96 protein-coding genes, 2 tRNA genes and 1 other RNA gene are annotated in these 115,014 nt (G+C 61.1%); 60 read left to right on the top strand and 39 right to left on the bottom strand.

The genetic code is table 11. The features are described from left to right. Positions 1-234 precede the first annotated feature (234 nt). Positions 235-636: a hypothetical protein gene (locus GSQ75_RS02290; RefSeq protein ID WP_158752910.1), complete on the top strand. Its 402-nt coding sequence runs from the start codon at positions 235-237 to the stop codon at positions 634-636. A 57-nt stretch (positions 637-693) separates the two neighbouring features. Here GSQ75_RS02290 and GSQ75_RS02285 read toward each other — a convergent pair whose 3' ends face one another. The 4 genes from GSQ75_RS02285 to GSQ75_RS02270 form a co-directional block, all read right to left on the bottom strand. Beyond that, positions 694-2,469: an ABC transporter transmembrane domain-containing protein gene (locus tag GSQ75_RS02285; protein WP_158752909.1), complete on the bottom strand. Its 1,776-nt coding sequence runs from the start codon at positions 2,467-2,469 to the stop codon at positions 694-696. A gap of 116 nt (positions 2,470-2,585) precedes the next feature. After that, entirely contained in the window at positions 2,586-3,182 is a 597-nt protein-coding gene (locus GSQ75_RS02280) for a YigZ family protein (RefSeq protein ID WP_158752908.1), read from the bottom strand. Next, positions 3,179-4,162 (bottom strand): hypothetical protein, encoded by a 984-nt coding sequence (locus GSQ75_RS02275; protein ID WP_158752907.1) that lies wholly within the window; start codon positions 4,160-4,162, stop codon positions 3,179-3,181. Before GSQ75_RS02275 ends, GSQ75_RS02280 begins: the two co-directional genes overlap by 4 nt. Beyond that, positions 4,159-4,713: an RNA polymerase sigma factor gene (locus GSQ75_RS02270; RefSeq protein ID WP_158752906.1), complete on the bottom strand. Its 555-nt coding sequence runs from the start codon at positions 4,711-4,713 to the stop codon at positions 4,159-4,161. Before GSQ75_RS02270 ends, GSQ75_RS02275 begins: the two co-directional genes overlap by 4 nt. Before the next feature lie 368 nt (positions 4,714-5,081). Here GSQ75_RS02270 and GSQ75_RS02265 point away from each other — a divergent pair, with 368 nt between their 5' ends. Together GSQ75_RS02265 and GSQ75_RS02260 are read left to right on the top strand one after the other, a co-directional pair. Then, entirely contained in the window at positions 5,082-5,555 is a 474-nt protein-coding gene (locus GSQ75_RS02265) for a DUF1456 family protein (protein WP_158752905.1), read from the top strand. Positions 5,556-5,832: 277 nt separating this feature from the next. After that, entirely contained in the window at positions 5,833-8,742 is a 2,910-nt protein-coding gene (locus GSQ75_RS02260; protein WP_158752904.1) for an EAL domain-containing protein, read from the top strand. A 55-nt stretch (positions 8,743-8,797) separates the two neighbouring features. On the opposite strand, the gene GSQ75_RS02255 is transcribed toward GSQ75_RS02260, so the two are convergent. After that, positions 8,798-12,217: a glycosyltransferase gene (locus GSQ75_RS02255; protein ID WP_158752903.1), complete on the bottom strand. Its 3,420-nt coding sequence runs from the start codon at positions 12,215-12,217 to the stop codon at positions 8,798-8,800. Between the two features lie 164 nt (positions 12,218-12,381). Between GSQ75_RS02255 and GSQ75_RS02250 the strand changes: the two genes are divergently transcribed. Continuing rightward, positions 12,382-13,143 (top strand): YdcF family protein, encoded by a 762-nt coding sequence (locus GSQ75_RS02250; RefSeq protein WP_158753866.1) that lies wholly within the window; start codon positions 12,382-12,384, stop codon positions 13,141-13,143. A gap of 8 nt (positions 13,144-13,151) precedes the next feature. On the opposite strand, the gene GSQ75_RS02245 is transcribed toward GSQ75_RS02250, so the two are convergent. After that, entirely contained in the window at positions 13,152-14,582 is a 1,431-nt protein-coding gene (locus GSQ75_RS02245; protein WP_158752902.1) for an aldehyde dehydrogenase family protein, read from the bottom strand. A 167-nt stretch (positions 14,583-14,749) separates the two neighbouring features. Between GSQ75_RS02245 and GSQ75_RS02240 the strand changes: the two genes are divergently transcribed. After that, positions 14,750-15,517 carry a slipin family protein gene (locus GSQ75_RS02240; protein ID WP_158752901.1) on the top strand — a complete coding sequence of 256 codons (768 nt, stop codon included), beginning with the start codon at positions 14,750-14,752 and terminating at the stop codon, positions 15,515-15,517. A 45-nt stretch (positions 15,518-15,562) separates the two neighbouring features. On the opposite strand, the gene xseA is transcribed toward GSQ75_RS02240, so the two are convergent. Both xseA and GSQ75_RS02230 read right to left on the bottom strand, forming a co-directional pair. After that, positions 15,563-16,912: an exodeoxyribonuclease VII large subunit gene (xseA, locus tag GSQ75_RS02235; RefSeq protein WP_158752900.1), complete on the bottom strand. Its 1,350-nt coding sequence runs from the start codon at positions 16,910-16,912 to the stop codon at positions 15,563-15,565. 99 nt (positions 16,913-17,011) lie between these two features. Next, positions 17,012-18,466: a phospholipase D-like domain-containing protein gene (locus GSQ75_RS02230; RefSeq protein ID WP_254058409.1), complete on the bottom strand. Its 1,455-nt coding sequence runs from the start codon at positions 18,464-18,466 to the stop codon at positions 17,012-17,014. 66 nt (positions 18,467-18,532) lie between these two features. Between GSQ75_RS02230 and GSQ75_RS02225 the strand changes: the two genes are divergently transcribed. Further along, positions 18,533-20,485, top strand: a complete 1,953-nt coding sequence (locus tag GSQ75_RS02225; protein WP_254058408.1) for an acetyl-CoA hydrolase/transferase C-terminal domain-containing protein — start codon at positions 18,533-18,535, stop codon at positions 20,483-20,485. 19 nt (positions 20,486-20,504) lie between these two features. Here the strand turns inward: GSQ75_RS02225 and GSQ75_RS02220 are convergent, their stop codons facing one another. After that, on the bottom strand, positions 20,505-21,635 hold the full coding sequence (locus tag GSQ75_RS02220; RefSeq protein WP_254058472.1) for a GAF domain-containing sensor histidine kinase: 1,131 nt from the start codon (positions 21,633-21,635) through the stop codon (positions 20,505-20,507). Positions 21,636-21,895: 260 nt separating this feature from the next. Between GSQ75_RS02220 and ispG the strand changes: the two genes are divergently transcribed. Both ispG and GSQ75_RS02210 read left to right on the top strand, forming a co-directional pair. Further along, complete coding sequence (gene ispG / locus GSQ75_RS02215; RefSeq protein WP_158752896.1) at positions 21,896-23,155, top strand: flavodoxin-dependent (E)-4-hydroxy-3-methylbut-2-enyl-diphosphate synthase; 1,260 nt, start codon at positions 21,896-21,898, stop codon at positions 23,153-23,155. A 105-nt stretch (positions 23,156-23,260) separates the two neighbouring features. Further along, complete coding sequence (locus tag GSQ75_RS02210) at positions 23,261-24,073, top strand: HD domain-containing phosphohydrolase (protein WP_254058407.1); 813 nt, start codon at positions 23,261-23,263, stop codon at positions 24,071-24,073. Here the strand turns inward: GSQ75_RS02210 and aat are convergent. From aat to trxB, 3 genes are read right to left on the bottom strand one after another with little or no spacing between them, the layout of a single operon-like run. Continuing rightward, a complete protein-coding gene (aat, locus tag GSQ75_RS02205) occupies positions 24,042-24,824 on the bottom strand; it encodes a leucyl/phenylalanyl-tRNA--protein transferase (protein ID WP_158752894.1) in 783 nt (260 codons plus the stop codon). The two genes, GSQ75_RS02210 and aat, sit on opposite strands and share 32 nt — an antisense overlap. Next, the gene (locus tag GSQ75_RS02200) at positions 24,821-25,966 is read right to left on the bottom strand and encodes a GNAT family N-acetyltransferase (protein ID WP_158753865.1); all 1,146 of its coding nucleotides are present in this window, start codon (positions 25,964-25,966) and stop codon (positions 24,821-24,823) included. Before GSQ75_RS02200 ends, aat begins: the two co-directional genes overlap by 4 nt. Positions 25,967-26,006: 40 nt before the next feature. Beyond that, complete coding sequence (gene trxB / locus GSQ75_RS02195) at positions 26,007-26,969, bottom strand: thioredoxin-disulfide reductase (RefSeq protein ID WP_158752893.1); 963 nt, start codon at positions 26,967-26,969, stop codon at positions 26,007-26,009. A gap of 218 nt (positions 26,970-27,187) precedes the next feature. Between trxB and ald the strand changes: the two genes are divergently transcribed. From ald to GSQ75_RS02175, 4 genes are all read left to right on the top strand, one after another. Further along, positions 27,188-28,252 (top strand): alanine dehydrogenase, encoded by a 1,065-nt coding sequence (gene ald, locus GSQ75_RS02190; protein WP_158752892.1) that lies wholly within the window; start codon positions 27,188-27,190, stop codon positions 28,250-28,252. Between the two features lie 44 nt (positions 28,253-28,296). Further along, positions 28,297-30,621, top strand: a complete 2,325-nt coding sequence (locus tag GSQ75_RS02185) for a DNA translocase FtsK (protein WP_158752891.1) — start codon at positions 28,297-28,299, stop codon at positions 30,619-30,621. 69 nt (positions 30,622-30,690) lie between these two features. Then, the gene (gene lolA, locus GSQ75_RS02180; RefSeq protein WP_158752890.1) at positions 30,691-31,356 is read left to right on the top strand and encodes an outer membrane lipoprotein chaperone LolA; all 666 of its coding nucleotides are present in this window, start codon (positions 30,691-30,693) and stop codon (positions 31,354-31,356) included. A 7-nt stretch (positions 31,357-31,363) separates the two neighbouring features. Beyond that, complete coding sequence (locus GSQ75_RS02175; RefSeq protein ID WP_158752889.1) at positions 31,364-32,056, top strand: YoaK family protein; 693 nt, start codon at positions 31,364-31,366, stop codon at positions 32,054-32,056. Positions 32,057-32,065: 9 nt separating this feature from the next. Here the strand turns inward: GSQ75_RS02175 and GSQ75_RS02170 are convergent, their stop codons facing one another. The 3 genes from GSQ75_RS02170 to GSQ75_RS02160 all read right to left on the bottom strand — a co-directional run bounded on the left by GSQ75_RS02170 (position 32,066) and on the right by GSQ75_RS02160 (position 38,349). After that, on the bottom strand, positions 32,066-35,170 hold the full coding sequence (locus GSQ75_RS02170; protein WP_254058406.1) for a ligand-binding sensor domain-containing diguanylate cyclase: 3,105 nt from the start codon (positions 35,168-35,170) through the stop codon (positions 32,066-32,068). Between the two features lie 198 nt (positions 35,171-35,368). Further along, the gene (locus GSQ75_RS02165; protein WP_158752888.1) at positions 35,369-36,085 is read right to left on the bottom strand and encodes a phosphatase PAP2 family protein; all 717 of its coding nucleotides are present in this window, start codon (positions 36,083-36,085) and stop codon (positions 35,369-35,371) included. Continuing rightward, positions 36,085-38,349, bottom strand: a complete 2,265-nt coding sequence (locus tag GSQ75_RS02160) for a TonB-dependent receptor (RefSeq protein ID WP_158752887.1) — start codon at positions 38,347-38,349, stop codon at positions 36,085-36,087. The genes GSQ75_RS02165 and GSQ75_RS02160 overlap by 1 nt, the downstream gene beginning before the upstream one ends. Before the next feature lie 326 nt (positions 38,350-38,675). On the opposite strand from GSQ75_RS02160, the gene GSQ75_RS02155 reads away from it, so the two are divergent. Next, positions 38,676-40,013, top strand: a complete 1,338-nt coding sequence (locus GSQ75_RS02155; RefSeq protein ID WP_158752886.1) for a replication-associated recombination protein A — start codon at positions 38,676-38,678, stop codon at positions 40,011-40,013. A 17-nt stretch (positions 40,014-40,030) separates the two neighbouring features. Here GSQ75_RS02155 and GSQ75_RS02150 read toward each other — a convergent pair whose 3' ends face one another. After that, positions 40,031-41,521, bottom strand: coding sequence for a PLP-dependent aminotransferase family protein (locus GSQ75_RS02150; protein WP_216840592.1), 1,491 nt, complete (start codon positions 41,519-41,521; stop codon positions 40,031-40,033). 145 nt (positions 41,522-41,666) lie between these two features. On the opposite strand from GSQ75_RS02150, the gene GSQ75_RS02145 reads away from it, so the two are divergent. The 6 genes from GSQ75_RS02145 (at position 41,667) to GSQ75_RS02120 (ending at position 48,091) form a co-directional block, all read left to right on the top strand. Beyond that, a complete protein-coding gene (locus tag GSQ75_RS02145; protein ID WP_158752884.1) occupies positions 41,667-42,971 on the top strand; it encodes a hypothetical protein in 1,305 nt (434 codons plus the stop codon). A gap of 215 nt (positions 42,972-43,186) precedes the next feature. Beyond that, positions 43,187-43,765, top strand: coding sequence for a hypothetical protein (locus GSQ75_RS02140; protein ID WP_158752883.1), 579 nt, complete (start codon positions 43,187-43,189; stop codon positions 43,763-43,765). A gap of 137 nt (positions 43,766-43,902) precedes the next feature. Further along, a complete protein-coding gene (gene serS / locus GSQ75_RS02135) occupies positions 43,903-45,186 on the top strand; it encodes a serine--tRNA ligase (protein ID WP_158752882.1) in 1,284 nt (427 codons plus the stop codon). Then, positions 45,183-45,566: an LrgA gene (locus GSQ75_RS02130; RefSeq protein WP_158752881.1), complete on the top strand. Its 384-nt coding sequence runs from the start codon at positions 45,183-45,185 to the stop codon at positions 45,564-45,566. Before serS ends, GSQ75_RS02130 begins: the two co-directional genes overlap by 4 nt. 227 nt (positions 45,567-45,793) lie before the next feature. After that, positions 45,794-45,883: transfer RNA gene (locus GSQ75_RS02125), tRNA-Ser, on the top strand. Between the two features lie 366 nt (positions 45,884-46,249). Continuing rightward, the gene (locus tag GSQ75_RS02120; protein WP_158752880.1) at positions 46,250-48,091 is read left to right on the top strand and encodes a hypothetical protein; all 1,842 of its coding nucleotides are present in this window, start codon (positions 46,250-46,252) and stop codon (positions 48,089-48,091) included. Positions 48,092-48,286: 195 nt separating this feature from the next. On the opposite strand, the gene GSQ75_RS02115 is transcribed toward GSQ75_RS02120, so the two are convergent. Next, complete coding sequence (locus GSQ75_RS02115; RefSeq protein WP_158752879.1) at positions 48,287-48,703, bottom strand: H-NS histone family protein; 417 nt, start codon at positions 48,701-48,703, stop codon at positions 48,287-48,289. A gap of 1,072 nt (positions 48,704-49,775) precedes the next feature. Between GSQ75_RS02115 and GSQ75_RS18995 the strand changes: the two genes are divergently transcribed. The 4 genes from GSQ75_RS18995 to GSQ75_RS02095 all read left to right on the top strand — a co-directional run bounded on the left by GSQ75_RS18995 (position 49,776) and on the right by GSQ75_RS02095 (position 54,828). Continuing rightward, the gene (locus GSQ75_RS18995; RefSeq protein WP_216840591.1) at positions 49,776-51,497 is read left to right on the top strand and encodes an HNH endonuclease; all 1,722 of its coding nucleotides are present in this window, start codon (positions 49,776-49,778) and stop codon (positions 51,495-51,497) included. A 451-nt stretch (positions 51,498-51,948) separates the two neighbouring features. After that, complete coding sequence (locus GSQ75_RS02105) at positions 51,949-52,281, top strand: hypothetical protein (RefSeq protein WP_158752878.1); 333 nt, start codon at positions 51,949-51,951, stop codon at positions 52,279-52,281. Between the two features lie 64 nt (positions 52,282-52,345). After that, positions 52,346-53,485: an ATP-binding protein gene (locus GSQ75_RS02100; protein WP_158752877.1), complete on the top strand. Its 1,140-nt coding sequence runs from the start codon at positions 52,346-52,348 to the stop codon at positions 53,483-53,485. Positions 53,486-53,835: 350 nt separating this feature from the next. Next, complete coding sequence (locus GSQ75_RS02095; RefSeq protein ID WP_158752876.1) at positions 53,836-54,828, top strand: hypothetical protein; 993 nt, start codon at positions 53,836-53,838, stop codon at positions 54,826-54,828. 102 nt (positions 54,829-54,930) lie between these two features. Here GSQ75_RS02095 and GSQ75_RS02090 read toward each other — a convergent pair whose 3' ends face one another. Then, positions 54,931-55,185 (bottom strand): helix-turn-helix transcriptional regulator, encoded by a 255-nt coding sequence (locus tag GSQ75_RS02090; RefSeq protein WP_158752875.1) that lies wholly within the window; start codon positions 55,183-55,185, stop codon positions 54,931-54,933. Positions 55,186-55,430: 245 nt separating this feature from the next. Between GSQ75_RS02090 and GSQ75_RS02085 the strand changes: the two genes are divergently transcribed. Further along, positions 55,431-55,646 carry a hypothetical protein gene (locus tag GSQ75_RS02085; protein ID WP_158752874.1) on the top strand — a complete coding sequence of 72 codons (216 nt, stop codon included), beginning with the start codon at positions 55,431-55,433 and terminating at the stop codon, positions 55,644-55,646. Between the two features lie 173 nt (positions 55,647-55,819). On the opposite strand, the gene GSQ75_RS02080 is transcribed toward GSQ75_RS02085, so the two are convergent. After that, entirely contained in the window at positions 55,820-56,374 is a 555-nt protein-coding gene (locus GSQ75_RS02080; RefSeq protein WP_158752873.1) for a lipocalin-like domain-containing protein, read from the bottom strand. Between the two features lie 139 nt (positions 56,375-56,513). Here GSQ75_RS02080 and GSQ75_RS02075 point away from each other — a divergent pair, with 139 nt between their 5' ends. From GSQ75_RS02075 to GSQ75_RS19125, 4 genes are all read left to right on the top strand, one after another. Continuing rightward, positions 56,514-57,437, top strand: a complete 924-nt coding sequence (locus tag GSQ75_RS02075) for a LysR family transcriptional regulator (RefSeq protein WP_158752872.1) — start codon at positions 56,514-56,516, stop codon at positions 57,435-57,437. Between the two features lie 212 nt (positions 57,438-57,649). Beyond that, positions 57,650-57,880: a hypothetical protein gene (locus GSQ75_RS02070; protein WP_158752871.1), complete on the top strand. Its 231-nt coding sequence runs from the start codon at positions 57,650-57,652 to the stop codon at positions 57,878-57,880. Between the two features lie 267 nt (positions 57,881-58,147). Then, the gene (locus GSQ75_RS02065) at positions 58,148-59,917 is read left to right on the top strand and encodes an aspartyl protease family protein (protein ID WP_254058405.1); all 1,770 of its coding nucleotides are present in this window, start codon (positions 58,148-58,150) and stop codon (positions 59,915-59,917) included. 28 nt (positions 59,918-59,945) lie between these two features. Further along, on the top strand, positions 59,946-60,116 hold the full coding sequence (locus GSQ75_RS19125; protein ID WP_254058404.1) for a hypothetical protein: 171 nt from the start codon (positions 59,946-59,948) through the stop codon (positions 60,114-60,116). A 361-nt stretch (positions 60,117-60,477) separates the two neighbouring features. Here GSQ75_RS19125 and GSQ75_RS02055 read toward each other — a convergent pair whose 3' ends face one another. Together GSQ75_RS02055 and tssD are read right to left on the bottom strand one after the other, a co-directional pair. Then, positions 60,478-61,026, bottom strand: a complete 549-nt coding sequence (locus GSQ75_RS02055; protein WP_158752870.1) for a cysteine dioxygenase family protein — start codon at positions 61,024-61,026, stop codon at positions 60,478-60,480. A 371-nt stretch (positions 61,027-61,397) separates the two neighbouring features. Then, positions 61,398-61,877 carry a type VI secretion system tube protein TssD gene (gene tssD, locus GSQ75_RS02050; protein WP_158752869.1) on the bottom strand — a complete coding sequence of 160 codons (480 nt, stop codon included), beginning with the start codon at positions 61,875-61,877 and terminating at the stop codon, positions 61,398-61,400. Positions 61,878-62,473: 596 nt separating this feature from the next. Between tssD and GSQ75_RS02045 the strand changes: the two genes are divergently transcribed. Then, positions 62,474-64,204, top strand: coding sequence for a S53 family serine peptidase (locus GSQ75_RS02045; RefSeq protein ID WP_158752868.1), 1,731 nt, complete (start codon positions 62,474-62,476; stop codon positions 64,202-64,204). 128 nt (positions 64,205-64,332) lie between these two features. Here the strand turns inward: GSQ75_RS02045 and GSQ75_RS02040 are convergent, their stop codons facing one another. Together GSQ75_RS02040 and GSQ75_RS02035 are read right to left on the bottom strand one after the other, a co-directional pair. Further along, positions 64,333-64,719, bottom strand: a complete 387-nt coding sequence (locus tag GSQ75_RS02040; protein WP_158752867.1) for a response regulator — start codon at positions 64,717-64,719, stop codon at positions 64,333-64,335. 81 nt (positions 64,720-64,800) lie between these two features. Then, a complete protein-coding gene (locus GSQ75_RS02035) occupies positions 64,801-66,087 on the bottom strand; it encodes a divalent metal cation transporter (RefSeq protein WP_158752866.1) in 1,287 nt (428 codons plus the stop codon). A gap of 143 nt (positions 66,088-66,230) precedes the next feature. Here GSQ75_RS02035 and GSQ75_RS02030 point away from each other — a divergent pair, with 143 nt between their 5' ends. Beyond that, positions 66,231-67,646: a deoxyribodipyrimidine photo-lyase gene (locus tag GSQ75_RS02030; protein ID WP_158752865.1), complete on the top strand. Its 1,416-nt coding sequence runs from the start codon at positions 66,231-66,233 to the stop codon at positions 67,644-67,646. Here the strand turns inward: GSQ75_RS02030 and GSQ75_RS02025 are convergent. Further along, entirely contained in the window at positions 67,628-68,830 is a 1,203-nt protein-coding gene (locus GSQ75_RS02025) for a cation:proton antiporter (protein WP_158752864.1), read from the bottom strand. The two genes, GSQ75_RS02030 and GSQ75_RS02025, sit on opposite strands and share 19 nt — an antisense overlap. A gap of 83 nt (positions 68,831-68,913) precedes the next feature. Further along, a complete protein-coding gene (locus GSQ75_RS02020) occupies positions 68,914-70,338 on the bottom strand; it encodes an MFS transporter (protein WP_158752863.1) in 1,425 nt (474 codons plus the stop codon). A 332-nt stretch (positions 70,339-70,670) separates the two neighbouring features. Between GSQ75_RS02020 and ligA the strand changes: the two genes are divergently transcribed. Both ligA and epmA read left to right on the top strand, forming a co-directional pair. Then, positions 70,671-73,064, top strand: a complete 2,394-nt coding sequence (gene ligA / locus GSQ75_RS02015) for an NAD-dependent DNA ligase LigA (RefSeq protein WP_158752862.1) — start codon at positions 70,671-70,673, stop codon at positions 73,062-73,064. Between the two features lie 8 nt (positions 73,065-73,072). After that, complete coding sequence (gene epmA / locus GSQ75_RS02010) at positions 73,073-74,023, top strand: EF-P lysine aminoacylase EpmA (protein WP_158752861.1); 951 nt, start codon at positions 73,073-73,075, stop codon at positions 74,021-74,023. A 49-nt stretch (positions 74,024-74,072) separates the two neighbouring features. Here the strand turns inward: epmA and aqpZ are convergent, their stop codons facing one another. Further along, positions 74,073-74,804: an aquaporin Z gene (aqpZ, locus tag GSQ75_RS02005; protein ID WP_158752860.1), complete on the bottom strand. Its 732-nt coding sequence runs from the start codon at positions 74,802-74,804 to the stop codon at positions 74,073-74,075. A 291-nt stretch (positions 74,805-75,095) separates the two neighbouring features. Between aqpZ and GSQ75_RS02000 the strand changes: the two genes are divergently transcribed. Beyond that, on the top strand, positions 75,096-76,430 hold the full coding sequence (locus GSQ75_RS02000; RefSeq protein ID WP_158752859.1) for an MFS transporter: 1,335 nt from the start codon (positions 75,096-75,098) through the stop codon (positions 76,428-76,430). Here the strand turns inward: GSQ75_RS02000 and GSQ75_RS01995 are convergent. Both GSQ75_RS01995 and sbcB read right to left on the bottom strand, forming a co-directional pair. Beyond that, complete coding sequence (locus tag GSQ75_RS01995) at positions 76,427-77,113, bottom strand: DUF2461 domain-containing protein (protein WP_158752858.1); 687 nt, start codon at positions 77,111-77,113, stop codon at positions 76,427-76,429. The genes GSQ75_RS02000 and GSQ75_RS01995 overlap by 4 nt on opposite strands. A gap of 28 nt (positions 77,114-77,141) precedes the next feature. Further along, on the bottom strand, positions 77,142-78,587 hold the full coding sequence (gene sbcB / locus GSQ75_RS01990; protein ID WP_158753861.1) for an exodeoxyribonuclease I: 1,446 nt from the start codon (positions 78,585-78,587) through the stop codon (positions 77,142-77,144). 70 nt (positions 78,588-78,657) lie between these two features. On the opposite strand from sbcB, the gene orn reads away from it, so the two are divergent. From orn to GSQ75_RS01970, 4 genes are all read left to right on the top strand, one after another. Beyond that, positions 78,658-79,224: an oligoribonuclease gene (gene orn / locus GSQ75_RS01985; protein ID WP_158752857.1), complete on the top strand. Its 567-nt coding sequence runs from the start codon at positions 78,658-78,660 to the stop codon at positions 79,222-79,224. A gap of 57 nt (positions 79,225-79,281) precedes the next feature. After that, the gene (gene folP, locus GSQ75_RS01980; RefSeq protein WP_174236695.1) at positions 79,282-80,178 is read left to right on the top strand and encodes a dihydropteroate synthase; all 897 of its coding nucleotides are present in this window, start codon (positions 79,282-79,284) and stop codon (positions 80,176-80,178) included. Positions 80,179-80,254: 76 nt separating this feature from the next. Continuing rightward, on the top strand, positions 80,255-81,607 hold the full coding sequence (glmM, locus tag GSQ75_RS01975; RefSeq protein WP_158752855.1) for a phosphoglucosamine mutase: 1,353 nt from the start codon (positions 80,255-80,257) through the stop codon (positions 81,605-81,607). Between the two features lie 102 nt (positions 81,608-81,709). Next, positions 81,710-82,642 carry a 2-oxoglutarate and iron-dependent oxygenase domain-containing protein gene (locus GSQ75_RS01970; RefSeq protein ID WP_158752854.1) on the top strand — a complete coding sequence of 311 codons (933 nt, stop codon included), beginning with the start codon at positions 81,710-81,712 and terminating at the stop codon, positions 82,640-82,642. Between the two features lie 24 nt (positions 82,643-82,666). Here the strand turns inward: GSQ75_RS01970 and GSQ75_RS01965 are convergent, their stop codons facing one another. Then, complete coding sequence (locus GSQ75_RS01965) at positions 82,667-83,482, bottom strand: SDR family oxidoreductase (protein ID WP_216840590.1); 816 nt, start codon at positions 83,480-83,482, stop codon at positions 82,667-82,669. A gap of 119 nt (positions 83,483-83,601) precedes the next feature. Here GSQ75_RS01965 and tpiA point away from each other — a divergent pair, with 119 nt between their 5' ends. From tpiA to GSQ75_RS01950, 3 genes are all read left to right on the top strand, one after another. Further along, positions 83,602-84,369, top strand: coding sequence for a triose-phosphate isomerase (gene tpiA, locus GSQ75_RS01960; RefSeq protein WP_158752852.1), 768 nt, complete (start codon positions 83,602-83,604; stop codon positions 84,367-84,369). A 6-nt stretch (positions 84,370-84,375) separates the two neighbouring features. After that, positions 84,376-84,831, top strand: coding sequence for a preprotein translocase subunit SecG (secG, locus tag GSQ75_RS01955; protein WP_158752851.1), 456 nt, complete (start codon positions 84,376-84,378; stop codon positions 84,829-84,831). Between the two features lie 12 nt (positions 84,832-84,843). Then, positions 84,844-84,928, top strand: a tRNA-Leu gene (locus GSQ75_RS01950). A gap of 318 nt (positions 84,929-85,246) precedes the next feature. Here the strand turns inward: GSQ75_RS01950 and GSQ75_RS01945 are convergent. Then, positions 85,247-85,639, bottom strand: coding sequence for a hypothetical protein (locus tag GSQ75_RS01945; protein WP_158752850.1), 393 nt, complete (start codon positions 85,637-85,639; stop codon positions 85,247-85,249). Between GSQ75_RS01945 and GSQ75_RS01940 the strand changes: the two genes are divergently transcribed. Beyond that, a complete protein-coding gene (locus tag GSQ75_RS01940; RefSeq protein ID WP_158752849.1) occupies positions 85,610-86,263 on the top strand; it encodes a response regulator in 654 nt (217 codons plus the stop codon). The two genes, GSQ75_RS01945 and GSQ75_RS01940, sit on opposite strands and share 30 nt — an antisense overlap. 98 nt (positions 86,264-86,361) lie before the next feature. Here the strand turns inward: GSQ75_RS01940 and GSQ75_RS01935 are convergent, their stop codons facing one another. Further along, entirely contained in the window at positions 86,362-89,490 is a 3,129-nt protein-coding gene (locus tag GSQ75_RS01935) for an Rne/Rng family ribonuclease (protein ID WP_158752848.1), read from the bottom strand. 333 nt (positions 89,491-89,823) lie between these two features. On the opposite strand from GSQ75_RS01935, the gene GSQ75_RS01930 reads away from it, so the two are divergent. Continuing rightward, positions 89,824-90,822, top strand: coding sequence for an RluA family pseudouridine synthase (locus GSQ75_RS01930; protein WP_158752847.1), 999 nt, complete (start codon positions 89,824-89,826; stop codon positions 90,820-90,822). Here GSQ75_RS01930 and GSQ75_RS01925 read toward each other — a convergent pair whose 3' ends face one another. Further along, a complete protein-coding gene (locus GSQ75_RS01925) occupies positions 90,823-91,164 on the bottom strand; it encodes a 4a-hydroxytetrahydrobiopterin dehydratase (protein ID WP_158752846.1) in 342 nt (113 codons plus the stop codon). Between the two features lie 152 nt (positions 91,165-91,316). Here GSQ75_RS01925 and GSQ75_RS01920 point away from each other — a divergent pair, with 152 nt between their 5' ends. Beyond that, positions 91,317-91,925, top strand: coding sequence for an NfuA family Fe-S biogenesis protein (locus GSQ75_RS01920; RefSeq protein ID WP_158752845.1), 609 nt, complete (start codon positions 91,317-91,319; stop codon positions 91,923-91,925). A 77-nt stretch (positions 91,926-92,002) separates the two neighbouring features. On the opposite strand, the gene GSQ75_RS01915 is transcribed toward GSQ75_RS01920, so the two are convergent. After that, positions 92,003-92,356 (bottom strand): cytochrome c, encoded by a 354-nt coding sequence (locus GSQ75_RS01915; RefSeq protein WP_158752844.1) that lies wholly within the window; start codon positions 92,354-92,356, stop codon positions 92,003-92,005. An 18-nt stretch (positions 92,357-92,374) separates the two neighbouring features. Beyond that, positions 92,375-92,698 carry a cytochrome c gene (locus tag GSQ75_RS01910; RefSeq protein ID WP_158752843.1) on the bottom strand — a complete coding sequence of 108 codons (324 nt, stop codon included), beginning with the start codon at positions 92,696-92,698 and terminating at the stop codon, positions 92,375-92,377. Between the two features lie 241 nt (positions 92,699-92,939). Here GSQ75_RS01910 and ssrA point away from each other — a divergent pair. The 5 genes from ssrA (at position 92,940) to GSQ75_RS01885 (ending at position 97,488) form a co-directional block, all read left to right on the top strand. Beyond that, positions 92,940-93,294: a transfer-messenger RNA gene (gene ssrA / locus GSQ75_RS01905) on the top strand. Between the two features lie 163 nt (positions 93,295-93,457). After that, positions 93,458-94,678, top strand: coding sequence for an integrase arm-type DNA-binding domain-containing protein (locus tag GSQ75_RS01900; RefSeq protein WP_158752842.1), 1,221 nt, complete (start codon positions 93,458-93,460; stop codon positions 94,676-94,678). Positions 94,679-95,653: 975 nt separating this feature from the next. Then, positions 95,654-95,878, top strand: coding sequence for an AlpA family phage regulatory protein (locus GSQ75_RS01895; RefSeq protein ID WP_158752841.1), 225 nt, complete (start codon positions 95,654-95,656; stop codon positions 95,876-95,878). Positions 95,879-95,880: 2 nt separating this feature from the next. Continuing rightward, positions 95,881-96,351 carry a helix-turn-helix domain-containing protein gene (locus GSQ75_RS01890; protein WP_158752840.1) on the top strand — a complete coding sequence of 157 codons (471 nt, stop codon included), beginning with the start codon at positions 95,881-95,883 and terminating at the stop codon, positions 96,349-96,351. 12 nt (positions 96,352-96,363) lie between these two features. After that, positions 96,364-97,488, top strand: a complete 1,125-nt coding sequence (locus tag GSQ75_RS01885; RefSeq protein WP_158752839.1) for a tyrosine-type recombinase/integrase — start codon at positions 96,364-96,366, stop codon at positions 97,486-97,488. Between the two features lie 68 nt (positions 97,489-97,556). Here GSQ75_RS01885 and GSQ75_RS01880 read toward each other — a convergent pair whose 3' ends face one another. Then, positions 97,557-98,501, bottom strand: a complete 945-nt coding sequence (locus tag GSQ75_RS01880; protein ID WP_158752838.1) for an integron integrase — start codon at positions 98,499-98,501, stop codon at positions 97,557-97,559. 240 nt (positions 98,502-98,741) lie between these two features. On the opposite strand from GSQ75_RS01880, the gene GSQ75_RS01875 reads away from it, so the two are divergent. The 8 genes from GSQ75_RS01875 to GSQ75_RS01840 all read left to right on the top strand — a co-directional run bounded on the left by GSQ75_RS01875 (position 98,742) and on the right by GSQ75_RS01840 (position 108,355). Next, a complete protein-coding gene (locus tag GSQ75_RS01875) occupies positions 98,742-99,098 on the top strand; it encodes a hypothetical protein (RefSeq protein ID WP_158752837.1) in 357 nt (118 codons plus the stop codon). Between the two features lie 501 nt (positions 99,099-99,599). Then, a complete protein-coding gene (locus tag GSQ75_RS01870) occupies positions 99,600-100,160 on the top strand; it encodes a DUF1444 family protein (RefSeq protein WP_158752836.1) in 561 nt (186 codons plus the stop codon). Positions 100,161-100,359: 199 nt separating this feature from the next. After that, a complete protein-coding gene (locus GSQ75_RS01865) occupies positions 100,360-100,635 on the top strand; it encodes a hypothetical protein (RefSeq protein WP_158752835.1) in 276 nt (91 codons plus the stop codon). A gap of 53 nt (positions 100,636-100,688) precedes the next feature. Next, entirely contained in the window at positions 100,689-101,219 is a 531-nt protein-coding gene (locus tag GSQ75_RS01860) for a GNAT family N-acetyltransferase (RefSeq protein WP_158752834.1), read from the top strand. 335 nt (positions 101,220-101,554) lie between these two features. Beyond that, positions 101,555-106,024 carry an RHS repeat-associated core domain-containing protein gene (locus tag GSQ75_RS01855; protein WP_158752833.1) on the top strand — a complete coding sequence of 1,490 codons (4,470 nt, stop codon included), beginning with the start codon at positions 101,555-101,557 and terminating at the stop codon, positions 106,022-106,024. A gap of 5 nt (positions 106,025-106,029) precedes the next feature. Further along, positions 106,030-106,386, top strand: coding sequence for a hypothetical protein (locus GSQ75_RS01850; RefSeq protein WP_158752832.1), 357 nt, complete (start codon positions 106,030-106,032; stop codon positions 106,384-106,386). A 721-nt stretch (positions 106,387-107,107) separates the two neighbouring features. Beyond that, on the top strand, positions 107,108-107,791 hold the full coding sequence (locus GSQ75_RS01845) for a SinI family restriction endonuclease (RefSeq protein WP_158752831.1): 684 nt from the start codon (positions 107,108-107,110) through the stop codon (positions 107,789-107,791). A 9-nt stretch (positions 107,792-107,800) separates the two neighbouring features. Further along, positions 107,801-108,355, top strand: coding sequence for a hypothetical protein (locus tag GSQ75_RS01840; protein WP_158752830.1), 555 nt, complete (start codon positions 107,801-107,803; stop codon positions 108,353-108,355). 6 nt (positions 108,356-108,361) lie between these two features. On the opposite strand, the gene GSQ75_RS01835 is transcribed toward GSQ75_RS01840, so the two are convergent. Further along, a complete protein-coding gene (locus GSQ75_RS01835; protein ID WP_158752829.1) occupies positions 108,362-109,837 on the bottom strand; it encodes a DNA cytosine methyltransferase in 1,476 nt (491 codons plus the stop codon). Between the two features lie 213 nt (positions 109,838-110,050). On the opposite strand from GSQ75_RS01835, the gene GSQ75_RS01830 reads away from it, so the two are divergent. Next, entirely contained in the window at positions 110,051-110,293 is a 243-nt protein-coding gene (locus tag GSQ75_RS01830; protein WP_216840589.1) for a hypothetical protein, read from the top strand. A 511-nt stretch (positions 110,294-110,804) separates the two neighbouring features. On the opposite strand, the gene smpB is transcribed toward GSQ75_RS01830, so the two are convergent. Next, positions 110,805-111,296 (bottom strand): SsrA-binding protein SmpB, encoded by a 492-nt coding sequence (smpB, locus tag GSQ75_RS01825; RefSeq protein ID WP_158752827.1) that lies wholly within the window; start codon positions 111,294-111,296, stop codon positions 110,805-110,807. A gap of 83 nt (positions 111,297-111,379) precedes the next feature. Here smpB and GSQ75_RS01820 point away from each other — a divergent pair, with 83 nt between their 5' ends. Both GSQ75_RS01820 and GSQ75_RS01815 read left to right on the top strand, forming a co-directional pair. After that, positions 111,380-111,811, top strand: a complete 432-nt coding sequence (locus GSQ75_RS01820) for a type II toxin-antitoxin system RatA family toxin (protein ID WP_158752826.1) — start codon at positions 111,380-111,382, stop codon at positions 111,809-111,811. Continuing rightward, positions 111,804-112,082: an RnfH family protein gene (locus GSQ75_RS01815; RefSeq protein ID WP_158752825.1), complete on the top strand. Its 279-nt coding sequence runs from the start codon at positions 111,804-111,806 to the stop codon at positions 112,080-112,082. The genes GSQ75_RS01820 and GSQ75_RS01815 overlap by 8 nt, the downstream gene beginning before the upstream one ends. A 31-nt stretch (positions 112,083-112,113) precedes the next feature. Here the strand turns inward: GSQ75_RS01815 and bamE are convergent, their stop codons facing one another. After that, positions 112,114-112,602 carry an outer membrane protein assembly factor BamE gene (gene bamE / locus GSQ75_RS01810; RefSeq protein WP_158752824.1) on the bottom strand — a complete coding sequence of 163 codons (489 nt, stop codon included), beginning with the start codon at positions 112,600-112,602 and terminating at the stop codon, positions 112,114-112,116. 76 nt (positions 112,603-112,678) lie between these two features. Here bamE and fur point away from each other — a divergent pair, with 76 nt between their 5' ends. Next, positions 112,679-113,101: a ferric iron uptake transcriptional regulator gene (gene fur / locus GSQ75_RS01805; protein ID WP_158752823.1), complete on the top strand. Its 423-nt coding sequence runs from the start codon at positions 112,679-112,681 to the stop codon at positions 113,099-113,101. Positions 113,102-113,410: 309 nt separating this feature from the next. Here the strand turns inward: fur and GSQ75_RS01800 are convergent, their stop codons facing one another. Beyond that, positions 113,411-115,009, bottom strand: coding sequence for an MASE1 domain-containing protein (locus GSQ75_RS01800; protein ID WP_158752822.1), 1,599 nt, complete (start codon positions 115,007-115,009; stop codon positions 113,411-113,413). Positions 115,010-115,014 lie beyond the last annotated feature (5 nt).

Below are 115,014 nucleotides of genomic sequence, written 5' to 3'. Positions count from 1 at the left end.
TCAAGGGCCTATGTCGTCCGCTGCATGCAATCCAGCAGACCCAATCATCCTGATCGTCTCCAACCAGGTCTCCACTAGCTGTGGACCATTTGGCTGGGACCATTCGGTTTAGTTCATTTATGCTGAATGCAGAGCGCAGTCTACAAATGAGCCTGATATTCTTTCTTGACGGACAGGGAGATGTCACCAGTGCGGGAAAGATTTGAAAAATTCATACGGATCGCTTTGCTCATCATGAGCATTCTGGCGATCACCTGGCCGGCTGCGCTTGGCGTAGGGATGATGCTTATCAGCCTTGTTTTCTGTGACTCGGGACCTTTTCAACAGTGTGCCAAGGCGGGTTTGATGTTTCTGGGCGGGCTCTGGTTTTGCGCAGCGTTGCCGGTGCCGGTAGTGATTGCGCTGATTCGCAAAAAGAGCCGGCTTGGCTGGTATATGTACATCTACCCGTTTCTGATGCTGGCGCTGGCTGGCGTCGCGTATTACATAAAGAGCACTATTTCGCTGGGCATCACGAAGATCATTCTTGAATACACGTGCCTTGCACTGGTGGCGTTCGCTTATGTGGTACTCCGGCGGATGGACGCGAAGCAGGGTGTGTCTGCGAGTGAGCCGTCTGCGCTTCCACCCGTTTGATCGTCGGGTGGTTCACTGGGAACGGACGTCTTGGCAGCCGATGCAGTGCACTCGATCTCAAGCCACAAACTGCAACCGCGCCAACTCCGCATACAAACCACCCTCGGCCAGCAAACTCTCATGCGTGCCCTGCGCTACGATGCGGCCGCCGTCCATCACCACGATGCGGTCGGCGCGCTGCACGGTGGCGAGGCGATGGGCGATGACGAGGGTCGTACGGCCTTTTTCCAGCCGCTCCAGCGCCTGCTGGATCGCGGCTTCGGACTGCGCATCGAGTGACGAGGTTGCTTCGTCCAGCAGCAGCAGCGGTGCATCGCGCAGGATCGCGCGGGCGATCGCTATACGCTGGCGCTGGCCGCCGGAGAGGCGCACGCCGCGTTCGCCCAGCTCGGCGTTGTAGCCATCGCCCAGTGCGCTGATGAAGTCATTCGCCTCGGCGGCGCGAGCCGCTTGGCGGACTTCCTCGTCACTGGCGTCCTGTCGGCCGAAGCGGATGTTGTCTGCTGCAGTGCCGGCAAAGATGATCGTTTCCTGGGGGACCAACGCGATGGCGCCACGCAGGTTGGCCAGGGTCACGTCGCGCAGATCGATGCCATCGATGTTGATGCGGCCACTCTGCGGATCGTAGAAACGCAGCAGCAGCGCGAACACGGTGCTCTTGCCAGCACCGGAGGGGCCGACCAGGGCGACGGTTTCGCCGGGCTGGATGTCCAGCGTGAAGTCGAGCAGGGCCGCCGTGTCCGGACGCGTCGGGTAATGGAAGGTCACCGCATCGAAACGCAGGCCGCCACGCATCGGCTGCGGCAGCGTCGCCGGCTGCACCGGATCGACGATGTCGGCACGTTCGGCGAGCAGCTCACTGATGCGTTCCATCGCGCCAGCGGCGCGCAACACGTCACCCCAGACTTCGGACAGGCCAGCCACCGAGCCGGCAGCGAAGACGGCATACAGCACGAACTGGCCCAGCACGCCGGGATCAAGGGTGCCGGCCAGCACGTGGCGGGCGCCAGCCCACAGCACCAGGGTGATCGCGCCGAAGACCAGCACGATCACCGCCATGGTCAACAGCGAACGCATGCCAATGCGTCGCCGTGCCGTGGCCAGTGCGCGAAAAATGGCATCGCCGTAGCGGGTGCTCTCGATGTCCTCGCGCGCATACGCCTTGACCGCGGTGGACGCGTTGAGCGTCTCGTTCGCAATGGCCGCTGCATCGGCCAGTCGATCCTGGCTGGCGCGCGAGAGTTTCTGCACGCGTCGGCCGAACACCAGGATCGGCAACATCACGGCCGGAATCACCAACGCAGTCAAACCGGCCAGCGACGGCGCGGTCCACACCATCGCCACCGCTGCACCAAGCAGCATCACCGCGCTGCGCAGCGCCACCGAGATACCGGAGCTGATCAGTACCTGCACCACTTCGGTATCGGCACTCAGGCGCGAGAGCAGTTCGCCAACGCGACTGCGCTCGAAGAAACCCACATCGAGCCGGATCACATGCGCGTAGAGCGTCTTGCGCAACGAGGCCAGCGCCCGTTCGCTCAGCAGGGTGATGCAGAAGTAGCGTGCGGCGGTGGCGAAGGCTAGCACCAGCGCCACGCCGAACATGGCGGCGAAGGTGCGGTTGATCACGCCGAGGCTGGAATGCCCAAAGCCCTGATCGATGATGTGGCGAAACGCCATCGGCAGTACCAGCGATGCACCCGATGACAACCCGAGAAACACCAGCCAGCCGATCGCCAGCGCGCGATGGGGTTTCAGGAAGGGCCAGAGCTGGCGCAAGGCGCCGAGGCGGCGGGCAGGGCGGAGCGTTGTATCGCTGGTGGCGTCGCTCATGAGCTCTCGCAGGAAGGATCGTGGATGACACAGGTTCGCGCGGGCGCGGACAATGCCATTCAAGGTGGGGCGTGTGCCGGCTGATTCAATCCTCGGCGCCGCGGGCCGCGAAGATTTCAGTCCAGACGCTTCACCTTGCTGCGTCCGCGGCTGATGTCGCTGATGCGCAGCTGCGCTTCGCCGGCGTGGTTTTCCGGCACGCGCAACTGCAGTTCCACACCATCGGTACCGAAAGACTCATGTTCGATTTCGGCCTGCAGTTCCTTCAGGCGTGCCTTGAGCAGTGCCAGTTCCGCAAAGTCGCAATGCACGGCGAGCCGGGCCATCGCCACGATCGGCACGCGTTCGGCGCGGCGCAGGCATTCCGCCGCGGTGCCGCCATAGGCACGCATCAGGCCGCCGGCGCCGAGCTTGATGCCGCCATACCAGCGCGTTACCACCACCATGACACGATCGATGCCCTGGCCCTCGATCGCCTGCAGGATCGGCCTGCCGGCAGTGCCGCCGGGCTCGCCGTCGTCGTTGAAACGGTAGTCCAAGCCGATCCGCCAGGCCCAGCAGTTGTGCGTAGCGGCCGGGTCATTCATCTCGCGCAGGAAAGCCAGTGCCTGCTCGGTCGATGCCACCGGGGCAGCGAGTGCGAGGAAACGGCTCTTCTTGATTTCTTCCAGATGCCGGCTCGGCTGGGCCAGCGTGGACAACGTCCCGCTCATGGCTTGTGCAGTTGGGCGTCAAGCTCCGCCGGCAGTTCCCACTGCGGGTGCGCGTGATGGAAAGCGTCCAGGCGCTGCCGTGCTTCGTCGTCGTGGCCCTGGGTGAACAGCTGCTGGATCTTGCCGAGTTCCTGCGCGGGCGTGTCGCTGGGATTCACAGCAGTGGGTTTTTCGATGGCTTGTATGGCAGGGGCTGGCGCGACTGGAGACGGCATCAGCATGGGCGCAGCAGCTACTTCGCTCCTGCCAGCCTGACTGGCTGTGTCAACGGGCGCTGTTGAGGAATAGCTCTCAGCGGCAGGTTGCGCGACGCGGGTCATTTCTGTCACGGGTCGGAGTGCAGCTGCGGCGGTTTCGGAGACTTCTTCGACCGGTGGCGCAGGTATCGCATGATGCCGTTTCATGGCGGTCTTGGCTGAAGCCATCTGTGGGGTCTGCTGCAACGTGGCTACTGGTTCGACCAGATGGTCCGCAGTTTGCGCAGTGACCAGTTGGGCAGGAGCAGCGGGCGGAGGCGGTGCGGCAACGGCGGCAGGCGGCGCTACCTCGACAGGAGAATTGACGGCGGCTCGGTAGCTGGCTGCGTCGGGCGTGCTCGTCGTCGATGGCATCCCGCGCATGTGCCAGGCAAGGCCAGCGGCCAGCATCAGCGTAGCGGCGCTGCTCAGTGCGATCAGCCAACGTGCGCCGGCTTTCCTTCGTCCGTGGGATGCGGTCGAGGGATCGGACAGTTTTGGACCTTCTGCAGAAACTGGCTTCGGTTGCACCCAGTTCCCTGGTTCCCGCGATGATCGCCTGCGTTCGATGACGGGTTGTTCACCCGCTACTACAGCTTGTGCAGCCGCATGCAGCACCGCCGCGTCCAGTGCTGCGCTGGGCTCACTCTGCGGCAGCTGGCGATACAGTGCCGTCAGCTCGGTTTCGCCGGGCAGATGTTCGTCAGGCTCTTGCGGGCCTTGCGGTGGTAGTTGGGCGGTCATTCGGCCAGTACTTCGCGTAATCGGTTCATGGCATAGCGCAGGCGCGATTTCACCGTCTCGCGGCCGGCGCCAGTCACCTCGGCAATTTCTTCCAGGCTGAGTTCGTGCTCAAGGCGCAGCAGCACGGCCGTGCGCTGTTCGTCCGGCAGTTGTTCAATCGCGCGCTGGAGATTGCGGCGGCGTTCGAACTCGGACAGGGCATGATCGGGCTGTTCGTGTTCTGGCATCGCCACATTCGCCAGCGCAGCCTCGGCCTCGTCGCCTTCAGCCATGGGCCGCTGGCGCCGCAGGCCGTCGATCATCAGATTGTGCGCGATCTGCAGCAGCCAGGTACTGAACTTCGCCTGTGGCTGGTAGCGCGCCCGCGCGCTGATCACCCGGCTCCAGGTTTCCTGGAACAGTTCGTCGGTACGGTGCGGATCGCGCACGCTGCGCAGCAGAAACCGGTACAGCATGCCGCGATGACGCGCATATAACGTCTCGAACGCAGCTACGTCGCCGCGCGCATAGGCAAGCATCAGCATCGCATCGGGGTCGACCGCAACATCCATGGTGGGCGAGGTTAAGCCAAATCAGCTGGTGCCGGATAGGTTGGCATGGCTGGTCGGGGCCATCGGTAGCGGCGTTGCACGTAGAACAAGCCCCGGCCCCGACAGGCGGTAGCGGCGGGGGAGGGCTGCAGAGGGGAAGTTGCCTGCAGTCACAACCGCTGTCCGCGTATCGGGACCGGAAACCTCAACTTGCAACCATGTTCTTGCCATCTGGGCCACACGGCCGACTGTGCCGCAGTGTTCTCACGTTCATGGGGCAATTTTCTGGGGTTTGTGAGAGATAAAACGCAGGTTTGCAGCAAACGGGGTTAATCGCCGTTGGCGTGGCGCGGTAGCATGGCAATCTCAGTGAGGCCTATCGGAACGACATGATCAACAACGACGTATTGCGCGGCATCCGCTACATGCTCGACCTCAGCGATGGGAGGGTGGTGGAAATCACCCATCTGGCCGACCCGACTTTCCCGATCGGTAAGGAGGATGTGCAGGCCTTCCTGAAGAAGGATGACGAGGCCGGCTACGTCGAGTGCAGCAACAAAGTGCTGGCGCACTTCCTCGATGGTCTGGTGTTTTACCGCCGTGGCCGCGACGAAAGCCTGCCGCCGCGCCCGGTCGAGAAGCGTGTCACCAATAACGTGGTGCTGAAGAAGCTACGGGTGGCGTTCGAGCTGAAGGACGTGGACATGCACCAGATCCTCGAGAGTGCCGGCTTCCCGGTCTCCAAGCCCGAACTCAGTGCGCTGTTCCGTCAGCCCGACCACAAGAACTTCAAGTTGTGCGGCGATCAGCTGCTGCGGAATTTTCTGAAGGGACTGACGATGCGGGTGCGTGGCAACGGCTGAGGTTAGGGGGTCCTGATCCACTTCAGGAGTGGAGTGTCTGCTTTCGGCCAAGGCGGATGCTTCAGCGTTTGACCGTTCCAGCAAGCTGCAGCGTCAGCTGCCGCCCCGGAAGGGTTTTCCTGCTTGGCACCGGAGAAGTTGCGCCGGTAGCTGAACTTGCGGTGAAAACCGGCACAGTTCGGCTAGACTGAATCACCGTATGGCCTCACGCGCGCAGGGAATGGGGGAACACAATAGGTTTGACGCGACAACGCGCGTCGACCCGGATGGCGATTTTGTGCCCGCTTTGCTCAAGGCGGACACTCCCGAGCAGGTCGCTCAACTGGCACTTCAGCACGCCCAAGCCTTGTTCGGATGCCATGTCGTGCGCCTGGTATGGGATTTGGGCATAGCGGCCAATGGCCAACCGCTGCGGCATACCTACCCGAATACACCGCCCAATACAGCGGAAGTCGCCTTGATCGATGCCGCATTGGAAGCGGGTGATGAGATTCGGGCAAGCGTGTCAGAAACCAGCGTGTCCCGGCTCGCCAGCGTCCTGGGTGATGCGCGCGCGGGTTCACAGGCGGTGCTCCTGACCGACTGGCCAGCCATCGGTGGCGATTCGTGGGACGGTGAGGCCTGGCACGAGTTTTTGTCATTGGTCGCGGAGCGCATCGGCGACGTACTTGAACTTGCCTATGCGTGCCTTGCAGTGGAACGCCTGGAGAAAGCCGCGCGGCTGCAGAGCGCACTGTATGCCATCGCCGACCTCGCCAGCAGTGCGCTCGACATGTCCGAGATGTTGCGCCGCCTGCATGCGGTGGTGGGTAAATTGATGTACGCGGAAAACTTCCTTATCGCGTTGTACAACGCCGAACGCGACACCTTGCGCTTCATCTATTTCGTTGATGCCAAGGATTTGAACCTGGTTCCCTCGGACGAGGACATTCCGGCCGAAAGTTTCCACAATAGCCTGACTCTCGCCGTGATTCGCCATGGCTGCCCGGCTTGGGGCCCTTCGAGGCAGTTGTATCGGGACTTTGGCCTGGAGTGGGAAGAGGTCTACGGACCGAACAGTGCCGACTGGCTTGGCGTGCCGATGGCTGCCGAAGGACAGGTATGCGGCGCTGTGGTGGTGCAGAGCTATGACCAGGCCGGATGCTATAGCGAAGAGGACCGCGACCTGCTCGTCTTCGTCGCCCAGCACATTCTTACCGCTCTTTTGCGCAAGCAGGCGCATGCCGAACTCGAACGTCGCGTGGATGAACGCACGCGCGAACTGACTGCGGAAGTGCATGAGCGCAAGCGCGGCGAAAAGCTGCAGGCCGCACTTTATGCCATCGCCGATCTTGCCAGTGGCGAGCTGGCCATGAACGAGATGCTGCAGCGTATCCACTCCGTGGTCGATGAGCTGATGTATGCCAGGAATTTCTTCATCGCGCTGTACAGCACCCAGCGAGACACGATACGTTTCATCTACTTCGCCGATGAGAAGGACCCGGGCATGTACGACCCGGATGCGGAGATCCCGGCTGAACAGATGCGCGGCAGCTTCACCCTCGGCCTGATCCGCCATGGACGTCCGGTGAAAGGCCCGGCGCGCTTCGTCGCCGAATTGCTCGCCGTACCGGGCGGTATCGGCAGGGGTTCACCGGCGGAGGATTTTCTCGGCGTGCCCATGGTGGTCGATGGCGAGGTGCGCGGTGCGGTAGTCGTGCAGAGCTACGACGAGACCGTGCGTTACACCGATGAAGACAGCGCGTTGTTGAGCTATGTGGCACAGCACATCCAGACGGCGATGGCGCGCAAGCAGGCGCAGGCTGAGCTGGATCGGCGAGTGCAGGACCGTACTCGCGAGCTGGCTTCCGCGGTGAGCGAATTGCGTGCCCAGATCGGCGAACGCGAGCGCATCGAACAACAGTTGATGCATGAAGCGCTGCACGATTCGCTCACCGGCCTGCCCAATCGCAGCTTCCTGCTCGACGCCCTCAGCCGTGCGGTGTCACGTACGCAGCGCGACCCGCAACACCTTTTCGCCGTATTGTTCCTCGACCTCGACCGCTTCAAGGTCGTCAACGACAGCGTTGGCCACCTGGTCGGCGATGAGATGCTCAAGCTGTCCGGCCAACGGATCGGCGCCTGCGTACGGAAACCCGATGTCGTCGCGCGCCTGGGCGGTGACGAGTTCGCCCTCTTGCTGGAAGACATCCATGGTCCGGAGGACGCCTATCATGCGGCTCAGCGCGTACTCGACGCCTTGAGCGAACCGATGCGCTTGGCAGGCAAGGAACTCTATCCCTCAGCCAGCATCGGTATAGCGTTCAGCGATCAGCGCTACCTCAGCGCCGAAGAACTTCTGCGCGATGCCGACGTGGCGATGTATCGGGCCAAGGCGCACGGTCGACATCGCTTCGAAGTATTCGACGAACACCTGCATAAAGAAGCTTTGCGCTTGCTCGATCTGGAAGGCGAGTTGCGTAACGGTCTGGCGCGCTCTGAATTCGAACCGTATTTCCAGACTATCGTGCGCCTGAGCGATGCGCACGTGGTCGGTTGGGAAGCGCTGCTGCGCTGGCGACATCCCGAGCGGGGGCTGCTGCGCCCAGCCGATTTTCTTGCCGTGGCGGAAGAGAGCGGTATCGCCGGACAGATCGACTGGCAGATATTCGAGAAGACATGTCTCGAGATCCCGCGGTTGGTGAGTCGTGGCGGTTACGTCACGATCAATGTCTCGGCACAACATTTCCGGTCACCTGATCTCGCGCAGAAACTGCTGGACCTGCTTGCTGCCCATCAAGTAGCCGCCCACAGCGTGCGCATAGAAATGACCGAAGGTGCGCTGTTCGAAAATGCGGACCAGGTGCGCACCACGCTTGAAGTACTCCGGCAAGCCGGGGTGATGGCCGCATTGGATGATTTTGGTACGGGTTATTCCTCGTTGAGCTATTTGCATCGCTTCCCCATGCAGGTGTTGAAGATCGACCGCTCCTTCGTGACCGATCTTGATAGTGATCACAAGGGTGGCAGCACCGCGGTGGTACGTGCAGTGATCGCGCTGGCGGCAACGCTGGGCATGGAGGTGGTGGCTGAGGGTATCGAGACCAGCACGCAACGCGGCCGCCTGCTTGAGCTCGGCTGCGAACTCGGTCAGGGCTTCCTGTTCGCCCACCCGCAAACGGCAGCGGGTTTGGCGGCTCTGCATTGAGTCATCGCCAGCGCTTGCTGGATGATCAATCAGTCCACCATCCATCCGATTCAGCTCATGGCTTCAGCTCGGCGCTGGTGTTTACCGTCGCCTTGCGATCCTGCTTGCCCCAGCCTACCGAAGGTCCACGGATGGCTGTCCAGACCGAGCGCACCACCACGTAATACATCAGCTGGCGGTAGCCGAAACGTTGCAGCACCAGCCACCACATCAGGCTCCATTTCTCCTTTTTTTCCATCGCGAAGGCGAGCGCTGCGGCAGCGAGATCAACGGCCATGAAGGCGGCGTAGTAGATCAACATCTTCTTCAGGTTCGCGTCGTTGAACTGGCCGCGGTGCTGCAGGTAGTCGAGGGTGGTGGCGATGATCTGCCAGACCAGCAACAGGTCGACCAGCGGCGACACCACCGAGAAGATGATCTGGAACAGCCATACCTGGGGCAGCGCCACCATGCCGAGGGCGCCATAGCGGGGGCGGAAGATGACGCCGTGGTGTTTCCACAGGCATTGCAGGGTGCCGTAGGCCCAGCGGAAGCGCTGGCGGGCGAGGCCGCCGGCGGTATCCGGTGCTTCGGTCCAGGCGATCGCTTCGCTGTCGAACAGGGTGTGGTAACCGGCCTTCTGCACGGCGAGGGTGAGATCCTGGTCTTCGGCCAACGTGTCGGCGGGAAAGCCGCCGAGCTGTTCCAGTGCCTCGCGCCGCCATGCGCCGACGGCGCCGGGCACGACGGTGATCGCGCCGAGCGCGGCGAGTGCACGGCGTTCCAGGTTCTGTGCGGTGATGTATTCCAGTGCCTGCCACAAGGTGATCAGGTTGATGCGGTTGCCGACCTTGGCGTTGCCGGCCACAGCACCGACCCTGGGATCATTGAACCAGCGCACCAGTCGCGGAATGGTGTCCGGTTCGAACTGGGTGTCGGCGTCCAGCGCCACGACCACCGCACCGTTCGATTCACGCAATGCGGTGTTGACGGCATGGGCCTTGCCGCCATTCGGGATGGTGATGAGCCGCACCCGCGGCTCGTGCGCGTAGTGCTCGGTGACCACCGCCGAAGTGGCGTCGGTCGAACCGTCATCGACGACGATCACCTCGAGGTTCGGATGCCGGCTCTTGAGGATATGGCGGATCGAGCTGGCGATCACCTTTTCTTCGTTGTAGGCCGGGATCAGCACCGAGACCAGTGGCGGATCGTTGCCGAGTACGGGCAGGACGCGGCGCCGTTCGCGGGCACGGTTGACCAGGGCGAGTCCACCGAGCAGCAGCAACCGGGCGACGCCCAGCCAGATCGCCACGAGCACCAGCCAGAGCAGCAAGTGCCCGAACATGCCAAGCGTGAGGAAGACCGAACGGTCAGCCCAGCGCGACAGGGAACCAGGCGGCAGTGGCGGCATCGTCTGGTCGCGGGTCAGGCCAGCCAGCGTCGACACGGTGACGAAATCGTAGCCTTTGGCGCGCAAGCCATCGATGATTCGCGGCAGCGCGGCCACCGTCTGCGAGCGTTCACCGCCGCCGTCGTGCAGCAGCACCACCTGGCCCTTGCGATCCGGGTTGGTGGTGGCGATCTGGCTCAGCACGCTGTTGACGATCTGGTCCGTCCCCGGTCGTTGCCAGTCGTTCGGGTCGATGTGCAGGCCGACCGAGATGTAGCCCATCTTCTGCGCGATCTGGATCGGCACCAGTTCGTCGGCGGTTGTGGGTTCGGCATCACCGAAATACGGCGCACGAAACAGGCGCAGCGAGCGGCCGGTGAGCGCCTCGAACAGTCGCTGGGTGGCGTTGAGCTCCAGCGACACGATGCCCGGCGGGCTGTCACCGAGGTTGGGATGGGTGAACGTGTGGTTGCCGACGTCATAGCCCTCGTTGACCTCGCGCTGTACCAGTTTGGGCGACATCTCGGCGTTCTCGCCGATGATGAAGAACGTCGCCGGGACGTTCTTGGCCTTGAGGATGTCGAGGATCTGCGGCGTCCATTCCGGATCGGGACCGTCGTCGAAGGTCAGTGCGATCTTGTGCGGCAGCGTGCCGGCGCGCTGGATCACGTAGGAAGTGGGCAAGCTGGTATAGCTCTCGTCATCGATGCTGCCGTCGTCCTTGTCCACTTCGACGGTGCGCGCGCCAGGCGAGGGCGCGGACGCGATCTCGAGCACCTCGCCCTGGCCCTCGATGTCGATGTCCTCGCCCTGGCCGATCGTGCGTAGCTGCTCCGGTGCCGCCGCGCCGTAGTTGCGTCCCAGCACTGGCCAGATCGACGGATCCTCCGAGCCCAGCCGCCACAGCGCATAGCCGTAGGGCTTGTAGTCGTCGGCGGCATGGATCTGGTTGTATGCAGTGACGCCGTCGAGGAACCACACCTGGTGCGCGGTGCCATCGTCCTCGCTGTAGGAGAAGTGCGGGTTCTGCGTGTCCGGATCGAAGGCGATGTCGGCCTGCGCGTCGGACGCACGGTCCATCGCATCCTGGAAGGTGAGTGCCTCGGCGTTCTGCCCGCGCGACCAGTCGTAGCCGTAGCTGCCAATCGCCACGATGGTCTGGTCCGGATCGAGTACTTTCATGCGCTTGTCGAGCGTGCGTTCGAACCAGTCCTGGCCGGCGATACTGCCCGGGTTCTTGCCGGCCCAGTGTTCGTCGTAGGCCATCAGCAGCTCGAAGTCGACGATGTCGGCGTAGCCTTTGTAATCCCAGGATGCATCGTCGAACGGCACCGACAGCACGATGCCCCAGTTGTGCGGATCGAACTGATCATTGAGTTCGGACAGGAAGGCCTTGAGGTTTTTCTGCGCGCTCTCGGGCACTTCCTCGAAGTCGATGGTTATGCCCTGGAAATGATTGGCGGCGATGAACGCGACGATCTGCGCAATGCGTGCCTGGCGCATGGCGGGGTCCGCCAGCATGCGGGTGAGGCCTGGGCCGTCCCAGTTACCTCCCACTGCGTTCTGCAGCAGCGGCAGGATCGGCGTGGAGGGTTTCTGGGTGCGGATCAGATCCAGCGCCTTGGTATCGATAGCGGTATGCAGCGCCATGTCCGGGCCGCTCAGGCTCATCCAGGTGGGGATCACCCAGTCCAGCGTGGGCAGCCCGCGTTTCAGCGATGCATAGCTGCTGTCATCCCAGTTGACGTAGAAGCCGATCGCCAGCGGCCGACCGGCCGGCTTGTCCAGTGACGGTGGCGGCGGTGTGCGCGCCGCGTTGCCCTTGCCGGCATGCGTGCGTGACGGATGCAGCAGTTTCTGCCGGGCGCGGACTTCCGCTGCCAGTTTGGCAGCCGGCTTCAGCAATTCGGGTGCTGCTGCCTTTACCCCGGTCAACGCATGCCGTGTGACGCCAAGATGCAACCCGCTCATGCTCGGCCCGACAAACAGGCTGATCGCGCATGCCACCACGAACAACGTGCTGACCACGCCGGCGGCCAGGGCCAGGCGCGAGACATGGCTGGCCCGTCGGCCGGTTGGGTCGAAGAAGATCGGTTTCTTTTGCATGCAGGTAAGGGAGCCGCAAACGCGTGGGTAAGCCAGTGTGCACGGAGCCGCTTAACCGTGCTGGAGCAGGTCATGATGATAAGGGATCGGCTGGCTGATCGCGGAGGGCGCCGGTGCAACGAAGCATCGGCATAATGGCGTCTGCATTCCCGCTGGCTGCGCCAATGACGCTGAATATATTGCTTGTCCTGATCCTGCTGGCGATCGTGCTGGCGTTGCTGAAATGGCGTCGCTGCAGCCGCGTATTGATGTCTCTGGCATTGATCCTTCTGCTGGTGATCGGTTGTGGCCCGGTGCCAACGTGGCTGCTGAAGCGGTTGCAAGCAGCCTATGCGGTGGATGCACCGATCGCGTGGGGGCAGCGCAATGTGATCGTGCTGCTGGGTGCGGGTACGGTTCGCGTGGCGGATACCGGCTCCGTGGAGGCAAGCCTGTACGCGTACGGGCGCATCAACAAGGCCGCGGCGCTGTATCGCGCCTGCAAGCAGAGTGGCCAGCTGTGCAAGGTCGAAGTGAGCGGAGGTGATGCGCGCGCGCTGGGCAGGCCGGAAGCCGCGATCTACGGCGAACAGTTGCAGCGACTAGGTGTCGATGCCGCGGATCTGCTGCTGGAATCACGCAGCATGAATACCTGGCAGAACGCGCAGTTCAGTGCCCCCTTACTAAAGGCTTACGGCGCGGATCGCGTGCTGCTGGTGTCGTCGGGCTTCCACCTGCGCCGCGGCATGCTGTACTTCACGCATTTTGGTATCCCGGCCACGCCGGTGCGGGCGGATTACGTGAGCGGTGTCGCGTCATGGTGGCCGCTCTCGTACAATTTCGCCATGGCTGACTTGGCCCTGCACGAATATGCCGGCATCGCGCAGAACCAGGTGTACGAAGCCATGGGCTGGAACGTGCAGGCGACAAAACCTGGTGCGCTGTAGGCCAGAGCTTATCGCTCGCGCATCACCATCAAGCGTAGTTCGGTCATGTCCTCGATCGCGTAACGCACGCCCTCGCGGCCGAGGCCGGACAGCTTGATGCCGCCGTAGGGCATGTTGTCGACGCGGAAGCTGGGGATGTCGTTGACGATCACACCGCCCTGTTCCAATTCGTTCCATGCGCGCATCGCATGGTCGAGGCTGTCGGTGAAAATGCCGGCTTGCAGGCCGTAATCGGAATCGTTGACCAGCGCGATCGCCTGGTCGAATTTCTTGAACGGGGCGAGCAGGGCGAATGGGCCGAAGGCTTCCTGGCGGTTGGCCTTGGCGTCGACCGGCACGTCTTCCATCAAGGTCGCTTCGAGCATGTTGCCACTGCGCTTGCCGCCGCAGAGGACCTTGCCGCCGGCCTTCTTCGCTTCGTGGATCCAGTCGTGCAGGCGCTCGGCGGCGGCCTCGTCGATCATCGGGCCCAGGAACACGTCTTTGTTTTTCGGGTCGCCGGCTTTCAACTTTTTGGTGGCCGCGACCAGCTTCTTCTTCAGCGCGTCGTAGACGTCGGTATGTGCGTAGATGCGTTGCACGCCGATGCAGCTCTGGCCGGACTGGTAGAACGCGCCGAATACCAGCCGTTCGACTACGCGATCGAGGTGCGGGCCCTGATCCGCATCGATGATGCAGGCGGCATTGCCGCCCAGTTCCAGCACGACCTTCTTGCGGCCGGCGCGGGCTTTCAACTCCCAGCCAACCTGGCCGCCGGTGAACGAGAGCAGCTTGAAGCGTTCGTCCTCGACCAACGGCGCGGCGTGCTCGCCATCCAGCGTGAGGATCGAGAATGCCCCCTTGGGCAGGTCGGTTTCGGCCAGTACTTCGCCGATGATCAAGGCGCCGATCGGGGTTTTCTCCGCTGGCTTCAGCACGAACGGGCAGCCGGCGGCGATCGCCGGCGCCACCTTGTGCGCGACCAGGTTCAATGGGAAATTGAACGGGGTGATGAACGACACAGGCCCCAGTGGTACGCGTTTGGTGTAGCCGTGGTAACCGTCGAGGCGCGAGGCCAGTTCCAGGTTCAGCGTCTCGCCATTGATGCGCACTGCTTCCTCGGCGGCGATCCGGAACGTCTCGATCAGCCGGGTCACCTCGCCGGCGGCGTCCTTGATCGGTTTGCCGGCCTCGATGCACAGCGCTTCGGCCAGTTCATCGCGCCGCTCGGCAAAACGTTGTGCGCAATGCTGCAAAACCGCTTGTCGCGCCCACGGCTTGAACGCACGCATGGGCGCGGTGGCTTTCACGGCGGCGGCAATCGCCTTCTCGGTGGCTTTCGCATCCGGTACCGCAACCCGCGTGGCGACCTTGCCACTGTACTTGTCCAGCACGACCAGGTCGGCATTCGGCTGCTGTGGTTGGTTGGCGAGGTAGTAGGGGTAAGTTTTCTTGAGCATTGTGGCGACCATCGAAAAGCAGGTTGCCGGACAGCATAGATGGGCGACATGTTCAGTATTCGTGACAAACGGCCGTGCCGCAGTCTCTGCGGAAAGTCAGGATGCATTGCGGCGCAGACACCCGCGTACACTGGTGTTCTCAGCTCGATCCACTTCAGGTGATTTCCATGCCTCTATTCGTCTTCATTGTGATACTGATTTTTCTCGGCCTCAGCGGCCTGCGGGTGTTGCAGCAGTACCAGCGCGGCCTGGTATTCCGGCTGGGTCGCTACAGCGTCACCCGCGAGCCAGGCCTGACCTGGATCATTCCCGTGATCGAACGCATGCTGGTGGTCGACGTGCGCGTGATGACGCAGGACATCGAGCCGCAGGAAACCATGACCAATGACAACGTGCCGGTGAAGGTGCGTGCGGTGGTCTGGTACAAGGTGATCAACCCGGAGCGGGCGATCGTGCAGGTGGCGAATTTCGAGGACGCGGTGCGCCAGACCGCGCTGACCAGCCTGCGCAGCGTGATGGGCCAGCATTCGCTGGACGAACTGCTGAAGGAACAGGAAAAGCTGTCCAGCATGCTCGGCGAGATCATCGACAAGGTCACCGAGCCGTGGGGCGTCGAAGTCGATCGGGTGCAGATCAAGGACGTGGAGATCCCGCAGTCCATGCAGCGCGCGATGGCACAGGAAGCCGAGGCGCACCGAGAGAAGCGTGCCCGCATCATCAAGGCCGAAGCTGAGCACGACGCGGCGCTGAAGCTCACCGAAGCAGCGGCCAAGATGGCGCATATGCCGATGGCGATGGAGCTGCGCCGCATGCAGATGCTGACCGAGGTCGGCGCGGAGCAGAACACGATGACCATCGTGATGATGCCGTCGGAGTTCGTCAGCGCAGCCAGCGCCTTGGTGCGCCTGGCGGACAAGGCAACGGGCAGCGATTGACTGGATGTGAGTCAGTGGCCGGCGATCGCCAGCAGGCGTTACCGGTTACTTGCCAAGCACCCGCAGGTTGAGTTCACCATCGCTCATGCGGGCATTGACGGTATCGCCCTCGCTGACAGCGGCGACAGAGCGCACGACCTGTCCCGCTTCGTCGAACAGGATCGCGTAGCCGCGTTCCAGCGTAGCCAGCGGGCTTATCGCATGCAGCGCATGGCCCGCATGACGTAGCGCGGTCTGCTGGCGCTCCAGCGTGTAGGTAATCGCGCGGCGCAGGCGCTGGTCCTGCTCGGCGAGCCGACGTGCCAGCAGCGACAGTTGTGTGCGTGGATGCTGTGCCAGCAGACGCGCATGCAGTCGTTCCAGCCGTGTCTGTCGTAGCTGGCTCTGTTCGCGCAGCACGGCACCGAGGCGGTGTTGCAGGTGCAGCAGGCGTTCGCGGTCGCGGGCCAGTCGTGCCTGCGGTCGCTGTGTCTGCAGTCGTGCCAGCAGATGATCGACGCGCTGTGCCTGTGCCTGCAGCTGGCGCTGCTGCAACGTGACCATGCGCTGCTGCAGCTGCTGCAGATGGCGGCCGACTGCCACGGCATCAGGCACCAGCAATTCGGCGGCGGCCGAGGGTGTCGGGGCGCGCAGGTCGGCAACGAAGTCGGCGATGCTGAAATCGATTTCGTGGCCAACCGCAGAGACCACCGGCACCGCGCTGGCATGGATCGCCCTCGCCACTGCCTCGTCGTTGAACGCCCACAGGTCTTCCAGCGAGCCGCCGCCGCGGGTCAGCAGTAGCACGTCGTAGCGGCCACTGCTGGACGCCTTGTTGAGCATTGCGACGATCGCCGGTGGCGCCTCGCGACCTTGTACCGGTACGGGCAAAACTTCGACATCGGCCAGCGGCCAGCGTCGACCCAGCACGCTCAGCACATCGCGCACAGCCGCACCGGTGGCCGAGGTGATCACGCCGATGCGCCGCGCGTAACGGGGCAGGGCACGCTTGCGCGCCGGTGCGAACAGGCCTTCGGCGTCCAGTCGTGCCTTCAGCTGCTCGAACTCGCGTTGCAGTGCGCCTTCGCCAGCCGGCTCCATGTATTCGGCGACCAGCTGGAATTCGCCACGCGGTTCGTACAGGCCGACCTTGGCGCGCAGCAGCACCTGCATGCCGTCGACCGGGCGAAAGCGCAGTGCTGCCGTTTTCGGCTTGAACATCGCGCAGCGCACCTGGGCGCCGCTGTCCTTCAGGGTGAAGTACAAATGGCCGGAGGCGGGCTTGGCCACGTTCGACAGTTCGCCTTCGATCCACACCTGCGGAAACACATCGCCCAGCAGGTCGCGCACCAGCCGGTTGAGCGAGCTGGGGGTCAGGATGTGGCGCGGCGTGGTGTCGTCGGACGGCGCTTGCATAAGGGGAACGAGCCTAGCATGGCGCAAGTATCAAGTCGTGAGAAAACATCCGCTTGACGCCGGAAGTGCAGGGAGTGCATCAAGCACTCCTGGCGGCGATCAGTCGTCGCTCGCTTCGTTCAGTACGTGCCAGCGTCGCCTGCGCAAGCGCCAGCTACGGATACCCAGGTTCAGAGCGAACCAGCCGGCCACTGCGCCAAATGGCCAGCCGATCCAGGCTGGCCACAGGATCGCGACGACTGCCAGCGCGGCCAGCACCAGGGTGCCGATGAACAGCGGTCCGCTCGAGGTATCGCCGAGCACGCGGCGATTGGTCAGTGCCGCGCCCATGCTGTTGGCGATGCGCAAGGCGCCGGCGGCGGCACGGCCGGAACTGCCGCCGCCGTGCCGCACCCGCGGTGGCCGCGTTTCGCTGCTGCGCACCTGCTCGCTGCTGCCGTGACGGCGCCGACGGGTGGCGAGCACGATCTCGGTGGCATTGCCCAGGTCGCGTTCGTATTGCACCGCGAGCTGGCCGGCGAAGCCGGCGTCCTCGACGGCTACATCGAGCTCGTGGTTGCTCAGCCAGCTGGCGATGTTGAGGTTGGACGAACCGACTCGTGCCCATTGGCCGTCGGCGACCGCGGTTTTCGCATGCAGCATCGAGCCGTTCCACTCGAACACGCGGATACCTGCCTTGAGCAAGGGTCGATAACCCGAGCGCGACATGCTTGCCACCGCCGGAATATCGCTGCTGCCGGGCACCAGCAGGCGCACGTCGACGCCATCGCGCGCGGCGGCGAGCAGCGCCTGCACGTAGGGCGCCAGACCGACGAAGTAGGCATCGGTCAGCCACAGCGTCCTGCGCGCCATCGAGGCAATCAGTTGATCGAGCCGATACATGCCGGCGCTGGCCGGCTGGGTGGCGATCAGCCGCAACGACACATTGCCTGCCGGTATTTCAGGTTCCGGTATGGGCGCAAACGGCAGCAGCGGCGAGCCAGCCTCGGCCCAGCTTTGCGCGAATGTGGTTTCCAGTTCCGCTACGGCAGGACCACGCAGCGTCACGCCGGTGTCGCGCCAGGGTGGTACATCGCGCTTCGGGTCGCCTAGCCATTTCGCGCTAATACACACGCCGGACAAGAAGCCCAGCACGCCGTCGACCACCAACAGTTTGCGGTGATCGCGGCTGATCCAGCCCAACGGCTGGCCCAGCTGTGGCGGATTGAATATCCGTACCTCGCCGCCGGCCTTGCGCAGCGGTGCCCAGAACACGTTGCGTGACTGGCCGAGGCAGCCGACCCAGTCGACCACCACGGCGACAAACACGCCGGCCTGTGCGCGTTCGACCAGTGCATCGAGGAAAGCGCGGCCGACTTCATCATTGCGAATGATGTAGTTCTCCAGCAACACGCGTTGCCGCGCGCCACGGATCGCCGCCAGCCACGCGTCATAGTGCGCAGCGGCATCGATAAGCAGATCCACCGCGTTGCCGCCCAGCAAAGGTGCGCCGGCGGTCCGGCTGAGCGCCTGCTCCGCCAGCAGGCGGTTGGGCGTATCGGTGATGAGTGACATGGGTCGAGTGTAGGCCATGGTTTGTCGGCTCACCGTCATCGCAGGGCTTCTGGCATGATCTGGCGCATGCCGATCGAGCACCGCTACAGCGACATCGAGGCCTGCGCGCAATACCTCGCCGACGAGCTGGGTCCGGATCTTCGTATTGCCGCACCGCTGGGTCTGGGCAAGCCGCATGGACTGTTGAACGCGCTATATCAGCTCACCAAGGCTGCTTCAAGCCGTTCGCTGCGCCTGTACACGGCGCTGTCGCTGACCCGGCCGCAACCGGCGCCAGGACTGGAGCGGCGCTTCCTCGGTCCGTTCCTTGAACGGCATTTCGGTGCCGACCAGGTCGATCCGCAATACGCACTGGACCAGGCGCACGACGCGCTGCCGTCGAACGTCGAGGTGCATGAGTTCTACATGCAGTCCGGTGCGCTGCTGCATGCGGGAAGTGCCCAGCGCAACTACATCAGCCAGAACTACACGCATGTCGCACGCGATCTGGTGGTGCAGGACATCAACCTGCTGGTGCAACTGGTGGCACGGCGCGAAGGGCCGGATGGCGTGCACTACAGCCTGTCCTGCAACCCGGATCTCACTCTGGATTTCCTCAGCAAGCAGCAGGCCTCCGGCCGGCAACGGCCGTTGTGCGTGGCGGTGGTACATCCGGATTTGCCGTACCTGGGTGGTGCCGCTGAAGTAGCGGAGGCCTATTTCGATGTGGAGTTGTGCCCGGAAAAATCGCCGCGACTGTTCGCGCTGCCGCGGCTGCCGGTCGACCTGACCGAATACGCATTGGGATTGCATGCCAGTGCGTTGGTCAGGGACGGCGGCTGCCTGCAGATCGGTATCGGCGCGTTGTCCGATGCGCTGGTCAAGGCGCTGCTGCTGCGGCAGCAGGACAACACGCAGTGGCGGCGCGCACTGGTGGGGCTGGATCCGACCGGAGCCACCCATGCACTGGCCGGTCGATTCGGCGGCCTCACGCCGTTCCAGAGCGGTCTGTACGGCGCCAGCGAGATGGTGATGGACGGCTTCATGCACCTGCAGCGCGCGGGCATCCTGAAACGGCGCAGCTGGGACAATCTCGCGCTGGAACGTGCCTCGGCCGCCGGCCGGCTGGCTTCCGATGTACCGGGTGGCCATTATCTGCGCGGTGCGTTCTTCCTCGGCTCGAACCAATTGTACGAATGGCTCGAGGCCACCGAAAAGGCCGACCCGGATGCGATCGACATGTGCCCGGTCTCCAATGTCAACCAGCTCTACGGTGATCATCAGGCGCTGGCGATGCTGCAACGGCGTGGCGCGCGTTTCTTCAACACCTGCATGATGGCGTCTTTGCTTGGTGCGGCGACCTCCGACACGCTGGACGATGGCGCGGTGGTCAGTGGTGTGGGCGGCCAGTACAACTTCGTGGCGATGGCGCATGAACTGCCCGATGGCCGTTCGGCACTGCTGTTGCGCTCGACCCGCAGCAGCCGTGGCGGGATCGAGAGCAATATCCGCTGGAACTACGGCCAGACCACGATCCCGCGCCATCTGCGCGACCTCATCATCACCGAGTACGGCGTTGCCGACCTGCGTGGCAAGAGCGACAGCGAATGCATCGAGGCGATGCTGTCGATCAGCGACGCGCGCTTTCTCGACGCGCTTTGCGCCGAGGCGAAATCGCACGGCAAGCTGGCGGCGGATTTCCAGATTCCCGAGGCGTGGCGCCAGCATCGTCCGCGCCATCTGCATGAGGTGCTGGCGCCACTGCAGCAGAAAGGATTGTTTCCCATGTTTCCGTTCGGCAGCGATTTCACCGAGGTCGAGCAACGCCTGCTGCCAGCGCTGAACTGGCTGAAGGCCACCAGCGGCACCTGGCGCGGCAAGCTTCAGCTGCTGCGCGGATTGTTGAGTCCAGGCGTGCCAGTGGCTGGAGAGCCAGCGGCGCTGGCGCGGATGAAACTTGAAAAGCCCAGCAGCATGGCCGAACGGATCGAACAACGGCTCTTGCAGGCAGCGTTGCGACGAACCGGCTCAGCGAACTGAACTCGGTACCTCTAGGGCATCAGGCTCTCGGCAGCTCAACCGAAAAGCGACTGCCATGGCCGAGTTTCGAACGCACATGCAACGGATGTCCCAACGATTCGGCCGTGCCGCGCACGATCCACAGACCTAGGCCCAGGCCTTCACTGCGCGGATTGGCCTGATGGAATGCCCCGAACAACGCATCCGAATTCGCGTTGTCCATGCCCAGCCCGGTATCGACGATCTCGACCACCACGTTCGCGCCCCGACGACGACAGCCGATCAGTACCGAGCCACACTCGGTGTACTTGACGGCGTTGCCAACCAGATTGCCGAGCAAAGTGGCCAGCAGGGCGGGGTGGCTGCGCACACGCAGCCGCGTACTCACGCTGCGCAACCGCAGTCCCTTGGCAAGAGCCGGCTGTTGCCAGTTCGCCACGACTGCTCCGAGCACATCGGCGAGATCGAATACGATCAGGTCAGGAGTGGCTGATACACCTTCGATGCTGGCCATCGCCGCCAGCTGGGTGAATTCGCGGTCGATCGTGGCCAGCGCCTCGGTGGCTGCGGTCAGTGGCGCTGCCTGCTCCGCACTCAGGCTGCGCTGCACCTTGCGGATCGCATAGGACGCGGTGCGCACGGGCGTTTTCAGGTCATGCCCGGCGATGGCCATCAGTCGCCGACGATAATGGTTGGACTCCTGCGCCTGCGCCAGCAACCGGCGCAATTCGATCTGCGCCATGGTTTGCCGCGCCAGCGCCTGCAGCGCCTCGGTCTGCTCGGGTCGCAACAGGCGCGGTTGCGTATCGAGCACGCATACCGTACCGAGCGGCAAGCCGTCGGGGGTCTTCAGCAGTGCGCCGGCATAGAAGCGCAGGTGCGGGTCACCGGTGACTAGCGGATTGTTACGGAAACGGGAGTCCTGCAACGTGTCCGGCACCACGAATAAATCCTGCTGGAGGATGGCATGAGCACAGATGGAGGTGTCGAGTGGCGTCTCGCGGACACCCAGACCAATCTCGCTCTTGAACCATTGCCGATCGCGATCGATCAGGTTGACCACCGCGATCGGTGCCTCGCAGACAAAGGCGGCAAGCCGGGTGATGTCGTCGAATGCAGCTTCCCGAGGCGTATCAAGGATGCCATAGGCATGCAATGCATCCAGCCGCATCTTTTCGACGCTGATTGGCGAAGAACACGTGATTCCAGTGGGCTCAGGCAGGGCGGACGTTGTGGTTTCGTTCGTCATCAGATCAGCATGCCTGGGGCGCAGGATAGCGAGGTTCAATGCCGGACAGCATAGGTTAGTCAGGCAATTCTGTGTTTCTGAGGGCAATTGCTGTAACCGGCAGTCCCGACTGGCAAACAGCATCGGGTATCCTTTGCACAACGCCGCGTCGTGCAGCGACCGCCCCTTTCCGACTATTCACCATGAGCAACGATTCTTCGCATAAACCCCGGCATGCCGGATTCGCGCAGCGCCGCCCCAGCGTCAGCGTGCAGATCGGCAAGATCACGGTAGGCGGCGGTGCGCCGATCGTGGTGCAGTCGATGACCAATACCGATACCGAGGATCCGGCCAGCACGGCGAAGCAGATCGCCGAGCTGGCCCGCGCCGGCTCCGAACTGGTGCGCATTACGGTGAATACGCCGGCGGCGGCGGCCGCGGTGCCGCGCATTGCCGAGCGCCTGGCGATGATGGGTGTGGAGGTGCCGATCATCGGCGACTTCCACTACAACGGCCATCAGCTGCTGGAACATGAGCCGGCCTGTGCCGAGGCACTGGCGAAGTACCGCATCAATCCGGGCAATGTCGGTTTCGGCAGGAAGAAGGATGGTCAGTTCGCGGCGATCATCGAGATGGCGCTGCGTTACAACAAGCCGGTACGCATCGGCGCGAACTGGGGTTCGCTCGACCAGAGCATGGTCACCACGCTGATGGACGAGAACGCGCGGCGTGCCGATCCGTGGGATGCCTCGCATGTGGCGCGCGAGGCGCTGATCCGCTCGGCGCTGGATTCGGCCGCACGGGCCGAGGAAATCGGTCTCGCGCGTGATCGCATCATTCTGTCCTGCAAGGTCTCCGGCGTGCAGGAATTGATCGCTGTATATCGTGATATCGCCGCGCGCTGCGACTACGCATTGCACCTTGGCCTCACCGAGGCCGGGATGGGCTCCAAGGGCATTACCGCGTCCAGCGCGGCGCTGGCAGTGCTGCTGCAGGAAGGCATCGGCGACACCATCCGCATTTCGCTCACGCCCGAACCGGGTGCCACGCGCACCGGCGAGGTGATCGTCGCGCAGGAATTGCTGCAGACCATGGGCCTGCGTTCGTTCACGCCGCTAGTCACTGCCTGTCCGGGCTGCGGTCGTACCACCAGCGAATTCTTCCAGGTGCTTGCGAAGACGGTGCAGGAGCATGTGCGTGAACAGATGCCGTTGTGGCGGGTGAAATACGACGGCGTGGAGAACCTCACGCTGGCGGTGATGGGTTGTATCGTCAACGGCCCGGGCGAATCCAAGCACGCCAACATCGGCATCTCGCTGCCGGGCAACGGTGAGGCACCGGCTGCACCTGTATTCATCGACGGCGAGAAGGCGATGACCCTGCGTGGTGACAATATCGCCAACGAATTTGTCGGCATCCTGGACGATTACGTGGCACGCAAGTACGCGGTGCGAGCCAGCTGAGGCTTCTGTCACACTGTCATTGTGGCCTGTGCCTCACACTCTCGCCTGCCCGCAAGAAGCGTGGCGTGAATGCCGCGCGCGAGACGTCTTCGCCGGAGCCTTGCCTTGACGATCAGTCCCCAGTTTCGTATCACCTTTGTCTACGTGCTGCTGTCTGCGCTGTGGATCTGGTTTTCCAATGGCGTGTTGAATGCACTGGTGCAAGGGCAAGCCGAGCTCTCGTTCCTGCAGAGCATCAAGGGCACCCTGTTCGTGCTGGTCACGGGAGCCGTGTTGTATTGGATGATCGGGCGCAATCTGCATCGATTGGAGCTCGTCAACCGGACCCTGCTGGAAGGCCACAAGCAGTCGCTGCGCGTGCTGGTGTCGGCGATGGACATCCGCCACAAGGAAACCGGCGACCACTCTGATCGCGTGATGCGCATGGCTACCGGGCTGGCCCGGCTGGCTGGGGTAGAAGGTGAGGCATTGCGCAATCTCGCGCTCGGCGCGCTGCTGCATGACATCGGCAAGCTGGCGTTGCCGGATGCGGTGCTGGTCAAGCCAGGCAAGCTGGATGAAGACGAGATAGCGTTGATGCGCGAACATCCGCAGATCGGCTACGAGTTGCTGCAGCGGGTGGATTTCCTGCACGGGGCGGGCGACATTCCGCATAGCCATCACGAGCGCTGGGACGGCACCGGTTATCCGCAAGGTTTGCGCGGCGAGGCGATTCCGCTGGCGGCGCGGATCTTCAGCATCGTCGACGTCTGGGATGCCTTGATCTCGGCGCGCATCTACAAGCCGGCTTGGCCGGAGGTAGAGGTAATCGACTATCTGCGCAACGCTGCCGGCAGCCAGCTCGATCCAAATCTGGTGGCGCTGTTTCTGGCCAACCTGGACGAGCTCAAGATGCTTGGCCGCGCTGCTGTGGACTGAGCGCGCCTGTGATCTGGTCATTTGCACGATCAAGGCAAGGCTGCAGCAGTCGTGGCGTGTAACTGGCCCAGCTCCCCATGTGGCCAGGCAGCTGGACGAGATGTTCAACGTGCTGCAGGAACTGTTCGCGGCTTATCTCGATGGCGCCAAGCCCAAGCGTGTGCGGATTGCTGACCTGGGTATCGAGCAGCGGAAATTCCAGCTCGTGCAGCAGCCTGGCGAGCGCAATCAGTGCGATCTTCGAACCTCCGCTCTCGGCGCTGAACATCGATTCGCCGCAGAACAACCGGCCGACGGCGACGCCGTAGATGCCGCCGACCAGCCGCGTGTCGTCCCATACTTCCACGCTGTGCGCGTAACCCATGCGGTGCAGTTGTGCATAGGCGTCGATCATCGCCGGCACCAGCCAGGTACCCGACTCCCGTGCGCGTGGCGCGGCGCAGGCGCGAATGACCTCATCGAAGGCATGGTCGATGGTCAGCCGCCAGCGCCTGCCTCCGAGCTGACGGCGCAGGCTGCGATTGATCCGCAGAGTCCCGGTGTGGAACACGCAGCGCGGATCGGGTGACCACCACAGGATCGGTTCGTCTACGCTGAACCACGGAAAGATGCCGAGGCTATAGGCCTCCAGCAGCCGCAGCGGCGACAGGTCGCCGCCGAAGGCCAGCAGTCCGTTCGGCTCGGCCAGTGCATGGCGCGGGTCCGGGAAGTGATCCCGTGCATCGGGATCCAGCAGTGGCAGGCGGGTCATCGTTTTGCAGTGCTGTGATCAGCGTAGGGACTGTGACTTTGCAACTCGGCGGCATAAGCGTCGACCGCTGGCGCCTCGCTTGCAAGCGCAGCGGCTACGGCGGCGCGAAAAGCCGGGTGCACCAGGTAGTGTCGCGAATAGGTGCGCACGGGCAGGAAGCCGCGCGCCAGCTTGTGTTCGCCTTGCGCGCCGGGTTCGAAACGATCCAGTCGTTGGGTGATCGCGTGTTCGATGCCGCGGTAGTAGCACAGCTCGAAATGCAGGCCGGGGACGTCCACGGATGCGCCCCAGTAGCGGCCGTACAGCACGCCGCCGCCCTGCACGAACAGCGCCATCGCGACGATGGTCTCCCCGTGCCGGGCCAGCGCCAGCTGTGCGAGCTGGCCCAGTTCGCCGAGCTGGCGGAAGAAGGTCGCGGTCAGCGCCGCATGGTTGCCCTTGGCGTCGAACGTGGCTTCGTACAGCGCATGCACTTGCCGCCATTCGTCGCGACTCAGCGTATCGCCGCTGCGCCATTCGATCGCCACGCCGCTGGCCTCTACCTGGCTGCGTTCGCGCAGGATGTTCTTGCGCTTCTTGTGGTTGAGCGCGGCGAGGAAATCCGGAAAGTGCCGATAGCCGCGGTTATGCCAGTGGAACTGCACGTCCGAGCGGGCCAGCCAGTCGGTGCCGAACGCGGCGAGTTCGGTTTCCTGCAGGAAATTGGCATGGACCGAGGACAGCCCCAGCCGTTCGGCTTCAGCGTGCATCGCCTCGACCAGCGCGTGTTGCAGCATCGGCGTGCGTTCGTCGTTGCCGGCCAACAGGCGCGGACCCGGCACCGGCGAGTAGGGCACGGCGTTGAGCAGCTTCGGGTAGTACTCGCCACCGGCGCGCTCCCATGCGCTGGCCCAGCTGAAGTCGAACACGAACTCGCCGTGTGAATTGCCTTTCAGATACAGCGGTGCGGCAGCAATCAGCCGACCGTCTTCATACAGTCCCAGGTGATGCGCCTGCCAGCCCCAGTCAGGAAGAATGCAGCCGCCGCGTTCCAGCGCAGCGAGGAACGCGTGCGACACGAACGGGTTCGGGTCGGCGCGCAGTGCGTCCCATGTGTCTGCCGGCAGCTGATCGAGCGCCGGGTGGAAGCGCGCCTCGATCAAGGCACGCTTGCGCTGGTAGCTGCATTGCCGTGCAGGTTCATCAGCTGGCCGGGGTCTGCTGATCCAGCCAGCGCTCGGCATCCAGTGCAGCCATGCAGCCGAAGCCGGCCGAAGTCACTGCTTGGCGGTACACGTGGTCTGCCACGTCGCCGGCGGCGAACACGCCCGGCACCGACGTCATCGTGGCCATGCCGTGCTGGCCGCTGTGGATCTTGATGTAGCCATCGTGCATGTCGAGCTGGCTTTCGAAGATGCCGGTGTTCGGCGTGTGGCCGATCGCCACGAAGAAGCCGGTCGCCTCGATGTCGCGGGTGACGCCGGAGTTGACGTCCTTCACGCGCACGCCAGTGACACCGGTATCGTCGCCGAGCACCTCGTCGATGCTGTGGTTCCACACCAGCTCGATCTTGCCCGCGGCGGCTTTCTCGAACAGCTTGTCCTGCATGATTTTCTCGGCGCGCAGCTTGTCGCGGCGATGCACCAGGTAGACCTTGCGGCCGATGTTGGCCAGGTACAGCGCTTCCTCGACCGCGGTGTTGCCGCCGCCGATCACCACCACATCCTGATCGCGGAAGAAGAAACCGTCACAGGTGGCGCAGGCGGAGACGCCCTTGCCCTTGTACTTCTCTTCGCTGGCGATGCCGAGGTACTTGGCGGTGGCGCCGGTGGTGATGATCAACGCGTCGCAGGTGTATTCGCCCGAATCACCGGTGAGACGGAACGGACGCTGCTTCAGGTCTACCTTGTGGATGTGGTCGAAGATCATCTCGGTATGGAAGCGTTCGGCATGTTCGGCCATGCGCTGCATCAGCGCCGGACCCTGCAACCCCTCGACGTCGCCCGGCCAGTTGTCCACGTCGGTGGTGGTCATCAGCTGGCCGCCCTGCTGCAGGCCGGTGATCATGGTCGGCTTCAGGTTGGCACGAGCCGCATACACCGCAGCGGTGTAACCGGCGGGGCCGGAGCCGAGGATCAGCAGGCGGCTGTGTTTAGGGGTGCTCATGGTTATAATCCTTGGGTTAACTGGCAGCTTTGATCGTTATTCGCTTCAGCCCCTGCCGCGGTTTCATGCAACCGTTTCGCGGCACGCGGCGGAGTCTGAATCCGCAAGGATGGGGAAGGGAGCACTCCGATTCAAGCTTTCCAGTCCATTGATGCTTCATAAACCAGGCTGGGCGCACGCAAGTCGCCCCCGGCTCAAGAACCCACAGGACTGCTCCCATGCGTATCGGTATCCCCTCCGAAACCAAGACCCTTGAAGGTCGTGTTGCCCTCGTTCCCGCCGCTGCCGCCGATCTGGTGCGCCGTGGCCATGAAGTGTTCCTGCAGGCCGGGGCAGGCCTGAAGAGCGGCTTCGCCGACGAGGTCTATGTCAAGCAGGGCATCAAGATCGTGCCGGATGCCGCGGCGCTGTACGAGGCGGGCGAGCTGATCGTCAAGGTGAAGGAACCGGTTGCCGGTGATCTGGCGCTGCTGAAGAAGCACCACCTGCTGTTCTGCTACCTGCACCTGGCCGCCGAGCCGGCGCTGACCAAGAGCCTGCTCGACATCGGCCTGACTGGTATCGCGTTCGAGTCGGTCGAGGAAGACGGCGTGCTGCCGCTGCTGCTGCCGATGTCGGTGATCGCCGGCCGCATCGCCACCCAGATTGGTACCACGCTGCTGCATCGCCCGCAGGGCGGCAAGGGCAAGCTGCTGGGCGGCATGGCCTCGACCCCGCGTGGCAAGGTGGTGGTGCTGGGCGCCGGCGCCGCCGGTGGCAATGCCGCTGCACTGGCCGCCGCGGCCGGTGCCAATGTGGTGGTGTTCGACAAGCGCCAGGACCGCCTCGCCGAGATGATGGCGATGGGTCCGAACGTCACCGCGCTGTATGCCTATGAATCCTCGGTCGCCGAGGAGGTGCGCGATGCCGACATCGTGGTCGGCGCCGTGCTGATCCCCAGCGCCAAGGCGCCGCGTGTGGTCACCGAAGCCATGGTCAAGACGATGGAGCCGGGCTCGGTGCTGGTCGACATCTCGATCGACCAGGGCGGCTGCTTCGAGACCTCCAAGCCGACCACCTGGAAGGAGCCGACCTATGACGTGCACGGTGTGACCCACTTCTGCGTGACCAACATGCCGGGCGCGGTGCCGCAGACTTCGTCGGTGGCGATCTCCGCCGCGATCCTGCCGTACGTGCAGCGCCTGGCGGCCGGCAACGAGTGGCGCGAGTTCGCTCCGCTCGCCGGCGGTATCAATGTCGACGGCGGCAAGCTGGTACATCCGGCATTGCAAGGTATGCTCTAACCCTGTCCGGAACGAGCCGGTCCAAACAAGGGAAACCTTCCAAGGTGGCGCGAAGCGCGAACGTCAAACAACAACCGAAGGAAGGCCTCAGCGAGGAGCTGAAGCGCCGGCTGCGTGAAGCCGGCGCTTTGCTGCTGATGCCGCTTGCGCTGTACCTGCTGATCTGCCTGCTCACCTACGACGCTCGCGATCCCAGCTGGACCAACGCCAACCAGATCAATCTGGTGCAGAATTTCGGCGGCAGTTTCGGTGCGCACATCGCCGATTTGCTGCGCTGGATCTTTGGCTACGTGGCCTACTGCTTTCCGCTGCTGCTTTTGCTGCTGGGCGTGCAGGTGCTGCGTCAGCACGGCGTGCGGACCTCGCACGCGTGGGAACCCTCGTTGCGGCTGATTGGCGCCGTGTTTTTCTTTGTCACCGGCCCGGCGCTGCTGTATCTCGATTTCGGGGATGACCCCGTACCGCCGCAGGGCGCCGGCGGCATCATCGGCCTGTGGGTGGGACGTCCGCTTTCGGAAGCGCTGGACAAGGGCGCGCCGCTGCTCCTGCTGGCCCTTTTCCTGGTGGCGGTGACCCTGGCGACCGGGCTGTCGTGGTTCAAGGTGATGGACTGGATCGGGCAGAGCGTGCTGAAGCTGGTCGACTGGCTCAAGGGCAAGCTGCGCGAGGCGCCAGAGGTGCTCGCCGCACGGCAGGCACGTACCGAACGCGACGTAGTCAAAAAAGCTGATGCCATCAGGCAGGCCAAACGCGAACCCGTGCGGATCGAGGCGCCTCCTGCACCGGTGGCGAAAAGCGAGCGGGCGAAGCTTGAGACCCAGATTCCGCTGTTCGTCGGCGCCGCCACGCCGGGTGAGCTGCCGCCGTTGTCGTTGCTGGACGAGGCGCCGCCGCAAGGTCCTGGCTACTCCGAGGAAACGCTCGAAGTGCTCTCGCGCCAGGTCGAGTTCAAACTGAAGGACTTCAAGATCGACGCCAAGGTGGTCGGCGCCTATCCGGGCCCGGTGATCACCCGCTTCGAGATGGAGCCGGCGGCCGGTGTACGTGGTTCGCAGGTATCAAGTCTGGACAAGGACATAGCGCGTGGCCTGTCCGTGGTCAGCGTGCGCGTGGTCGACGTGATTCCCGGCAAGAACGTGATCGGCCTGGAAATCCCGAATACCAAGAAGCAGATCGTCTACCTGTCGGAGATCCTGCGCTCGGACAAATACGACCAGCTGAAGTCGCCGCTTGCGCTGGCGCTGGGCAAGGACATCGGCGGCAAGCCGGTGGTGGTCGACCTGGCCAAGATGCCGCATCTGCTGGTCGCCGGCACCACTGGTTCCGGCAAGTCCGTCGCGGTCAACGCGATGGTGCTTTCGCTGCTGTACAAGGCCAGCGCGAAAGACGTGCGGATGATCATGATCGACCCGAAGATGCTGGAGCTCTCGGTGTACGAGGGCATCCCGCACCTGCTGGCGCCGGTGGTCACCGACATGAAGGAAGCGGCCAACGCGCTGCGCTGGTGCGTCGCCGAGATGGAGCGCCGCTACAAGCTGATGGCTGCGGTCGGCGTGCGCAATCTGGGTGGCTTCAACAAGAAGGTGAAGGACGCCGAGAACGCCGGCCAGCCGCTGCTCGATCCGCTGTTCCGGCCGAATCCGGAGATGCCGAATCTCGCCGCCGAACCGCTGGAGCCGCTGCCGTATATCGTGATCATCATCGACGAGTTCGCCGACATGATGATGATCGTCGGCAAGAAGGTGGAAGAGCTGATCGCCCGTCTCGCACAGAAGGCGCGTGCCGCCGGCGTGCACCTGATCCTGGCCACCCAGCGTCCGTCGGTGGACGTGATTACCGGTCTGATCAAGGCCAATATTCCGACCCGCATCGCGTTCCAGGTGTCCAGCAAGATCGACTCGCGCACGATCCTCGATCAGAGCGGTGCCGAGGCACTGCTCGGTCACGGCGACATGCTGTATCTGCCGCCGGGCACCGCCACGCCGGAACGCGTGCACGGCGCCTTTGTCGACGATCACGAGGTGCACCACGTGGTCGCTTGGCTGAAATCGCAGGGTGCGCCGCAGTACATCGAAGGCGTGCTCGAAGAGGCGCAACCGACCAGCGACGGCAAGTTCATCAACGACTCCGGCCTGCCGCAGGATGGCGAGGAAGGCGGTGGTGATGCCGATACCCAGCTGTATGACAAGGCGGTGGCGATCGTCACGCAGACCCGTCGCGCTTCGATCTCCGGTGTCCAGCGGCACCTGCGCATCGGCTACAACCGCGCCGCGCGGCTGGTCGAGCAGATGGAGCAAGATGGCGTGGTCAGCGCCCCGCAGCACAACGGCAACCGCGAAGTACTGGCGCCGCCACCGCCGCGGAACTGATGGCGGCATCCATTAAGCGATGACTGCGCAAACTGCGTAGCCATCGAGCCCATGTCCAGAGAGAATCCGATGAAACGCTTCATGCTTGCCGTAACAGCCGTAGTGCTGGCGCTGTCGCTGGGTGCCGTCGCGCAGGCTGCCACCGGGCCGGCGCGCGCGCGGCTCGATGCGTTCGCCACTGGCTTGCATTCGCTCACCGGCCACTTCAGCCAGTCGCTGACCGACATCAACGGTCAGACCAGCAAGACCAGTTCCGGCACTCTGGCGCTCGAAGCGCCGCGGCAGTTCCGCTGGGATACGCTGGCGCCGTACAAGCAGACCATCGTTGCCGACGGCAGCCGGGTGTGGACGTACGATCCTGATCTGGAACAGGTCACCGTGCGCGTGCAAAGCACCGAGGAGTCGCACAGCCCGCTTACCGTGCTGACCGATCTCAAGCAGATGGACCGGGACTTCAAAGTGGTCGAGCAGGGCGAACACGATGGCTTGGTCTGGCTGCGGCTCACCTCCACCGCGAAGGATCCGCAGTTCGATCACGCCGACCTTGGCTTCGACGCGAATGGCCTGGCCCGCATGACGTTCCGCGATCAACTGGGTTCCACCAGCGACATCCGTTTCTCCGACTGGCAGCGCAATGTGGCGATTCCACCGTCCGCCTTCAACTTCGTGCCACCGAAGGGTGCCGACGTGATCGGTGACCTGCCGGTGATCAGCACCCAGCCGCTGAAAGACTGATACGACGGTGCCCGTATTGCGCCAGTTGCCGGGCTGGGCATGGATCGGCGGCGGCGTATTGGCCTTCATCGCCGGTATCGTCAATGCCGCCGGCTACATGGGCTTTCGCCATCAGTCGATCACCAACCTGACCGGTTCCACCAGTCTGCTAGGCATTTCGCTGGGTACTGCCGACGGTGGTGAAGCGGTGCATTGGGCATTGTCGATCAGTGCGTTCCTGGCTGGCGCCATCCTCAGCGGTTTGTTGGTGCAGCAGCGCACGTTGAAGCTCGGTCGCCACTACGGCGTGGCACTTGTGCTGGAGTCACTGTTGCTGTTTGCCGCGGTACCGCTGCTCGATGCCGGCAATTCAATCGGGTTGTACCTGGCCTCGATGGGAGCCGGGTTGCAAAACGGCATGGTCAGCACCTACAGCGGCATGGTGTTTCGTACCACCCATGTTTCCGGCATGTTCACCGACCTCGGCATCTACATCGGCCAGCGCCTGCGTGGGCTCGAAGTGGATACGCTGCGCGTCCGTGTCTGCGTGCTGGTGATTGGCACCTTCATGCTCGGCAGTGCTGCCGGCGCGGTGCTGTTCGGCATGCTGCAGGAGCGCACCCTGCTGATTCCGGCTGCGTTGACCGGTTTATGCGGCGTGGCTTACAGCCTGTACTGCCAGTACACGATCAATACCGGAACGCACCCCGACACGGAGTGATCGGACGCATCAAGGCGCCGTGATGCAGCGGTTGCGGCCCTCATGCTTCGCCTCGTAGAGGGCTTTGTCGGCGCGCGACAGCCATTGTTCGATGGATTCGCCGGGCCGCAGTGCGGCGACACCGATGCTGACGGTCACTGCGATCGAACGTCCCTCGTGGGTCACTTCTGCCTTGGCCAACTCGTCGCGGATACGCTCGGTGATTTCCAGCGCATGCTGCAGGCTGGTGTCAGGCAGGCACAGCACGAACTCCTCGCCACCGTAGCGGCCAGCCAGATCACCTTGCCGGCAATGCTGCCGGATCACCTCGATCGCGCAACGGATCACTGCATCGCCGGCGAGGTGCCCATGGGTATCGTTGATCCGCTTGAAGCGGTCCAGGTCGAACAGCGCAATGCAGAGCGAACGCCCTTGCTGCGCCAGCTCGTGTTCGCCGCCAGCCAGTTCCAGGAATCGTCGACGGTTGTAGACACCAGTGAGGCCATCGGTGCCGGCCAGATCGTCGAGGCGCTGGTTGGCCGCCAGCAGGTCGCGTGTGCGCTCGTCGATCTGATGCTGCAACTGCATGGCCTGTCGCCTGAGGTAGAGCGTGCGCAGATGGATCAGCAGCACAATCAGCGCTATAAGCAGCAGCGCAGCGATGATCCGGCTGAGCAGGGTCTCGTACCAGCGCGGTTCGACCACGATACTGATGCTGGTTTCGGCCGTGCGTGGCTGCATGCCATGGGTCGCGGCGCGCAGGCGCAGGTGGTATTTGCCGTGGGGCAGGTTGGTGTAGATGGCGCTGGGCAGGCTACCCCGGGGGATCAGCGTCCAGTCGTCGTCGAGGCCCTCCATGCGATAGCTGTAGGAGGTTTCCAGCGGCGTCTGATAGTCCAGCAGTGCAAAGTCCACCTGCAGGTTGCGGCTGCGTGGATTCAGGCTGATGCTCTGGTTGTCACGGGGAAGTTCGTCAAACGGCATCTCGTTGCCGTTGACGATGGCGTGGGTGATCGCCAGTGCTGCAGCGGTGCGTGCCGGCGGCTGCCAGTCTGGCCGGATCACGGTCAGGCCGCCGAGGCCGCCAAACAGCAGTTCGCCGCCGCGCGCGCGCGCGGCACCCGCGTAGATATAGCTGGGTATGTGCAGTCCATCGTCTGTGCCGAGGTTGTGCACGGCATAGGTGCCGTTGTCGATCCTCGACACACCACTGGAGGTGCTGACCCACAGGTTGCCGCGATCGTCGGCCAGCACGCCGCTGATCTTGTCACTTGCCAGTCCCTGCGCGATGCCGATGTTGCGGAAGCGGTAGGGGCTGCCCGGTGAATAAGGGTCGAGCACGCCCAGACCGCCGAACGTGCTGACCACCAGCCGTCCCTTCGGATCCAGCAGAATCGAGCTGGTGTAGTTCTGCGGCAGGCTGGTGGGATCGTCGTTGCGATGCGTGAGGTTGACGAAGCCGCGACTGCTCGACGTGCTGGTGGCGATGCTGATGCCACGGGTGGTGCCGTACCACCAGGTGTCGCCGACGCGTGCGATCTGCCGCACGGTGTTGCTGCCCAGGCTGGTCGAGTCCTTGTGCTCATGCTCGACATGATCGAGCGCGCCGGTAAGCGTGTCGTAGCGATACAGCCCGTCATAGGTGCCGATGAGAATGCGCGAGCCATCCCGTTGCAGGCTGAGTACCGGCGTGTTTTCCAGCGCCGGCAGTAGCGAGGAGCGGATCGCCAGGGTGTCGGGATTGATGCGGGCCAGGCCTTGCGTGCCGACCAGGATCGAGCCGTCCGCAGCCTCGATGAAGGTCTGTATGTCGCGATGGATCTGGTTGCCGTCCAGTTGCAGATGCTTCATGCGACCGGCCTTGAGGTCGATCATGTCGATCTTTCCGGATCCCAGGCCAAGCCAGATGCGGCCGCGCGTATCGACGTAGATGCCACGCACGCTGGTATCGCTCAACGCGTTCTGCTCCAGCGGTGAGGGCAGCAGCGAGAAGGCGGTGCGGGCGTTGGGGTTGGTGCGTGCGAGGCCGAGGTCGGTCGCAGCCCAGATGTTGCCGGAGCGATCCTGCAGCAGCGCCCGCACCGAATCGCCAGGTAGCGTCGAAGCGATTGCGGCATCGTGGTCGATCCGGCGCAGCTGGGTATCGCCGACGGTGTAGGCGAGGACGCCGCTGCCGTCGGTGGCAATCCACATCGTGTCTGGCGCGGCCTCCAGGAAATCGCGCACCGTGGATTGCCGTGCACCGTTCTGGTAACCGCTGAAACCCGGCACGGGATGCCATTGACCGTCGGTGTCGCGATAGACCGCGCCGGCTTGTCCACTGCCAGCCCACAGCCGACCTGCGTGATCCTCGTGGATGGCCCAGATCTGGTTGGCCAGCACCGTGGCAACGGTACCGGCAGGATGCTCAGGCCGCACGAACGTGGTCGCGCCGGCGCGGCGGACGAACAGTCCGTTGTTGTTGCCCAGCCACAGGTTGCCGGCGCGATCCTGCATCACGCTGAAGTTGCGCGGTGCGGTGTCGGCTCGGGTTTTAAGCTGGGTAATCGTGTTCGTGCGCGGGTCCAGATGATCCAGTCCCGCATCGGTGGCGATCCAGACGCCACCGGCATGATCGTCGGCGAGGCTGTAGATTTTGCGATCCGAGGTGCCCATCGCGCCGACCGGGTAGGCATGGAAGCTGTTGGTTGCCTGGTCGAAGCGAACCAGTCCGCCCGCATTGGTACCGATCAGCAGGTCGCCATCGGGGAGGGCCAACAGGGTACGGACATAGGCATCTGGCAGGCCCAGGACGCTGCCGCCACGAGTGTCGAATACCTGAGCGCGATAACCGTCATAGCGGGCCAGGCCCACCATGGTGCCGATCCAGACCAGGCCACGCTGATCCTGCGCGACCGCGGTGATGATCGACTGCGGAACCCCTTCGGCGCTGCCCACCCGGTCGAACCAGGGTGCATCGAAGGGTGCCCACGGGTCATTGGTCCCAGCACTGACCGCACCGATACCGAAAACCAGCAGGAGCAACCCGAGCAGGCCCAGGCAGAAGTGGCGAAAGCGGTGCCGTCGCTCGCTCATGCCACGGGCAGGAGAGCGGGCACGGGGATGCAGGCATGGCCAGACACGAAGGTCGTCCATGCAGCAGGAATGTGCTTCCTCGCCTTCACTTACGTGCTGCCCCCCGGCAATGGCATTTGCGAACCAAGGTCGCAATGGAGTCCATGATACCGGGATTGCTGCTTATTTTTGCGCCAGCAGGTCAGTAAAGGGCTGGGCGCAGTTGGCCAGGGCCAGCGGCATTGGAGTGCATGCTCGCCCGTGCTCGTCAGCTCGTGCTCATCCGTCGGTGGCTGGCTTCAATGCCAGGGACTTTCGCAGTTCGTCGCGTGCGGCGACAAAGTCCGCATGCCAGAGCGGATCCTGCAGCAATTGCGCCGCAATGACCGTGCCGGCGATCCGGCCTGCTTCCACGTCGCTCGGGAAATGCGCGCCCATCACGATGCGGTGCTGCGCGTAGAGATCCGCACGCGCGAAGATCGCGTCCCGTTTCTCCGGCAACATGTTCGCCAGCAGTACCGCCGTCGTGTAGCCGAAGGTGGAGTGCCCGCTGGGATAGCTCCAGTCGTCGGGTTTTTCGGGAGCGAGCGGGTGCACCTGGTCGGACACGATCGCCGGACGCGGGTGCCGCCAGTAGTCCTTGGTCGCCTTGACGGCTTGCTTGTCGAGCGCGGCGACACGCGCGAAAAGCGCGGCTGTCTTCGGCAGCGTGGTCGGCTGCATGGACGGACCGAGCGCATCGGCGAAGCGGAACACGGAGCGCTCCGTGTCCGCCTTCGCGGCAGCCATCTCGGCTGCCGTACGCGACTGTTGTGCAGCCAGCACGACCTGGAGGTCGTGCTGAGCTGCAGCCGAAGCTGCTGCCGGGGGAGGCGGCAGCAGCTTCGACAGTTCGACGGTGGCCGGGCGTGCGCCACCACCGTCGGCCAGTGCGACCTGGCCGATGAACAACAGGAACGTCAACAAAACCACGCGATTCATTGGAACGCGCGTCATCAGAACAAATCCGCCGAGACAGTGAGGCTGTAGTTGCGGCTCGGAATGGTCCAGAACAGTGGGGTGCTATCGGCCACCGTGGTGCCAGCCAGCGCGTTGATGTGGGTATTGTTGAACACGTTGTTGATCTGGAAGCCGATCTTCATGTCCTTCACTTCGGCGATGTGCGGATCGAAGCGGTAGCTGGCCGCGAAATTGGTCACCGCATAGCCGCCGATCGGCGTGTCGTCGTTCGAGTTGGCGGTGTAATAGGTCTTGCCGACGAACTTGTCCATCAGCGATGCGTATACCGGGCCGTGGCTGTAGATCAGGCCCAGCGCGGCGGTCTTGTGCGGTGTGTTCGGGTTCCAGGTGTTGCTTTCGGTCTGGATCGCGCGGTTGAGCGAGCCGTTGGCGTAGACGCTGAAGCCGTCGCCGACCATGTAGGTGCCTTCGAGCTCGACGCCTGAGTAGTGCACGCCGCCGCCGTTGTAAAAGTAGGTGGTGCTGCCGATCTTCTGGCTCTGGATGAAGTTGTCGAAGTCGATCTTGTAGACGTCGCCCGACAGCGTCAGGCCGTCGCTGTTCCAGGTAGTGCCCATCTGCCAGTTGGTGGTCTTTTCCGGCTGCAGCGCACTATCGGAAATCGCCGGATCGGTGGTGTAAAACAGATTGAGGTTTGGTGCCAGGAAGCCCTTCGCCCACTGCGCGTACGCGGTCCAGTCGGGGGTGAATGCGTAGTGGAAGGCAACCGAAGGCAGCGTGGCATTCCATTCCTTCGAATAGTCCGTCGGCAGGCCGGTCTTCTGGTTGTATTCGGCATCGAGGTCGCGCAGGAAATCCTCATACTTCACGCCGCCCACCAGGTAGGCCTGGTCGGTGATGTTCCACTGGTATTCCACGAACGGCTGAAATGTGCGCAGCGAGTCGGTCATGTAGCGGTCGACCGGGCTGTCGCTGCCCTTGGTCGGCGCACCCGTCGTGTTGATGGCAGGCTGATCCAGCGTGTCGTCAAACTCATATTCCCAGCGCAGATTGTCCTGATGGTCGTACCAGAAGCCAGTGCGGATTTCGCCCGGACCCAGTTCCTTGCTCAGGCGGAATATGTCGCCCCACGAGGTATACGTGTTGCGCATGTGCTGGCCGGGTACGTCGTTCGGATCGAGGCAGTCGCTGCCGCTCTTGTTGCAGAACGTGCCGTTCGGCGTTTCGCCGTTCGGATCCAGGCCGTTGAAGCCGAAATGGTTGTAGTTGTAGGTGTAGGCCTTGTTGTCGATCTTCCAACCGTCGAACTCGGAATGCAGACCGATATAGCCCATGTAGGTGCTGATCTGGTCATTGTTGTAGCGGTAGTAGGACTGGCTGTCCGGATTGCTGTTCAGCGCATAGTTCGGGCCGTATTCGGCGATCTGCGCCTTGGTGGCACCCAGCGGGACGTACTGGTTGATGTTGTTCCACATGCCGCCGAAGGTCAGCGTGGTGTTGTCGCCCAGCGGCTGTACCACTTTGGCGAACACGTTCTGGCGGCGCTGGCCGGCGTCGGTAAGGTAGCCATTGGAAGTGCTGTTCTGCACATTGATCACGGCGGTAGTGCCGCTGCTGTTGAGCTTGCCGGTGTCGATGCGGGCGCCTTCGACCTGTGTCGCCCAGCTGCCGAGGCTTAGATACGGGTGGATGTTGAAGTCGTTCGTCGGATTGATCGATTCCACCGACACGGTGCCGCCGAAGGTGGCATCGCCCAGCGTGCCGGCCGTGCCGGGACCGCGATCGACGGTGATGCTGCTGGTGTCCTGGTTGGTGAAGTACGAGGTGGAGTGGTGCGTGAAATCGTTCGAATCGCCCCACGGAATGCCGTCGAAGGTGACGTTGTATTGTCCGTCCTGGAAGCCGCGGATGCTGACCACCTGCGCCTCCATCAGGCCCGAACCGTTCGGTGCGATCGTGTACGTGCTGGGCGAGATCGCGATGGCGTCGGCATAGTCGCCGGTCGGCGCGATATTCTCCTGCAGGTACTGGAGGCCGATGATCGACTGTGGTTCGATCGCCACCGTCGAGCCCTGCGTAGGCGCTACCGTGGTCGCCGTGGTGGTGCCGGTGACCTGGACGGCGCTGAGGTTCTGCGCGTTCTGTGTCTGGGGGGTACTCGTTGTAGTGCTGTCATTCGGGGCAGCGACGGCTGTCGTCGTGGTGCCGTCGGCAAAAGCCGGGGTGGACAAAATGGCGGCGATGCAGAAAGCGAGGCAGGTGGACTTGCGAACATCAGTAGTCGAGGTCAGCCGTGTCATGGGTTGTCCCAATTGTTGGAGTTGAATAGGGGGCGGTGCGGGGCGCCAACCTAGTTATCCAACATGACAATTTGGTAACAGCCATATTATTTGAAAATCTTTCGACATAATCGAAAGTTAATTCGCTAAGCTGAATCTAAGCTTGGTAATAAAATGCAAATGGAAAATACCTGAATGCGATTATTTCGCATTTATATTTCAAATGATACCGATCACGATCTGGATATGCCAAATACCAGCGCGTGGCGTTCCAGACGTGCGCATGAGGAGGTTGTCTGCATCGGTGCTGCCCGCTGGCAACCCGGCGGATGCCTTATCATCCGGGCATGTCATCCCGTGTTGCTCCAGGCGCCCCCGGCCTGTTCGCCGAATCCGACGCGCTCAAGCCTCTGGCCGAGCGCATGCGTCCGCGCAGCCTCGACGAGATCGTCGGCCAGCAGCGGCTGGTTGGTCCGGACAAGGCGCTGCGCCGCGCGCTGGAGGCCGGCAAGATCCATTCGATGGTGCTGTGGGGGCCGCCCGGTTGCGGCAAGACCACGCTGGCGCTCCTGGTGGCACGTTATGCCGATGCCGATTTCCGCGCGATCTCCGCCGTGCTGTCCGGCCTGCCGGATGTGCGCAAGGCGCTGGCCGAGGCCGAAGTGAATTTCGCGCAGGGCCGTCGCACCGTGTTGTTCGTCGACGAGGTGCATCGCTTCAACAAGACCCAGCAGGATGCCTTCCTGCCGCATATCGAAAAAGGCGTGATCATCTTCATCGGTGCCACCACCGAGAATCCCTCGTTCGAGCTGAACTCCGCATTGCTGTCGCGTTGTCGCGTGCATGTGCTGGAACCGATCTCCACCGATGACATCGTGGCTGCGCTCAAGCGTGCGCTGGCCGACAGCGAACGTGGTCTTGGTGAGTTGCAGTTGCAGGTAGGTGACGAATCGCTGGAGTCGATCGCCCAGGCTGCCGACGGCGACGTACGCCGCGCGCTGACCCTGCTGGAAATCGCCGCCGAGCTGGCCGAAGACAAGCGTATCGACGAGATCACGCTGACCCAGGTGCTGGCCGACCGTACCCGCCGCTTCGACAAGATGGGCGAGCAGTTCTACGACCAGATCTCGGCGCTGCACAAATCCGTGCGTTCGTCCGATCCCGATGCTGCGGTGTACTGGCTGTGTCGCATGCTCGATGGCGGTGTCGATCCGCTGTACCTGGCACGTCGGATGACGCGCATGGCGGTCGAAGACGTCGGCCTGGCCGAGCCGCGGGCCTGGCGCATGGCGCTGGATGCGTGGGATACCTACGAGCGTCTGGGCAGTCCCGAAGGCGAACTGGGACTGGCGCAGCTGGCGATCTGGCTGGCGATCTCGCCCAAGAGCAACGCAGCCTACATGGCCTACAACAAGGCCCGCGCCGCGATCCGCGAGGGCGGCACGCTGGAAGTGCCGATGCACCTGCGCAACGCGCCAACCAAATTGATGAAGGGCCTCGGCTACGGCAAGGGCTACCAGTACGATCACGACGCCGAAGGCGGCATCGCGCTCGACCAGCAATGCCTGCCCGACGAACTCGTTGGCAGCGTGTTCTACGAGCCGGTCGAACGGGGACTGGAACTGCAGTTGCGCGAGAAGCTGCTGGCGCTGCGTGCGGCGCGTCAACAGGCGCGCGGCAAGTAAGTCACGGCATTGCCGCGTTACCCGGATGACACCGCATGCGTGTTCCGGATGGTTGCGTTACGCGTCATGCCGACGCGGCGGTTCCGTGACTGAGTGAGCGCACGAGCCATGCGTTGCGCTGCCTCGTCCAGTTCGGTTTCATCGTGATAGCTGAAGCTGAGTCGAAGGAATGGCTGCTCACGGTGGTAGAAGTCGTAACAACCGGCCCCGAAGAACTGCACCCCTTCATGCTCACCGGCGCGGGACCAGGCAGTCATATCGATGTTGTCGTCGACGCGTGCCCATAGCGCCATGCCGCCGTCGGGAATGCGGAACGCCACGGCGCTGCCGAGGTGTCGCGTGAGCGATGTCGCCAGTGCGTCCCGCCGTGCGGCATAGACGCGTCGCATCCGGCGCATATGGCGCAGCAGTTCGCCGTCCTCGAAAAGTTCGGCGATGGCGCATTCCATGGCCGCGTCGCCGCGTGCATCGCATGCCGCGCGCAGGCTCGCCAGACGTTCGAACACCGGTGCTGGTGCAATCACAAAACCGGTGCTTATTCCCGGTGCCAGCAGGTTGGACAATGAGCCGACATAGATGACATTGGCGCCGCCGGCACCGGAGGCGATCGGCAGGATCGGCTTGCCGGCGTAATGGAATTCGTGGTCGTAATCGTCTTCGATGATGGCAAAGCCGTGCTTCAACGCCAGTCTTGCCAGTCGCATACGTCTTGCCTGGGACATGACGACGGTGGTCGGAAATTGGTGGTGCGGCGTCAGGAATACCGCACGCACTCGCTGGTGTGTCAGCAATGCCTCCAGTGCGTCGATGTCGAGTCCATCCTCGTCCAGCGGCAGCGGTATCAGTCGCGCGCCAGCCAGCTTGAGCACGCTCCAGGCTGGCGGATAACCGAACGCTTCGACGACCACGACATCACCCGGTTGCAGCAGCATGCGTGCAACGAGGTCGATGCCCTGCTCGACGCTATGGGTAACCATCAGGTTGTCCGCTGACACCGGTAAGCCACGTGTGCGGGCAAGCATCGCGGCCAGCTCAGTGCGCAAACGCGGATGACCGCAGGGACCGGCATAGGTCAGCATGGAACGGCCACGCTGGCCGATGGCGCGGCGGAATGCGCGCGCAAGTACTGCGGTGGGAAACAGGCGCACGTCAGGAATGCTGCTGGAGACCAGCAATGTGCCCGGCGGTGGTGCCCTGACCTGTGGCGAGGCGTATGCCAGCGGCGTCAGCGTGTAGGTTGGAGCTTCCGCAGCCGGTTTGTGCGCAGCGAATGGAACCGGCGCCGACCCGTCGACAAACGTACCCCCGCCGGTACGCGTGCGTAGCAATCCTTCGGCCGCCAATTCGCCATAGCTGGCAACTACGGTGTTGCGGTTGACGCCGAGGCATTTGGCCAGCTCGCGTGAACCCGGCAACGCATCACCGGGTTTGAGCCGGCCACGCCGGATGTCGTCGGCGATGGCACGAGCAAGTTGCAGGAACAGCGGCAGTTCCCGCGTAGGGTCCAACGTGATCGTCAGCTCCCATCGGCGCATATCGGGATTATATGCCGACCATCGCGGCGACCGGACCAGCTTTCATCGCAAAAGTGGAGCTTCCGGTGCGCATCACGCGAGATCAGTCTCGGTATCCCGCATCAAGAGGGAGAACACCATGCACAAGATTCCGTATGCGATCCTGAGCGCGCTATGGGCCGGCAGTGCTGTCGTAACGCAGACATCTCTGGCGGCATCAGGCGGGCCAGATTATTCCGTCTACAACCTTCCCTCGGCGGGCGGAACAGTCAGCTCCGGCAACAGCATCAACAACCTGGGCATCATCAGCGGGGATTCCAACCAGCCGGGGGACCAGACCACGCATGCTACCGTCTGGCTGTTCGGGTCGAGATTCGACCTGGGCACCCTGGGCGGTGCCAATAGCGACGTGCAGTGGCCAGTAAAGAACAATGTGGGCGTGATCTCGGGCATTGCCGAGACCGCCACCGTGAACAAGCTGGGCGAGGCCTGGAGTTGCTCGGCCTTTTTCCCGGGGAATCCCACCCTGCATGACTGCCTCGGATTCGTCTCGGATTGGGGCAAGTTGCGCGCGTTGCCCACGCTGGGTGGCTATAACGGTTTCGCCACCGGAACGAATGATTTTGGCCAGACGGTCGGCTGGGCGGAAAACACCGTACACGACTCGACCTGCAATCTGCCGCAGGTGCTGCAGTTCCGCGCAGTCATCTGGGGCCCGGGCAAAAATCAGATCGAGGAACTGCCACCACTCCCGCCACTCCCTGGTGCTGCTCCTGATACGGTTTCAGCGGCCACGGCGATCAACGATCACGGCCAGGTTGTCGGCATTTCGGGCATCTGCTCCAACGCGGTCGGCGGGTTGAGCGCCATTCACGCCGTGATCTGGCAAAACGGCAAGCCGAGCGACATGGGCAATATTGGCGGCGCAGCCTGGAATACCCCAATGGCCATCAATCAGAGCGGTGTCGTGGTCGGGTTTGCCAATGTGCAGGCCGGCAGCGGGCTTCTGGCCCACGCGTTCATCTGGAGCAGGAGCGGCGGCATGCAGGATCTTGGCACGCTGCGGGGCCAGGGCGTGGATGCGCAGAGCCAGGCGCTGGGCATCAACGATCAGGGTCAGGTGGTCGGTTTGTCCTGCACGGCGGGGTTCGCCAGTTGCGCGGCCTTCCTGTGGCAGAACGGCGTAATGACCAACCTCAATGCGCTGGTGGCGCCGGGCTACGACGATCAGCTTATCCAGGCCAGCGACATCAACGACGAGGGCGTGATCACCGGCGAGGCAGCTGACGCGGCCGGCGATGTCCTGAGTTTCGTGGCGACTCCGGGCTACAACCAGAGTCGACAGCATGCAGCAGCAACCGCTGATTCAACCCGGAACGTTCCGTTGCCGGCGAAGCTGCGGACGAAGCTCCTGCAACGCTTGGGGCTCAAGACGCCCGAGTAGTCAGCAGAGCGGCGATGCCATTCATGCATATGAGGATGGCATCGCCAGTGCGGCAGGGACTGAAGAGTCCGTCGATATAACGCCTGCTTTCGGCGAGGCTAATGGAGCCTGCGTACGCGAACTCGATCATGCGGGTCCTGTACTGCTGCGTGCACCCTTGCCGCTGTCGAGGCATCGGGCATAGATTCGCCACACCATGACGGGGAGGGTGAATCATGCGCGTACTCGTGGCAGGTCTGATCGGCGGCATCCTGATGTTTCTCTGGGGTGTGGTGGCGCACATGGCGCTGGGGCTGGGCAACGTAGGCCTCAAACAGCCAGCCAGCGAAAGCGTGGTACTCAGTACCCTGCATGAGGGGCTGGGCGACAAAGCCGGCGTCTACATCCTGCCGTCGCTGGATCCCAAGAAAATGGGCGATGCGGCGGAGGTCATTGCCTACCAGCAACAGGCCATAAGGTCGCCATACGCCTGGGTGGTCTATATGCCGCAAGGCGATGACATGACCCGGATGGGCCCGCAGATCGGGCGCCAGTGGGCGTCGGATACCTTGAGCGCGCTGGCGCTGGCCTTTGTGATGGGACTGGCCGGACTCGGCTTCCGGCGTCGCCTCGCGCTCGCGGCCGTGGCCGTGGCATTCGCGTGGCTGAGTTCGATGGTGCCGTATTGGAACTGGTACCGCTTTCCGCTCGACTTCACCTGGGCCGCGCTGATCGAGCAACTGATCGGCTGGCTGATCGCCGGCGCCGCCATGGCCTGGTGGCTGGGCCGCAGCGAACGCAAGCTGGCCAGCTGACCGGGATCGCAAGCCGGGCAGCGTGGCCACGCTGCCCGGTATTCATTGCGGCGATTGCCACCAGCGGTGTCTTCAATTGCGGTGCTTGCCACTAGCCAGCGATAATTCACGGTTCAAGCCTTCATCTGGACCCGATCATGCTGGATCCCGCACTGCTGCGTTCGCGCCTCGCCGAAACCGCCGCACGCCTCAAGGAAACCCGCGGCTTCACGCTGGACGTCTCCGCGATGGAGGCGCTGGAAAGCTCGCGCAAGCAGTTGGCGATGGAGACGCAGGAGCTGCAGAACCTGCGCAACACGCGTTCCAAGGCGATCGGGCAGGCCAAGGCGAAGGGCGAGGATGTTGCCGCGCTGATGGCCGAAGTCGCCGGCATCGGCGACAAGCTCAAGGCCAACGAGCAGGCACTGGCCGAGGCGCAGGCGAAACTTTCCGACATCACGCTGCTGATCCCGAACATCCCGCACGAGTCGGTGCCAGTCGGCAAGGACGAGAGCGACAACCTCGAAGTCAGCCGTTGGGGCACACCGAACGCGTTTAATCTTTTCGAGGCAAAGGATCACGTCGTGCTGGGCGAGCGGCATGGCTGGCTCGACGGCGATGCCGGCGCCAAGCTCTCCGGCGCACGCTTCACCGTGCTGCGCGGCCAGATCGCGCACCTGCATCGCGCGATCGGCCAGTTCATGCTCGACCTGCACACCGGCGAGCACGGCTACCTCGAATGCAACGTGCCGGTGCTGGTCAACGCCGACAGCATGCTCGGCACCACCCAGTTGCCGAAATTCGAGGAAGACCTGTTCTCCACCCAGGTCGGCGACTCCAAGCGCTACCTGATACCCACCGCCGAAGTCTCGCTGACCAACCTGGTGCGCGACACCATCCAGGAAGCCGACGCGCTGCCGCTGCGCTTCACTGCGCACTCGTTGTGCTTCCGCGCCGAGGCCGGCAGCTACGGCCGCGACACCCGCGGCATGATCCGCCAGCACCAGTTCGAGAAAGTCGAGATGGTGCAGGTCGCCCGCGCCAGCGACTCCTACGCGCAACTCGAGGAAATGGTCGGCCACGCCGAGAAAGTGCTGCAGAAACTCAACCTGCCGTACCGCAAGCTGCTGCTGTGCACCGGCGACATGGGTTTCCAGTCGACCAAGACCTACGACCTCGAAGTGTGGCTGCCCAGCCAGCAGACCTACCGCGAAATCTCCAGCTGCTCCAACTGCGAGGACTTCCAGGCGCGCCGCCTGCAGGCCCGCGTGCGCAACGCCGACACCGGCAAGCCCGAACTCGTGCACACCTTGAACGGCTCCGGCCTCGCCATCGGCCGTACCCTGATCGCGGTGATGGAGAACTACCAGAACGCCGACGGCTCGATCAGCGTGCCCGAAGTACTGCGCCCGTACATGGCCGGGCTGGACCGTATCGCATGAATTCACCGACACCCGTCCGCGGGAAGTGGGACAAGGTCGAGTTCTACACCAGCTACTTCCTGCTGCTGGTGCTGATCTCCTTCATCGGCACCCGGCTGGCCTTCGCCACCGTGTGGCAACTGCCGACCATCGACTTCGTCCTCTCGGTCATCGCGATGCTGCTGGTCCTCGCCAGCTTCTGGTTCGGTCGCCACAGCCGCCGCTGGCGCCTGTGGACCATCGGCTTCGCCACGGCCACCCAGATCGTGCCGATGGTGATCCGCCAACCCGTGCTGCTGTTCCCGCTGATCGGCGCGCTGATCCCGATCGCGATCCTGGTGGGCTGCCTGATTGCGCTGTCCAAGAAAGGCCCCAATAGCGACCCGCAACGAAGTTCCTGATAGGATTGCGACCCTTGCGATGGATCGCGAACAAGTTTGGAGAGATGGCCGAGTGGTTTAAGGCAGCAGTCTTGACGCGTAGGCAGGAAGCCGAAGCGAACATCGGCGAAGTCGATGGCCCCGAAGGGGTGTAGGGCAGAGCCTGTCCTGGACTTGATCCAGGAATGCCCGGAATAAAACTGCCGTAGTGGCGCGCAACGTGCGCCTTGCAGCAGACAACGAGTTCTGGAGAGATGGCCGAGCGGTTTAAGGCAGCAGTCTTGAAAACTGCCGTAGGTGTGAGCCTACCGTGGGTTCGAATCCCACTCTCTCCGCCAGAAAAGCAAAACGCCCCCGTGTGGGGCGTTTTGCTTTTCTGATGGTGACGACGGGGATGAGAACCCACCGGTTCGACGAATTCGTCTGGAACGAATTCGGACAGCCGCAGGCTGGCCCCGTAGCGCGCAGCGCGAAGGGGTGAGGCTCAGGATGAGCCGAACAATCCCACCCACCTTGCTGCCGTATCCACGAAAGAGACTCTGACCCGCTTCTTCCGCTTCTTCCGCTTCTTCCGCTTCTTCCGCTTCTTCCGCTTCTTCTGATTGTTGACGTTGAGCCGGAGTGACCAATCCTCTTCTTCGGCTCGGCCGACTCGTGAGAGCATCCGTTTAACCAACTTAAGCTCGCTGAGCTCAAGGAGAAATGTGGACGCACAAACGCACGCTGAGATGCTGAGGAGCATTGCTGAACTTAGAGATTTGCTAGGCCGGCATTCAAGCAAGGACGTACTTGCCGTATTTGCATCCAACCTCCGCAAAAATGTTATGCCCGGCGAGGGGCCTAGGACACTTTCATCTCCACTGCGTCAAACACTCTACGCAATAGGTCTGCTTCAGCAAACAGGAGAGCCGGAGCAACAGGTCGAGTTTGCTGAGAATGATTGGGGCAGGGTAATTCAGCTGCTCCACGATATCTTTATCTCCTACGCACAACCGCCTCCTATCAGGAACGACGAAGAGCGTAGTGCACGCTGGAGAGCAGCGAGCGCAGTGGCAATGCCCGCTTTTATTCATTATTTTTATTCCGGAACGATTGCATCAGTCGAACAGATAGATGGGCGCACCATCGCTGAACTTCGGCCTTTCAATGACATAATCGTAGAAGCGTATGGATTATCTGTAGATGAGGCACTCGAGGTCGCTAAAGATATTGGTCGAATTCTTCAGCATCGTCTTGATGACGTATACGATCTAGGTAAATCCTTAGATGAATTTCGGCAAGAAATGATGGTTAAAGCGCGATCCGAGAAATGGGATAGATCTAGATTTGACATGGAATTAGTCGGGGCGGGAGAAACTTCTGCGAGATTTCATCAGGCAATAGATGAGATGTACGAATTCAAATCAGAAGAATTGCGAGTACGATCCGACGTTGTTGAAAGGTTTCTGTCTGCTTTCACGTTACGGCGTGGCGAAAATATCAGTATGACCTATATAACGGAAGCGAATCCTGCTCAATTCAAGCCATTATTTCGCATTAACGAGGAGAGCTATTTCTGTCCGTCGCCTAACCACATCCATGACGCCATACGCCTCACGTTCGAAAGCTCCGTGATAAAATCGAGGGCCAAAGATCGCTATTTACGCAATAGAGATGCGCTGTTGGAGAGAAAGGCAAAAAGCTTGATGGCAGAGCTTCTGGACGAAGGTGCAGTCATTTACTCGAATTTGTGCGAGACTCAAGATGCGCAATTTGAACATGATGTAATAGCTGTAAGCGACCGTAATTTGTATATTGTAGAGGCCAAGGCGTCGCCACCCCCGGCACCTTTTCGTGATCCCGAACGAGCCTATACGCGCATTCAGCATCATTTTGCGAGCAATCGCGGAATTCAGAAGGCGTTCGATCAATCGGAACACCTCCGCAGAAGGCTTGACGAAGAGGGGGTCGTCGCGCTCTTCAGCTCAGAAGGAGAGGAAATTCTTAGTCTTGTAGCAACTGATTACGATAACGTTTTTAGCGTCTGCTTTATGAGGGACGATTATGGGCCGTTGGCCACAAATTTAGACTTACTTCTCGAGAAGCCAGAAGATGTACCTTACCCCTGGGTGATATGCGAATTTGATATGGAATCGTTGGTTCAAACTTTTCGACATATCGGAATGCATGAATCAGATTTGACTAGATACCTCGGGATTAGAAGAACTCTGCATGGCCGTGTATGGGGCTCCGACGAGCTGGAATATGCCGGCTTTCATATAATGCATGAGGGACTTGAAAAAATCCCCGTTGATGACGGAAAAATGTATGTTCTAAATCCTAATTATTCGGATATTTTTGATGAGATTTACCTTGCAGAGCTAACCGGCGAAACCATCACGGTCACACCGACACCACCTGCCTTCAGGCGTGTTGGAGGATCAGTTTCGCAAAGCGGCGCAAAAAGTTATGCTGCCGAAAAGAAAACCAGCAATAATAAAGGAAAAGCGATAGCGAAAAGGAAGTCTGAGCGGAAGGCTCGCAGGAAAAGTCGTAAGCACCGGTAAACTAAAACAGGGGTCAGAGTGCCCTTCTTTGATGTCGCCGCCTTGGAAAGCCGACTCTGACCCCGGTTTTGTAGCAGTGGAAAGTTCGTGCTTTTTAGATCTGATTGCGTCTTGGCGTGACCACGTAGTGGGCCGGTTGTCAGATAAAACAGAGGCGCCATTCGGCGCCTCTGGTGTTCTCGATGACCTTGACGGTCAAACTTTTGGCTTGGCCGGCTTCTTGGCTTTCTTTACTGGCGCCTTTTTGGTTGATGTAGCCTTCGTTGCACCACCAATCAGCAAGGTCTCTGCCGTCACGCCACGCTTCTTGAGTGCGGCGGCAAACCAGAAAGGTTGACGGCCACGGCCGGACCAAGTCTGAGATGGGTCAGACGGATCACGGTATTTCGGTGCAACTGAGCCCGTGCTTCCTTTCTTGCCAGCAGCCTTTTTCCCGCCGCCACGAGTGGGGTAGACGTCACCCAAAGTTAGGCCACTGAGTTTTAGCAAAGCGTCGATCTTCTTTCGAACATCCTGAATCATGTAGCCATGCGCTTCTTTCATCTGGGCGTTGGCATTGGCGATGAGAGCCTGGAGCTCTTTCGGCGACAATGCTTTCAGATCGATTGCCATAAATGATTTTCCAAAGTTGAGGCGAAAAATTCTCGTTCCCACATTCGCAGACATGTGGATGTAGAGTTCAGTAGTAACCCCGCCTCCCTACCGGCACATCGGGTGATGTGCCGGTAGGTTGCTCCTCGAGCTGCCCCCCATAGAAAGTCGACATCAATAATGGTGGAGGGCCGGGGAGTCGCCCATCTAGTGTATCCAAGATAAGGGTGGAATAAGAAGGTGACGACTTTAGTTTGCTGGTGCGGTGTAGATTCGAGGGGAACGTCATCGCTGTATATCGCAGCTGACAGCAGGTTTTCCTGGGGAACCAACAGGACATGGAACAACGGTAGAAAGCTTGCAGTTCGGGTCGGTAACGCCGAAGTACTTGCGTTTGCGGGTGACGTCACGCTCTCGCAAAATTTACTCTTAGGCTTGCTGGATGGTCCGGTTACCGATGCCTTACTGCATCATCGTCTTACTGCACTGTCGTCTGAATATCAGCTCAGTGTTCTTGAGAACACTGCGGTCATCTTTGCGCGACGGTTAGGAAGCGGGATGGCTTCATCTTTTATTGTTACAGCGCACGAGTGCAGAGCGGGTGTGTGGAACCAACTTGAACATGCAGTTTCGACTGAAATATCAGACGTCGTTTGTGCTTATGGATCCGGTGGGCACTACGCAACCAGTGAAGTAAGGCGTTGGATGAGCCATGGAGTATCGGGACGAACGAGTCGAAGCGTGTTTTCAGGTTTTTGTGATGCATTGCGAAGTGGTCGCGACCCCCGAACCGGAGGTCCGCCTCAACTCGCGGGAATATTTCGAACGAAGCCGGCCCAAGAATTTGGGATCATCTGGGATGGCGAACTTTCCTTAGGTGGAATGGTTCCGGCGCCAGAAACAGACTTGGATTCGATTGAGTGGCGCAATGATCTATTTGAGCGCTGTGACCATCGGTCAACGAAGCGCATGATAGGCGCCCAGCCGCACGCAAGACCACATGGCCTTAAGAAGATCTGACAAGCTAGATAGCTTAGCCCTGTCGGTATTTCCTTTGGCCAAGCGGAGGTTATTTTTAGAAAGGTAGACAAGCATGGACGAGAAGATTGCTCGAACAATTCGGAATCTGAATGACTGGAAAGCTCTGCGGACCTTCGAGAAGAATGTTAGGTCTAGAGGAGCGTTTAACGATGAGATCCAAACTGCGATTCGAGACCGTGCTACCGAACTTGGCATGGCTCTCATCACTGAAAAAACTGGACTCGTTCTTTCCGAGCTTTCCCCTGCCGAGTCGAAGATCGTTAAGGCGGTTGCCGAATACGTGGGTCTCATGCAAAAGCAGGAGAAATATCCTGGACGTACGTTCACGCAGTTGCGTAACAGGGGCCTGATCGACGCCGCTGAGACTTCCGTCTCTCAGCGCAAGCCAACCCAGGGTTTCAAGACTTTGATTGATGCCGATCTGGAAGAACTTTCCTACGAAAGGATCGTACTCGACCACCCTGAGGAGTTTTCCGCACGAGCGCTCTGGTTTTCACGTCGCACTCTCGGTGAGCCAAATCCAACGACGGAGCCGCCTGCCGCAACCCACAGCAACACGCAAGAAAGGACACGGGCCTTGCTCGATTGGTTTAGAACTCGAGCAGAAACTTCTGGTGGCGTTTTATCGAATTTCACAAACGCGGACGCCGCTGAGGCGATTGGCTTCGGCGACTTGCAGCGCTTTGGTCAGGTCTACGGGAATCTTCAATCGCGGATTGACTACGCATGTTTTCGCGTCGGACTTCCTCCGCTTGGATGTGCTTCGGACGCTCCGTTCTCTCGGGCCTGGTCGAAGCAAGATAGGACATGGGCATTCCCCATCCCCAACATGCAGGCAGCAGCGCGGTCTCATGGTTGGACTGAAGATGATTTTGCGCTCATCGAGAAAGAAACTGAACGGGTGCCATCAATGGCGCATATCGTTTGGAAAGCCGCTCTTACAGAAGAGGAGGATGCAGTCAGAATTTGGGCAATGGGTCTTCAAAAGTCCCCCGATGTGCCAGATGTCGAAGAACTTGTCGACGATGCCTCAAGACGAAACCCAACTTGGGTACGTGACGAGCTGATTTTGGCGCTTGACCTATATGTGCAGCACGGCGGTAACCCACCCGGGAAGCAAAGCGATGAAATTGTTGATCTCTCAGTGCTTTTAGGCGACCTCGGGCGGCTGCTTGGACTTTCCAATGATGGGGCGTATCGCAACGCCAACGGCGTCTATATGAAGTTGATGAACTTCAGACGTTTTGACCCTCAGTTCATTGATGCTGGGAAAGTTGGGCTACAGCGAGGAGGCAAACTTGAACTAGAAGTTTGGGACGAGTTTGCGAATGATCGGGAACGTTTGTCGTCGGTCGCGAGTGCCATAAAGGCTTCCATACGGAGTGATACACCTCCGGACTTGGACTTCGCCGATGAAATGGATGTTCAGGAAGCACCCGAAGGAAGAATCCTCACAAGACTTCATCGGAGGAGGGAGCGAAGTAAGAAATTGACTGAAGCTGCAAAGAGACAAGCCTTGAAGACCCATAAGCGACTTTTTTGCGAGGCTTGTGGCTTTGATTTCGAGCGTGCATATGGAATCGCTGGTACCGGAATCATCGATGTACATCACACGAAGCCGGTGCATACTTTGGTGGAAGGTGAGACGACCAAGGTCGAAGACTTGGCTCTTTTATGCTCGAACTGTCATCGAATTGTTCATTCTAAAAAGCGCTGGCTTTCCTTAGATGAGGTTAGAGGCGCTATCAGGGGGCAGGGTGAAAAGACAACTTAATTCTCAGTGTCTTATTGCCCATTGATGGTGCGTAGCCTTCGAGGCACGAAGCTGAAGGTACTTGTTGACGGACGCAATCAACGCCACCAAGATCGCACCACACTTCGGTATCAACAACCTAGCGGTTTGTGCAGTGGTAAGGCTTGGAAGGAGAGGGGTTTGATCTGATCCCACACTCTCCGCCAGAAACGCAAAACGCCCCACACGGGGCGTTTTGCGTTTCTGGCGGTGACGACGGGAACGAGAACCCACGGTTTGTCCGAATTCGTCTGGAACGAATTCGGACAACCGCAGACTGACCTCGTAGCGCGCAGCGCGGAGGGGTGAGGCTCAGGATGAGCCGAGCAATCCCACTCGTCACGATGCCGCGTCCATGAAATAAGTGACTTTGATCCGTTTAGGTCGCACAAGCGCGGTTATGCTCGACCCTCATTCGGGGCGGGAGTGGGTCATGATTCGGGAAGACATCAAAGGGCAACTTGGTTGGGTCGCATTGTGGGGTAACTCACTTGCGGACCAAGGCAAGACCGCTACGTTCGATACGATTCACGCCGAGTTAGAGCGCGGCACCATCATTCATTGGCTCGGTGAACAGGGAGCGGACATGTCTCTCCAACTCGGGCCGGACGGCCGCGAATTGACCGAAGCAACCGTGCGCATTCTCCAAGTTTCTGGAGCAAGCATGCAGGGCCGCGAGGGTAAGAAGTTGGCAGTGCGGAGAAACGGTTTTTGTCTACTCGTAGCGCTCGTCCTGCATGCACTAGCAGTCGATGAAGAATATTAGGCGCGCGCATACTGCGCGCGCCTAAAGGCACAATGCTGGTGGACTTTGAGTACTGGGGAAGCGAATGTCGACGCAGAACGTAGTGGACAATGATTGGGTCAACGCCATCATCGGCAACGCTATACGGGAAGGTCAGGAACTGGAATTCAAAGAAACATTACCTGACAGATCCGACAAAGGAACCAAAGAATTCATAAAAGATATTTCGGCGTTTGCCAATTCTACAGGCGGCGTTATTTTGTTCGGCGTTGCAGAGGAAGATGATGGACGACCGCGGCTCGCTCCGCTAAGTAATTTCTCGGAATCACCAAACGATGTAGAGCTCCGGCTCAGGAGTTTGGCCGATTCACTGGTTGAGCCGCGGATACAAGGCCTGCAATTTTCAACCCTTCAATATGCTGAAGGTTATGTTCTCGCTTTAAAAATATTTGCCAGTTACGGAGGCCCGCATTGGTGTGGTCAGACTGGTCATAAACGCTTCGTGCTAAGACGAGGGAACCTAGTGCTGGACTATACGCATCAAGAATTGCGAGCAGCGTTTGACCGAAATTCGTCAGCGCTGACCCGAGCCCGTGAGTGGGTGGAACAGCGATTAAATGAAATACGAGAGGGGCGCAATACCATGCCCGTCTGTGCTGGTCCAGTGGTGGTCATTCACGTTGTTCCGCTTGTCAGCTACTTTCAACAAAGACCGCCGATCGATCTATCCGGAAGCGTCAAAAGCATCACAAATCTGTTGCCCCTAAGTGGCGCGTTCAACACCCATAGAAATTTTGAGGGTTTGGTCGCATACCCAAGTGGTGCGCGAGAACAGGCACATTTGCAACTGTTTCGTGACGGATCAATAGAATCAGTACGTAGCTGCCAACCTAGGAATCAAGTAGGCGCTCCTACTATTCATGGTGGAGTTTTGGCCAATCACGTCAAAAGAACTTTGGCAGACACTCCTGCTTTTTTCTTGAGTCAGGGACTTGCCGGGCCTGTGCTCGTATCCGTTGCCCTTTTTCGCATCCATCTTGCGGACCTCTGGTACAACGATAACGGAGTGTCCATGGTTGCCGCCTCTGCACCAAAGCATGAACTCGTAGTCCCGCCTCAATATGTTGAGGACGTCCTACAAGAACAGGATGTCCAACAATCTTGGGTCGACGCACTGAATATGCTTTGGCAAGCCTACGGTCTAAACCAATGCGAGGAGCGTTAGGTGGTCACCATCCCGTCAATCGTCGAGGCCTCCACGCACCGAGAAAAGGTGTCAGGGACAATTCCTACAAGGCGCTTGGGACGGCTGTTCCAGCCGTGGACTTGACTTCAAGGGCTCACAGGCACCCCCGCAACCGCTTCACCCCCTCGTCGATCGCGTGCTCATCCACATTGCCATACCCCAGGATGACGCCACTGCATCGCGTTTCGTCAAAAACGGGGTCAGGTTGGACTTTCCAAATCTGCACTCTGACCCTGGATCCGACGGAATTGCTGGATGCAATCGGCAAACTCGATTGGAAGTTGGCTCTGAAGACGCTGCCTGGGCTCTTGCACTGACAAAGGAAAATTATGGATCAGCCACAAGAGAATCCGCCCGAGCTTCCTGATTATTTGCGAGGCCATCGAGTGCTGGGGATGATGAGTCTCGCAACGCGTTGTGCCAGCTTGCATGCAAGCCTGGAAGTTGAGACAGAAGCCGATAGCACCGGCCATATGGCCATCACGGCTTTTTATCTAGCGCACGAGCATCACGGTGCCATTCTGGAGCTTCTGGATTCAGGTCGACTCGGGTCAGCTTTGGCCTTGCTTAGACCGTGTTTCGAAGCGTTGATGATCGGCCTGTGGCTTCAACGAGGAGCCACGGAGCAGCAGATTGAAAAATATGTAGAGCAGGGGATAACCCCAAATGTTGAGATGATGCTGAGGAACCTGAGGAAGAGCCCAAATGCCGAGGAAGATGCCTTCCTTACAGAAACGTGGGAACTTTCAAAAGCGAGCCTCCATCGCTACACGCATTGTAGCTTTCAGCTACTTGTCCGCCGATCTAATGGGGCGGTGACAGACGAGGAAATTTCAGAGGATGAAGTTGCAAACTTCATCCGATTTGCAACCGGAACGGCCCTACTAGCAACGGTCGAGCTTGCACGGATAGGTTCAAGCAAGGAGCTTGAGAATGTGGCGATGCGATACCTTGCCCAGCTCTATCCGCCGGAACCTGTCACACCGGAAGATATGGACGATGAGAGCAAATATGTTCAAGGGCTCACCGATGAAGAACACCGTGAAAACCACAAGCAGGCGCACCTGATCGTTGCCAAGCTCAGCATCATGTCCACGAATCTCATTCGAAACAATCCCGACTATTTCCAAGAAAACTTTGATCGATTGATTGTTTGGGATGACTTCTTGAAGGCTGCACACGAGTTGGCAGACAAGAAGAATTTTTTCGATGTGTGCATTTCTTTTGATCAATTTCTGATGAAGGCCTTCTTGGCGGATGCGCCAATATTTCCACGCGAGGTCATTCAGAAATTTTCAGACGTGCGTGCTGGCAAGGAGTAGATCCGCTGTCAGTGCTGTTGCTTTTTTTGCCGAGTTCTTCCGACGTCTCCCGCTTTGAGCAGCGGGCCTGTTTAGAGTCCGGCGACCCAGCGTTGAAAAGCTCTAGTTCGTTGCAAGACGCTTGAGCATGTTGGCATCCAGCAGGTCACCTAGAGTGACTCCCAAGGCGTCGGCGAGCAGCCCCATGTTGTCGATGGAAATGTTCCGCATTCCACGTTCGACTTCGGAAACATAGGTGCGGCTGAGGCCCGCCTGCAGCGCAAGCGCTTCCTGCGATAAATCTTTAAGACGTCTGGCCTGACGAAGGTTGCGCGCGAACACGAGGCGCGGCGAGGCATGGACGGATGCTTTGCTCATGGGGCAAGCATCCATGCAGGAGGAGTTGACGGCTACAAATTATATGGGTATAAATGACAACTATAAATGACATATAGATGATAATACAAAACTTCTTGCTATGTATAAGAGTCAGATCATTTACGAGGAGAACCGGCTGTTTCCTTGATGCTGCCGGAGAGATTGTGATGAAGGCTGCGCGATCTACTGTGCCAATTGCCTGCGAAACGTTGCTGCATAGGTGAGCGGGAGAAAGGAGGGATGCCATGACGCACGAGCACCTAGTTTTCGGAGTCACCATCGACCAGATCGACCAGCTTGACGGTCTGCTTCGGACGATCACTGCCAATGGAGACATGGTCACGGTGGGGTGTGGCGAGCCCTTGCATCCGCAGACCGTGTCGTCGCTGGGGGAGGGCATCTTCAACGCAGCCATCGCCGTGCGGGAAGTCCTCGATCAGGTTCAAGAACAGAGGCTCTGAACAAAATCGAGAAAAACTAGTCGGGTCAGATTTCGACCGTGCTCAGAGCGTACCCATGCTCGTTGAAGCCGCTGGTGTCGACGACCTGGCCGCGCGCACTCTGCCCGCGAAACCGGGACGGAGGAAGTTAATCAGACCTCTAGTGTCCCAGTCACCATTCTTTCGCTTGGTTACTACGACCGAACCCGCCGCCACACCACCTCACCATGCGCTCCCTCTGCCGCACCGCTCGACGGCTTGGCCACCCGATAGGTCAATTCATCGCCGTTGATGGTGTAGCCCGAGTCTCCGCTCTTGCCGTCCCAGTTCGGGAACGATGCATGCAGGATCTGGCTGCGCATGACCTTGGCGTCGGCACTGACGTGGCCGTAATGGGCATTGCTGTCCATCGAGGCGGCACGGTACTCGTCCGGGGTTCCCTTGGATTTGTCGTTCGCCGCGAATGGCATCCGCTTCGCCCGCACGATCTGCATCATGTAGTCGCCCTGTGCATCGATAAGCCACATGCCTTCCGGGTGGGGGCCGTACAGCTCTACGCGGTGACCATCCGGGTAGACGTTGTCGCAGCGGACGAGGGTCCAGGCACCGACCAGTTCCCTGGGCACCATCGCGTGGTCGCCGGTACTTCCCATGTGTTTCATCGCCGCATCCTGGGCGGCGGCCGGGATCGGCGATGCGACCATCGGGACGAGGAGGGCGGCGAGCAGCAGGAGTTTTGCGCGTGACATGGGATACCTCGGGTGTGTGGGGTAGGTGGCATCGTCTCCCGCGCTTTCCATTTTGATAATAGGCTTTGATCTTTATTGATCTTCAAATGGAATTTGAAGATCATCCCGCTAGTGCCTTCCGCAGTCAGGACCTGATCCCATGAACCGCCTCAGCGACATGCAGCTCCTCGTCGATGCGGCCGACCTCAGCAGCTTGTCGGCTGCCGGGCGTCGGGCAGGGCTCTCGCCTGCCGCCGCCAGTGCCTGTCTGCAACGGGTCGAGGCCATGCTCGGCGCGCGGCTCTTCGAACGCACGAGTCGTCAATTGCGCCTGACTGACGAGGGGCGCATCTACATCGCGTCCTGTCGGGTCGCTATCGAGACCATGAGGGAGGCCGAGCGCGCGGTTCGCAGCGGCACCGACGGTGTAAGCGGGACGTTGCGCGTATCGGCGCCATCCGATCTGGGGCGCAACCTGCTGGTCGACATCCTCGACGGTTTCATGGACCTCCATCCGGAGGTGCGCATCGTCCTGACGCTATCGGATTCGCTCTCGCGTTTCGTGCCGGACGATATCGACGTGGCCATCCGCGTCGGCCCCTTGGAGGACAGCGACCTTGTCGCGCGTCATCTTGCCGACAGCTGGCGCGTGGTCTGTGCTTCGCCAACATGTATCGCGACCCATGGGACACCAAAGTATCCCGAGGATCTTGTCGAATTGCCGACGCTGGTGCTTACCACGAATGCCGGGCCACGCAACGAGTGGCGTCTTGGCGAAGCCGTCGTGCGGGTTCGGCGATATCACGAGTGCACCGACAGCGAAGTCATACGCAAGTGGGCTGTTCTCGGTCGCGGGTTCGCCTATCGGCAGCTTTGGGCGGTAGCGGCGGATGTACGCGAAGGTCGGTTGATGCTCGTCAACGCACCCGCATGGTCTACCCCCACGCCCATCCATGCGATGTACCACCCGAACGTCTTTCAGCCGCCACGTGTACGACGGTTCGTCGACTTTCTGCACTCCGAGTTGGCGAAGCGGCTTCCGTCAAATGCCGACGACACAGCGGCATTTTCATCGACAAGCTGATCGCGCCGGTAGCTGAAACAGAAAAGATATCAGGGACAATTTCTGGAAGGTGCTGAGGACATATCGGTTCCGGTTGCAGGTCGGCTAAGCCGGAACGGGCGGTTTCGTTGCAGTGCGACCGATCGGATGATCACCACGTTCCTCTGGTATCTCCGACAACATTCTTTGCATGGGTAGACTAAGCAGACGGTTCAGCGAATCAGGTGAAATCCATGAGCGCATCAGGTCACGGTTGGTTTGGTCGCAAGCGGTTCGGTTTTGGGTACGGTCCCAGAAGCTGGCAAGGATGGCTGATCACGGCGGTCTACGCCGCGCTGATGATCGGGGTGCCCCGTGTCATTTCCGCGAGAACGGATCATGTCTGGCTGATCGGCATGATGGTGCTTCTGACCGTCGCCTATTTGGCGATCTTTTTTTGGAAGCTGGATCGAACCGGGAGGTGATCTTCACCTCGGCATGTCGGTGGCGAGCCTGTTCCTGATGAGAAAAGGTGTCAGAGACCATTCCTGAAGATGCTGCGGACGGATCGGTTCCGCTTGTGGGTCGAAACCAGGATCGGCCGTTTCGCCTCACCCATCCTCCGCCACCCAATCACTCCTTGAGCGGCTTCAGAGTTTTCGCCACTATGTCCGGAGCGCCCATACAAACCGGGGGTGCTCGACCGCCACGCCTGCATCCCGCGGCCTTGGCATGCAAGGAGGCGATGGTTAATGAAGATGTTGCGTTTGGGCTGCCTGGGCATCAGCGCTTTGCTCGCAAGCCAAGCTTGGGCTGACGGCTGCCAGTTGAAGGATTACGGGACGTTGCCGGTGGAAATGCTCGGCGGGCGAGCCACGACCATGGTGAAGATCAACGGGAACGATACGCGCTTCGCCCTTGATACCGGGGCTTTCTACAGCCTCATGCCGCGTGCGGACGCGTTGTCGCTGGGGCTCAAGCTGCAACCTGCACCATTTGGCTTTCGCATCGGCGGTGTTGGAGGCAGTGCGAATGCCCAGCTCGGCCAGGTCAAGGATTTCGGCATCCTCGGTACGACGTTCCACAATGTTGGTTTCATCGTCGGTGGTACGGATATGGGCTATGGATTGCTCGGCGCCAACCTGCTCGATTTTGCCGATCTGGAAATCGATCTGGTACATGGCAAGCTGACTCTGTTCAAGGCGGAGCACTGCAATAAGCTGTCGCTGGCGTATTGGACCAAGGATGGCAATTACAACGTCGCCGACATCGAATCGGCCGACAACCCATACGACCGGCGCACTTTTCTCAGCGTGACGATAAACGGCAAGCAGGTGCGGGCGGTGCTCGACTCGGGAGCGGGCGCCACCTTACTCAGCCGTCGTGCCGCCGAGCGGATCGGCATCGACCTTGATGCGCCAGATGTCAAAGCTGGCGGTACCAGCGTCGGCATTGGCAGCAAGTCGCTCAAGACGTGGACTGTACGCATTGATTCGTTCTCGGTCGGCACCGAAACCATCCAGCACAGCCAGATGCAGGTCATTGACGGACGAATTGGCGACGGCGAAACCGACATGCTGCTCGGCGTGGATTTTCTGCTCGCGCATCACATGTTCATCGCCAACAGCCAGAGGAAAGCCTATTTCACCTACAACGGCGGGCGCGTGTTTAGCTTCGCCGAAGCGCCGAGCGACAGCGACAAATCCGACGCCGGTGCTGTTGCAAACGACAATGGCGCAGCGCCCAAGACTGCGCCCGATTTCGCCATGCGTGGCGAAGCGCACCTGTCGCGCGGCGAACCGAAAGCTGCCGTAGCCGATCTGGACGAGGCGATCCGCATGGCGCCCGATCAGGCCACTTACTATGTCGCACGTGCACGGGCACGCATGACGGACAAACAGCCCGATGCGGCGCTCGCCGATCTGGACAAGTCCCTGAGCCTGGATCCAAAGAACGTCGATGCCTTGCTGCTGCGCGCCGAACTTCGTTTCGCGCACAAGGACCTTGCAGGCGCGACAGCCGACGTGACGGCGGCAAGCGCCTTGGTGCCTGCGGGATCAACGCAGGCGCGCTCGATTGCCGGCGTATATGTCCGACTCGATCAACCCGCTGCGGCATTACCCATGCTCGACGATTGGATTCGCCTGCATGCCGAGGACGCCATGCTCGGCTCAGCGCTGAACGAGCGCTGCTGGGCACGTGGCTTGAGCAATCAGATGCTCGACGATGCCTTGAAGGATTGCCGCAAGGCGATCAGGCGCGATGGCGAAAAACCGGCCTACCTCGACAGTCTCGGCTTGGTGCAGTTGCGCCTGGGACATTATCCCGAGTCGATCAAGGCCTACGAGCAGGCCATCACGCAAATGCCGCGTTCCGCGTGGTCACGCTATGGCCTTGGCCTGGCGAAAATCCGCAGTGGCCAGACGGACGCGGGCCATGCCGATCTGGTCGCCGCACGCTCGCTTGATCCGGAAATCGAGACGCGTGCCGCCAAGTATGGCTTGACCGCGGCGGGGCCATAGATCGCATGGGAAATGTTCCATCCAAACTATGTTGCCGCTCGAGTTTTCGATCAGCGGCGAGCTGCGAAACGTCGTTCTGCCTGCGACGCTCACGGTGGCGTTTGCCGAAACCCATGTCGCCGCAGCTCGGCTGGGCCTTGGTTTGATCCAGGTGCCGCGCTATCACGTCAAAGCCGATCTTGCCGCGGCACGCTGGTGAACGTGCTCCCCGCATTCCCACCCTCACCGACGCCCGTTTCCCTGCTCTATCCCCATAGCCGGCAACTCTCGCCGCGCGTACGCGTCTTCATCGACTGGCTGACGCGCGAGTTGGCGAGTCGTGCGTAGATACGGCTAGACCAGCGAAAAAGGTGTCGGGGACAATTTCTGGAAGGTGCTTGGAATGGATCGGTTTCGATCGTGGGTCGAAGCCAGGGCAAGCCATTTCGTCGCGGTGCGACCCCGATCGGACGACCGCCGCGTTCCTCTGGTGTCCCTGACACCATTCTTGCATTCCCTTTTTCGCGTGTGCTTGCCGGGGCCCTGATATCAACGTGACGGTGCATCACAAGCGGGAAGAGTCAGAGCGGTTCGGTCGCCGTCGACCTGCGTTGAGGGGCTAGGCTGGCTGTCTGCGGATAGACATCGTAAGACAGCAGCGGGCCACCGTAGACGTGAAGGCTGAGAGCAGGGGTATCAGCCGACGGGTTGGAGCAAGCATGTGCATAGGCGGCATCGTCGAATATCGCCGCGCCATCGTGTTGCAGGTCGAGCGCACGAACTTCCTCCACTTTACCGGTAACGAGCCGGAATTCGTCGACGTGCAATGCGCCGCATAGCACCAGCTCGATGCCCCAGAGCCCGTCGTGGTCATGCACGGGCGTGTGATAACGCGGTGGCCAGCCGATAAGGATTGCGGAGTAGCCATCTCCTTCGGCAACTAGCCAGCGGCGATATGCAGTACGCGCTTCCTCGGCCTTGCTTGCCAGCGCACGCCGCGAATCGGTCGCATCGGTAACTGCGCGCAAGGCAGCGCAGAGGTCGTGCAGGCCTGAGGGCAACTGCGGTTGGTGACGTTGAAGAACGGCCGCAATTTCACCGCGCCATGTTTCGAGAAGTTGTTTGGACATGGTTCTTTTCGTGACTGCAATGAGCTCACGATAAAGGGTTAACGCAAAAAAGGTAACTAGACAGTTATTTAACGGTGATGCCCGGGCCAGATGCCGGGCGGGGCGCCGCTGACCCGAGGGACGACTGTTCCCATGATCGGCTCTAAGGAAAAAGCACTTCATCAAAAGCCGATCGAATGATTGGTGGTTTGTCCGCGCGCGATGGCCAGACTCCGGAAAAGGTGTCAGGGCAATTCCTGGAAGGTGCCGGGGGACGGAGCGCCTACGGTGGTGGGTCGAAGTCGGGTAGTTGGTTTCGCTGCGTGTGGTAAATCAGACGAGCACCGCGTTTCTGACATTGTCCATGACGCCATGCGTGCACTTGGCTGCAGTCACTGGCTGTTCGCGTTCCAGTCATCAGTGGTTGAAGTGTTTGGCGGCGAGTTCGTCACAGAGATGTTGCGAAAGACAAGACTCACGCTCTCCATTTTCTTCGCTGCTTTGGTGGCGTGGCCATAATGAGGCTTGACGTGTGCTATCACGGCGTCAGTCAGTACGGTTCTCCACACGACACGCTCATGGCCGGACTTTTCGCCCGCGGTCACCTCCAGAACGACTTCCGGGAAAATCTCGTTCGACCAGCATGCCTTGAATAGCAGGGGAGAGGCGGCGTCGACCTCCCTCGTGAGGGTGATGGTTTTATGATGACGCGCGCCCTTTGGATTGCCGCTGTTGGAGGTTCGCGGAGCCTCCGTGGACATATGTATCGAATCAATATCGAACCATTCATCACTTCTCTTTGGTTTCGATGATTCACCCTTGAATGGCCCTGTCTTCGATCCCTTGAAGCTGGTGTAAGAATGAAAGCCCATGATTGGCTATCCTCGCCCGCGAGATTTGAATTGCGGCCCATCGTCCGGCGTATTCGGCACTTCGGGAATGGCAGGAATATATGCGATGCCTGCGCAGGTTTAACTATGGCACTCGCTATATGCCGAAAGAGTCAAAATTCAGTTGGTTGATGGGTTACCTCATTTGCGGAAGTGGTGCTGCGCCGTCACTTGCCAGCATGCAGCAACCTCCGCGCCAGTATCGTTGGTGCGGTATTGCGGCTGAATTTCTGTGTTGGAGCCACTTGACCGGATGAGAATGCGCGAGGTCGCAGGATTTCAGTGCAAAGGGTTTGAGTGGGCCGTTTTTTCTTGCGCCAGCTAATGCAAAACTGATGTCGGCATTGGCTCAATCTCGGCGGTTCGAGATAACCGCGTGATTGTCCGCAACGCAAAATCTATTGTCAGCCAAAAGCAGGCACTTGCGATCAGCTCAACAAAACAGGCGTCATCACTTGAAGATAACAATTTTCATCATACCCTTCGGCGGCCAATCGGCGCCGGGGGAGCATGCTGTGGGGAGCATGCGGTCAATTCCCTCTTAAATCTTTCACTGGTTATACGGGGAGTAGTTTCCAATGAATAGAACAGATTTGGGTGGAGCAGCTTTGAAGGGTGGCCTTTCCGGCCTCGTACGCAAAACGTGTTCGCTTTCGGTTGCCATTGCTCTTGCATTCGGCGCAACCACAGCGGTGCAGGCCGCGGAAGTGATGACTCACCATGTGCGTGATGTGGTGAGCACACATGCGGCATCACAGGTCGGCAGCCTTCCCGCCCATCAGGTGATGAGCCTCGATGTCGTCCTGCCACTGCGCGACAAGGCAGGCTTGGATGCGTTTGTGGCGGATGTTGCCAACCCGGCGAGTCCATCCTTTCGCCAATACCTCACTCCGGCGCAGTTCACCGCCAGATTCGGTCCGACCCAGCAGGACTATGACGCGGTCGTCCAGTATCTGCGCCGCAATGGGCTGACGGTGACCGGGGGAAACCGCGATGGCATGGATGTGCAGGTGAAGGGGCCCGTCTCGGCCGTCGAAGCCGCTTTCAACGTTCGGATGCTTACCTATCAACACCCCACGGAGAACCGCGTGTTCTTCAGCCCGGATCGCGAGCCGACGACTTCGTTGGGAGTGCCGCTCTGGCATGTTTCCGGTCTGGACAACTACTCGATCCCGCATCCGCTGTACGTCAAGAAGGGCGATTACGCCAAGGCCCATGGCATCAGTCCCGATGCGGTTGTTTCCCATGCGACGACCGGTTCGGGTCCCTCGTCCTCGTTCCTGGGTAGCGATATGCGCGCTGCCTACTACGGCGGCACGGCGCTGACTGGTGCAGGTCAGAACCTGGGACTGTTCGAATATTACGGCACCGACCTGGCTGACCTGACGACGTATTACAAGAACGTCAAACAGACCAACAATGTTCCCGTCACGCTCCTCTCAACCGACGGAACCAGCACCTCCTGCGTCTATACGAAGGCAGGCGGCGACTGCGACGATGGTGAGCAGAATCTCGACATGACCCAGGCCTTGGGTATGGCTCCTGGCCTGAGCAGCCTGGTGATGTACATCGGCTCCACCGATACCGCCATTATCAGCGCCATGACGACGCACAGCCCGTTGCCCACCACGATCGGCTGCTCATGGGGCTGGACGCCGGCGGATCCGACGACGCTCGATCCATACTTCGAGAAGATGGCCGCGCAGGGCCAGACCTTCTTCGTCGCATCCGGTGACGATTCGACCTGGAAGAAGACCGGGGACGCAGCAGCATGGCCCGCCGATGACGCTTATGTCATCTCTGTTGGTGGTACTGACCTGACGACCAGCAGCGCGGCAGGCCCCTGGAAGTCGGAGACGGCCTGGGTCGACAGCGGCGGCGGCATATCTCCTGACAAGATCGCCATTCCGTCCTGGCAGAAGCTCTCGGGCGTGATCACCTCGACCAACAAGGGATCGACCACCTATCGCAATGGTCCGGATGTCTCGGCCAACGCCAACTTCACCTTCTATACCTGCGGAGACCAGGAAGCCTGTCAGGCCAACGAGTACGGCGGCACCAGCTTTGCCGCGCCGATGTGGGCGGCCTTCATTGCACTGGTCAACCAGCAGTTGGTTGCCAACGGCGGGGCACGGGTTGGGAACTTCAACGCGACCATCTATCCGCAGAACCTGACTAGCACGTATGCCACGGACTTCCACGACATCACCAGCGGCAAGTCCGGCAGCTATTCGGCCGTGACCGGCTACGACCTGGTGACTGGCTGGGGTAGCCCGAAGGCGGGATTGATCACGACACTGGCCCAATAACCGCCGAAGATCCATTTACTCGAAAAATATTTGAAGCGCTTGAGGGCCCGGGGATTCAACCCGGGCCTTTTTTCGTGGAAGAGTCTTGCATGGTAAGGTCGCTTCTTGCGTTTGTGCGTGTCTGACTTCTACGTCGAGCCTTCGCCCGCACGCCTCGACGCTTCCCCAATCGCTTCCAGCAACTGCTCCCCGCCAAACGGTTTGCGTAGAAAGACGCCTCGTTCGGGGATCTCGGCGCAATGCACTTCCGGATCGGCAGTGATGACGACCACAGCGATTTCGGGGTACTTCTCGATGGCCTTCTGGCTGATGTCGATGCCGGTCATGCTGCCGGCGAGAACGACGTCGGCAACGATGACGTCGATCTTCTGGGCATTCAGCAGGTGGCTGGCGGCGCCCGCTGACCCTTGGACGCGGATCGTCTGATAGTCACCGGTCGCGGATAGATGCAGGTCAATCGATTCCAGCACCAGGGCATCGTCATCGACGATAAGTACGGTTTTCTTCGTATCCACGTACAGCCCCCGAGATTATTCCAGCATTGTCCAGCATATCCTCAGTTAGCTGCCAAAAGAATGTGAACCTGTGGTGGTCCTTCACTCCCCCCAGGTGACAAACATCACCACAGCTGCTGCTGCCATCGCCGCCGTGGCGAGCCAGCCGAACAGTTTCAACGGCCATGGCATGGTGAACTTGCCCATCACCTTGCGGCTGGAGCCCATCAGCATCATCACGATCATCAGCGGTACCGCGGCCACGCCATTGATCACCGCGCTCCAGTACAGCGCCTTGATCGGGTCGAGCGGGGTCAGGTTAAGTGCAATGCCGGCGAGGCTGGCGACGATCAGCACGCCATAGAAGAACTTGGCCTCGTGCAGCTTGTTCTCCAGCCCGCTGTGCTGGCCGAGCGCACCACACGCGGCATAGGCGGTGGCGCCGGCCAATACCGGCACGGCCAGCAGGCCGGTGCCGATGATGCCGGCAGCGAACAGGGCGAACGCCAGCTTGCCGGCCAGTGGCCGCAGCGCTTCGGCGGCCTGGGAAGAGGACTGGATGTCGGTCTTGCCGTGGGCGTGCAGTACCACGGCGGCGGTGAGGATGATGAAGAAGGCGATCAGGTTGGAGAAAACCATGCCGATCGTGGTGTCGATGCCGATCCGGCGCAGGGCGCTCTGCGCTTGATGCGGGGCTTTTTGCAGCGGCCTTCGGCGCTTGTTCGAGCCGATCTCCTCCACTTCCTGCGATGCCTGCCAGCAGAACAGGTACGGGCTGATCGTGGTGCCGAGCAGGGCAACCAGGCCGACTGCGTACTTGGCATTCCAGGTGATTGGCGGAACCACGATGCTCTTGAGTACGGCCGGCCATGGCACATGGATCACAAACACGGTCGCCACGTAGGCGAACAGGCTCAGTGTGAGCAGCTTGAGGATAGGCGAATAGCGCGTGAACGGAATGAAGATCTGCAGCAGCAGCGACAGCACGGCAAAGACCGCGGCGTAGACCAGGGCCGGGCCACCGATCAGCAGTTTCAGCGCGGCACCCATGGCGCCGATGTCCGCCGCCAGATTGATCACGTTCGCCACGATGATGGAGACGACCAGGCCATATACCAGCGTCCTGGGGTAATGCGTGCGGATACCCTCCATCAGGCCACGGCCGGTGACTCGCCCGATGCCGGCGCTGATGCCCTGGATCGCGATCATCAGCGGCATGGTCAGCAGGATGCACCACAGCATGCCGTAGCCGAAGGCGGCGCCCACTTGCGAGTAGGTGGCGATGCCGCTGGGGTCGTCGTCGGCTGCGCCGGTGATCAGGCCGGCACCCAGGTTCGCCCACGGTGGTGTTTCCAGTCCTCCATCTTCGGTGTTCTTGCGACTGACCATGGATGTGTTCCCGATGCTTGAAGTGCCGGGCCGAGTGTGGCGCACGGGACGATGAGTTTCCCCCAAGCGCGCAGCATCGGCGGGTCGATGCGGTGAAGGCGTGAATATCGGAAGACCAGCAGCTGCTCGCGTAAACTCGCCGGATGACTACGGCCATTCTGCTGTTTCGCCGCGACCTGCGCCTGGCCGACAACCCGGCGCTCACCGCCGCATGTACCGCGTATGAGCAGGTGCTGCCGCTCTACATTCACGCGCCCGACGAAGAAGCTGGCTGGGCACCGGGCGCGGCAAGCTGCTGGTGGCTGCATCACTCGCTGGCGTCGTTGCAGCGTGGATTGCAGGCGCATGGCGGTGAGTTGCATATCCAGCAGGGCGACACGCTTGCCGCGTTGTCGGCATTGCTGGAGCAGACCGGCGCCGGCGCGGTCTACTGGAACCGTTTGTACGAACCTGCGGCGATCAAACGCGACACGCGGATCAAGGCGGCGCTGCGCGAGCAGGGTATCGAGGCGCACAGCAGCAATGCCGCGCTGTGGTGCGAGCCGTGGCAGATCGCCACCAAGCAGGACGAGCCGTATCGGGTGTTCACGCCGTACTGGCGCAACCTGCGCGCGCAGTTGAGTGTGACCGCGCCATTGCCAGTGCCTTCGTCGCTACGACTTTCGAAGACGAAGGGCAGCATGCCGCTGGAGTCGCTGGCGTTGTTGCCGCGGATCAGCTGGGACAGCGGTTTGCGCGAAGCATGGACGCCGGGCGAGCAGGGCGCGCAGGAGATGCTCGAGCTGTTCGGCGACGACGCGATCGGTGACTACGTGCAAGCGCGCGATCTGCCGGCGCGGCATGGCACCTCGCGACTGTCTCCGCACCTGCACTTCGGCGAGATTTCGCCACGGCAAATCCATCACGCACTGCACGCGCAGGCACTTCGTGTCGATGCAAAGCGACGCCCGGATATCGAGCCCTACCTGCGTCAGCTTGGCTGGCGCGAGTTTGCGCATCACCTGCTGTATCACTTCCCGCGCACGCCGACTGATAACTTCAATCCACGTTTCGACGGCTTTCGCTGGACCGCTGCCGACGAAGTGCTGCTGCAGCGCTGGCAGCAGGGCCGCACCGGCATCCCGTTGGTCGATGCGGGCATGCGTGAGTTGTGGCATACCGGCTGGATGCACAACCGCGTGCGCATGATCGTCGCCAGCTTCCTTACCAAGAATCTGCGCCAGCACTGGCAGCACGGTGCGCGCTGGTTCTGGGACACGCTGGTGGATGCGGATCTCGCCAACAATACGCTGGGTTGGCAGTGGGTAGCGGGCTGTGGCGCGGATGCGGCGCCGTATTTTCGGGTGTTCAATCCGGTGACGCAGTCGCTGAAGTTCGATCCGCAGGGCATCTATCTGCGCCGCTGGTTACCGGAACTGGCCGAAGCGCCAACCGCGTTACTACATGAGCCATGGAAGGATCCGGCGCTGCTGAAACGCAGTGGTTACCCGGCGCCGATGGTGGACCTCGGCGCATCACGTGCCGAGGCGCTGGCGGCGTATCAGCTCGCGCGCGGTTGATCGGCGACTGCGCCGTTGCCACCACGTTTCAGCAGCCACGCCAGCACCGGCGGCGTCACCATCGCGGTGAGCAGCGACATCGCCACGATGATCGCGTAGATACGGTTGTTGAAGACGCCGGCAGCGAGGCCGAGGCTGGCGATCACCACGCCGACTTCGCCGCGCGGCACCATGCCGAAACCGATGATGGTGGCACTGTGCTTGCCCAGCGACAGCGAACCGAGCCAGCCGCCGGCGAGCTTGGAAACGATCGCGATCGCGGTGACCGCGGCGAGCATCAGCAGGGCATCGGTGTTGGCCAGCTCATGCAGGTCGATCTTGCTGCCGGTGACTACGAAGAAGAACGGCGTGAGCAATGCGAGCAGCGGCATGGTCTGCTTTTCCAGCGTGTGCTGCTGGCGCGTTTCCGAAGCGATCATGCCAGCGAGGAACGCGCCGATGATCGCCGCCAGTCCGAACAGGGTGGACAGGTAGGCCAGTCCGAGGCACAGCGCCAGCACGATCATCAGCGGCGAATGCGGGGCCAGCGGTTTCTCCAGCCAGCTGGAATTCCAGCGCATCACTTGCGCGCCGCCCAGGCCGACCACGGCGATGAAGCCAATCGCGCCAGCCAGCACCAGCAGCAGGTGCGAGAGATTGAAGCCACCACCACCCTGCATCGACACCACCACGCCGAGCAGCAGCATCGCGAGGATGTCGTCGATTACCGCGGCGCCAAGGATCACCTTGCTCTCGACGCGCTGCAGTGCGTTCAACTCCTGCAGTACGCGTGCCGTGATACCTGCCGAGGTGGCGACGAATGCGGCGGCCACGAACAGCGACTTGTCCCAGTCGAAGCCGTTGCCATGTGCCCATACGCTGCCCATGCCGAATGGCACCAGCACGCCGAGCACACCGACCAGGAAGGCCACCTTGCCGACTTTCTTCAGATCCTCCAGTCGGGTTTCCAGGCCCACCGAGAACAGCAGCAGCACCACGCCGATTTCGGCCAGTACATCCAGCGGCGTACCGGTGGCGGTCTGTTCGGGCGTGATCCAGCCGAGCAGTGACGGTCCGATCACGCAACCGGCGGCGATCTCGCCGACCACGCCGGGCAGCTTCAGCCGTTGCGCAATTTCGCCGCCGATCTGGGCGGCGACGAACACGATGAACAGGGTGAACAGGATGTCGCTGGCGTGTTCCATGCGGCGTGCGTCCAGGCTGTCGGCAGAGCCTGCATCCTACATGCGTGCCGAGGTGCCGTGACAGCCCATTCAACGCGGGCTGCTTACTCAGTCGTTGCGGCGGCGCGCACCGGACGATCATGCCGCAATCGGCTGAACACGCGACTGGCTATGGCGGTGATTGCTGCCAGCAACAGTACGGTCCAACGGAATGCGATGACGTAGTCTTCGTGAGCGTGACCTTGCAGCAGCGCTTCCATCAGCAGGGTCGACAGTGCGATGCCGAAACTCATCGCGAGGTATTGCGCGGTCGAGGCCATGGACGAGGCCATCGAGGCGTGCTTGATGTCCAGGTCGTTGTAGATCAGTGTGTTCATCGCGGTGTACTGCAGTCCCGAAAAACTGCCATAGAGGAAGGTCAGCAAGGCAATCAGCCAGACTGGCGAGGTCGGGCCGAGCAGGGCGAATGCAGCCAGCAGCACGGCCACCATCAGGGTGTTGCCGAGCAGCAGGCGACGGTAGCCGAAGTGGATCAGTGCCCGGTTGATCGCCCATTTGGCGCTGATCGAACCGAGCGCCTGCGGCACCATCATCAGGCCTGCCATCATGGGCGACCAGCCGCATCCCACCTGCAGGAACAACACCAGCAACAGGAACATGCCCGAAATGCCGAGCCGGGTGAACAGGCCGCCGGCCAGCGCCACCCACACACTGCGCACGCGCAACAGGCTCAGGTCCGCCACCGGATGCGCGGTGCGCCGGCTATGCCACACATAGGTCGCGCCGAGCAGCAGCGCGACCGCACTGCACAGTCCGATGTGCGCCCACGGCACTGGCTTGCTGCCAGCCAGTTCCGACGCGGTGAGCAGCAAGGCCGAGGCGGCTGCAAACAGAAGGAAGCCGAACAGGTCGAAGCGGTTCGCATGTTCCAGCCGGTAATCGGGCATGTCGCGCCGGTTCATCCACACGCCGGCGATCGCCACCGGCACGTTGATCAGGAAGATCAGCCGCCACGAGGTGAACTCGACCAGCGCGCCGCCGAGCAGCGGCCCAAGCACCGAGCCGAGCAGGCCGAACGTGGCCACCGTGCTCATCGCGCGCACGAACTCGCGCTTGGCGATGCTGCGCACCAGCACGTAGCGGCCTACGGGCATCAGCGAGGCACCGCCGATGCCTTGCAGTACCCGCGCGGCGACCAGCTCCGGCAAGGTCTGCGCAATGCCGCACAGCAGCGATCCCGCGCCGAACACGATGATCGCGACGCCGAAGACCCGGCGCGTGCCCAGGCGGTCGCACAGCCACGGACTCGCCGGAATAAGAATCGCCAGGGTCAGCACATAACTGGTCAGCGCTGTTCGCATACCCAGTGGAGTGACGTGCAAAGCCTCGGCCATGGCCGGTACCGCGGTGTTGACCACAGTGGAGTCCAGCGCTTGCATGAAGAAGGAGGCGGCGACCAGCCACAGCAGGCCACGATAGCGTTCGCGCGTTGATACCTCAGGCAGGATGGCTGAAACCGTCGCTGGCATGGAGGCAGCGGAGGCGGCAGCGTGAGGATCCGCGGCGGCTTGGGGAGGCATGTCGCGCCATGATACCTGTTGTGACAGTTTGATTTTCTTCGTTGGCTTGCGCTGAGTCAGACTAATTTCATCTGTGGGTCGTGGCTACCAGCATGTTTCCATATCCTCATCAAAGGTATTAAAGCGTTGCTTGGGCGTCTGCACATTACTGCGACTGTGTGTTTCAAAGCGCTGCGTGCAGAGCCTGCCCGGAGCGGTCGGTCATTTCCACCGCAGGCCGTGCCAGGACGGCTATCGTTCACCGGTGTCGTTAAACTGCGGCAAGATCCCTGGAGACCCGCATGACCGAACGTCCGGCCCCTGCCCAAGCTGTGGCTCACGCCGCCGCACTACGGGCGCAGATCGAGCAGGCCAACTACCGCTATCACGTACTCGACGATCCGGAGATTCCCGATGCCGATTACGACCGTCTGATGCGCGAGCTGGAAGCGCTGGAAGCGGAATATCCGACACTCGCCTCTGGCGATTCACCGACGCGCAAGGTGGGTGCACGAGCGCAGGGCGGTTTTGCCGAAGTGCGTCATCTGCTACCCATGCTGTCGCTGGGCAATGCGTTTGAGCAGGAGGGCGAAGGCGAGCGCGAACGCTTCCGCGAAGTGGCCGAGTTCGAGCGACGCATCGAACAGACGCTGGATCGACGCGAGCCCGTATTCTCGGTGGAGCCGAAACTCGATGGCCTGGCGATCAGCCTGCGCTACGAGCAGGGTGTATTCGTGCAGGGCGCCACGCGCGGCGACGGAGAAACCGGCGAGGATGTGACCGCGAACCTGCGCACGGTGCGCGCCATTCCATTGAAGCTGCGTGGCGAAGGCTGGCCCACAGTGCTCGAAGTGCGCGGTGAGGTGATCATGCTGCGCAAGGATTTCGAGTCGTTCAATGCCAATGCCCGTGCGCATGATGAGAAGCCGCTGGCGAATCCGCGCAACGGCGCGGCCGGTTCATTGCGCCAGCTCGACCCGGCGATCACGGCGAAGCGCCGACTGAGTTTTTTCGCCTATGCGATCGGCGCAGTCGAAGGCGGCACGCTGCCGCAGACGCATTCGCAGACATTGCTGAAGCTGCGCGAGTGGGGCTTTCCGGTATCGCCGGAAGTCGATGTTGCCCGGGGGTTCGATGGCTTGATCGCCTACTTCCGTCGCATCGGAAAGAAGCGCGACAGCCTGCCGTACGACATCGACGGCGTCGTCTACAAGCTGGACGACTACGCCGGCCAGCGTGAGATGGGTTTCGTCTCGCGCGCGCCGCGCTGGGCGATCGCGCACAAGTTTCCGGCGCAGGAGCAGACTACGCGCCTGCTCGACATCGAAATCCAGATTGGCCGGACGGGTGCAGCGACACCGCGCGCGCGAATGGAGCCAGTGCAAGTGGCTGGCGTGACGGTGACCTACGCCACCTTGCACAACGCCGACCAGATCGCACGGCTGGATGTCCGCGTGGGCGATACGGTCATCGTGCGCCGCGCCGGTGATGTGATTCCGGAAGTGGTGCGGGTGATCGAGGACCAGCGCCCGGCTGGAACAGTGCCTTGGGCAATGCCGACGCACTGTCCCATCTGCAACTCAGCACTGATCCGCGAAGAGGGCGCGGCGGCTTGGCGCTGTTCCGGCGGGCTGATTTGTGCCGCGCAACGCAAGGAGGCGCTGATCCATTTCGCCTCGCGGCGTGCGATGGATATCGAGGGCCTCGGCGAGCGCTTCGCCGAAGCGCTGGTGGAACTCGACATCGTGCACACACCAGCCGATTTGTATGGATTGAGCGTGGACGATTTCGTCGACATGAAACGGCGCATCGACGAGCGGGATGGGACCACGCCGGAGACGGTAAAGGCCGGCAAGGTGGCGACCAAGTGGGCCGAGAACCTGGTCGCGGGCATCGAGGCCAGCCGCCACACCACGCTGGCACGTTTCCTGTTCGCGCTCGGCATCATGCATATCGGCGAGAGCACGGCGAAGACGCTGGCGAGCTGGCTGGGGCGGCTTGAATTCGTGCGCAGCATGCCGGCACCGGTGTTGCGCGTGCTGCCGGATATCGGCGATGAAGTGGCTTCCTCGATCGCCGGCTTCTTCGCACAGCAAGGCAACCAGCAGGTGGTCGACGCGCTGCTTGATGCCGGCATTGTGTTCAGGGACGAGGCCGAGCCAACGCCGCTGTTGCGCGATCGGCTGAACCTCGGTGTGTTGCTGGATCAGGCGGGGATCAGCAAGCTCGGCCCCAAGAGCACGCGCCTGCTCGTCGAGCATTTTCCGACGCTGGACCGGTTGCTGACTGGCGGTACCGCCCACTGGATTACCGCCGGACTGCCTCAAGCGGCCGCGTCGAGCCTGCAGGAGTTTCTCGCCGATCCGGTCGCGCTTGCCGAACTGCGCGATACTGAGGCAGCGATGAAACAGCTGCTGTCCGCCATTCCAGCCACGGCGGCGGCGGGCAACGCGCCGCTTGACGGGCAGACCTTTGTGCTCACCGGTACGCTGGCTTCGCTCAGTCGTGACGACGCGAAAGCACGGCTGGAAGCGCTGGGGGCGAAGGTATCCGGTTCGGTATCGAAGAAGACCAACTTCGTGGTCGCCGGCGAAGCAGCCGGCTCCAAGCTCGACAAGGCGCAGGAACTGGGTGTGACAATATGGGATGAAGCGCAGCTGCTGGCTTTGCTGGCAGGGCACGAGGGGGCAACATGATGCATGAAATGTCACGGGTCGCAATGCTGCAATTGCGCGCGCGACTGTATGCGTTGATCCGCCTGTTCTTCCTCGAGCGCCATGTGCTGGAAGTCGAAACGCCGATCCTGTCCGCCGCCGGCAATACTGATCCAAACATCGAGAGCTTCAGTACGACCTTCAGCGGGCATGTCGATGCCGGTGCGCGCGAACGCTGGTTGCGCACCTCGCCGGAGTTTCCACTCAAGCGCCTGCTCGCTGCCGGGGTCGGCGACTGCTACGAGCTGGGCCGGGTGTTCCGCAACGGCGAGGCCGGTGGACGACATAATCCCGAATTCAGCATGCTGGAGTGGTATCGGGTTGGTTGGTGTCATCGCCGGCTGATGGAGGAAACCATCGCATTGATCGAGGCGGCGCTGGCGATGGTCGGGCGACGGGCCGAGGTGCTGATCGAGAGTTACCGGCAACTGTTCCTGGATGAACTCGGCATCGACCCGCTGCATGCGCCGATCGACGAACTGCGTGAGCCGCTGGCGGAGTACAACATCGGCCCGGATGGCCTGGGGCGCGATGACTGGCTCGACCTGTTGATCACGCACAAGCTGCAGCCGGCGTTTCCGCGCGATCGCATCACGGTGATCCACGACTATCCGGCCACACAGTGCGCACTGGCCCGTATCCGACCGGGCGAAACGCCGCTGGCCGAGCGCTTCGAGCTGTACCTTGGAAGCCATGAGGTGGCCAACGGTTATCACGAATTGAACGATGCAGCGGAGCAGCGCGGACGCTTCGAGCGTGACAACGCAGTGCGTCGTAGCCGTGGCCTGCGTGAGATCCCCATCGACGAATCATTGCTCAAGGTGCTCGACGCAATGCCCGATTGCGCCGGCGTCGCGCTCGGTGTGGAGCGTCTGCTGATGTGCCTGGGTGGCACTGACGCTATTGCCGACGTGCTCGCGTTTCCGTTCGCCAGTGCATGAAGCACGGCACGCGGTCCGGTTGGCCGCGTGCCGTGTGATCCGGAACGCGTTAGCTCAGATCACCCTTGATGTCCGGCTGCGTGGGTTGATCGCTCCACAGGAAGCGGTAGATCAGGCCGCCGAGGATGCCGCCGATAATCGGCATCACCCAGAAGAACCACAGCTGCTCGATGGCCCAGCCACCCTGGAACAGGGCCACCGCGGTAGAGCGTGCCGGGTTCACCGAGGTGTTGGTGACCGGGATACTGATGAGGTGGATCAGGGTCAGTGCGAGGCCTATCGCGATACCGGCGAAACCCACCGGCGCACTCTTGTGCGTCGCACCCATGATGATGAAGATGAAGAAGCCGGTCATCACCAGCTCGCACAGTGCAGCGGCGCCCATCGAGTATCCGCCCGGCGAATGTGCGCCATAGCCGTTCGAGGCGAAGCCGCTGGCGGTGGCATCAAAGCCGGGTTTGCCCGAGGCGATCGTGTACAACACCAGGCCGGCGACGAGGCCGCCAACCACCTGCGCAATGATGTACGGGATCACTTCCCTCAACGGAAACCGGCCACCAGCCGCGAGGCCGCAGGTGACTGCCGGGTTGATGTGACAGCCGGAAATGTGGCCGATGGCGTAGCACATGGTCAACAGGGTCAGGCCGAAGGCCAGCGCGACACCGGCGAAGCCGATGCCAAGCCCGGGAAAGGCCGCCGCCAGCACCGCGCTGCCGCAGCCACCCATGACCAGCCAGAACGTGCCGAAGAATTCGGCGGCCAAGCGTTTGCTCATGCTCATCAGGAAACTCCTTGTCGGTTGAATGCAGGCGCACGCGCTGTCACCACGAGCGCTACTCGTCACAACATGCGAAGACGTTTTCCCCAGAACCTCACACCCAGAACCCCGGGGCGCTGCAACGCATGTCGATGGACGTGCGATGCCACCCCCGACACCCGGTATCCCTGCCGGACGCGCGCAGCATATAGCGATGTCAGGCCTGGTACGAGTGTTGTTCCCGGATCGACCCAACTGGCATGGTGATGCGCTATGTTGCGCGGGTCCTTGCCCATGCGGCCCGTGGAACCACCGATGACTGATACCGCTATTTCGCCCTTGTCGAATGCCTCCGCACCTTCGCGTGCACTCGACCGCCGTGATCTGCGCACGTTGAGCCTCTCGGCCCTTGGTGGTGCGCTGGAGTTCTACGATTTCGTGGTGTTCGTGTTCTTTGCGATTCCGCTCAGCCACCTGTTCTTTCCGAAGGACACAGCTTCATGGCTGGCCCAGCTGCAGGTGTACGGCATTTTTGCCGCGGGGTATTTGGCACGGCCGTTGGGTGGCATCGTGATGGCGCATTACGGCGACAAGCTGGGACGCAAGAGGATGTTCACGCTCAGCGTATTCCTGATGGCCGTACCAACGCTTTGCATCGGCCTGCTCCCGGTGTATGCACAGGCCGGCATGTTGGCGCCCTTGCTGCTTTTGCTGTTGCGCGTGGTGCAGGGCATTGCGGTGGGTGGCGAGGTACCGGGCGCGTGGGTATTCGTGGCCGAGCATGTACCGGCGCAGCGGATTGGCTTCGCCTGCGCCAGCCTTACCTCGGGTCTCACCGTGGGCATCCTGATCGGCTCGCTGGTGGCGACAACGATCAACCACCGGATGACACCGGCCGAGGTACTCGGCTGGGGCTGGCGATTGCCGTTCCTGGTCGGTGGCGTGTTCGGTTTCTTCGCGGTGTGGCTGCGCCAGTGGCTCAGCGAGACGCCGGTGTTCGAGGCGATGCATGCGCGCCGCGAACTGGCGGCGGGACTGCCATTGCGACAGGTGTTCGAGCGGCATCTGCCGAGCGTGCTGCTGTCGATGCTGGTGACCTGGATGCTCACCGCCGCGATCGTGGTGATGATCCTGATGACGCCGTCGCTTGTGCAGTCGGTGTTCCACATCGAGCCGGAACGCGCCTTCCTCGGCAACAACGTGGCCTCGTTCGCGCTGGCGCTGGGCTGCCTGTGCTACGGCTGGCTGGCCGATCGCATCGGTTATCCGCGAGCACTGTTGTTCGGGGCGATCGGCTTGCTGGTTTGCAGCTATGCGCTGTACCTGGACTTGCAGGCCGGTGCTGCGCATTTCGTCGCCTTGTATGCGCTGGCCGGTTTCAGCGTCGGCGTGGTCGGCGTGGTGCCGGCGTTGATGGTGGTGGCGTTTCCGCCGGCGGTGCGTTTTTCCGGCCTGTCGTTCTCGTACAACATTGCCTACGCGGTATTCGGCGGACTCACGCCACCGCTGATCGGCTTGCTGGTGAAACGATTCGGTGTGCTGGCACCAGCGCATTACGTGGCATTTACCGCGTTGGTCGGGATCGCTGTCGCGGTCTGGTCGATGGCCGCGGAGCGCACTGGGCAAAACGTGTCGCGGGCCGAGGGTTAGAACTCCAGCTCCTGCGCGGCGCACAGGTAGTCGATCATCGGCGTGACGCGCTTGAACGTTGCCACGATCCACGGCAACAGTTCGTCCGAGCAGGCGAGCGCATCGTCGAAGTTCTCGCCGACCGCAAAATCCTTGCGTTTCAGGTCCTCGATCAGCTCGTGCGCCGGATCGAAGCCACGCGGCGGACGGCTCAACGACTCGCCCCAGAACGTGAGGTGCTCGCGGAATGGCTTGCTCTGCGTGGCACGTTTCCACGCGGCCGGGTTGTCGGCGATGAACGCACGGATGTGTTTCAGCGCGTCCGGCTCCGGATGCCACATGCCCCCGCCGGCGAAGCAGTCGCCGGGCTGGAGATGTATGTAGAACGACGGTGCCGGGATCTCGTGCCGGCGTTCGTGGAAGAAGCGCGAACCCTGCCACGGCTTGTACGGCAGCTTGTTGTTGGAAAAACGCGTGTCGCGATAGATGCGATACAGCGAGCCGCCGTTCTTGCGCGGGTCGGCGCGGTAATGCGGGCTGATCTTCGCCAGCGGCGCCTGCAGGTCGGTGATCAGCTGCAGGAACGGCTCGCGCACGTGGCGCTCGTAATCGCCCTTGTGCTCGGTGAACCATTCGCGACTGTTGTTCTTGTCGAGTGCGCGCAGGAAACGGAAGGTGGCGGGAGTGAAATAGATCTGGGACATGGCGGGTCGATGGATGGGAGTGAGGGGGTCAGACGTTGTCGATGCCGGCCGCGAGCTGTTCGCCCCAGGCCTGCAGCTGGTCGAGCAGGGCCAGTTTGCCCTGCGCCTGTGGATCGTTGCGTAGCTCTGCCAGATGCGTGAAGTAATCATCCAGTGTGAGGCCGGTGAGTGCGGTGTGCCGGGTCAATCGCGCCTGCCGGAAATTTTCCCAGCGTGCGTGTTCGTCAGGATCCAGTGTCTCGGGCCAGTTGCGTGCGCGGTAACGGAACAAGAGCTCCGGATAACGTGGATCGCGGAACGGGAAGGTACGTTTGCCCAGTTCCGCGGCTGGCGTGGCACGCACCTGGGCAAGTAATTTCTTGTCGGCATCGGGCAGGAAACCACCGCCATATAGCGCCAGCTCGGGATCCTCCGGTGGTGGCAGTTCGGCGGCACGCTGGAATACCCGGCGCAATTTTTCCGCCAGCCCGTCCACGGCACGCAGGGTGTTGCGGTGCGCCTTGCAGCGGTCGAGATCCAGTTGCAGGCGCGACTGGTCCACGCCTTGCAGCACCGACAACGGCGCCAGCGCCGGTGCGTGATTTGCACGCACCGTGCGCAGCGGAATGCGTTCGACACCCTCGGGCAGGTCGGCGCGCGCGGTGAAGATACGGTCGGCAATCTCGTCCTCGTCCAGCGCCAGCCATTCGGTCGGATCGGTGGCGAGGTCGTACACGATCACTTCGCCGGCTCGGCTCGGATGCGGCGCCAGCGGCGCGATCACCGCGAGGCAATGCCGGCTGGCCGGATAACGCGAGGACACATGCACCACCGGCGTCATGTTCACCACGTCGAGCAGCTCGAACACCTTCTGCTTGCGGCGCAAGCCGTAATACCAGTCCCACAGCCGCGGCTGGCGCACGCGGATCAGTCGGGCCAGGTCGATCAGCGCATACACGTCCGACAAGGCATCGTGGGCGCGTTCCTGCTTGAGCTGGTTGGCGCTGGCCAGGTGTTCCAGCTTGAAGCTGGGCGTGCCGTCCTCGCGCGTCGGCCAGACGATGCCTTCCGGCCGCAGCGCCTGGCACAGGCGCACCAGGTCGATCAGGTCCCAGCGTGAATTGCCGTTCTCCCATTCACGACCGTACGGCTCGTAGAAGTTGCGGTACAACATCTGCCGGGTGAACTCGTCGTCGAAGCGCAGCGAGTTGTAGCCCACGCCGCAGGTGCCGGGCTGGGACAGTTGTTCGTGCACGCGGGCGGCGAAATCGGCCTCGTTGACGCCTTCGCGCTCGGCCTGTTGCGGGGTGATGCCGGTGATCAGGCAGGCATCCGGATGTGGCGGCATCTCCAGTGGCGGCTTGCCGTAGAACATCACCGGCTCACCGATGATTTCCAATTCCAGCGTGGTGCGGATGCCGGCGAACTGCAGCGGCCGGTCGCGTCGCGGGTCGGCACCGGAGGTCTCGTAGTCGTGCCAGAAGAAGGTCTGCATACCGCCGATGATCGCATGGTCCAAAGTCGAAGCGGCAAGACTGATAAACTCCTGTCCACAAGGAGATTCCATGAGCCAACCCAACGAAGAGAACCTGATCTGGATCGATCTGGAGATGACTGGCCTCGATACCGACAACGACTCGATCCTGGAGATCGCCACGGTGGTCACCGACAAGGACCTGAACGTGCTGGCCGAAGGCCCGGTATTCGCGATGCGTCATGAGATCGACCGGCTGGAGTCGATGGACAGCTGGAATACCAACCAGCATCACAAGTCGGGTCTCTGGCGGCAGGTGCTGATCTCGGAAACCGATCATGCGATGGCCGAGCAGGCCACGGTCGATTTTCTGCGCGCGTGGGTGCCGCCGGGCAAGTCGCCGATGTGCGGCAACTCGATCTGCCAGGACCGGCGCTTCATGCACCGCCAGATGCCGCGGCTGGAGCGTTACTTCCATTACCGCAACCTGGATGTTTCGACGATCAAGGAGCTGGCCCGGCGCTGGGCGCCGAATATCGCCAAGAGTTTCGGCAAGGAGTCGGCGCATACGGCGTTGTCGGATATCCGTGATTCCATCGAGGAACTGCGCCATTACCGCCGCTACATGGGCGAGTTGGGTGGTTTAACCGGGACCTGAGTCTGCCGTGCCGATGTGGAAAGCTGGATCAGTTGAGGAGTGAGTATGTCGATCGATCTGTTTGCGCCGGTACTGGATTGCGCCGGACGCCCACTGCGGCTCGATCGTCCGCGCGTGGTCGGCATCCTCAATCTCACGCCGGACTCGTTCTCCGACGGCGGTATGCATGACACTGTGGAAGCCGCCGTGGCGCATGGCCTGCGCATGGTGGAAGAGGGCGCCGACATGCTTGACGTCGGCGGCGAATCCACCCGTCCAGGTGCGGCCGATGTCTCCGTCGAGGAAGAGCTGCGCCGGGTGCTCCCGGTCATCGAGCAACTGATCGCGCGTACCACGCTGCCGATCGCGATCGATACCTCCAAGCCGGAAGTGATGCGTGCGGCGGTGGCTGCTGGCGCCGGCATGATCAATGACGTGTATGCCTTGCGCCGCGACGGCGCGATGGATGCCGTCGCCGAACTCGGCGTGCCGGTATGCCTGATGCACATGCAGGGCGAGCCGCGCAGCATGCAGGCCGAGCCGCATTACGACGACGTGGTCGGTGAGGTGCACCGGTTCCTCACGGACCGGCTTTTCGCCTGCGAACTGGCAGGCATCGACCGGCGCAAAGTGATGGTTGACGTCGGTTTTGGTTTCGGCAAGACGCTGGAACACAACGTGGCACTACTGTGCGCGCTGGATCGCTTCGCCAATCTGGGCAGCGGTGTATATGCCGGGCTGTCGCGCAAGTCGATGATCGGCACACTCACCGGCAAGGTCGATCCAGTCGAGCGCGCTGCCGGCTCGACCGCTGCCGCGCTGATCGCGGTTCAGCGTGGCGCACGCATGGTGCGTGTACATGATGTGGCTGCCACGGTGGATGCGCTGGCCGTATGGCAGGCGGTACATGCGGTCGATGTGGTGCCGAAGCGCGACGAAAAAACCGCTGCGCCGCGCTGGCCGGACGACGATTGAGCGCTTTGCTGCGGGATCCGGTGCAGCACTATCCTGCGTCACGGGGACAGACAATCTTTCAGGACAGCAACACACGATGAATCAACGCAAGTATTTCGGCACGGACGGTATTCGCGGCATGGTCGGGCAATGGCCGATCAGCGCGGACTTCATGCTGCGCCTGGGCCGCGCCGTAGGCAGCGTGCTGGCGCGCGAGGGCAAGGATCGTCCGCTGGTGCTGATCGGCAAGGACACCCGCATCTCCGGCTACATGTTCGAGTCGGCACTGGAATCAGGTCTGGTCGCTGCCGGCGCCGATGTGGGCTTGCTCGGACCGATGCCGACGCCGGCGGTGGCCTTCCTGACCCGTTCGATGCGTGCCAGCGCCGGCATCGTCATCAGTGCCTCACACAATCCGTACCATGACAACGGCATCAAGTTTTTCTCTGCCGGCGGCGAGAAGCTATCTGACGAAGTCGAGCTGGCGATCGAACGGGAAGTCGATGCCGACTTCGCCACGGTAGCCTCCGAGCGGCTGGGCAGGGCGACCCGCATCAGCGATGCCGTAGCGCGCTATGCCGAGTTCTGCAAGGCGACAGTCGCAGAGGATTTCAGCCTGCGGGGGCTGAAGCTGGTACTGGACTGTGCCCATGGCGCGACCTACCAGGTGGCGCCGAAAGTGTTTGCCGAACTGGGCGCCGAGGTCATCGCGATTGGCGACAAGCCGGATGGTTTCAACATCAATCGTGAGTCTGGCTCCACCCATCCACAGGCGCTGAAGCAGGCCGTGCTGGCGCATGGCGCCGATCTCGGTATTGCGTTCGATGGCGATGGTGACCGGCTGGTGCTGGTTGATCGGCATGGCGTATTGGCCGACGGTGACGACATCCTCTACGTGCTGGCGCTCAGCTGGCACGCGCGCGGCCTGCTTGAGGGGCCCGTCGTCGGTACTCTCATGAGCAACTACGGCCTGCAGCTGGCCCTGGCGGAACTCGACGTGTCGCTGATTCGCGCCAACGTGGGCGATCGCTACGTGATGCAGCAGCTGAGGCAGCACGGTGGCGTACTGGGTGGTGAGACTTCGGGCCATATTCTGTGCCTGGATCGCGCCACTACGGGTGACGGTATCGTCGCTGCGCTGGCGGTGCTGGAGGCGCTGGCACTGTCCGGCCAGGATCTGGCTACGGCCCGTCGGGGCCTGAAGAAATTGCCACAGGTCATGCTCAACGTACGCGCCATCGGTGCGCGCGAGGCACTGGTCAGCAGCGAGGTGCAGCAGTCGCTGGCCGAGGTGGAGCAGACCCTGCGTGGTCGCGGCCGGGTGGTGTTGCGTGCTTCCGGCACGGAACCGCTGGTGCGCGTCACCATCGAGGCTGCCGATGCCGCAGAAGTGCAGCAGTTGGCAGAAAAGCTGGCGGGGATTGTAAAATCCGTAGCCGAACGCTCGTGAACCTGTAGTTGTACTGGGTCGCCATGGATAGGCCCGACGTGCACCGCCCCTGCGGTGGCGGATGAATTGACCGCACGCCCAACCTAGTGGACTACAACCATCATGAAGAATGTTCCTACCCTCGATATCCGTCGTTATGACACCGATCGAGATGCCTTCGTTGCCGAACTGGGTGCGGCGTATCGCGAATTCGGTTTCTGCTGCATCAGCGGGCATGGCATTTCGCGCGAGCTGATCGACGGTTCGTACGATGTCTTCCAGCGCTTCTTCGCGCTGCCGACCGACATCAAGATGAAGTACCACATCGCCGGCAGTGGCGGTGCGCGCGGCTATACGCCGCTCAAGGTGGAGACCGCCAAGGACAGCCAGTACGCTGATCTGAAGGAGTTCTGGCATATCGGTCGCGAGATCCCGCGCGATTCAAAGTTCGCCGACGTGATGCCGCCGAACCTCTGGCCTGCCGAAGTGCCGGATTTCAAGCAGTACGGCTACGGCCTGTACGAAGCGCTGGACCAGCTCGGCACGCGGGTGCTACGCGCACTGGCGCTGCATATCGATCAGCCGGAAAACTTCTTCGAGGACAAGACCGACGTCGGCAACTCGATCCTGCGCCCGATCCATTACCCGCCGATCACCCAGGACAACATTCCCAACGTGCGCGCCGGCGCGCACGAGGACATCAACTTCATCACCTTGCTGGTCGGTGCCAGCGCCGAGGGACTGGAAGTGTTGAGCGATGGCGAGTGGCTGCCGATCACCACCGAAGGTGATGCGATCGTGGTCAACATCGGCGACATGCTGCAGCGCTTGAGCAACCACGTGTATCCGTCCACTTCGCACCGGGTGGTCAATCCGCAGAACGAGAACGCACGCAAGCCGCGTTATTCGGTGCCGTTCTTCCTGCATCCGAATCCGGACGTGGTGCTGGATCCGCTCGATTCCTGCATCACGCCGGACAACCCGCGCCGCTACGACACCTCGATCAGCTCGCACGAGTATTTGATGCAGCGGTTGCGCGAGATCAAGCTGATCTGAACGCAGGAGTTTCGGATCGACAGCCTATGCATCGGCATTCCGGTAGCGCTTCGATTCCCGTGCGGATAGCCACATGGCCAGCCGATCCGGCATCAGTTGCACGATGGCCTTGATGGTCCGGTTGACGCGGCCAGGGATATACACGGCCTGGCCGCGTTCAACCGCCTCAATGCCCTGGCGCACCACTTCTTCCGCGCTGAGCCACATGAAGCCCGGCATCTGATTCATCTTGTCGCGGGTGCCGGTGACGTCATGGAACTCTGACCAGGTGAAGCCCGGGCACAGTGCGCAGACGTTCACTCCAGCCCCATGATTCTCCAAAGCCAACGATTGCGAGAACTTGATCAGGTAGGCCTTGGACGCGGCGTATAACGTGTGTCCCGCAGGGCCGGGAACATGTCCCGCCAGCGAGGCGACATTGATGACACGGCCATAGCCGCGTTCGCGCATGCCGGGCAGCAGCCGCCAGACTAGTTCCGTGGGGGCGGTCAACAGCACCTGCAGGAAGTCCGCATGGGTTTTCCAGTCGTTAGCCAGGAACGAGCCGGGCACGCCGTAGCCAGCGTTGTTGATGAGCCAGTCCACCTGCAGGCCGCGCTGCTGCAGAGCATCGCACAAGGCCTGTGGGGCGCCCGAGTCAGCGAGGTCGTTTGGCAGCACGGTCACGGAGATGCCGTGCTTTTCACGCAGTTCACCAGCGAGGGCCTCCAGTCGATCAACCCTTCGCGCGGTGAGTACCAGATCGTGGTCTAGTGTTGCCAGTTGCCGGGCAAATGCCGCGCCGATACCGGCAGAGGCTCCGGTGATCAGGCTGAGTGGGCGGGTAGGCGACATGGTCATTCCTGCATGTGAATGACCATTCTTGACCGGGCGGCCACGTCGGCGCCAGTTGTTCCGCATGTTTGCCGATACCCCAGCCCATCAGTAAGCTTGCGGCCTGATCGCAACGGAAGCAGACCATGCGCAAGAAGCTTGTCGCCGGTAACTGGAAAATGCACGGCAGTCGTTCAATGGCCACGGCCCTGGTGAACGAGGTTGCCACTGCCAAGCCGGCGTCCATCGATGTAGCCGTGTTTCCGCCGTTTCCGTATCTCGCCGAACTGTCCTGGCAGCACGCCAAATCCGGATTGGGTATTGGCGCGCAGGACGTCAGCGAGCATGAGGGGCAGGGTGCCTTTACCGGTGAGGTTTCCGCCGCGATGCTTGCGGATATCGGCGCGCAATGGGCGTTGGTCGGCCATTCCGAGCGCCGTCAGTACCACGGCGAGAGCGATGAGCTGGTTGCGCGCAAGTTCGCCGCCGCGCGTGCCGGTGGCCTTACGCCGATCCTTTGTGTCGGCGAAACGCTGGAACAACGCGAGGCTGGCCAGACCGAGGCGGTCATCGCTCGCCAGTTGCACGCCGTACTGGCGCTCAACGGTATCGCCAGCTTTGATACGGCGGTCATTGCCTATGAGCCGATCTGGGCGATCGGCACCGGTCGCACCGCCACACCGAAGATGGCACAACAGGTCCATGCCTTCATTCGTAGCCAACTGGAAACGGAAGATGTTATGATTGCCCGGCTGACCCGACTGCTTTACGGCGGTAGCGTCAAGGCGGCCAATGCCGCGGAATTGTTCGCGCAGGCGGACGTGGACGGTGGACTGATCGGTGGGGCCTCGCTGGCCGCATCCGACTTCCTTGGAATCTGCGCCGCGGCGCATCAGGCGCTACAGGCTCAATAAATAATCATGTTCGTCATCTTCAGCGTGTTTTACATCCTGATCGCTGCGGCGATGATCGTGCTGATCCTTCTGCAGAACGGCGCGGGCGCCGATGCGGGCTCGGGTTTCGGCAGCGGTGCATCTGCCACGGTATTCGGTGCGCGTGGCTCGGCCACGTTCCTGACCAAGGCCACCGGCGTCCTGGCTTCGCTGTTTTTCCTGCTCAGCCTCGGCATGGGCATCTATCTGCACGCCAATGGCGCGCCGCATAGCAGCAAGGCCGATGATCTGGGTGTGATGGCTGGGCTTGCCAGCAAGCAGGCAGCCCAACCGACAACACCTGTCGCACCGGTAGGTTCGGAAGTGCCGACGGCTGTTCCTGCCGCTACCGGCAATGCCGTGCCAGCCGCACAACCTGCGACAACCCCCGCCCCGGCCAAGGGCGAGGTGCCGGCGGCCACAGAGCCGGCCAAGAAGCATTAAAGCAACACACCTGCCCAGGTGGCGGAACTGGTAGACGCACTACCTTGAGGTGGTAGCGACGTAAGTCGTAGGGGTTCGAGTCCCCTCTTGGGCACCAATGAAGGTTTCAGTGAATTTCACTGGAATCATGAAGGAACAAAAAAACCGCCGATCGGCGGTTTTTTTGTTCCTTCCTAAAGCAGCGGCTTTGCTGCTTGCAGGTTCCGGTGGTTGGTGTCCAAGAGGGGACCCGAACGAATATGACGCAGGGTGGCTTCGCCGTGATTCCCGCACACGGCTTGTAGGCGCCGGCTGACATATCGACTGTATTCACCATGGCACATTGCGACCCTATGGTGACGATACCGGCAGGCACTTGCCTGACGTATCACGGTTGATTTCCTCATCGCGTGGGGTGGACGCCTTGGTAATCATTTCACTCAAACCTTCCGTTGCCGGTGGCTGGAAGGTCTGTCGCTCCCATATCGCACTGTTCGGTGATCTGCAACTGGGAGCTGCCATCAAACTGGCCAGGGAACTGGCTCGTGACGAACATCAACGCTCGAACCGACCGGTCAGTGTGGAAATGCCTGGCCCGACCTCGACGATTGTGCTGGCCCGTTATGTGGGTGTCGCCGACATACTTGCGGCCTAGGCCCAGGCCCGGCGCGAGACGGAAAAGCTCCGGGCATCGCAGTACCATGATGGAAGAGATCGCCTGACGGCGGAATTGCTGCGTGTCGGTCAGTTTGCTGTGGTGCGGACTGATTTCATGCAGCCCAATCAAGGAGGGTGTGATGTGATCAATGTTGTCCTGGTGGATGATCACGAGCTGGTACGTACAGGTTTCCGGATGATCCTGCAGCAGCAGGCGGACATCTGCGTCAGTGGTGAGGCAGGGAGTGCCGAGGAAGGCCTGCGGCTGATTCGAACGTTGGCACCGGATATTGCCCTGGTCGATGTGCACATGCCGGGTATGAGCGGGATCGAACTCACGGAGCGCGTTTGTCGCTCGAAGATGTCCACCCAGATTGTTATCGTGACGGTGGTGGATGACGCGCGTTTTCCCAAACGCCTGCTTGACGCCGGCGCGCTCGGCTACCTGACTAAGGGTTGCAGTGCCGAGGAGTTGGTGTCTGCCGTGCGTCAGGTGGCCAGTGGCCGACGTTATCTCGCACCCGCCGTGGCGCAGCAGTTGGCACTGGCCACACTGGATGGCAGCACCTCACCGTTCGACGTGCTGTCCAGCCGTGAGCTGGAAGTGGCGATGATGCTGGTGCGTGGCAAGCCGCTGACCATCATCGGCGAACAGCTCAACCTGAGCCCGAAAACGGTGTCGACCTACAAGCAGCGATTGATGGAAAAGCTGCATGTGGATCATGTGCTAAGTCTGGCGCACCTGATGACCGTACACGGCCTGATTGATGCGCCGAACCATCAGGTCGGCAGCTGAGTACTGAACGACAACCAAAAATGCGCTTCGATATTGAGTGACAAAAAAACCGGACTGCATGTCCGGTTTTTTTGTCACTGAAGCAGGGCGCTGACGATTCAGTCGTGCAGGTCGCTCTTGTGCTCCTCATCCCGCGGCGTAATCGACGCTGCCGGGTGGATGGGGTGAGCCAGCAAGTCACCCTGCTTGGGCAGCGGTGCTGATGGAGTAGGCACGACGACCACAGCTGGAGCCGCGTTGGTCGGTTGACTGATTGGCGCTGCCGGGTCCGACGAAATTGCCGGTCGAGCCTGTGGCGCCGGCGCAAGAGCAGGCGCCGGCGGATCGGCTACGATCGCAGGCCGTGGTGCCGGTACAACAGCCTCGGTCACGGGTGCAGCTACGATTTCACGGACCTTGTCGGCGGCGCTGTCGGTGTTGGCTACAGTGACCTGCTGCGGTGGGCGGCTGATCGGTTGCGCGGGCATCGGTGCCGCTGCCGGTAGCGTACCCTTGACTGCTTCACTTGCCTCGGAATTGTTGACTGCCGGTTTCGACTGGTCAGGAATAGGCGGCAGGGTGGGCAGGTTGAAGGTTGCTACAGGCGGTGCTACAGCGCTTGGTGTGAGTTCTGGCTTGGACGGCTGACTATCATCCATCGCAGGATCGGCCACACGGGTCACAGCCTTCTCGACCGGTACCACAAACGCAGGCATCGGAGCAGACGGTTTGGCCGTTTCCTGTGCGACTTCAGGCGCCGCGTTGCTAACCGGAGCGTTGTTCATGAGATCTGCTCCGATCGCGGCGACGGCGACCACGGGACTGACTGTCACCGGAGCGCTCCGTGAAGGCTGTTCGCTGCGGCTGGCCTCGGTAGCGCTGACGGCTTCGTCACGATCTTCGTCGTCGAGCGCCTGCACTTGCCCTGCATCGAGATTTGTACCGTTCGCAGCTACTTCGTCGTGGCGGCGCCGGCGCCGGCCACCGCGACGGCCACGACGTCGACGCGACTGGCTGCCGTCGGCATCAAGTGTGTCGTCGGAAGATTCCGGCGCGGTGGATTCACCCAGTGGCACGATCAGCAGCTCGGCTTCCGTGGCAGCATCGCTCGGTGACACGGCGGCGGGGCGATCGTTTGTGCTGGGACGTGACGGGCGCTCGGCCTTGGGTCCCTGTTGCTGGGGGTTGGGCTTGCGTTCGGTTCGTGCCGGGTTGTTCCCGGTTACCGCGGCCTTGGGCTGGCGTTCTGCCTTGGCGTTCGGAGCCTGTGCTTGCTGTGCCTGCTGTGGCTGGCGCGGCGGCTGCTCATTATTGCGCTGGCGTGGATTCCTGGGCTGTTGCGCGTTCGATTTCGCCCCGTTCTGCTGCTGCGCCTGTTCGCGGCGCGGCTGTCGCTGTGCGGACGTGTTCTGAGCATTGTTGCGGCCCGTGCGCTCGTCACGACGATCACGTGTGCTGTCATTGCCATCCGTGCGCTTGGGAGCAGGCGTTGCCGCTGCCGGTTCGGCACTGCGGAACCAGCCAAGCAGTCGCGAGATGACACCACCTGACGGAGCCGGGCGGGACGCCGTCGGCGTGGTCACCGGCTGGCGACGCGCAATCGGTTGTGCGCTGGCGGCTGGAGCCTCGATTTCCTCACGCAGCGGCGCCGGGCTGGACGGCACGATGCCGCTGACCGCTGGCTGTTCGCTGCTGCCCAGAGCCTGGCCCATCTTGGGCAGCTCGGCCGTTTCCACGGTGGTCAGCCGTTCATAGCTGGGCTTGCTGTGCTCGCCCATGTCGGCTTCGCGGATACGCTGGATTTCGATATGCGGCGTTTCCAGCTTTTCGTCAGCGACGATCATCACGTGCACCTTGTGGCGCAGTTCGATCTCCACCACGCTGGCGCGCTTTTCGTTGAGCAGGAAGTTGACGACGCTCGACGGCGCCTGCACCAGCACCTGGCCGGTGTTGTCCTTCATCGCGTGCTCTTCGATCAGGCGCAGGGTCGACAGCGACAGCGATTCCACACCGCGGATGTGGCCGTGGCCCTCGCAGCGCGGGCAGACGATCTGGGTCGCTTCGCCGAGACTCGGACGCAGGCGCTGACGGGACATCTCGAGCAGGCCGAAGCGCGAGATGCGGCCGATCTGCACGCGGGCACGATCGAGCTTCAGCGCTTCCTTCAGGCGATCTTCCACTTCGCGCTGGTGCTTCGGGCTGTCCATGTCGATGAAATCGATCACGATCAGGCCGCCGGCGTCACGGATGCGTGCCTGGCGGGCGATTTCCACCGCGGCCTCGCAATTCGTGTTGAACGCGGTCTCCTCGATGTCGCTGCCCTTGGTGGCCTTGGAGGAGTTGATGTCGATCGCGGTGAGCGCTTCGGTCTGGTCGATCACGATCGAGCCGCCCGAAGGCAGGCGCACCTGGCGGTCGAACGCGCTCTCGATCTGCGTCTCGATCTGGTAGCGCGTGAACAGCGGGGTGTCGTCCTTGTACAGCTTGAGCTTGCGCAGCGCGTTCGGCATCACCTGCTGCATGAAATCACGGGCGTCGTTATACAGCGACTCCTCGTCGATCAGGATTTCGCCGATGTCACTGCGCAGGTAGTCGCGCAGGGCGCGGATGAACAGCTTCGATTCCTGATAGATCAGGAACGGCGCCTTCTGCTTGTTGGCTGCCTCGGAGATCGATTTCCACAGCTGCAGCAGGTAATCGAGATCCCACTGCAGTTCTTCGGCGTCGCGGCCAAGGCCGGCGGTGCGCACGATCAGGCCGACATCGTCCGGCACGGTGACATGGTCGAGTGCTTCTTTCAGCGCCTGCCGATCTTCACCTTCGATCCGCCGCGAGACACCGCCGGCTTTCGGGTTGTTCGGCATCAGCACCATGTAACGGCCGGCCAGGCTGATGAAGGTGGTCAGGGCAGCACCCTTGTTGCCGCGCTCCTCCTTCTCAACCTGAACGACGACTTCCTGGCCTTCCTTGAGCAGCTCGCGGATGGTGGCCTTGTGGTGATCCAGACCCGGCGCGAAGTAGTCGCGGGAGATCTCCTTCAGCGGCAGGAAGCCATGGCGTTCGGCGCCGTATTCAACGAAACAAGCTTCAAGTGAAGCCTCAACTCGGGTGATTCGGCCCTTGTAAATATTGGACTTTTTCTGTTCCCGGGAAGGGATTTCGATGTCCAGGTCGTACAGGTTTTGGCCATCGACAATGGCCACGCGCAACTCTTCACGCTGAGTCGCGTTGATCAACATACGCTTCATGGTGGTAATCCTCGGCTTGCCGCGCGTCGCGTGCCACGGTGGCGCCGAAATGGCGGCCTGCCGGGGATCGCGCCGCTGCGGTAAAAGCGGCAAAAAAACGGCACCGTTACCGGTGTCGGGATGATTCGATCAGCTGCGTCTGCCGCCCCGATACCTCAATGGCATCGGACAAACGGCAGCCCGAACCGTTACGATGAAAGGGAGCCGCGACCGGCCGCCAAGGCAACCGGCGCAATCCTCGCCGACGTTACGGGCGGGCACTCGACCCGATCCAGACATCGATGGGCAGAATGTAGCGCCCACCGAGTATCCTATTTCAGCAGGTTTTTTTCAATGCAGACGGTAACTTCCCCCGACGCACCTCACGGTGTACGTCAAGTCGAGATCGGCCCCGAGCGGGACGGCCAGCGCATCGACAACGCTCTGGTCACCATGCTCAAAGGGGTGCCGAAGAGCATGATTTACCGGCTGTTGCGCACCGGTCAGGTGCGGGTCAACGGCAAGCGGGCGAAGCCGGATACGCGTCTCACAGCCGGTGATATGCTGCGTATTCCGCCGGTACGGGTGGCTGAACGGCCCGAGGGCAACGCACCGGCCACCGGTTTGGTGGCCTCGGTGGCCGACGCCATCATTTTCGAAGACAAGCACTTCCTGGTCATCGACAAGCCCGCCGGCGTGGCCAGCCATGGCGGCAGCGGGGTCAGTCACGGTGCGATCGAGCTGCTGCGCGCGGCCCGGCCGCAGGAACACCTGGAACTGGTGCATCGACTCGATCGCGATACCAGCGGCGTGCTGGTGTTTGCCAAGACGCGGGCCGGGCTGACCGGGCTGCAAGCGGCGATCCGTGCCGGCGAGGTCACCAAACAATATCTGTGCCTGATGCTCGGTCATCCCTCCAAGGCCAAGTTCGACGTCAATGCGCCGCTGCTGAAATCCGTATTGCAAGGTGGTGAGCGCATGGTGCGGGTGGCCGACAACGGCAAGCCGTCGCTGACGTTTTTCCGCGAAATGGAGCAGTACCCCGGCGCCCGCCTGATGCAGGCTACCTTGGGCACCGGGCGTACCCACCAGATCCGCGTGCATGCCGCGCATATCGGTCACCCACTGGCTGGTGATCCGAAGTACGGCGACAAGGAGATGAACAAGCGTTTCCGCGAGATGGGCCTGAACCGGATGTTCCTGCACGCCGCGCACATGAGTTTTGAGTTGGACGGGCGCTCCTACAGTTTCTCGACGCCCTTGCCGGATGATCTGAAAGACTTTCTCGATGTGCTCGCCGTCAAGGGCAAGCGGCTGGTCTACTCGCGGGACAAGTCGCGCACGGATTTCTGATCAACGCGCCAGGAGGGCCTCGACCCGCGCGGCGCAGATGAAATCGTTCAGCGACAGGCCGCCCACATCATGGGTCGACCACAGCAGCTGGCAATGACCGTAACCGGCTTCGATATCCGGGTGATGATCCTCGTGGTTGGCCATGAAGCCGACTGCATTGATGAAACCCAGGGTGTGGTGAAAGTCAGCGAATCTGAAATCCTTGACGATCGCGTGGCCGTTTGCATGTAGCTGCCAGCCCGGCACCAACAGCAGCAAGCCTGCCGTCTGCGCGGGGTCGAGCGCATGTTCCTTGCCTTTGCGTGGTTGGCAGTGTTGCGTGGCCAGGTCGTTGGTGGTCATGCGGATCTCCGTACAGGCTGAAAGTGAGGGATGCGAAGCGTCGAAGTTGCGCGTGCAAAAGTCAAAGCGCGCATCAAACTTGAAACAGGACTAAAATGGTGCTGTTTCGCCGGCGAGCTTTGCCGGCACTCGTTTGGTGACCCGGAGCAGGCATGATCGACATTTCCGAACGCGCGCAGCAGCACTTTCTGCGGCTTCTTTCACAACAGGGTAGTGAAGACCTGAGCATCCGTCTGCGGGTGACTTCCCCCGGTACGGCGGCGGCCAACTGCGAGCTGGAGTTCTGCGAGCCGGCCGATCTGGCCGGCGGCGAGTGGACGATTGAATGCGCCGGTTTTCTGTTCCACATCGATGGCGAGAGTGCCAGCTGGCTGGACAATGCCACCATCGATTACGAACCCAACGCCACCGGCGGTCAACTCAATATCCGCGCGCCCAGGATCAAGGGCGATGTGCCGGGTGTGGAAGCCGGCCTGATCGAGCGCGTGCGCTATGTGCTGGAATCGGAGATCAATCCGCGCCTGGCTTCGCATGGGGGCAGGGTCACGCTGCTGGAGATCGATGCCAGCGGCTCGGTCTTGCTGCAGTTCGGTGGTGGCTGCCACGGTTGCGGCATGGTCGACGTGACGCTGAAGCAGGGCGTGGAAAAGACCTTGCGCGAGCGGGTGCCGGAAATCACCGCGGTGCGTGATGCGACCGATCATGCCTCCGGCGAGAAACCCTATTACAACAAGGCCGAAGGCAAGTCCGCGATCGCCTGAGTCGGTGTCACGGATCAACCAAAAACAAAGGCCCGCCAAGTGCGGGCCTTTGTTTTTTAGTGGCGAGACAAATGAACTTACTTGTCGCCGCTGATGTGACCTTGCAGGGTATCGAGCTTGGTCGGCAGACCGGAGAAATATGCGGCAATATCCTCGATGTCCTGGTCGGACAGAGTGGCGTCCATACCTTTCATGATCGGGTTGTTGCGCTGACCGTCCTTGTACTCATGCAACGCCTGCTGCAGGTAGGCGTTGTACTGGCCAGCCAGGCGCGGGTACTGCGGATCGACCGCATTGCCGTCGACACCATGGCAGGCGAAGCAGGTGGCAGCCTTCTGCTTGCCATTCTCGGCATTGCCAGTGGCCAGCAGTTGGGTGGAGGCGAACGCCAGCACGGCGCCGAATGAAAGCAGGGTAAGCGCATGTTTCATGCGGAAAGTCCTTGGCAACTACTTGGCGAGGCTGGAAAGGTAGGCGGCGATGTTCTGAATGTCCGTGTCGGAAAGACTCTGCGCCTGCGCACCCATGGTCGGATGTGTGCGATCGCCACTCTGGTAGCCATGCAGCGCGTTGATGATGTACTGCTCGTTCTGGCCGGCAATCTTCGGCACCGGATACTGCGGGTAGGCATTGGTGTAACCAGGTACGCCATGGCAGCCGGCACACGTATAGATCAATTTGCGTCCGGCAGCCTTGTCACCTTCGGCGTGAACGCTGGCAGTGGCGAAGAGGGCTGTGGCCACGGCCAAGCCAAGCAATTGCAGTCGAGTCATCGAGATCATTCCCACGAGTGCGGCGGGTACAGGGAGATATAAGTCACCAAGTATAGACGTTGCATTCACGCGTGAACAACATTCGGCTTTTGTGCGGTCAATGTTTGCGCAGTTCACATTGACCACCCTTGCGCGCGTGTTCCTTCGCCCACGGTGATGGCCGCGCTATCGTGCTATAGCGAATGTCATTGATGCCGTGGCCATAAGCCCCATATACTCACCAAGTCATATCGTTTTCCCCGGGGGTGTCCTGGCTTCGACGGGGGTAGTGAGATGACTTGGTGCATGCCGAGGGGGCAGCTTTCCTCGTAAATCCAGCAGCAAACTTCTAGTTGCCAACGACGACAACTACGCTCTCGCCGCTTAAGGCGTAAGCCCCGAACCCACTTGTGCTCATGCTCGTCGGTGTAGGGTCATTATCATGAGATCGCCGAACGCTGCCGCCTGGCGGTTCTAGGTCAAATCAATCAGGCTGGTTCCGCGGTGCGCTTTGCCCATCGTGCTTGTCGCGGAACGAGATCGAACGTTGAGCTAAGCATGTAGATCCGGGCATTGAACGCTTTCGGACGCGGGTTCGACTCCCGCCACCTCCACCAATTAAAGCTCCAAAGCAGTCCAACGAAGGCCGGTAACCCTAGCAAAAGCAAAGGTTCCGGCCTTTTTTGTGGCCGATACAGTCCGATAAGGTGCATTGCAATCTACCGTCTGGCGGCGGTAGATTCGTCGGTAGCTGGCCCTTCTGGCCTGGGTGCTACCGTCATGTCGCTTACCGACACCGCCATACGCAATGCGAAGCCCGCAAATAAGCCAATCAAGATGACCGACGGCGGCGGTATGTATCTGCTGCTGAATCCGAACGGCTCGCGATGGTGGCGCTTTGATTACCGCTTTGACGGTAAGCGCAAAACCCTGAGCATGGGCACCTACCCGGATACCGGCCTGAAAGATGCCCGCGAGAAACGCGACGCAGCCCGAAAGCTGCTGGCCGCTGGCGTCGATCCGGGCGAGCAGCGCAAGGCCGCAAAGGCTGCCGGCGACGAACGCGCGGCGAACAGCTTTGAAGTGGTGGCGCGCGAGTGGCACGCCAAGCAGTCGGCAACATGGGTGGAGCTGCACGCCAGCCGGATCATGCTGCGTCTGGAGAATGATGTTTTCCCGTGGCTGGGCAGCCGACCGATTGCCGACATAACCGCCAAGGAGCTGCTGGCTACCGTCAACCGCATTGTTGACCGTGGAGCGGTCGAGTCCGCGCATCGGGTGCTGCAAAACTGCGGGCAGGTGATGCGCTATGCCATCGCCACCGGCCGCGCCGATCGCAACCCCGCCGCCGACCTGCGCGGGGCGCTGCCGCCGGTCAAGCAGACGCACCATGCCGCCATCATCGAACCGACTGCCATCGGTGGCCTGCTGCGCGCGATGGATGCCTACAACGGTTCGCTGGTGACGAAGTGCGCGCTGCGGCTGGCGCCGCTGTTGTTCGTGCGTCCCGGCGAACTGCGCCAGGCAGAGTGGGCGGAGTTTGATCTGGACGGGGCGCAATGGAACATCCCCGCCGAGAAAATGAAGATGCGCGAGGCGCATCTTGTGCCGCTGGCGCCGCAAGCCGTGGCGATCCTGCACGAGCTGCAACCGCTGACCGGGCGAGGCCGCTACGTGTTCCCCAGCGCGCGCAGTCCGCAGCGGCCCATGAGCAACAACGCGGTCTTGTCCGCGCTGCGTCGCATGGGCTACGCCACCGACGAAATGAGCGGGCACGGTTTCCGGGCGATGGCGCGCACAGTGCTGGATGAAGTGTTGCACTTCCGACCGGACTATATCGAGCACCAGTTGGCGCACGCGGTCAAAGACCCAAACGGCCGCGCGTACAACCGCACCGCGCATTTGCCCGCACGTCGCAAGATGATGGCGGCATGGGCCGACTATCTGGACACGTTGAAGGTGGGCGGCAACGTCTTGCCGATGACACGCAAGGTAAGCTGATCCACAACCGTTGAACGCCGCGCCTAGGGCGGTCATCCAAAAACCGGGCACCTTCCCCGGCTGGCGCGGCACCTATTGAAGGGTGCAGGGGCGTGCGCAGTAATGAAACCGGAAACGGTCCCCGAGCGGATATGGAATCTTTGGTTAGACCATCGAGAAACGAACGCAATTTGGGACCCCTGCTCAGACGCCCCCGAATTCATACACCCTCGTCCAGCTACTGAGAAAGTGATACTTGATCGCGAGTGCGGTCGTGTTTGGAGTACGTTGGACCGGCGCTACGACGAATGCGCGGTAAGGTTCATCTTCGATCTGATCCAAGACTCTTTTGACGGGCCGGCTGGAGGGGGCGCATTGATACCTCACGCCGTGCGGAAACGCCATGGAACGAGGTTAGCTAGTCTGGCTAGAGAGCTGGCGCAAGAGCTGGCATCGCTGCGTGAGCTGTCTGCCTCGTCTTGGTTTCATGATGGTCCCGCGCCGCTTCCAACGGAAATATATAGGGAATTGATCCGCATGCCGCTTGCGGCTACTCAGTTAGTTGGCACGCCTACGAAGGAAGAAAATACCTGCCGTCTCGTTCGATCAATTGTTGTGCCCGAAAAGATCGTTGACTACGTGTTGAGTTATCTGGAGCGAGGTGCAGAGCAATGGTCAAATAGCTCGCCCGTAGTGGATGAGCGTAGTAGCAATCCTCTCCGACTCCATTTCGTTCGCAGCATGACCATAGCGTTTCACAATTGTTTCGAGCTACCAATGCGTGAGCAGGTGGCAGCGCTAACTCGTTGCCTTTACGGGTCTTCGATAGATGCCTCTACTGTGGCTAAGCTGGCGCCTTTGAACAAAGACGCGCTTCCTTGAGGGCTTTGCTCAATGGAAGAAAACAACCCCTAGGCGGCCAAACCCGCCAATGTTCGCCCGCGAAAAAAGCACCCAGCATTGCCCCTGTCCACTACTGCACAGGGAAAGACCGCAATGCACGCACTCCCCGAAACCGGCTACCTGCGTCTCTCGCAGATAGTCGGCAAACCCGCCACTGAATCCGCGCCAGCTATCCCGGCCATCTTCCCCGTCTGTAAATCGACATGGTGGGCAGGCGTCAAAGCGGGTCGCTACCCGCAGCCCGTGAAGCTGGGCGAGCGCATTACCGCTTGGCGCGTTGAAGATATCCGGGCGCTGATCGAGCAGGCGGCACCCTAGCCGTGAGCACCCGCAAACCGAACCCTCGGCTCGCCAAGATTCACCGGTCGTACTCCGTGGAAGAGGTCGCCCGGTTGTATGGCACCCATCGCAACACGGTCCGGGCATGGATTCGAGCCGGACTCCCTACGATCGACGGCAGCCGTCCGATCCTGATTGCCGGTCGCGACCTGGGCGGCTTTCTCCGCGCGCGCCGGCAGCGGAACGCGCGGCCGTGCGGGGCCGGCGAACTTTATTGCTGCCGGTGCCGCACTCCGCAGAAGCCGGCCGGCAATCGCGCCGTGTACGAGCCGATGAATGCGACGACAGGGAATCTCGTCGGCATCTGTTCAACGTGCTCGGCGTGGATGAATCGCCGGGTCAGCTTGGCCAATTTGGGGGCGGTTTTGGGCGATGTGGCTGTTTCGCTGCCGGAAGCACAAGAACGCATAGGCGAGAGCCATCCACCCTCCGTGAACTGTGCTTTCAAATAGGAGCCTCGCACCATGACAACGCACAACCCCGCAAACGAAAGAATCAAGCGTATCTACTTCGCCTTTCTGAAAGAGTCCCAAGGCCATAACGAGGACACCGTTGATGCTGTCGCATCGGCTCTGGCCCGCTTCGAGGGCCAGACGAAGCGGCGGGACTTTCATGCGTTTCATTACGAGCAAGCCATCGCCTTTAAGCGGCATCTGGCCGACCAGGACAGCCGCTCGACTGCAGGCAAGTTGAGCAAGGCCACGCAGCGTTCAACCCTCGCGCACCTGAAACGCTTTTTCCAGTGGCTCTCGGACAAGCCGGGATGCAAGTCAAGGTTCCGGTATTCGGACGCCGAATACTTCAATCTTTCCGACAATGATTCGCGCATAGCCGCCGCCCGCCGCCAACGCCCGGTGCCGACCATCGAGCAGATCCGGCGCGTCCTGAGCACCATGCCGACCGCATCCACCATAGACCAACGCAACCGCGCGCTCCTCGCCTTCACCCTGTTGACCGGGGCGCGCGACAGCGCCATCGCGTCGATGAAGCTCAAGCATGTTGACCTGGCCGCCGGGACGGTGTTCCAGGACGCGCGCGAGGTCGAAACCAAATTCCGCAAGAGTTTCACGACAACGTTCTTTCCCGTGGGCGACGACATCCGCCAGATTGTGCTCGATTGGATCGCTTACTTGCAGGATGTCTTGCTGTGGGGGAACGACGATCCGCTCTTCCCCGCGACCAAGATGGGCCTTGGAGAAACGCGCCATTTCCAGGCGGTCGGCTTGGAGCGGAAGCCGTGGAGCGACGCCGGGCCGATCCGCAGCATCTTCAAGTCGGCCTTCACGGCGGCGGGGCTGTCGTACTTCAATCCGCACAGTTTCCGGAACACGTTGGTGCGCCTGGGTGAGACCTTGTGCCAGACACCTGAGGCGTTCAAGGCATGGAGCCAGAATCTGGGCCATGAGGGCGTGCTGACCACCTTCACGAGCTACGGCTCGGTCGATCCGCGCCGCCAGGGTGAAATCATCCAGTCACTTGGACTTTGTCAGCCGGAGGCCGACGCCAACACGGTCCGACTCGTCGCGGAAGCTGTTGTCCAGCAGATGCGGAAGGGTGGGCTGCTGGGTCCCGCAGACAACGCCGGCTAGTCGTGGCGGCGGCCATGCTCGGGTGCCGGGAAGTGGCGCCGCTTGACTCGAACGACGCCTGTACCTGCTCAACAGAGGCGATCCAACGGGCTTACGGTGTGCCGGATAGCCTGATGGACATGGGTGTAGATCATCGTGGTCTTTAGATTGCTATGGCCAAGAAGCAACTGGATGGTGCGGATGTCGGTCCCGCTCGCAAGCAGATGCGTGGCGAACGAGTGCCTGAGCGTATGGACCGAAGCGTGCTTGTGGATGCCTGCGTGTGCCAGCGCATCCTTGAACTGCTTTTGCAACGTTGACTCCGACACATGCCAGCGTAGCGCGCGTCCTGAGCCCGGGCATCTCCTTGTGATGCGTGAAGGGAACACGAACTGCCAGCCGAGCAGGCGGCTGGCGTTGGGATATTTCCGATCAAGACCACCCGGCAAAGGCGCGTGCCCCGCACCCACTGTCAGATCGCGCTTGTGGATGCGAGCGACCCAGATGAGTTGCTCTTGCAAAGCCTTGCGCAGGCGGTCAGGCAGGACGGTGGTGCGGTCCTTGCCGCCTTTCCCGGATCGGATGTGAATCGTGCCTGCGCCAAAGTCGATGTCCTTGACCCGCAAGGTCAGACATTCGGTGATGCGCAATCCGGTGCCATAGAGCAACTCGGCAATGAGTTTGGAAAGCCCGCTAAGGCCACCCAAAACCTGTCGAACCTCCTCGACAGTGAAAACCACCGGGAGTCGGGACAAGCGTTGGACACGCCGAAGTCCTTCCATGTGCTCGACCTCGACTTCAAGCACGTCACGGTAGAGGAATAGCACCGCATTGAAGGCCTGAGACTGGGTTGAGGCTGCAACGTGTCGCCTGGCGGCAAGGTCGTTGATGAAAGGCGTGATGCCAGCGGGACCGACGTCCCGCGGATGGCGCTTATCGTGGAAGAAGATGTACTGCCGGATCCAATAGCGATACGCCTCCTCCGTGCGTCGGCTCAAATGCCGTCGCCGGCAAACGACGGAGACCTGATCCATGAGCCGCGGCGCGGCTGTTACGGGGGCTTGTTCACCCCATAAGGGTCACTCCAGTGGTGGGGAAAAGGTGACATCGTAGAGCGCAATGTGTGACGATCTGAATCGGGGTTTGCGATGGATGTATAACCCGACTCAGGTTGTGAAAAATGAATAATATCAGTGGGATGGGGCGTATGTGGCTCGCGCAACTCAAGATGTATAACCCGACTCAGGTCGGTCTATTAGGTAGTTAGGCACCAAATGACAGATTCGGACGAAACCACCATTTTGTATCGCCCTGTTGGGCCGGAGGAGCTCGAACTTCTGCGAGCTTCCGGCTTCACTCGCTGGCCACCCAGGCTTCCCGGGCAACCTATTTTCTATCCAGTCACTAACGAGCAGTACGCTGCTGAGATTGCGGAGAAATGGAACGTCAAAGACAGTGGGTACGGTGCGGTCACACGTTTCTCGGTCCGCTCATCATTTATGTCCAACTACCCCATTCAAAAGGTCGGCGGGGCTCTTCATACAGAGTGGTGGGTTCCAGCCGGCGAGCTTGAGGCTCTCAATGACAACATCGTTGGCAAGATTGAGGTGCTGCGTGAGTTTGGTGCCTAACATTTCGTTCAAGGCGGACGGCTACGCCGCCGCTTAACTCCAGCGTTAGACCTTAAGCAATGCGAGCAATCACCCAGACTTTCTTGGCATTCTTAGCGTTGGTTCCCTGCGTGCCGGCTCTGGCTTCTGCGTCGGCAATTTCGAGTGCGTCCGCTTGCAGCCGTCTTAAGGCTGCGGTCGCTCAAAGGCAATCGCCACGTCACGGCATAAACGAGTATCGCTGTGAACTCGAAACGGACGAAGGCAAAGGCCGTTACTTCGTCTTTGCGCTGCGCTCAAACTATCCTGCACCGCCTGGCGCCAGTCCGAATTGGGTTGGTAGCAGCCTCGTAGGCTGGTTTGCCGTGTCACGTTCTACCGGCACGGTGTTCAATTGGGACGTTGCTGCCCTAACACTTGGTCAAAAGCTCTAGCCTTCGCATTGCTGCCCGTACGGTCTAACATCTCGTTCAAGGCGGACGCCTCCGGCGCCGCTTAACTCCAGCGTTAGCCATCAAGAGCATGAACATTCCCGATCGTGACTTCTGCTTCAGAGCAATTGCCTACGTTAAGGCCACGCTGCCGACTGATGAGCCGCCGACCGTGACCTTGGATCTTGCTAATAGTCCTGTCCTAAAAAAGGTCGCACCTTCGCTGGCAGCTGCCTATGTCGTAGACGCTGGCAATAGTTTCACTTACATCCAGCATCGCCATCTATCAGCATCTGGCGTCACTGCGGAGGAGCTTCACTCGAAAGCCATCTACAACCTTGCAGCCATGGCTCAAATACAGGTCAAGGTTCAACCATACGGCAACATTTATGCAGTCCTTATGGGTGGCAACTTCGAAGCAAGCCTTATTCTTTTTGATGGTTTTTGGGTGCAGTCGTGTGCTCATTTGGCGCCGAATGGTTTTGTAGCAGCGCTTCCAGCCAGAGACATCCTAGCGTTCACAGATGCTGCAAACACACAAGGCATTCAAGAGCTACATCAACTATGCGCAAGGGTGGGCAGCACTAGCGACCATCCTCTTACAACGCAACTTTATTCTTACGCCAGTGGTATCTGGCAGCCACATGGCTAACAATTCATTCGAGGCGGACGGCTACGCCGCCGCTCAATTCCAGCGTTAGGCCGCAATGACAAACGTTCAAGAATTTGAGCTTCTTCACCCCGTAGGCCTTCGCATATCGCGCTCGCTTACGGAGGTCGTTTTGCTGTCCTCCTTTCAGCACGAGCAGCTCAAGCGCACCGACATGCACACTGGCTGAGTGTGGTATCGCTTGCCGACCTTCACTGAAACTGACCTTGTCATTGGTATATCACTCGGCTTCAACTCAGGAGCGCTGGAGCAAGTTTCGCTCTCGGATACTCACCCTAAATACGGAACAAACTGGAATGCTTGGTCCGAAGAGGAAGAGCTGCTCCGCGCAAAACAAATCGGTGGCTGGCTCGCTAGCACCGGCTTCGCACCTGGCACATATTCGTGGGGCACCATCTGGGCAGGCTATGATGCAAAAGGCGGGTTTGGTCATGCCGTGGTGCGGTATGCGGCCTAACAATTCGTTCAAGGCGGACGGCTTCGCCGCCGCTTAACTCCAGCGTTAGGCCCATGATCTCGATCACGGCAATATCAGAAATCCATCTTCCAGATGTACAGCTCTACGCTTCCGACCCAAAAATCGGGGCCATGAGCAATCTTCCGTCGCCATACCCACAGAACGGTGCTGTGCAATGGTTTTCGGCAGTTTCGGAGCGCATTGCTGCGGGTCAGAGCCATGTCTTCGCTGTCGTATCTAAGGAATCTTTTTGCGGGATCATTTCTCTGAATGCCATCAATCATGAGGCTAAGAGCGCCGAGCTTGACTACTGGATCGCCAGCCCCTTTCAGCGACGCGGTATTGCAACTCAAGCCGCATCGCTTGCTATTCGGTACGCGACTGAAACACTTTCACCCCGCAAAATCTTCAGCGCTTGCCTGTCGTCAAACGAAGCATCTGCTCGCGTCCTAGAACACAATGGCTTCATCGAGATCAGTAGGCATCAGCTAAAGTCAGGCAAGTTTGTCGGGCATGAAATTCGGCGCTTCTGCCTTCAAATGCCTAACCATTCGTTCAAGGCGGACGCCTCCGGCGCCGCTTAACTCCAGCGTTAAACATCGTCCGCAGACGTCCCATCGGCGTTCGCCTACACAGTCGCACGCCATCTCCCGATAGTCGTCCTGCCGCCATCGCTGCACATTGATCTTGCTCGTGGAGTCTGGTTCCTCGCCGATGCACCGAGTACCCCCGAGCCATAGCAATCCCCCTTGCCCGGTTCACTGGCCCCCGAAAGGGGGCCTTTTTGTTTGGTGCGGATCATCACTTGGACAGAGGGCCAATCAGTCTTTGCGCGAATTTGCTATAAAGAGCACAGGGGTGTTCACCGTTCGCGTGAACTGAAGCAACGTCAACCAAGTCACCGTAGGGAAGAGGACGTATGTCACGACCAAGGACGCGTGTTGGACTGCTGTTCGGTCTGTTCCTGTGTGCTGCCATGCATGCCACCTCGGTGATGGCTAACAGTGGGTGGTGCCCTGCAAGCGAGCAGCCCGATTACGCTCAAGATCAGGTCTATTGTCAAGACACGATAACGCCAGATTATGCAGCGGAATATCCCTCGCTTTTTATCACGGCTCCATGTCACGTTACCAAGGTCGGGTGGGTTAACTCGGCACACACACTCATCACAGGTGAGTGGGTAATCACCATTTATAATCCGGAAAATGGTGGGGCATCCGCTGACTACGGTGGCAGCTGGTTTTGCCCTCCACCGCGCACACCCAGCCCCGCCAAAGCCCTCGGCAATCCGAACAAGTGCAATTGCGCCGCCGACCCGATCGATGTCGGTACGGGCAACGTCTTCCGCCGCGAAGAAGATTTCCACGCCGGTCACTGGCTGACCTTTGATCGTTACTACAACAGCGACCCCAATGCCGGGGTGGATACCTTTGGGCAGCACTGGCGCCACTCGTATTCCAATCGCATCACGTACACCCCAGGCACAACAGGCACCGGCACCGCCACGGTCACCCGTGAGGACGGTCGGGTCAGCACCTACGCGCTCTCCAGCGGCGCATGGGCTGGCGAGCCCGATGTCTTCGACGCCCTCTCCGAACAGACCGACACCAACGGCAACCCTACCGGCTGGACACTGCTGCGTGTCGATACGCGTAGCACCGAGCAGTACGACGCCACCGGCCACCTGCTCAGCATCCAGTACCAGGACGGCTTCACCACGACGCTGACCTACAGCACGGCGACCACGCCGATCACGATCGCGCCGGGTGTGGGTTACCTGATCACGATCACCGATGCCTCGCAGCGGACGATCCAGCTGACCTACACCAGCAGCGGCCTGATCAACCACGTCACCGCGCCCGATGGCGGGAGTTACAGCTACGGCTATAACGGCGCCGGTGATTTGGCGACGGTGACTTATCCCGACACGAGCGTCCTGACCTACCTCTACAACGAATCGGGCTACAGCGGCGGCGCGACGACACCAGGCTTGCTCACCGGCATCATCGACGAAAGCAACGTCCGCTACATGAGCTACAGCTACAACGCCGCGGGCCAAGCCATCAACAACCAGCTGGCGGGAGGCGTGGGCTCGTACACGATGACCTACAACAGCGACGGCTCGGCCGATGTACTCGATCCCTTGGGCACATCACGCCACCATGCCTTCACCACGATCATGGGCGTTCCCGACATCACGAGCGTCAACGGCACCTGCGAGGCCTGCGCGCCCATCAGTGCCTGGGCCTATGACTTCAATGGCCTAGTCAACCAGACCACGGATTACAACGGCAACGTCACCACCTACCAGCACGACGGCGACGGGATGGAAGCCGGCAGCGTCGAGGCCTCCACCAGCACCACGCCGCGACCGATCCAGACCGACTGGAACGACACCTTCCATGTGCCCACCGAGCGACGTTGGCTCGATTACAGCTACAACATCGTCACCAAGACCGACTGGATCTACAACGCCCGCGGCCAGGCGCTGGCCCAGTGCACCATCGACATGAGTGTGTCTGCGGCTGCGTCATACACATGCAGCGCCAGCGGCACGCCCCCGGCCGGCGTGCGCCGTTGGACCTACACCTATTGCGACACTGTCGGCACGGGCTGTCCGCAGGTGGGCTTGCGGCTCACGACGACAGGGCCGCGTACCGATCTCACCCAGACCACCACGTACAGCTACTACACCAGCAGCAGCGCGACCAATTGCGGTACGCCGGGAGGTGCTTGCCATCAGCCGGGCGACCTGTATCAAGTCACCGACGCCCTGGGTCACGTCACCACCTATGCCTCCTACGACGGCGACGGTCGGGTGACACGGATCACCGACGCCAACGGCGTCAATACCGACATGACGTATACCCCGCGGGGCTGGCTGGCTTCGCGTAGTGTCGGTGGCAGTACCACGAGCCTGACGTACTGGCCCTACGGCGAAGTGAAGACCCTTACCGATCCCGACAACGTCACCACGACCTTTGTCTACGACGGTGCCCATCGTCTGACCGATATCTACGATGCGCAGAGCAACGATCTTCACTACACATTGAATGCCGCGGGACAGAAAACCGGTGAACAGGTCATCACCGCTTCCGGTACCACGGTGCAAAGCAAGACCAGCAACTTCAACCCGCTGGGTCAGCTGACGGCGGTGATCGACGGCTTGGGCAAAACGGTCTTCAGTGCGACCTTCGGCGACAGCTACGACGGCAACGGCAACCTGACCCACAGCGCCGACGGTTTGACCTTCCAGCGCCAGCAAAACTTCGATGCGCTGAATCGCCTTTACAGCACAGTCGCCAACTACAACGGCACCGATACGGCGACCAACAACACCACGACGTCCGTGATCCGGGATGCCCAGGATCACCTGACCCAGGTGACCGATCCGCGCACCTACAATACCGTCTACACGTACGACGGCTTGGGCAATGTCACCACGCTACAAAGCCCCGATACCGGCACCAGCAGCTCCACCTTCGACGCGGCCGGCAATACCGTGACCCATACCGATGCGAAGGGAACGGTCGGAACATCGACCTACGATGCCCTCGACCGGCTGACAGGCACCAGCTACCCCAGCACCGTCAACAACGTCACCTACACCTACGACGAGAGCAATGCCGTGACCGGCTGTAGCGCCTCGAGCCCGATCGGCCGGCGCACGCGGATGCTCGAAAGCAGCGTAACCACGACGTACTGCTACGACGCGCGCGGCAACGTCATCCAGAAGACGCAGGGGGTGGCGGGCTTTACGGATGTCATCCACTACGGCTATACGGCCGCCGATCGACTGAACAGCGAAACGACGCCTGACCAGACGGCGATCAGCTACACCTTCAACAGCAACGGGCGTATCAGTGGCGTGCAGGTCACACCGAGCGGGAGTACGTCGTCGCCACCCACCGTGGTCAGCAACGTCGTATGGATGCCGTTCGGGCCGGTGGCCAGCTACACGCTGGGCAACGGTCAGGCCGTGACCCGGACATACGACGCCAACTACCGGCTCACCGACCTGACCACCCCGACGGCGTTCAACCTGCATTTTGCCCGCGATGTGATGGGCGACATCAGCGCCCGAGGCGCGGCGCCCGGTGCTAACCCCGCGGCAGAGACCTATCAATACGATCCGCTGTATCGGCTGACCAGCGTGACGGAAAGCGGCACGGTGCTGGAGAGCTACACCTACAACCGGGTGGGGGATCGGTTGAGCAAGACGGCGACCGGTCCGGATGTGGATGTGGGCACGTACAGCTACACCGCCGGCACGCATCAGCTGAGCAGCATCGGCAACGCCACACGTGCCTATGACGCGAACGGCAACACGACCGGCAGCGTGGTCGGTGGCCAGACCTATGGGTTTGCCTATAACGCACGCCAGCGGCCGACCCTGGCGCAGGCGAACGGGGTGACGGTGGGCACCTATATTTACAACGCGCTTGGGCAGCGGGTGGACAGCGCGGCCGCCACCACCGAGCGGTTTGACTATGACGAGGCGGGGCACCTTCTCGGTACGTACGGTGTTGGCCCCAAACGGATATACGTGTGGCTGGACGACCTGCCGATCGCCTTGGTGGATAACACCGTCAATGGCAGCGTCACCACCAGCACGGTCAACTACGTGATCGCTGATCAACTGGGCACCCCGCGGGCGGTGACCAACGGCGCCGGTACGGTCCTTTGGGGATGGGGTTATCAGGGCAATCCGTTCGGAGAGCAGCAGCCGACGTCATCGACAGGTTACGTGCTTAACCTGCGCTATCCCGGCCAGTACTACGACGCCGAGACAGAGACGGTGTACAACGGCTTCCGGAACTATGAGCCGGGGCTGGGGCGGTATTTGCAGAGTGATCCAATCGGGTTGGCTGGCGGTATATCGACCTATGCCTATGTCGGTGATGATCCGCTAAGTCATGTCGATCCATATGGGATGCAAGAAGTCGATCCGGCAGAAATAAGTGTCCCTGAACGAGATGCACTTCGAGACACTTTCGCGCCTCTGGAAGGCCCGAATATGGATGTAAGTCAAGAGGTGCTTGCTCGTAAATATGCAATGCAAGGCGGAGAGTGTTACGCCCCCGGTAAAGCACCTGATTTTGTTGTTACGCCAGATGGGACGGTATACCCCGTTCCCAGAGGTGCTTCGGGCCCAGATCCAGCCAACAGCGGGAAAGGCATGCAATTTCAAGGTGGCAGTGGCGGGAACGGGCTAGATCCCAAAACTTCCGGTTTCAGATTCATGGATCCTGTAACTTCGGGTAATTATCAATACCCCAATGGATACGGTTCTTACAATAACGCTAATGGACAAACGGTAAACCCTTATACGGGTAGCCCGAACATCTCAAAAACCGATCCACTCTGGCACATACCTCCCGGAGGATGAATTAAATGTCGAACGAAGAACTATTAAAATTTAAACTCCTTCAAAAAAAGCTCGTGTCGGTAACCTTTATTAAAGACTATCTGCAGCTAAATTTTGATGGCCCGTATTTTAATTTTTACGACTATCCGTCAATAAATGTAGGTGGTGAAATTTTCGATTCGAAAAAATTTGGTTACCGGGAACATATATGCAATTTAATAGGGTCAAAGGTTGTTTTAATAAAAGAAGATATTGATTCGAATATATCGATTAATTTCGATAATTCTTCCTCAGTTTCTTTATCTCTAAAGCCGGAAGATCGTTCCAGTGTCGAAATAGCAATGTTTCAGTCAGGATCAGGGGAAGGGTGGATTGTTTGGTAAATAGGCGATTTTGCACCAGACGGTCCACTCGGTTGGGAGCGACGATCTCATCGGCGGACATCCGCTACATCTAGGCGCTGCTGGGCCACGCCAGCGTGGCGACGACGGAGATCTACACTCACGTCTCGATCGACAAGCTGCAGCAGATCCACGCGGCCACGCACGCGGCGAAGCTAACCCGCACCGAGCGGGTAGCGACGGACGAGGAGCCCGTCCGCTGAACCGATCGAGCCGACCAAAATTGCGACAGTCGCAATTTTGGTCCGGGTCTATCTAGTCAGCGACGTTCGACGCTGCCGTGTTGTCGTTGTCGACATCCCAGTAGCCGGACATTGGCTCGCCGTCATCGCGCAGCACGCCGGCCAGCACGAGCTGCGTGGCCAGTGCGTTGGCGGCCGCGAGATCTGCGGCGTCCTGGCTGGTATCGGTGCCACTGGGCGATCCGCCGCAAGATGGGCGACACCTTCAGCGATCTGTTCGGCGAGCCATACAAGCCCAAAGGCATGCGCTGGCGCACCTTTGAACGCTACGCAGCCCGCGACGCCCAACTGGCCGAAGCGGGAAGGCATCTATCTGCAAAGCCTACTCGGGCGCCTGCAGCGTTATGGTTAAAGCGGCTTAGCCTATGGATTTAGGCTCGCTGACATGCGCAGGATGAAATTGTGTCTTTTCCTTTCGTCCCGTCGGCTTGCTACAGTGGTGGCATTCAAGGGGAAGTCAGATGGCATTCGTCAACGACGCAGAGCAAATTGCTCGTGATGCAATGGGGGCAGTCGATCCAGTGTTGGTCGACGCATACGCGGGCGTGATTCGCTTTCTCGCAGGACATCCGGAAGCCGCCTCGGCTATGCGGGGTTCATCTGCTCCTGCCATCGGCTCAACCGAGTATGTGCGCCGACAAGCTGCAGCCTTTGCCAAGGCACGCGACCCGAGAATTCCCCAGCCGCCAACTACAGTGCCAGACGAGATGGTATCCGTGATCCTCGTTTCCTATTTTGGAATCGCGGCGGAAGACGCTGAACGCGTTAAGCGCGAACACTTGCTTTCCATGGGCGCGGAAAATCTTATTGGGGATCTCCTTGAGCGATATCTAGCCTCAGTTCTTGAGCCGCGTGGGTGGGTTTGGTGTTCTGGTGCGATGGTTAGAGCCGCGGACTTTGTTAAGCCGCCCGAGAGACCAGCGGACGAATGGCGCCTGCTTCAGGTGAAGAATCGGGACAACTCCGAAAACTCCTCGTCAAGCGCGATTCGACTTGGCACGGAAATCGAGAAATGGCACCGCACCTTTTCCAGGCGTGTGGGTTCGAACTGGGGAGCTTTCCCCGACCCTGCGTTGCGTCAGCACCTTTCAGAAGCAGCGTTCAAAAAATTTGTCCGCGACTATTTGCACGCATTGCGTCCATAGGGAAAAGTCATGGAAGACAGAAATAAGGCGGTTCCCCATCACACCGAAGACAAGGGATGGTGGTATCTGCATGGCGAGAGGTTGGAGGAGACCTTTGTTCAACTTTGCCAAACGAAGTTACAGATCGAGGCCAAAATCAACCCTGATAAGACATATGACAAAACTGCCCCCGACCTTGTCGTGGAAGGCTGCCTCGCCGACCTCAAGACACAAAATACGCCTTTCTTCACGGCAGGGCGCTACCGGCTTGATCCACGTTTCGCTGTCACTTTCAACCGCAAAGACTATGAGCGCTACAAGGCGCTCTATCCGGAAATATTCATTTATTTCTGGCTGGACTGGAAGCAAACACAATGGCGAGACAGTCGAGTGGAGTACCTAGGCGGGTTTTTCCGTCTACCTTTCCGGGAAGTCGCCGATCTCATTGAAAAGGGAGCTCCTGAGCACACCTATATCCATCGACGCGATCCAGGCGATACGAACGCAAAGTCGTCGTTCCTCCTAGACATTCGACGATTCGAGGAGCTTTTCAGCGTCGGGAAGCGCGACGAGGCTTCTTTCTAGCGTCCGTCAAGCTACCTTGAACAAGTCAGCCTGAAGGCTCTCCGCCGATCCCTTGGGAGAGCGGCGCCGTGGCTTGGCCTTCTCTTCTGTCAGATCCATCCGTGCTCGGATATTGGCCTCCCAAGAAACGTCATCGGTGCCTTTGTAGCGGCTGAACGGGAACCCAGTAGGCGGGCGCTCGTCCAAACCAGCCATATTGGCGAGAATCGCACGGCCGACTGCTTCGCCGAGTCCGACCGGGACAGCGTTGCCGATTTGCTTGTACTTGTCAGTCAGGGAGCCGCACATGATCCAATTATCGGGGAATTGCTGGATTCGCATGTATTCCTGCACAGATAGAGGGCGGTGCTCGGTCGGGTGGCAGATGTCCGTCGCAGGCATCGTCGGTGATGTCACGAGCGTGCAAGATGGCTTGTCCCAGTCAAGTCGACGTAGGAACCCGGTCTTGCCGCCGCCAGAGTCCAACGAGCCGCCGAGAGCATCCCTGTGCAGATCCTTGGGAAGATGTTTCCAATACTGGCCCGAGCTGAGCATACGGTAGAACCGCAGCCTCGCCTCCGGAAATTCCTCGTGGTCACCTGCTTTCGGGTCGATGCCCTTTAAGGCCTCGCGTAACGTCCTCCATTTTGGCAAATCGAAAGAGCCATCTTGTGAGTGCGTTGGCATGAGATGCGGCAGCTTTTTCCCGTCGCGGGAGCAAAGCAAGATAACGCGCTCACGCGACTGCGGCACGCCGAAGTTCGCTGAATTGTAGAGATTGAAGGAGACGCCATAGCCTCCTGCGCGCAGCATTCCAAGGACGTGCATTAGCGCGCCACCAGGGAGCTCCTCCCGATCTGGAATCCATCCCTCGTTACGTTCGACGTGGGGTGTATGGCTCATAGGGGCTGACATCAGTCCACGAACATTCTCGATCACGGCGTATCGTGGTCGCAGGGCGAGAATCAACTCGACATAGCGCAGCAAAGCGTTACCGCGATCGTCCTTGAATCCGCGCCTAGCGCCGGCCGTTGAAAAGGCCTGACATGGGGGTCCCCCGACGATCACGTCGATCTCGTCCTTAGATCTGAGTCCAGCGGCGGCGCGGATTTCCTCTGGCGTGTACTTCCATACGTCCCCTAGAAGGGCAATATCAGGACGGTTGGCTGTAATAGTGCGCCTGCAGGTCTTGTCGAATTCACAAGCAAGAAGCAGGTGAATGCCAGCTTTTTCGAGTCCTTGGTCAAGACCCATTGCTCCGGAAAAGAACGAAAGCGCCCTGATCTTGGGAAGCGGTCCAGGAGTGCGGGATTTGTCCTCTGGAGGCTTGGTTGCACCACCCATTTGGTAAGCTTCTACCGCGGCCTCTGTCGTCAGCCATTGCTTGCCTACCTGACGGCCCTCGATGGCGCCGGAACGCAGAAGAGTCCGAACACGCTGCTCGGAAACGCTCAAACGAGCCGATGCCTCTTTAGCAGAAATTACTTCGGGTATATTTTCCATTTCGTCCTCGAAACTTTACTAATACCCGGGAACTCTAGCACGAGATTTGCGACTTGAGTGAGTCAAATCGGGCTTGACACCTTCTTAGGCTTTCCGACTTCGCCCGACACGCACCATGGGCAATATCCGACAGACAGATCAACTGGAGGGTTGCATCCTTCCCATGCCCCGCAAGTCTGGCCCGATCCGACTGCTTGTCAGGCGCAAGCCGACATGGAACGCAGCCAGGTGGAACCGACGAACCGGGGCACCAATTCCCTCGCGAGAGTGCCGACCATGCTTGAAGTTCGCCCCGCGTCCGACGGCTTCATGGTGTACGACACCGATGCCGACGAGCCAATCGTCAGGTTCCGCAGCCGCACCGAAGCGGACGAGCTGGCTGCCACGCTGCAGATTCAGGAAGTACACGCGCAGCTGGCGCGTTGGTCAGTGGACGCGGAACAGACCGTACATTGATCGCAGCAGGCTTTAGCCAACGCCGGTATGTCACCACGGCCCCGGCCAAGAACGACCGCATAGCCGCAATGCACGCCCGCCACAGCCCGCTACGCGCCCGCGTGATTGCCGGACGGCAGCTCTCCGCTAACAGGGGCCGAAACAATGCCAGCTCGTTTCTTGTGTCCCTAAGGAATGGGCGACGGCACCCGCCAAGGGTCACAAAGTGCGATGAAGTGCCATGCTGGCTGCCTAAAGTAGATTGGAATAGAAATTTGTGACCAGTACGCGCGCGCGGGGCTTCCCGGCGGCAGTTCAAATGGACGGACGACTTCCAACAGACGGGGTTCTGCGGCTGGGCAGCACCTGAGGCTAAACGGTAACTTTGGCGGTAACGAACTCGATAATTTTTCTTGAACCGTTGCAGCGCAGGGCTTCCGGCGGGTAGTTAAATAGACGCCACCTCCACCAATAAGCAAAAAGCCCCTGATGAAAATCAGGGGCTTTTTGCTGCGCAGTGTCTTGTGCAGTCTCAGGCGCTGCGGTTGTGTGAACGCATGGTGCGCTGCTTCTCGATCTGCCAGTCGCGCTGCTTCTCGGTGTCGCGCTTGTCGTGCTCCTGCTTGCCGCGTGCAAGGCCGATCTCGACCTTGACTTTGTTGCCTTTCCAGTACATCGCGGTGGGTACCAGGGTGTAACCCTTGCGCTCGACGGCGCCGACCAGCTGGTCGATTTCCTTTCGATGCAGCAGCAGCTTGCGGGTGCGTCGATCTTCGGCAATGACGTGGGTGGAGGCGCTGATCAGTGGCGGGATCGAGGCACCGACCAGGAAGATCTCGTTCTTCAGGACAACCGCGTAGCTGTCGCCGAAGTTGATGCGGCCGGCACGCAGCGCCTTCAGCTCCCAGCCCTGCAGGGCAACGCCGGCTTCGAAACGCTGGTCGATGTGATATTCGAAACGCGAGCGTTTGTTGAGCGCGATGGTGCCGCCGCCCTTGTTGTCTTTGTCCTTTGCCTTGGCCATGTCCGTTAAACTCGGGCCTCGATGCCCTGATGCCGATCCCGCCTCTTGCAGGGCTGGATCAAGCGTGATGTGAAGAGGTTACTGTGATCGAAATCCGCCGCAGCGCCCTGGTGAAATATTCGCCAGCGCAGATGTTCGACTTGGTCAATGAGGTCGAAGCATACCCAAAGCGTTTCCCATGGTGTGCCGGTGCCGAGATTCTCGAACGTCAGGGTGATGCGTTGGTGGCGCGGCTGGATCTCAAGTTCGCCGGGTTCCACCAGAGCTTTACCACCCGCAACACGGTCGAGCGACCCGCGCGCCTGCAGATGAGCCTCGTCGATGGTCCGTTCCGCAGCCTCGACGGCGTGTGGGATTTCATTGCCCTGGGTGATGCAGGGTGCAAGGTCGCCTTTGCGCTGGACTTCGATTATGCCGGCAGGCTGGGTGGGAGTGCCCTGAAGCTTGGTTTCCAGGGATTGGCAGGACGCATGGTGGACGATTTTTGCAGTGAAGCCGAGCGCGTATATGGCTGAGCGCTCGATCACGGTGGAAGTGGTCCATGCGGACGCCGGGCGACAGACCCTGCGCCGGGTGGAGCTGGCTGATGGCAGCACGGTCATGCAGGCGATCGAAGCTTCCGGCATCGTCGAGCTGATCCCGGACGGCGCAGTGGATCCGCACCGTCTGGGTATCTTCGCGCGGAAGGCCACCCCGGATCAGCAGGTGCATGACGGCGACCGGATCGAGATCTACCGGTCGCTGCTGCTCGATCCGATGGAAGCGCGCCGGCGGCGGGCACGCTGAGGGCAATCAGCCGCCTTGGCGCGTGGCTGGATCAATGACCGTTGTTGTCGCCGCTGCTGCTGCCACCGTTGCTGTCACCACCGTTGCTGAAGCCACCGCCATTCTTGTTGTCATCCGGCGACTTGCTCTTGTCGCCCTCGGTTTCGTTGACCGGGTAGCCAGAGTGGTACTTCTTGCTGTCCTTCACCAGCTGCTGGGCGTCCTGCGCGAAGAAGTCGCCCTCGGTGCGCACCAGCGTATCGTTGTTGAAGGTCAGCGTGAACGTGCGCACCTTGATCGTCCCGCCACGATGCTGCTGGGTGGAAACATAGTCCCAGCGGCTCTGGTCGAACGGTGTGCTGACCGACGGCGTACCCATCAGCACCAGTACCTGATGCTTGGTCATGCCGGGCTTCAGCTGATCCACCGTTTTCTTGTCGAGCAGGTTGCCTTGCTGCACGTCGGGTGTATAGACGAAGTGGCAGCCGGCGATGGAAAGCGCCAGCACGGCGAAAACCAGCAGGTTGATCAGCTTTTGCATGCGTGTTGCGTCCGGATCGTAAAGGTGTCGGATGATACACTACCGGCTTGGCAACGCCGTGTGCGGAGAGTAGGCAATGGAACAGGAAACCAAAGAACTGCGCAGGGTTGGCCTGAAGGTGACTCACCCGCGCATGCGCATCCTGCAGATCTTTGACGAGGAAGGGGTACAGCACCTCACCGCCGAAGATGTCTACAAGAACTTGCTCGCCCACCAGGAAGACATTGGCTTGGCGACGGTATACCGCGTGCTGACTCAGTTCGAGGCAGCCGGTATCATCGTCAAGCATAATTTCGAGGGTGGTCAGGCTGTCTACGAACTCGACCGTGGCAAACATCATGACCACATGATTGATGTGGACAGCGGGAAAGTGATTGAGTTCGTCAGCGAGGAGATCGAGCGGCTGCAGCACGAGATAGCCGCCAAGCATGGGTATGTGATCGAGGATCACAGCCTGGTGCTGTATGTGCGGCCGAAACAGCGGGCCCGTAAATCCTGAGCTGCGGGTCGTTTGCGGATAAGTTGACCGCCGCCCTCAAGCCGGACGGCGAATTTCGCGCATAAAAAAGCCGCAAGGAGGACTCCTGTCCGCTTGCGGCTGCTCCGCTACCTGATCGCAATTAGCTATCGACGAGATACTCGCGATGGCCAGCATTGTCGCCAGGTAGCGGCGAAACGGCATCCTGCCGTTGTTCCAGAGCCGCCGTCCCCACGGCAACTCTGAATCCACCATCTTGCGATGGTGGCTCCCCCACATCGATGACTTAATCATAACGATGTCTTTACGTTTCCGGTATCGGAAAAATTCCTAGTTCTGACGCCCCATTTCCGCAGGATTATTGTTGCTGCGCAACAAGATACGGAGATGGACCCCGGCATGATCGGCGCGCAGGCGAAACTGGCCGCCCAGTGAGGTGACCCGGTCGCGCATGCCTTGCAGACCGCGGCCACCGCGGGGCAATCGGCTGGGCAGGCCGGCACCGTTGTCACGCAGGTCCAGCAGCGCGAGTGCGATGCCCTGGCGCTCGCCGATCCGCAGGCGTAACCAGAATTCGCTGGCCTGTGCGTGCTTGACGGCGTTGGTCGCGCTTTCCTGGGCCAGCCGGTAGATCGCGGTGCGAGTGTCGTCATCGAGCAGGCGCGGATCGCCGTGCAATTCGGTGTGATAGATCATTCCTGCGGTATTCAGCAGATCCCGTATCGGACCTTCATCGAGCGCGCGCAACAGTCCGAACTCGTCCAGCACGGCAGGGCGCAGGTCGTCCAACAGACGGTGCAGGGCGCGCCGCATGTGGGCCAGGATGGTATTGATCGAGGCGCTGATGTCTTCCATGCCGGCCTGATGCAGGCGTGTCTGGGCCAGCTTCACATGGGTCTGGATCGCGGTGATGTTCTGGCCCAGCTCGTCGTGCAGTTCGGCGGCGAGGTGCCGGCGCTGGTTTTCGTCCGCCTGCAGATTGCCGCGGGCGGCGCTGCGCAATTGATGGGCAAGCTGATCCAGCCGGCGATTGACTGCACCCAGATAGATGTTCTGTTCGGCTACCCGTTCGCTGCTGCGGCGCAGAGCATCGGTGGCCGAGCCCAGCATGAGTGCGCCGGTACCGGCGACGGCCAGGAACAGATAAGCGGCCGCGGAAGATGGGGCATGCCCCAGGTGCTGGTCGACCAGGGTCATGCCCAGGCTGGAGATGATCATCGCCAGGCTGGCGCCGCGCCAGCCATGGCGAAATGCGAAGAACAACACAGGTGCCAGCGACAGCACGCGGGCGAATTGCGGTTGCGGCGCTGCCTGCTCGGACAACACCAGTAGGATCGCCATGGATGGCAGCATTACCAGCAGCCCATCCATCAGCAGGCTGGCCATGGCTCGGTGGTCGATCCGGCTGCGCAGCAGCATGATCATCAGCGGCACGATCAGCAGGATGCCCAGGTAATGGCTGAGCAAATCCTCGCCGAGAACACCCAGCATAAGATCGGGTGAGTGGGGTGTCTGGATGAGTGCCAGCAAGGCTGCGTCCACGGCGGTGGTAGCGGTCACGATCAGCACCACCGAAAGCATCAGCCGGGTCACTTCCTGCGGGCTCTGCAAACTGGGGTGGAGGTTGAATCGCCGCAGCAGCCACAGGCCGGCAGCCATTACCAGCGGCTCGGGAAGTTCATCGAAGGCGAAGCCGATCCAGCCCAGAGGCAGACCATGGGCCACGCTGATGCCGGCCGTGGCGACCAGTTCCGCACCGAGCAGCCAGCCCCAGTAGCGCACCGGGGTGAGCAGCAGGGCGCCAAAGCGCAGGCCGTACGGCAGCATCCAGTAAGGTTGCACGGTCGGCCACAGCAGCAGCCATAGCAACAGGTAGCCTGCGCCAAGCAATGGGCCGGAGTCGGGCAAGCGGAGTGGTTTCAGGCGCATGCGCC

Source organism: Dyella sp. S184 (assembly GCF_009766065.1).
Taxonomy (GTDB): domain Bacteria; phylum Pseudomonadota; class Gammaproteobacteria; order Xanthomonadales; family Rhodanobacteraceae; genus Rhodanobacter.
Note: the sequence above shows the minus strand (reverse complement) of the source record. Positions and strands in the feature narration are given on the sequence as shown.

What these genes read in the sequence shown, in the direction of transcription:
- GSQ75_RS02290 (WP_158752910.1), top strand. Translation starts at nt 235, where the DNA reads ATGAGCATTCTGGCGATCACCTGGCCGGCTGCGCTTGGCGTAGGGATG.
- GSQ75_RS02285 (WP_158752909.1), bottom strand. Translation starts at nt 2,469, where the DNA reads ATGAGCGACGCCACCAGCGATACAACGCTCCGCCCTGCCCGCCGCCTC.
- GSQ75_RS02280 (WP_158752908.1), bottom strand. Translation starts at nt 3,182, where the DNA reads ATGAGCGGGACGTTGTCCACGCTGGCCCAGCCGAGCCGGCATCTGGAA.
- GSQ75_RS02275 (WP_158752907.1), bottom strand. Translation starts at nt 4,162, where the DNA reads ATGACCGCCCAACTACCACCGCAAGGCCCGCAAGAGCCTGACGAACAT.
- GSQ75_RS02270 (WP_158752906.1), bottom strand. Translation starts at nt 4,713, where the DNA reads ATGGATGTTGCGGTCGACCCCGATGCGATGCTGATGCTTGCCTATGCG.
- GSQ75_RS02265 (WP_158752905.1), top strand. Translation starts at nt 5,082, where the DNA reads ATGATCAACAACGACGTATTGCGCGGCATCCGCTACATGCTCGACCTC.
- GSQ75_RS02255 (WP_158752903.1), bottom strand. Translation starts at nt 12,217, where the DNA reads ATGCAAAAGAAACCGATCTTCTTCGACCCAACCGGCCGACGGGCCAGC.
- GSQ75_RS02250 (WP_158753866.1), top strand. Translation starts at nt 12,382, where the DNA reads ATGACGCTGAATATATTGCTTGTCCTGATCCTGCTGGCGATCGTGCTG.
- GSQ75_RS02245 (WP_158752902.1), bottom strand. Translation starts at nt 14,582, where the DNA reads ATGCTCAAGAAAACTTACCCCTACTACCTCGCCAACCAACCACAGCAG.
- GSQ75_RS02240 (WP_158752901.1), top strand. Translation starts at nt 14,750, where the DNA reads ATGCCTCTATTCGTCTTCATTGTGATACTGATTTTTCTCGGCCTCAGC.
- xseA (WP_158752900.1), bottom strand. Translation starts at nt 16,912, where the DNA reads ATGCAAGCGCCGTCCGACGACACCACGCCGCGCCACATCCTGACCCCC.
- GSQ75_RS02230 (WP_254058409.1), bottom strand. Translation starts at nt 18,466, where the DNA reads ATGTCACTCATCACCGATACGCCCAACCGCCTGCTGGCGGAGCAGGCG.
- GSQ75_RS02225 (WP_254058408.1), top strand. Translation starts at nt 18,533, where the DNA reads ATGCCGATCGAGCACCGCTACAGCGACATCGAGGCCTGCGCGCAATAC.
- GSQ75_RS02220 (WP_254058472.1), bottom strand. Translation starts at nt 21,635, where the DNA reads ATGCGGCTGGATGCATTGCATGCCTATGGCATCCTTGATACGCCTCGG.
- ispG (WP_158752896.1), top strand. Translation starts at nt 21,896, where the DNA reads ATGAGCAACGATTCTTCGCATAAACCCCGGCATGCCGGATTCGCGCAG.
- aat (WP_158752894.1), bottom strand. Translation starts at nt 24,824, where the DNA reads ATGACCCGCCTGCCACTGCTGGATCCCGATGCACGGGATCACTTCCCG.
- trxB (WP_158752893.1), bottom strand. Translation starts at nt 26,969, where the DNA reads ATGAGCACCCCTAAACACAGCCGCCTGCTGATCCTCGGCTCCGGCCCC.
- ald (WP_158752892.1), top strand. Translation starts at nt 27,188, where the DNA reads ATGCGTATCGGTATCCCCTCCGAAACCAAGACCCTTGAAGGTCGTGTT.
- lolA (WP_158752890.1), top strand. Translation starts at nt 30,691, where the DNA reads ATGAAACGCTTCATGCTTGCCGTAACAGCCGTAGTGCTGGCGCTGTCG.
- GSQ75_RS02170 (WP_254058406.1), bottom strand. Translation starts at nt 35,170, where the DNA reads ATGGACGACCTTCGTGTCTGGCCATGCCTGCATCCCCGTGCCCGCTCT.
- GSQ75_RS02165 (WP_158752888.1), bottom strand. Translation starts at nt 36,085, where the DNA reads ATGACGCGCGTTCCAATGAATCGCGTGGTTTTGTTGACGTTCCTGTTG.
- GSQ75_RS02160 (WP_158752887.1), bottom strand. Translation starts at nt 38,349, where the DNA reads ATGACACGGCTGACCTCGACTACTGATGTTCGCAAGTCCACCTGCCTC.
- GSQ75_RS02155 (WP_158752886.1), top strand. Translation starts at nt 38,676, where the DNA reads ATGTCATCCCGTGTTGCTCCAGGCGCCCCCGGCCTGTTCGCCGAATCC.
- GSQ75_RS02145 (WP_158752884.1), top strand. Translation starts at nt 41,667, where the DNA reads ATGCACAAGATTCCGTATGCGATCCTGAGCGCGCTATGGGCCGGCAGT.
- GSQ75_RS02140 (WP_158752883.1), top strand. Translation starts at nt 43,187, where the DNA reads ATGCGCGTACTCGTGGCAGGTCTGATCGGCGGCATCCTGATGTTTCTC.
- serS (WP_158752882.1), top strand. Translation starts at nt 43,903, where the DNA reads ATGCTGGATCCCGCACTGCTGCGTTCGCGCCTCGCCGAAACCGCCGCA.
- GSQ75_RS02130 (WP_158752881.1), top strand. Translation starts at nt 45,183, where the DNA reads ATGAATTCACCGACACCCGTCCGCGGGAAGTGGGACAAGGTCGAGTTC.
- GSQ75_RS02115 (WP_158752879.1), bottom strand. Translation starts at nt 48,703, where the DNA reads ATGGCAATCGATCTGAAAGCATTGTCGCCGAAAGAGCTCCAGGCTCTC.
- GSQ75_RS18995 (WP_216840591.1), top strand. Translation starts at nt 49,776, where the DNA reads ATGGACGAGAAGATTGCTCGAACAATTCGGAATCTGAATGACTGGAAA.
- GSQ75_RS02105 (WP_158752878.1), top strand. Translation starts at nt 51,949, where the DNA reads ATGATTCGGGAAGACATCAAAGGGCAACTTGGTTGGGTCGCATTGTGG.
- GSQ75_RS02100 (WP_158752877.1), top strand. Translation starts at nt 52,346, where the DNA reads ATGTCGACGCAGAACGTAGTGGACAATGATTGGGTCAACGCCATCATC.
- GSQ75_RS02095 (WP_158752876.1), top strand. Translation starts at nt 53,836, where the DNA reads ATGGATCAGCCACAAGAGAATCCGCCCGAGCTTCCTGATTATTTGCGA.
- GSQ75_RS02090 (WP_158752875.1), bottom strand. Translation starts at nt 55,185, where the DNA reads ATGAGCAAAGCATCCGTCCATGCCTCGCCGCGCCTCGTGTTCGCGCGC.
- GSQ75_RS02085 (WP_158752874.1), top strand. Translation starts at nt 55,431, where the DNA reads ATGACGCACGAGCACCTAGTTTTCGGAGTCACCATCGACCAGATCGAC.
- GSQ75_RS02080 (WP_158752873.1), bottom strand. Translation starts at nt 56,374, where the DNA reads ATGTCACGCGCAAAACTCCTGCTGCTCGCCGCCCTCCTCGTCCCGATG.
- GSQ75_RS02075 (WP_158752872.1), top strand. Translation starts at nt 56,514, where the DNA reads ATGAACCGCCTCAGCGACATGCAGCTCCTCGTCGATGCGGCCGACCTC.
- GSQ75_RS02070 (WP_158752871.1), top strand. Translation starts at nt 57,650, where the DNA reads ATGAGCGCATCAGGTCACGGTTGGTTTGGTCGCAAGCGGTTCGGTTTT.
- GSQ75_RS02065 (WP_254058405.1), top strand. Translation starts at nt 58,148, where the DNA reads ATGAAGATGTTGCGTTTGGGCTGCCTGGGCATCAGCGCTTTGCTCGCA.
- GSQ75_RS19125 (WP_254058404.1), top strand. Translation starts at nt 59,946, where the DNA reads ATGTTGCCGCTCGAGTTTTCGATCAGCGGCGAGCTGCGAAACGTCGTT.
- GSQ75_RS02055 (WP_158752870.1), bottom strand. Translation starts at nt 61,026, where the DNA reads ATGTCCAAACAACTTCTCGAAACATGGCGCGGTGAAATTGCGGCCGTT.
- tssD (WP_158752869.1), bottom strand. Translation starts at nt 61,877, where the DNA reads ATGGGCTTTCATTCTTACACCAGCTTCAAGGGATCGAAGACAGGGCCA.
- GSQ75_RS02045 (WP_158752868.1), top strand. Translation starts at nt 62,474, where the DNA reads ATGAATAGAACAGATTTGGGTGGAGCAGCTTTGAAGGGTGGCCTTTCC.
- GSQ75_RS02035 (WP_158752866.1), bottom strand. Translation starts at nt 66,087, where the DNA reads ATGGTCAGTCGCAAGAACACCGAAGATGGAGGACTGGAAACACCACCG.
- GSQ75_RS02030 (WP_158752865.1), top strand. Translation starts at nt 66,231, where the DNA reads ATGACTACGGCCATTCTGCTGTTTCGCCGCGACCTGCGCCTGGCCGAC.
- GSQ75_RS02025 (WP_158752864.1), bottom strand. Translation starts at nt 68,830, where the DNA reads ATGGAACACGCCAGCGACATCCTGTTCACCCTGTTCATCGTGTTCGTC.
- GSQ75_RS02020 (WP_158752863.1), bottom strand. Translation starts at nt 70,338, where the DNA reads ATGCCAGCGACGGTTTCAGCCATCCTGCCTGAGGTATCAACGCGCGAA.
- ligA (WP_158752862.1), top strand. Translation starts at nt 70,671, where the DNA reads ATGACCGAACGTCCGGCCCCTGCCCAAGCTGTGGCTCACGCCGCCGCA.
- epmA (WP_158752861.1), top strand. Translation starts at nt 73,073, where the DNA reads ATGTCACGGGTCGCAATGCTGCAATTGCGCGCGCGACTGTATGCGTTG.
- aqpZ (WP_158752860.1), bottom strand. Translation starts at nt 74,804, where the DNA reads ATGAGCATGAGCAAACGCTTGGCCGCCGAATTCTTCGGCACGTTCTGG.
- GSQ75_RS02000 (WP_158752859.1), top strand. Translation starts at nt 75,096, where the DNA reads ATGACTGATACCGCTATTTCGCCCTTGTCGAATGCCTCCGCACCTTCG.
- GSQ75_RS01995 (WP_158752858.1), bottom strand. Translation starts at nt 77,113, where the DNA reads ATGTCCCAGATCTATTTCACTCCCGCCACCTTCCGTTTCCTGCGCGCA.
- sbcB (WP_158753861.1), bottom strand. Translation starts at nt 78,587, where the DNA reads ATGCAGACCTTCTTCTGGCACGACTACGAGACCTCCGGTGCCGACCCG.
- orn (WP_158752857.1), top strand. Translation starts at nt 78,658, where the DNA reads ATGAGCCAACCCAACGAAGAGAACCTGATCTGGATCGATCTGGAGATG.
- glmM (WP_158752855.1), top strand. Translation starts at nt 80,255, where the DNA reads ATGAATCAACGCAAGTATTTCGGCACGGACGGTATTCGCGGCATGGTC.
- GSQ75_RS01970 (WP_158752854.1), top strand. Translation starts at nt 81,710, where the DNA reads ATGAAGAATGTTCCTACCCTCGATATCCGTCGTTATGACACCGATCGA.
- GSQ75_RS01965 (WP_216840590.1), bottom strand. Translation starts at nt 83,482, where the DNA reads ATGACCATGTCGCCTACCCGCCCACTCAGCCTGATCACCGGAGCCTCT.
- tpiA (WP_158752852.1), top strand. Translation starts at nt 83,602, where the DNA reads ATGCGCAAGAAGCTTGTCGCCGGTAACTGGAAAATGCACGGCAGTCGT.
- secG (WP_158752851.1), top strand. Translation starts at nt 84,376, where the DNA reads ATGTTCGTCATCTTCAGCGTGTTTTACATCCTGATCGCTGCGGCGATG.
- GSQ75_RS01935 (WP_158752848.1), bottom strand. Translation starts at nt 89,490, where the DNA reads ATGAAGCGTATGTTGATCAACGCGACTCAGCGTGAAGAGTTGCGCGTG.
- GSQ75_RS01930 (WP_158752847.1), top strand. Translation starts at nt 89,824, where the DNA reads ATGCAGACGGTAACTTCCCCCGACGCACCTCACGGTGTACGTCAAGTC.
- GSQ75_RS01925 (WP_158752846.1), bottom strand. Translation starts at nt 91,164, where the DNA reads ATGACCACCAACGACCTGGCCACGCAACACTGCCAACCACGCAAAGGC.
- GSQ75_RS01920 (WP_158752845.1), top strand. Translation starts at nt 91,317, where the DNA reads ATGATCGACATTTCCGAACGCGCGCAGCAGCACTTTCTGCGGCTTCTT.
- GSQ75_RS01915 (WP_158752844.1), bottom strand. Translation starts at nt 92,356, where the DNA reads ATGAAACATGCGCTTACCCTGCTTTCATTCGGCGCCGTGCTGGCGTTC.
- GSQ75_RS01910 (WP_158752843.1), bottom strand. Translation starts at nt 92,698, where the DNA reads ATGACTCGACTGCAATTGCTTGGCTTGGCCGTGGCCACAGCCCTCTTC.
- GSQ75_RS01900 (WP_158752842.1), top strand. Translation starts at nt 93,458, where the DNA reads ATGTCGCTTACCGACACCGCCATACGCAATGCGAAGCCCGCAAATAAG.
- GSQ75_RS01895 (WP_158752841.1), top strand. Translation starts at nt 95,654, where the DNA reads ATGCACGCACTCCCCGAAACCGGCTACCTGCGTCTCTCGCAGATAGTC.
- GSQ75_RS01885 (WP_158752839.1), top strand. Translation starts at nt 96,364, where the DNA reads ATGACAACGCACAACCCCGCAAACGAAAGAATCAAGCGTATCTACTTC.
- GSQ75_RS01880 (WP_158752838.1), bottom strand. Translation starts at nt 98,501, where the DNA reads ATGGATCAGGTCTCCGTCGTTTGCCGGCGACGGCATTTGAGCCGACGC.
- GSQ75_RS01875 (WP_158752837.1), top strand. Translation starts at nt 98,742, where the DNA reads ATGACAGATTCGGACGAAACCACCATTTTGTATCGCCCTGTTGGGCCG.
- GSQ75_RS01870 (WP_158752836.1), top strand. Translation starts at nt 99,600, where the DNA reads ATGAACATTCCCGATCGTGACTTCTGCTTCAGAGCAATTGCCTACGTT.
- GSQ75_RS01860 (WP_158752834.1), top strand. Translation starts at nt 100,689, where the DNA reads ATGATCTCGATCACGGCAATATCAGAAATCCATCTTCCAGATGTACAG.
- GSQ75_RS01855 (WP_158752833.1), top strand. Translation starts at nt 101,555, where the DNA reads ATGTCACGACCAAGGACGCGTGTTGGACTGCTGTTCGGTCTGTTCCTG.
- GSQ75_RS01850 (WP_158752832.1), top strand. Translation starts at nt 106,030, where the DNA reads ATGTCGAACGAAGAACTATTAAAATTTAAACTCCTTCAAAAAAAGCTC.
- GSQ75_RS01845 (WP_158752831.1), top strand. Translation starts at nt 107,108, where the DNA reads ATGGCATTCGTCAACGACGCAGAGCAAATTGCTCGTGATGCAATGGGG.
- GSQ75_RS01840 (WP_158752830.1), top strand. Translation starts at nt 107,801, where the DNA reads ATGGAAGACAGAAATAAGGCGGTTCCCCATCACACCGAAGACAAGGGA.
- GSQ75_RS01835 (WP_158752829.1), bottom strand. Translation starts at nt 109,837, where the DNA reads ATGGAAAATATACCCGAAGTAATTTCTGCTAAAGAGGCATCGGCTCGT.
- GSQ75_RS01830 (WP_216840589.1), top strand. Translation starts at nt 110,051, where the DNA reads ATGGAACGCAGCCAGGTGGAACCGACGAACCGGGGCACCAATTCCCTC.
- smpB (WP_158752827.1), bottom strand. Translation starts at nt 111,296, where the DNA reads ATGGCCAAGGCAAAGGACAAAGACAACAAGGGCGGCGGCACCATCGCG.
- GSQ75_RS01815 (WP_158752825.1), top strand. Translation starts at nt 111,804, where the DNA reads ATGGCTGAGCGCTCGATCACGGTGGAAGTGGTCCATGCGGACGCCGGG.
- bamE (WP_158752824.1), bottom strand. Translation starts at nt 112,602, where the DNA reads ATGCAAAAGCTGATCAACCTGCTGGTTTTCGCCGTGCTGGCGCTTTCC.
- fur (WP_158752823.1), top strand. Translation starts at nt 112,679, where the DNA reads ATGGAACAGGAAACCAAAGAACTGCGCAGGGTTGGCCTGAAGGTGACT.
- GSQ75_RS01800 (WP_158752822.1), bottom strand. Translation starts at nt 115,009, where the DNA reads ATGCGCCTGAAACCACTCCGCTTGCCCGACTCCGGCCCATTGCTTGGC.